The sequence below is a fragment of the Chryseobacterium indoltheticum genome, from assembly GCF_003815915.1.
Lineage (GTDB): Bacteria > Bacteroidota > Bacteroidia > Flavobacteriales > Weeksellaceae > Chryseobacterium > Chryseobacterium indoltheticum.
This window is the reverse complement of record NZ_CP033929.1, coordinates 2,709,589-2,824,931: the sequence shown is the minus strand read 5'-3', so window position 1 is coordinate 2,824,931 and position 115,343 is coordinate 2,709,589. Positions and strand designations below refer to the sequence as shown.

Sequence of the window (115,343 nt, the reverse complement as noted above, 5' to 3'; positions counted from 1 at the left end):
AGTGCAAAATATTATGCTACTGAAAGTTTAGCATTCGGATTAGGTCTTAATGTAGGTATCGTTACTTCAGCAAAAGTTGAAGCTAGTGCAACATTATCAGGATCTGCTATGGGTGAATCATTTTCAGAGTCTACAAGCACAACTGAAGATGTAAAAGATGATGTTAATACGTTAAACTTAGCACCTTTTATTGGCGCTGAATATACATTAGAAAACGGATTATTCTTTGATGCAAGATATAACTTAGGGGTTTCGAATCTTATTAAGAATCCGGAAGGAAATGAAACGTTAAAAAACAGTTTTTTCCAAATTGGTATTGGTTTCAAATTCGGAGGAAACTAATTCATAATAAAACTATTACAAAGCAAGACAATTATTTGTCTTGCTTTTTTTGTTTAAATACGCTTCTGCGGCATTGTGTTTGCTACAAACAATCATTGAGTTAATAACAAACGTTTAAATTTTTAAAATGAAAAAATTACTATTGTTGGGTGCATTCGCATTTTTGGGCGGAGCAGCTCAGGCGCAGGAAGGTTTTAAATTGGGAGGCCATATTGGTGCGCCAGTTGGTGATGCTGCAGATTTTGCTTCATTTACTTTAGGTGTTGATGCGGCATATATGTGGAATATCACCAAAGGTCTGGATGTAGGTGTTGCTACAGGATATTCTCATTTTTTCGGTAAAGACCGTTGGGAAGATTTCGGATTTATTCCTTTGGCTGCATCAGGAAAATACAGATTTAATGGGCTTCCACTTTTTGTAGGTCTTGATCTGGGAGGCGCAATTTCTACTAAAGACGGTATTGATAGTGGCTTGTATGTATACCCGAAAGTAGGTTTTCAGTTACCTAAAGCAGAATTGTATTTAGGATATCAAAACATAGGAAGTGAAAGAGGAGATTGGGACAGAGATAGAGACAGAAGAATCGATTCTAACTTTGGAGCCATCAATTTGGGTGTGAACTTCTTTTTAAAGTAAAATATTTATAAGTGACCTTATATTATACTCCAGTTGAAAAATTGGAGTATTTTTTTTGATTTTTTTAAATTAAATATAATTATCTCTCAAGAGTGCGATTTTAATTCGAAAAAAATGAGTATTGACGGGTGATATTAATCATGTTAACAAATTTTAATATTAAATGATGTCATTATACATTTGCAGTCAAGAAAGTATAAAATTATTCAAAATGAAAAAATTATTAATTGCAAGTGCTGTTGCACTTTTCGGGTTATCAAATGCTCAGATTGCTAAAGGAACTGTATATTTATCTGGATCTGTTGGTTATTCTCAAGAAGAAACTAACAATGGAAATTCTAAAGTTGAAAACTTCAACGTACTTCCTACAGTAGGATATTTCGTAGCTCCAAACTTCGCAGTAGGTGTAGGTGTAGGTTACCAAACTCAAAAAAGTACTTTGATTTCTACAACTACAACTCCTGTGTCTACAACAGTAAACACTGCAGAAGTTAAGAATCCTGCTTTCGTAATTGCTCCTTTCGCTAGAAAATACTGGACTTTATCTGATAAATTGTATTTCTTCGGTCAGTTAGCTGTACCAATGCAGTTTGGAAAAACAGAAACTGAAAATTCTTCTGTAACTACAGCTGGAAACGTTGTATCTACTTCTTCTCTTTCTACAGAAGCTAAATACACTCAAGTAGGTGTTACTGTGAAGCCAGGTTTAGATTATTTCTTAAACAAAAACTGGACTATTGAAGCTACAATCGGTGAATTCGGTTACAACAACTTCAAACCAAAAGACGGTGATGCTACAAACAACTATAGCTTTGGTTTAAACCTTGCTAACGTAGGTATCGGTGTTAAATATGTATTTGCTAAATAATTAGTAAACATAAATTAATATAAATCCTGAGATTTTTTCTCAGGATTTTTTTACATTTAAAAAATATATCAAACAATAATGAATAAAATATTACTTACTATTGCAGTATTGGCGGGTGGATTAGCATCTGCACAAATTGCTAAAGGAACAGTTTATCTTTCAGGCCAGGCAGGTTATTATAAAGACGGAACCGAAAGCTCAAATAATTATGTAGAAAACCTGAAGGTATTGCCAACAGCCGGATTTTTTGTTGCACAGAACTTCGCAGTAGGTTTAGGTATTGGGTTTACAAAAAATGAAAGCTCTCAAAGCTATATACTTTTTGATGGAGGTACTTCATTCCTGTATTCGAAATATACTAAAGAATCTGCTTTTGCAATTAGTCCTTTTGCAAGAAAATACTGGGCTTTGAGTGATAAACTTTACTTTTTCGGGCAGCTGGAAGTTCCTTTAGAATTTGGTAAAACCGAATTGTACGAATATCAGTCTCAGCCATTCAATCCTATCATAGGAGATTATTATGTAGGAAACATGAATACTTACGAAGCAAATTATACTTCGGTAGGAGTTAATATAAAACCCGGTTTAGACTATTTCATTACTAAAAACTGGACGGTTGAAGCTACAATTGGAGAGTTTGGGTTTAATTCTTATAAACTTGATTTAGAAGGCGCTAAAAACATCAATAAAACGGATTTAGGCGTTAAGCTTTCTTCTGTAACATTAGGCGTAAAATATGTGTTCGCTAAATAATTAGTAAAATCAAGATTAAGTAAAAAATGAAAAATATATTTTTAGCAGGTGCGATTGCTGTTTTTGGGTTTTCGACTGCGCAAATCAATAAGGGAACGGTTTATCTTTCGGGGCAGATTTCTTATGCACATGAAAAAGATAATAATGTAAACAGTAGAAAAAATACCGTCATCATCATGCCGACTGCCGGATTTTTTGTTGCTCCAAATTTAGCGGTAGGAGCCGGAGTAGGATACGTTAATACTAAATTTACAAAAGACGAAACCATCAACGGGGAAGCTGGAGTTTTTAGATTTAATAACATCAATGAGCAGTCTGCATTTAGAATTGCGCCCTTTGTAAGAAAATACTGGACTTTATCTGAAAAATTATTTTTCTTCGCACAACTTGAAGTTCCGATCGAATTTGGGAGAGAAGAGTTTGAAGCACATTCTAGTTTTGTAGGCAATTTTGGAAACTATGCTTTTAATGATAATAGTGGTAAAACAAAATTCACAACGGTCGGCGTCAATATTAAGCCGGGATTAGATTACTTCCTTAATGAAAATTGGTCTGTTGAAGCTACTTTAGGAGAATTTGGATACAATAATTATAAAGTAAATGATACAGATTATTCAAAAGATACTTATAATTTCGGAGTAAATCTTGCTTCTGTCGGTATCGGTATTAAGTACGTTTTTGCGAAGTAATTAGACAATCATTTAATTGATATAAATCCTGAGAATTTTCTCCGGATTTTTTTTGCTTTGAACTGGAATTATTTATTAAAGTTTTAAATAAAATAGTCATAAAGATTTCGACAAGCTCAATTTGACAGACACCATACAGTTGATATTAGAATAGTTGTCAGTCTGAGCTTGTCGAAGACTTTTCGGGAGTTAATATTAAGCATAAAAAAACTCCCAGAAAAAAAATCTGAGAGTTTATATATTAAAAATTTGATTTAATTATTTTCCAAACATTCCGCCCATTCCCGGCATATTTGGCATTTTGCTCATCATCTGCATCATTTGTTTTCCTTGAGGTCCCTGCATCATCTTCATCATTTTTCCCATTTGGTCAAACTGCTTCATCAAAGCGTTTACATCTTCAATTTTTCTTCCTGCACCTTTTGCAATTCTGTTTTTTCTCTGAGTATTGATGATAGAAGGTCTTCTTCTCTCATCCGGAGTCATAGAATGAATAATCGCCTCGATATGTTTGAATGCATCATCGCTGATTTCAACGTCTTTAATGGCTTTTCCAACTCCAGGAATCATTCCCATCAAGTCTTTCATATTACCCATTTTTTTGATCTGATTGATCTGCTTTAAGAAGTCATCAAAACCAAATTCGTTTTTAGCGATTTTTTTGTGAAGTTTTTTTGCTTCCTCTTCATCAAATTGCTCCTGAGCTCTTTCTACTAAGGAAACAACGTCTCCCATTCCTAAGATTCTGTCGGCCATCCTTTCAGGGTAGAAAAGATCTAAAGCTTCCATTTTCTCACCTGTAGAGATAAATTTGATTGGTTTTTCAACTACCGAACGAATCGTTAAAGCAGCTCCACCACGAGTATCACCGTCTAACTTCGTTAAAACAACTCCGTCAAAATTCAAAGTATCGTTGAAGGCTTTTGCAGTATTCACCGCATCCTGACCTGTCATTGAATCTACAACGAAAAGAGTTTCGTTGGGTTGAATTGTAGAATGAACGGTTTTAATTTCCTTCATCATCTGCTCATCAATCGCAAGACGACCTGCTGTATCGACGATTACAATATCATGACCGTTCGATTTAGCAAAATTAATAGCATTCTGAGCAATACTTGCAGGATCCAAAGAACCTTCTTCGCTATAAACAGGCACTCCGATCTGCCCGCCAAGAACTTTCAGCTGATCAACAGCTGCAGGACGGTAAACGTCACACGCAACCAATAATGGCTTTTTAGTTCTTTTAGTTTTTAAATAATTAGCAAGCTTTCCGGAAAAAGTAGTTTTACCTGAACCTTGAAGACCTGCAATCAAAATCACAGACGGTTTTCCTGAAAGATTGATGCCTTCCTGAGAACCTCCCATCAAATCTACCAACTCGTCGTGAACAATTTTTGTCATCAATTGTCCCGGAGTAAGCGAAGTCAGAACGTTTTGTCCTAAAGCTTTATCCTGAACTCTTTTGGTAAGATCTTTAGCAACTTTATAGTTAACATCGGCATCTACCAATGCTCTACGAATTTCTTTTACGGTCTCCGCAACGTTGATCTCGGTAATTTTTCCACGTCCGGTAATATTATGAAGGGCCTTGTCTAATTTATCCTGTAAACTATTAAACATACTTTTAATTAATTAAATGGTTTGCAAAAATAACAATTTTATATCTAAAAACCTTGATATGATTGATATTTAAAAAATAGTGGAAGAGAAAACGGTCAAATATCCTTATCAAGCTTCAAAAACTTGACAAGGATAGTGATAAATTGAAATCTTTGTATTCTTTACTGAATGAAATGTCGTTGTTTATCCCTGAAAAAAAATTTCTTATAAAAACTTTTTTTTCCTACCGTTTATTATCGCAAGGAAAGACAAGGAATTCTAGATAAATACTGATATTAAGCTAAACAAAGCCGTTTCACTTATTTTCGAAAGACAATTATTCAGAATGAACACCAGATTAAAGGTTAATTTTATTTTCACATTCTAAAATTTTAGCTGACATTATTGCACTTGAGTTACTTCGTTTAGTGAAAGAGAATTTAATATTCTGTGAACAATTTTTTTTAGTTAATTAAATTATAGCGCCATTGCCCATAATGTGTGAATGTCATTTTAATTATTAAAACGATATTGATAAATTTTGGTAGTTTTGCAGCCAATGGAAAAGTTTTTAGTTGTATTAAAAGGATTAGGATTGTTTTTACTGTTTTCTGCTGTATTATTTATTATACAATGGCAATTAGCAGAAAATAATGTAGTGATGCTGTCCTACAAAATTCATTTTCTGATGTTTTTTGTTACACTAATCAGTTTGTTAACGATTTTGGTAGTTTTTGCCTTAGAAAAAAAGAATATAATAGGATTTATTTTTCTGGGTTTTGTGGTTTTTAAAATTTTCGCAATAGGCTATGTTGCGATGTTTGAGAAAGATTTTGAGCTTAATATCGTTCCTTACTTCGTTCTGTACTGGATTTACCTGTTGATAGAAGTTATTTTTGTTTTAAAATTAGTTAAAAAACAAGACTAATATCATGTAATATAAACTTGAAGAATTACCAAAAATCGAATAAAAATTTATATTTTTGCAAAAATTTTAGAAATAAAAGTCAAGTCATGAGTTTTAAAAAACTGTTAATCGCCCTTTATCTTTTTGTCTTCTGCTTCTCGTTTGCAGAAACACATGAGGGTACTGCGGAAACTGCAAAAGAGGAAGCGTACAATCCTGTTCCATTTATTATGCACCATATCGCGGATGCACACAATTGGCATCTTTGGGGTGAAGGTCACAATTCTGTAGGAATTTCTTTACCTGTCATTCTTTGGGATAACGGTTTGAAAGTTTTCAGCTCTGAAAAATTCGGACATGAAGAAGAAAAAGTTGCTGAAGTAGATGGTAATTTCTACAAAGTGCATCACAACAAAATTTATTCTACAAATGCTGCAGGTGATCTAGAAATGCATGAGGGGCATCCAACAAATAATGAGCCTTTAGATTTCTCAATTACTAAAGTAGTTGCTCAAATGTTGTTAGCTGCTGTGATTTTATTAATCATCGGTTTTGCTTCAGCAGCAAGTTATAAAAAATCTCAGGTTCCTTCAGGAATCGCAAAATTCATCGAGCCGCTTGTGGTTTTTGTAAGAGACGATATTGCTTTACAAAACATCGGTTCTGTAAGATATAGAAAATATGTACCATATTTGGTTACTTTATTCCTATTTATATGGCTTCTTAATATTTTAGGTTTACTTCCTGGAGCTGCAAATACAACGGGTAACATTGCATTTACAATGGTTCTTGCAGTATTTACATTATTAATTGTAAACTTAAGCGGTAGAAAAACATATTGGATGCACATGTTGGATCCTTTGGGGAAAAACATGCCATTCGGTGGGAAAATTTTAATCTATATTATCCTTATTCCTGTAGAATTATTAGGAATTATCACTAAGCCTTTTGCATTGATGATTCGTCTATTTGCTAACATGACAGCAGGGCACATTATCATTATGAGTTTGATTTCTTTGATTTTTATCATGAAAACTTACTTAATCACACCGGTATCATTAGGTTTATCATTATTTATCTATGTATTGGAAGTGTTGGTAGCGGCTTTACAGGCTTATATCTTTACAATGTTGACAGCATTATTTATCGGGTCGGCTGTAGAAGAGCCTCACCACGATCATTAATCATATTAAATAATAAAATAACTTTTTTAATACATATTATATTATGGGAATGACAGGTAGTATCGCAGCAATCGGAGCTGGTTTAGCAGTAATCGGAGTTGGATTAGGAATTGGTAAAATTGGTGGTAGCGCAATGGAAGGTATTGCAAGACAGCCAGAGCAATCAGGAAAAATCCAAACTGCAATGATTATCGCAGCAGCTCTTATCGAAGGTGCTGGTCTATTCGGTATCGTAGTAGCATTACTAGGTAAATAAGAATAGTAAACAAATAGAATTCTACAAACGGTTGGTTTGTAGAATTCTTTTAAAAAAGTTAAAAAACAAATTAAAAATAATAATTGAATATAAAATGGATTTATTAACCCCTTCAATTGGTAACATATTCTGGACAGCAGTAGTATTTTTATTATTGGTCGTTCTTCTTAAAGCTTTTGCTTGGAAACCAATTCTTTCTGCAGTGAAAACCAGAGAAGACAACATTCAGGATGCTCTTAATCAGGCTAAACTGGCTAAAAGAGAGATGGAAACTCTAAAAGCGGATAACGAAAGAATTATGCGTGAGGCTAAAATCGAAAGAGATGCTATCTTAAAAGAAGCTAGAGAAATTAAAGACAGAATCGTAGCTGAAGCTAAAGATGCGGCTAAGTCTGAAGGAGATAAATTAATCGAAGCAGCAAAACAAACCATCAATGCTGAGAAAAATGCTGCAATGGCAGACATCAAGTCTCAAATTGGTATTTTGTCTGTAAATATCGCAGAATCTATCCTGAAGCAAAAGCTTGAAAATAGCGAAGCTCAAAATGAGTTGGTTCAGAATTATTTAAATAAATCAAATCTTAACTAAGAATGCTTACATCTAAAGTAGCCAAAAGATACGCACAGGGTTTACTAGATTTCACAAAAGAATCTGGGCAAACCGACGCTGTTTTTGCTGAAATGAAAGATGTGGTGAAGCTGATGTCTGAATCTAAAGATTTGAACAAATTTTTCCTGACACCTTACATCGACGCAAATAAGAAAACTGAGGTAGCAAACGAAATCTTTAAAAGCTTTTCGCCTGTTTCTCAGAATTTGATCAGACTGATCATCAAAAACGGAAGAGAAAGTCAGCTTAAAAATGTAGCACAGCAATTCATTAATAAAGTTGAAGACATCAACGGTATTCAGAGAATTACGCTGACGACTGCAACACAGCTTTCTAACGAAAATATTGAGCAGATTTTAAAATCTACAAACCTTGTTAATGCAAGTGCTAATTTTGACATTAAAGTAAATGTAAATCCTGCAATTTTGGGAGGTTATATTTTAAGAGTGGGAGATCAGCAGATAGATGCATCTGTAAAATCACAATTGAATAAGATTAAAAAAGACTTTCAATTGAATTAAAATAATAAAAACACAAACACATGAAAAAAAAATTATTTGGTTTTGCAGTAGTAATTTCTTGTTCTGTTTTTGGACAAAAAGTTAAAATTAAAAAAGATATTGCGACTGTAGACGGAAAAGAGTTTGTTAAAGTCTTTAAAGATCCTGTAGCTGAAGATTCATTCAATATTATATCATTGAATGGGAAAGATCTTTTTTACCTGAAATTTAATAATTATAATGATCCTAAAGAGATTAATTATAGTAATAAAGGTGGTTTTGTAAGTTATTTTGAGGTAATGTCTGCTGATTTAGATACAGTGTATTTTGAAACAGATCTTACGCATTGTTTGGTTGGATGTAATATCACTGATAACTTTATAAAAATGCTTTATGGAGGAAGAATCTTAAAAGACGATGGCTCGATAGATATAAACAGGCTTGAAATACTATCTAAAAAAGTCGGCTTCGAATATTCTAAAAAGAGGAATGAAATGACAAATGCTACAAACGGGACTAATACAGTTATTATTCAAGATTCAAGACCACGAAACGGTTTTAATATCAGTTTAGGAAGATAAAAATTATTTTAAAAAAGAAAAACAACCATACAATGGCAGAAATAAATCCAGCAGAAGTATCTGCGATCTTAAAACAGCAATTGGCCAACTTCGACACTCAATCTAATGTTGAGGAAGTAGGTACAGTTCTTACCATCGGTGATGGTATCGCTCGTGTATACGGGTTAGAAAATGTACAATACGGCGAGTTGGTGAAATTTGCTAGTGATGTAGAAGGTATCGTACTAAACTTAGAAGAAGACAACGTAGGTGTTGCTCTTTTGGGTGAAAGTAAATTAGTAAGAGAAGGAGATACAGTAAAAAGAACAAACAGAATTTCTTCTATTAAAGTAGGAGAAGGGATGTTAGGTAGAGTAGTTGATACTCTTGGTAATCCAATCGATGGTAAAGGTCCTATCACAGGGGATTTATACGAAATGCCATTAGAAAGAAAAGCTCCGGGTGTTATCTACAGACAACCTGTAACTGAGCCTTTACAAACAGGTATCGTTGCAATCGACTCTATGATCCCTGTAGGAAGAGGTCAGAGAGAGCTTATCATTGGTGACAGACAGACAGGTAAAACTACTGTTGCTATTGATACAATTATCAACCAGAAAGAATTTTTTGATGCTGGTCAGCCAGTATATTGTATATATGTTGCAATCGGGCAAAAAGCTTCTACAGTAGCTCAGATTGTAAAAACGTTATCAGATAAAGGTGCTTTGGCTTATACAGTAATTGTTGCAGCTAACGCTTCAGACCCGGTTCCTATGCAGGTTTATTCTGCAATGGCAGGTGCATCTATCGGAGAATTCTTCAGAGACTCAGGTAGACCGGCTTTGATTATCTATGATGATTTATCTAAACAAGCGGTAGCATACCGTGAGCTTTCTCTACTATTGAGAAGACCACCGGGCCGTGAAGCTTATCCTGGAGACGTTTTCTATCTTCACTCAAGATTATTGGAAAGAGCTGCAAAAGTAATCGCTGATGATACTATTGCTAGCCAGATGAATGATTTACCTGAGTCTCTAAGACCAATCGTAAAGGGTGGTGGTTCATTAACGGCACTTCCGATCATCGAAACTCAGGCAGGTGACGTTTCTGCATATATCCCAACGAACGTAATCTCTATTACAGACGGACAGATTTTCTTGGAGTCAGACTTGTTCAACTCAGGGGTTCGTCCGGCAATCAACGTAGGTATTTCTGTATCTCGTGTTGGAGGTAATGCTCAGATCAAATCTATGAAAAAAGTTTCTGGTACTCTTAAATTAGACCAGGCTCAGTATAAAGAATTGGAAGCATTTGCTAAATTCGGTTCAGACCTTGATGCTTCTACTTTAGCTGTTATTTCTAAAGGTGAAAGAAACGTAGAGCTTTTGAAGCAGCCGGTAAATTCTCCACTTCCTGTAGATAGCCAGGTTGCTATGATCTATGCAGGTACAGAGAATTTAATGAGAAACGTTCCTATCAAGAAAGTAAAAGAATTCCAAATCGAGTACATCGAGTTCCTAAGATCTAAGCACCCTGAAACTATGGCTGCTCTTAAAGCTGGGAAAATCGATAACGATATTACTGGTGTTCTTAAGCAGGCTGCTAATGATATAGCTGCAAAATATAACTAAAAATTAGTTGATGGTTTTTGGTTGATAGTTGACAGAATTTTCTAAAACTAGCAACCAACAACCGACAACCAACAACTAACCCGATATGGCAAACTTAAAAGAAATACGAGGAAGAATCAGTTCAATTTCATCTACGATGCAAATTACACGTGCTATGAAAATGGTTTCGGCTGCGAAACTAAAAAAAGCACAAGATGCCATCGTAATGTTGAGACCTTATTCTGAAAAACTTCAGGAGATCATCCAGAATGTAAATTCTAGTTCAGATCCTGATCAGGTTTCTGTTTACGCTCAGAAGAGAGAAGTAAAAAAAGTACTATTTATTGCTGTAACTTCAAACAGAGGTTTGGCAGGTGCTTTTAACTCGTCTGTTGTAAAAGAATTAAACCAACAGTTTCAAAACAACGCTCAGTACGAAGTTGAAGTTCTTACCATTGGTAAAAAAGTTTATGATGCTGTAAGAAAAAACCGTGCAGTGTTTTCAAATGAAAGCGCAATTTTCGATAATCTTAGCTTTGATAAAGTAGCAAACATTACAGAAAGTGTGATGTCAAGCTTTATTGAAGGTAAATTTGATGAAGTTTATTTAATTTACAATAGATTTATCAACGCGGCAACTCAGGAAGTGATTACAGAACAAGTTCTTCCGATCTCAATGGTGGAAACTGAGAAAGAAGAAGGTCAGGCTGAAACTGATTATATTTTTGAACCTAATAGAAACGAAATTTTAGATAATTTAATTCCGAAATCTATTAAAACACAGGTTTTCAAGGCAGTTTTAGACTCTGTAGCTTCAGAACATGGTGCGAGAATGACGGCAATGCACAAAGCAACCGACAATGCTCAGGATCTGAAAAACGACTTGGTTATTTTCTACAACAAAGCAAGACAGGCTGCTATTACAAACGAGATCTTAGAAATCGTTTCAGGAGCAGAAGCTTTGAAAAATTCGTAATAAAATATTCAAAAAATATAAAAGCACCGATACTTCGGTGCTTTTTTTGTTATCATAATTTTATATATCTTTGTAACATAAATTATAATTTCTAAATGGACTCGGACATAGTCAGGCTACTATTAGCTTTGTTTCTTGTATTATTAAATGGCTTTTTCGTAGCCGCAGAATTTTCAATTGTTAAAGTTCGTTACTCGCAAATTCAGCTTAAAGCTGCCGATGGTGATTCTATGGCAAAACAGGCAGAGCACATTATCAAGCATCTTGATGAGTATCTTTCTGCCACTCAGCTTGGTATTACATTAGCGTCACTTGCATTAGGTTGGGTTGGCGAAAGTGCAATGCATCATGTGATTGATAATATTTTTCATTCACTAAGCATAAATTTCAGTGAATCTACCGTAACTACAATCTCTCTTGTGATCAGCTTTTTGATCATTACTGTAATGCATATTGTTTTTGGTGAATTAATTCCGAAATCTATTGCGATACGAAAAGCAGAGGCAACTACGATGGCAACGGCTGTCCCTTTAAGAGTTTTTTACACCATTTTTAAACCATTTATTTGGTTGATGAATTTGATGTCTAATGGCGTATTAAGGCTAATGAAAATTCACCCTGCATCAGAACAGGAAATTCACTCGACAGAAGAGCTTCAGCTTTTGGTAAAACAAAGTGCCGACAGCGGTGAAATTGAGGAAGAGAACTACGAAATCATAAAAAATGCATTTGATTTTACCGATCATTCGGCAAAACAAATTATGGTTCCGAGACAAAATATACTTTCTATTGATTTTACAGAGGATCTTAATGTTATTATAGATAAAATTATTGAGAGCGGATATTCTAGAATTCCGGTTTACGAAAACTCAATCGACAATATCATCGGTGTATTTTATACAAAAGAAATCATCAGAGAATTTGTTAAAAGAAAAGGTAACCTCAGTCATGATGATTTGAAAAGCCTTATGGGAGAAGCTTTTTTCGTAGTCGGAAGCAAGAAAATTTCAGATCTTTTAAAGATTTTCCAACAGAAAAAAAGACATTTGGCTATTGTAATTGATGAATTTGGTGGTACCGAAGGGATTATTACATTAGAAGATATTTTGGAAGAATTGGTAGGTGAAATTCAGGATGAGGAAGATGACGAAGAAAAACTGGTTGATAAAATTGCTGAAAATACCTATTGGGTAAAAGCGACTCAGCCTTTGGATGAGATCAACGAATCGTTACCTAAAAAATTAACCCTTTCTGAGGAAAGTGAATACAATACATTGGCCGGATTCATTTTGCATGCTTTAGAAGATATTCCTGAAGAAAACCAGGAGTTTGATTTGGAAAATTATCATTTTAAGATATTGAAAATGAATAATAAAAGCGTCGAAATGGTTGAATTGGTATATATTGAACCCAATATAGTAGACGATATTTTAGATAAATTAGATGTTTAAATATAAAAGGAATGATTTTTTATAACAGCATAAAAGATTATGAAGATCCGAAACGACAGTACGAAGAAGAAGTTCTGGTTTTGGATGATACTGATGAAGTGTACAAATTGATTTTGCACAATGACGATATTCATACTTTCGACGATGTGATCGAAGCGTTGATTCAAATTTGCAAACACGATCCGATACAGGCAGAGCAATGCACCATGTTGGTTCATTTTAAAGGCAAATGCACCGTAAAAACAGGCTCAATGGATATTCTGAAACCGATGCATGAAAAATTAATTGCAAGAAGCTTAACAAGCGAAATCGTATAATATAAACTCCGGCAACTGTCGGAGTTTTTTTTGAATCTAAACTAAACTCTAAATTCTAATTTCTGACATCTCATTTCATCTAAAATACTATCTTTGTAAAAACTCTAAAGAAACAAACAGAATGCTTGTAATAGGAATTGCCGGAGGTACAGGATCGGGCAAAACTACCGTTGTTGATAAAATTATACAGCAACTTGACATTGAAGGAATGAATATTCTTTCTCAGGACAATTATTATAATGATAATCATAATCTTACGCTTACAGAAAGAGAAGCTTTGAACTATGATCACCCAAAATCCATCGATTTTGATCTATTGATTCAGCATGTGAAGGCTTTGAAAAACAACGAAGCAATCGAGCAGCCTCTTTACAGCTTTGTAACGCACGGCAGAACAGGCGATCATGTAACGGTTGAGCCGAAAAATGTTTTGGTAGTTGAGGGAATTCTTGTTTTAACGAACAAAGAATTACTAAAAGAATTTGATCTAAAAGTATTCGTTCATGCCGATTCAGACGAGAGACTGATCAGGCGAATCAAAAGAGATACGCAAGAAAGAGGAAGAGATCTGAATGAGGTTTTACATCGTTATCAGACTACCTTGAAGCCTATGCATCAGGAATTTATCGAACCGTCAAAAAACGAGGCCGATTTGATTATTCCAAATATGAGACAGAATTCTGTCGCGATTGATTTTTTAACAACAGTTATTAAAAATTCATTAAGAAAACACTAAAATGGCAGAAAAAGAGCTCATTAAAGACATTAAACCAAAATCGGAAATCTATAAATTTTTTCAGAGTTATGTTTTAAACAAATATATTCTGACGATTTTCTTGTTTCTGGTGTGGATGGTTTTCTTTGATAAAACATCTTTTTTGGTAATCCATGAGCTCAATGGCGAGATTAATAAATACGAAGATCAGCTAGAATATTATAAATCAGAATACGAAAAGAATGATACATTCTACAAAAAACTGATGAATAATAAATCTGAAAAAGAAAAATACGCCAGAGAAAATTATTTTATGAAAAAACCCAACGAAGAAATTTTCATCCTCGTTGTAGACAGCGCCAATATTGCTAAAAAATAAATTTTGAAGTCAATTGTGAATAGTCAATTAACTTCGCTGTAAATTTACTTCGCCAGCGAATCAAAATTGCTCATCACCCATTACATATTACCCATCACTTATGTCAAACTCAGAAACTTTCTCAAGCTGGGAAAATCTTGTTAAAAAACAGCTTAAAACTGAAGATATCTACACGATTCTGAAAAAAGAAAATTTGGAAGGAATTGATGTAAAACCTTTCTATAATTCTGTTCAGAAGCCAATGGCAAACCTTCCGAAAGTGGAAGAAAGCACGCATTTGGTAGCAACATATCACGAAAGTCTTGAAGATGATGTTTTTGCATTTTTATTGAATGAAAATGTAGAAAATTTGGTAGAGAAAACGATTTTTGTTAACAATAAAGATTTAGCAGAACACATCAGTCCGCAAGATGAAGATCAGTATTTTTCTTTGATTGATGTTTTTGATGAAAACAATGCAGAGATTAATGATCAGCTGGTAAAAGAGCTTTTAGCAAAAGCTTTTAAAAGAAATATCTGCGTAGATGTTTCGCTTCATCAGAATGCCGGGGCTGCAATTTACCAACAATTGGGTATTGCGTTGGCCAAAACAAAAGAGTTAATCGAAGTTTACGGGTCAGAAATCATCAATAAACTCATTTTCAGAATTGCCGTTGGAGGAAATTATTTCTTTGAAATGGCTAAAATCCGTGCTTTTAAATTAGTTTTCAATCAATTGTCTAAAGAATATGATTTAGACGACATTCCATATATTTTTGCTGAAACTTCATTGAGAAACAAAGCAATTTCTGACAATGAAAATAATCTCATTCGCTCGACGTTAGAATTGGCTTCGGCAATGATTGGCGGGGCAGATGCAGTATACAGTACCAATTATTTGGTTGAAAAAAGTACAGATATTTCAGAAGAAATTTCTTTCAAACAACAGATTGTTTTGGCATACGAAAGTATTATCAATGTTTTTGAAGATGCCTCAAACAATAGCTATTATGTTGAAGATATTACCCAACAGATTGCGGATAAATCTTGGGCTTTCTTTGTTGAAACCGAAGAAAACGGAGGCTATCTTGAATCTTTAAAACAAGGGATTATTCAGAAAAATATTTACGATCATGCTGTTGAAGAGCAAAAGTGGGTAGAAGAAGGCAAAATAAAGCTGATTGGAGTAAATTTATATCCCAAGTTAGACGTTAAAAAGTCGGTAGAAGAACTGTACAGCGAAAAAGAAATAAAAGCTGTTCGTTGCGCTGAAATGTTTGAGTAAAGAGTAATCGTATTTAATGCCACTAATGCACGAATATATTTATTAAATTTGTATTAAACACAAATGGAGTAATATATGAATGTCATTTACAAAGAAGAGTCATATGGGATTATAGGAATTTGTATGGAAATTCATAACTATCTTGGACATGGATTTTCTGAAATTGTTTATAAAGATGCTTTGGAGATAGAATTTCGGAAAGCTGAAATATTCTATGAAAGAGAAAAGGAATATGAAGTGGTGTATAAAGGGATTATTCTTCCTCATAAATTTTATGCAGATTTTGTAATTAGCGAAGAAATTATTTTGGAAATTAAAGGAAAGAGTCAGATTGCAGACGCTGATCTTGCACAGGCAATTAATTACCTAAAAGTTTCTGAAAATAAATTAGCTATTATTGTTAATTTTGGTGAGACAAAACTAAATTATAAAAGAATAGTTTTATAATTATTAATATTTTAAAAAGAAATTAGTGCATTCGTGGCATTCAAAAAGGGAAATTCAAAACTACATCAATGCAAATCTTAATGCCGATTTACATTCTTTGTTGTTAAAAAAATCCCCGTTTCCTGAAGTTTCTATGCAGGAAATCGTTCAGCAAATCAAAGGAAGACAGGTGGCCCAGAAAAAATTTCCTTTTCTTTTGCAAGACGGAATTATTTTCCCGCCACAACTCAATCTGGAACAGTCTTCTTCAGAAAAAACAGCGCTTTATAAATCTGAAATTCTGAAAGGTGAAAAATTCATCGATTTAACAAGCGGTTTTGGAATAGATGCCTATTATTTATCTAAAAATTTTAAAGAAATCACTCTAGTCGAACAAAATAAAGAACTTTTAGATATCGTAAAGCATAATTGGAGCATTTTAGGGAAAAAAGCAAACTTCATTAATGAAAAATTAGAAGATTTTCTTACTGAAAACAATGAAAATTTTGATGTAATTTATCTCGATCCTGCGCGACGAGATCAGAATAAAAATAAAGTTTTTCTGCTTGAAGACCTTTCACCGAATATTTTGGAAATTCAGGACCAGTTGCTCTTTATTTCGGAACAAGTTATCATAAAGCTGTCTCCTTTAATTGATTTAAAATACCTGATTTCGGTCTTAAAAAATATTTCTAAAATTGAAATTATTGCTGTTAGAAATGATGTGAAAGAGATTGTTGTTTTCCTTTCTAAAAATTATTCAGGAGAAATTATGTGTAATTGTGTGAATCTTGAGAGCGGCGAAAATGATTTTAGTTTTGATATTCATGCAGAGAAAAATGCTCAGGCAGAATATAGTGAACCGCAACAATTTATTTATATTCCCAATAATACAATTATGAAAGCAGGAATTTTTAATTTAATTTCAAGTGAATTTAAGCTAAAAAAACTGCATCCCAATACGCATTTATACACTTCTGATGTTAAAATTTCAGATTTTCCGGGAAGAATTTTAGAAATGAATGTGATTGATTCAAAAGAGATTAAGAAAAAAGAACAGTTTAATCTGATCTCCAAAAATTATCCGTTAAAACCGGAAGAAATCAAGAAAAAATATCAGTTGAAAGATGGCGGAAATCAGTATCTTATTTTTACACAATCCAAAAAAGGTAAAATAATATTAAAATCAGTATAAAAATGTTGCCGAAAAATGCAATATTTCTTACTTTTGGGCAATTAAAAATTCAAGAAGGAATCGCAAAAGTTGTTTGAAGCTCAAACATTCATAAAAATAAGGTGGTTTCATTAGATTTAAAAATAAATATCTGCATATGAAAAAATTAGTTATATGTTTAGCTCTTGCAACGGTAGCGGTAAGCTGTAAAAAAATCCAGGCTGGAGGAAATAAGAATATGATCAAAATGGAAGAAGGTACAGAAAGATATTCTGATGATCATCAAGGTGGGTCAGAAGCTCACGGTACTGCTCACGGAGAAGTTACTCCTGCTCATGCAGACTCAGCTCAGGGTGCTCACGAAACTGTAGCTCCAAAAACTACTGATTCTACTGCTGCGAAGAAGGAAGTGCCTGCAAAAGCAGAACATTAGTTTTTCTTAAAATAAAATACATGAATCCTGCTTTTTTGCAGGATTTTTTTGTTGAAGACATTTTAATTTTAATCAGAAGAAAATAAAGCCTATTTGTTTTGCTGTGGCACCACAATTTTTTTAATTTTATAAAAATTTAATTTACAATGCAAGAAACATTAAATTACATCAACGAAAACAAACAGCGTTTCGTAGATGAATTGTTTGAGTTACTTAGAATTCCTTCTATTTCTGCCGATCCGGCTTACAGCAATGACGTTTTGAAGTGTGCTGAAGTGTGCGCAGAATATCTTAAAAATGCAGGAGCAGACAATGTTGAAATATGCCAAACCAAAGGCTATCCTATTGTTTATGGTGAGAAATTAATTGACGCAAATCTTCCGACAGTTTTGGTTTATGGTCATTACGACGTACAGCCGGCCGATCCTTTAGAACTATGGAAAAAACCACCTTTTGAGCCATACATAGAAAAAACTGAGCTGCATCCTGACGGAGCTATCTTTGCAAGAGGTTCAGCAGATGATAAAGGACAGTTTTTTATGCAGGTGAAAGCTTTTGAAGCCATGATGGAAACCAATTCTCTGCCTTGTAATGTGAAATTTATTTTGGAAGGTGAAGAAGAAGTTGGTTCTGTAAGTTTAGGTGACTGGGTAAACGAAAATAAAGAAAAGCTTGAGTGCGATTGCATTCTTATTTCAGATACGCACATTTACAGCAACGAACAGCCCACTGTTACTACAGGTTTAAGAGGTTTGAGCTATGTAGAAGTAGAAGTTGAAGGACCAAACAGAGATTTACATTCCGGACTTTACGGTGGTGCAGTTCCGAATCCTATTCACGTGCTTTCAAGAATGATTGCCAAACTAATTGATGATGAAGGACAGATTACAATTGATGGCTTTTACGACAATGTGGAAACTGTTTCTGATGATGAAAGAGCTGAAATGAATAAGCTGAAAGACAATCCTGCAGAATTTAAAAAATCAATTGGCTTAAATGATGTAGAAGGTGAAAAAGGATATACAACTTTAGAAAGAACATCTATCCGCCCAACTTTAGATTGCAACGGAATTTGGGGCGGGTATACAGGTGAAGGAGCAAAAACGGTGATACCGTCTAAAGCTTCTGCTAAAATATCAATGCGTTTGGTTCCGTATCAGACTCCTGAAGAAATCACAGAAAAGTTCACAAAATATTTTGAGAAAATAGCTCCTGCAAATGTGAGAGTAAAAGTGACTCCGCATCATGGAGGTATGCCTTATGTTTTACCTACAGATACCAAAGAATATTTAGCAGCTAAAAATGCTATGCAATCGGCTTTTGGTAAAGAGGTTCTTCCTTACAGAGGTGGTGGAAGTATTCCTATTACCTCAATGTTTGAGCAGGTCTTGGGAGCTAAGTCTGTCTTGATGGGATTTGGTCTAGACTCAGATGCTATTCACTCACCAAACGAGCATTACGGACTGTTTAATTTCTATAAAGGAATTGAGAGTATCCCAATGTTTTTTGAAAATTATTCTAAGTCTTAAAAACTGAATTAATTTTATTAAAATAATAGTCCTCGAGAATTTTTCTTGAGGATTTTTATTTTTTTTTAAATAAATATAGTGTATGTTGTACTTTTTTATTATATTTAATGTGAATAAAAAAACACACATTATGAGAAAAATTCTATCTTCTTTATTTTTAACAGCATCAGCATTAGCATTTGGACAAGTTTTTAGTGCTGGATTTGAAGCTAATAATGGACCATTAACTAATTGGACATTATATAATGTTGATGGACTTACTCCTAATACCAACGTTAATTTTGTAAATGCAGCCTGGATACCTTCTGAAGAAGAGTTTGGTAATAATATTGCTTTGTCTACATCGTGGTATACCCCTCCTGGAACCTCAAATGATTGGATGGTTTCACCTGCAATTGCACTTCCTGCAGGTACTAATACGTTATATTGGCATGCAATATCATTTGATCCTACATACAAAGAATCTTACAAGGTATATATTTCTGCAACTGGAAATACTGTGGCTAGTTTTAATACCCCTATTTTAACTGTTAATGGTGAAGAAGCAACATGGCAGAATAAAAGTATTGATTTGAGTTCTTATGCAGGGCAAACCATTTATATAGCTTTTCAAAATTTTTCCAATGATGCATTCTTAGGAGCAATTGATAATGTTCATATTATTAATGGAGTTTCTCCTCAACCGGGACGAGTAATGACAACATCTAACATCACGCCAACAAGTGGTCGTATTAATTGGACGGCAGCAACTGGTGTAACGGGATATGACTATTCAAAAGGTGTCGTTGGTCATACACCGGCAGTGTCTGGAAGTGTAACAGGAACAACTACAAGTTTTGTGGATATAAGTAGCGGATTATCTGCCAATACAATGTATGAATATTATGTTAGAAGTAAAAATAACACTGTAAATGGAGCATGGATAGGACCATATAAATTGTTTACTGCTCAAACTCTTGGTGCTGGAACACCATATTCTTACGGTTTTGATAATGCTACTGCTGGTTTTTATCAAAATGATGGATGGACAGGGGCTTGGGCTACAGATGCTACCGCAGGAAATCCACAAGCAGGGACACAAATGGTGTTCTCAAATAATAGCACAATGGCCGTTACTAATAGATGGTTATTTTCAAAGCCATATAGTTTATCTACAGGTAATGCATATACGATGACTTTTTATTTGAGAAATTTCGGTGGTACAAATCCACAAAGTATCAAATTGACTGTTGGAAACGAGGCGACGACAACAGCACAAAGTACTACATTATGGAGTTCAACAACTGTAGCAAATACTGCATGGACACAATATACCGCGACATTTACTCCTACAACGAGTGGAACATATTATTTTGGATTTAATCATTTCTCACCCATTCAAGCAGGTACTGCAGTATCTCTGGGATTAGATACATTCAATATAAGTGGAGTTTTGGGTACTAGTGATACTGAAGTAAAAAGAAAAGAAATTTCCATATATCCTAACCCTGCTAATGATTTTGTTTCAATAAAATCAGATTCAAAAATCAATAATGTCGAATTATTTGATGCAAGCGGAAGAAAAGTTTCTACAAACTTAAGCGACAATAAAGTAGATGTGAGAAATCTTCCTGCCGGAACTTACTTGATCAATATTGAAACTAAAGATGGTGTTTCTACAGAAAAATTCATCAAAAAATAAATTACTGATCAATTTCAGTATATTAAAACGCTCCAATTGGGGCGTTTTTGTTATTTTAGAGTTTTAAAAAATTAAATAATGATAGAAAATAAAGTTGCATATATTACGGGCGGAACAAAAGGCGTAGGATACGGAATCGCAAAAATATTACTTGAAAATGGAGTTTCGGTTGCTTTTACGGGAAGAAGAAAAGAAGATGTTGAAAAAGTGGAGAATGAATTAAAGCAATACTCAGCAAATGTTTTAGGGTTAATTTCAGATGTAAAAAACCTTGAAGATGAATTAAACGCAGTTAAAAGTATCATAGAAAAATTCGGAAGATTAGATTTTGTAATTGCCAATGCGGGTTTGGGGATTTTCAAACCTGTTGACGAGTTAAGTTCTGAGGAGTGGAATGATATGATTGAAACCAATTTAACGGGAGTTTTCTATACTTTAAAAGCTTCAGTTGAAGAATTAAAGAAAACTGAAGGGTATTACATCACAATTTCAAGTTTAGCAGGTGCTAATTTCTTTGAAAATGGAGCCGGTTACAATGCTTCGAAATTTGGCGTGGTAGGCTTTACTCAAGCTGCAATGATCGATTTAAGAAAGTATAATGTCAAATCTACCGTTATCATGCCTGGTTCGGTAGCAACCAATTTTAACGGAAATACTCTGTCAGAAAAAGATGCCTGGAAAATTCAGCCGGAAGATATAGGAAGTTTGGTGCTGGATATTTTGAAGATGAACCCAAGAGTTTTACCAAGCAAGATTGAGTTTAGAGCAACAAAACCAAAGTCTTAGAAACTTATAATGCGCTGAATAATAATTAAATAAGTATTATGCATGCATAATATATTTTTTATTTATATTTACAAAACGTAACAAACAAAATAAAATACTTCAGAAGTTTTTCAATTTAGAAGTAAAAAAGAAAAAAATTAAAACAACATATGAAAATATTAGTTTGCATCAGTAGTGTTCCGGATACTACTTCAAAAATCAACTTTACAGCAGATAAATCTGCATTCGACAAAAACGGAATTCAGTGGGTAATCAATCCGTTAGACGAGTTCGCATTAACAAAAGCGATCAAATTACAGGAGTCTCAAGGAGCTACAGTTACAGTTTTAAACGTTGGAGATGCTACAACTGAGCCGGTAATCAGAAAAGCTTTGGCAATTGGTGCAAATGACGGAGTAAGAGTAAATCTTGACCCGAAAGACAGTTATTCTACAGCGAAAGAGATTGCTTCTGTAGCGCAGAATGGAGGATATGATTTGGTTCTTTGTGGTAAAGAATCTATTGATTACAACGGTGGTTCTGTTCCCGGAATGGTTGCCCAATTGTTGAATCAGCCTTTCGTAAATGCTTCTGTTGGTTTAGACGTTAATGGCAGTGAAGCGACTGCAGTGAGAGAAATTGAAGGAGGGAAAGAAACTATTTCTGTTAAATTACCTGCTGTAATTGCTGGTCAAAAAGGATTAGTTGACGAAAAAGATTTAATTATTCCAAACATGAGAGGGATTATGTCTGCAAGAACAAAACCTTTGCAGGTGGTAGAACCTACTTCATCTGAGGTGAAAGTTCAGGGAGTATCTTATGACTCTGTTCCGCCAAGAGCAGCTGTAAAAATCGTTTCTCCTGATAATTTTGATGAGTTGGTAAGACTTCTTCATGAGGAAGCTAAAGTAATTTAAAAAAAGATAACAGATTTTAGGTATAAGGTCATAGTTTAAAACTATTTTTTAACCTAATTCCTAACATCTAATTCCTAAAACCTAAAAATTAAAATAATGGCAGTATTCGTATACGCAGAAAATATAAACGGAGTTTACAAGAAAGCAGCTTTTGAGGCAGTTTCTTATGCTAAAGCAGTGGCTGATCAGGCGGGTGATACCGTTACGGCAATCTCTGTAAACCCAACAGATTCTTCAGATTTATTGTATAAATATGGAGCAACAAACGTAATCAATATCAAAGACGAAGGTCTTAAAAATTTCTCAGCAAAAGCTTATGCACAAGCGGTAAGTGAAATTGCAGACGGAAATATTCTTGTTTTCCCTCACACAACAGATGCTTCTTCTGTAGCACCAATGTTGGCGGTAATGAAGAATTATTCTTTAATTACCAATGTTTTGGAAGCTCCGGAAAGTCAGTCTCCATTTCAGGTGAAAAGAAAAGCGTTTTCTGGGAAAGGTTTCATGCATGCAAAAGCTGAAGGAACAGGAGTAATTATTACCGTTTCTCAAAATGCTTTTGGTGTTAAAGAAAATACAGTTTCTGGTTCGGAAGAAGTGAAAAATCTTTCTGTTGCCAATGAAGATACCAAAGTAATCTCTCACGAACAGAGTTCAGGTAAATTAGACTTAAAAGAAGCTGAAGTAGTAGTTTCTGCAGGTAGAGGAATGAAAGGTCCTGAAAACTGGGGAATGGTAGAAGATTTAGCAAATGTTTTAGGTGCTGCAACTGCATGTTCAAAACCGGTTTCAGATATCGGATGGAGACCTCACACAGAGCACGTAGGGCAGACTGGTAAAGCAATTGCACCTAATCTTTACATTGCAATTGGTATTTCTGGAGCAATTCAGCATTTGGCTGGAGTAAACTCGTCTAAAACAATCGTTGTGATCAACAGTGATGCTGAAGCTCCGTTCTTCAAATCAGCTGATTACGGTGTTGTAGGAGATGCTTTCCAGATTATCCCTGCATTAACTGAGAAAATTAAAGCATTGAAAGGATAAAAAAGTGAATTGTGAATAGTCAATTCGCTTTGCTGTCAATTTTTAAACTAATTAATTCACTTGCGAAGCAAAATTCACAATTGACCTTTGACAAACATCAACAATATAGATAAAAGCTCGGCTTCCGGGCTTTTATTTTTGTCTAAAAAGTAAAACCTACAATAAAAAATTAATTTATATTTGTAGTCATGGATTATAAACAGCTAATCATACGCGGAATATCGTACAGCCAGACCCAATCGGGGGCGTACGCATTGTTATTGGAACATGAAGAAACAAACATTAAACTGCCCGTTGTTATCGGGAATTTCGAAGCACAATCCATTTCTTTAGGCTTAGAAAAAGACATTCATCCGCCGCGTCCGCTTACACACGATTTATTTACAAAATTTATTGTTTCTACGAATTATAAATTGGTTTCTGTGATCATTTATCAGATTGTAGACGGCGTTTTCTTTTCAAATATCAATTTTAAAAATTCTGAAACCGAGGAAGAGCTGATTCTTGATGCAAGAACTTCAGATGCTGTTGCAATGGCGGTAAGATTTGATGCACCGATATATACGACACAGCAGGTTTTAAATGAAGCCGGAATTTTATTGGAGCTGGAAGAAGTTGCCAAAGAAGAAGAGACCTTTTCTGAAACAGTAAATCCTGAAGATAGTTTAACGTCTGTCTCAATGGAAGAATTACAAAAATTGCTCGATGAAGCTGTAAAAGAAGAAGATTTTGATACCGCTCTTGAAATTCAGGAAGAGATCAAAAGGCGGAAAAAGAAAATAGATTAAAGAGATATTTACAATTAAAAGATGAATTTAAAATTACGATTGACCATCCTTAGCTTTCTCCAATTTGGGGTTTGGGGAGCTTATCTTACTTCCATGGGAAATTATTTGGGCTCGGTAGGATTGGGTTCCAAAATCGGACTGTTCTACGCTATGCAGGGGATTGTATCGATTTTTATGCCTGCTATTATGGGAATCATTGCAGACCGATGGATTCAGGCTCAGAAGCTTCTTGGGATTTCGCATTTTCTTGCAGCAGTTTTTTTGATCTGGGCTGGTTATTACGGAATGTCAGCAGGAGAAAATGTAGAATTTTCAAAACTTTTCCTTCTTTATGGTTTAAGCGTTACCTTTTATATGCCAACGATTGCGCTTTCTAATTCGGTTGCATATACCGTTTTGGTTAATAATAATTATGACACGATAAAATCTTTTCCGCCCATTCGTACGTTGGGAACAGTAGGTTTTATCTGTGCAATGTTGTTTGTAAATTTTGCTGGAATTCAGGATGGAAATTTAAAATTTAACTTCTCAAATGAATCTGATTTTCCAAGCTTTCAAAATAGCTACAGTCAGTTTTTTGTTTCGGGTATTTTAGGAATTATTTTGTTCATTTATTCATTTACTCTTCCTAATTGTGAGGTTAATAAAAGTACAGAAAAAAGAACCTTATCTGATGCTTTAGGCTTAAAAGCTTTTGCTTTATTTAAAGAAAAAAAGATGGCGATATTCTTTATTTTCTCAATGTTTTTGGGTGTTTCATTACAAATTACAAATGGCTACGCAAATCCGTTTATTACGAGTTTTAAAGAAATTCCAGAATATGCAAATACCTGGGGTTCAAATAATGCAAATGCGTTGATTTCACTCTCACAAGTATCAGAAACACTTTGTATCCTATTGATTCCGTTCTTTCTAAAGCGATACGGAATTAAAAAAGTAATGTTGATGGCGATGTTTGCTTGGTTCCTGAGATTCGGATTATTTGGTCTTGGAAATCCGGGTGGAGGAGTTTGGATGTTTGTTTTATCGATGATTGTTTATGGTATCGCATTCGATTTTTTCAATGTCTCGGGATCATTATTTGTTGATAAAGAAACAGACAAAAGCATTCGTTCTAGCGCACAAGGAGTTTTTATGATGATGACCAATGGTTTCGGAGCTACAATAGGAATGTTGGGTGCTCAGGAAGTAGTAAATCATTATGTTTTCTCTCAGACTGATCCTTCCTTGCGACTAGCGGGATGGCAAACGTCATGGTATATTTTTGCCGGTTATGCGTTAGTTGTAACTATTGCTTTTGCTATTGTTTTTAAACATAAACATGATCCTACTACTCAATTAAAAGAAGTGAAGCACTAAAAATGGTGTTTTTTTACAATAAAAATTTAAATGTATCTTCAAAAGAGGTACATTTTTTATTTTATTATACCAGTTAAAACCCTGAAATCAGCAAATTTTAATATTTTTTTATTAAAATAGAGTGTAGTATTAAAAAAATGTTATATTTGTAATGTTTCTGTTATTTATTTGATAATAACAAAGCGATTTAACATAATTAACACCAAATTACAATGAAAAAAGCAATTTTTATGCTAGGAATAGTTTCTGCTATTCTGGCAGGCTGTGAGTCTGACGAGAAAATCGAAAACCAATCAGAAGAGAATGCCACAACTGATGTTACTGCTCGAAGAAGCTGTGCAGCTGATGATGTTTTGAAAGATCAAATCGCTGAAAATCCTTCATTAGCAAAGAAGATTTCAGATATTGAAATGTTTACCCAAAAAAAACTCAACGAAAATTTTGAATCCAGATTAGTAAACGGAGTTATTGAAATTCCTGTTGTAGTAAATGTTTTGTACAGAAATTCTGCAGAAAATATTTCACAGTCACAAATTCAATCACAGATTGATGTATTGAATAAAGATTTCAACGCTACAAACAGTGATTATAATAATGTTCCAACAGCTTTTTCTAATGTAAAAGCAAATGTGGGAATAAGATTCGTTTTGGATCAGGTCGTAAGAAAATCAACGAAAAAAACTTCTTGGGGAACTAGAGATACAATGAAAAAATCTGCACAGGGAGGTTTATCACCGATATCACCTACAACTAAACTAAATTTATGGGTGTGTACAATTGGAGGAGGAACTTTAGGCTATGCTCAGTTTCCGGGAGGATCAAGTGCTACGGATGGCGTAGTTATAGATTCTAGATATGTAGGAACTACAGGAACAGCTGTATATCCTTTTAATCAGGGGAGAACTGCCACACATGAAGTGGGGCATTGGATGAATCTTCGTCATATTTGGGGAGATGCAACTTGCGGAACTGATTATTGTAATGATACACCATCACACAACACTGCTAATTATGGTGCGCCGACGTATCCACATTACAGCAGCTGTACTGGAAATCCTGTAGAAATGACCATGAATTATATGGATTATGTGGATGACAGAGCAATGTTTATGTTCTCTACAGACCAAAAAAGCAGAATGCTTGCGATTTTCCAGGCAGGTGGTCCACGATATTCTTTTGCACAATAATTTTATTTCATACTATCATTAAAATTGCACCTTTGAAAAAAGGTGCAATTTTTTTTACTTTTAGGCAACCATTTTCAAATTGCACCGTCTTATAGATAGAAACTAGTACATGAAGCATTTAGAAGAAAATTTTAAACTTGCCAAGAAACAGGATCGGAGAGCTCAAAAAGCGCTTTACGATTTGTTTTCAGCTAAAATGCTGGCGGTTTCAAATTCTTACACGAATAATATTCATGATGCAGAAGATATCTTATTAAACTCTTTTCTAAAGTGTTTCAATAAGATCAACGACTGCAACGACTGGAAAAGTTTTCCATTTTGGCTGAGGAAAATTGTCGTCAACGATTCGATAAGCTTTGTAAGGAAAAATAAGAATATTCTTTATTCAGATATCGAAATTGCCGATGATTATCAGGAAGAGGAATTGGATGAAAGTGTAAATAAGATTGACATCGAAGAAATTTTTTCTCAAATGCCGACGGGCTATCGATTGATTTTTAATCTGTACGTTTTTGAAGATAAAAAACATCAGGAAATCGCAGAAATACTGAATATATCGGAAGGCACAAGCAAAAGTCAGCTCAGCAAAGCCAAAAAATGGATTGCAGATTATTTAAAAGCAAAAGAAAATGGACAAAAAAATACTGAAACAATTAAAAACTGATTACGAAGACCTCGAAATAAAGCCTTCTGAGAATCTTTGGGATCAAATCGAACTTGGGTTAGATAATGATTCTAAAATAGTGCAAAAACCGCTTTTTCAATGGTGGAAATATGCTGCAATAATTGTTCTTTTAGTCTCTTTTGGAACTTTGTTTTATTTTAATTATGATCAATTTTCAAAATCTAAACAAGCTATTGCAGTTAAAAAAACTATTGAAAATAATAGTAAACCAACAGAGAATGTTAAATCTATTGCTAAGAATAAAAAGGAAGAACCAAGCACTAATTCTGAAATAATTATTAAATCAGAAAAGACTCAGAAAAAACAATCCGAAATATTGGTTGAAACCCAAAATAAAGTAGTAAAAGAAACTCCGAAAATTGGAAATACAGAGTTTCAGATTGGTGTAAAGCCTGAGATCGAGATTAATAACAAACCTGAACAGCTAATTAATGAATCGCCTCAGTTAGCGACAACAAAACCAGTTGTGAAAGAAATGAAGGTAAAATATATTACCGCAAACGATCTTATTTTTCAGCGCAAATACAGTGTCGAGCAGAAAAAAAATGCACCTGAAAATACAAAAAGGCTAGGAATTATTAAAATTAACAGAATAAGCGTAAGTCCGGAGTTTATTACAATTTTTAATAGCAGCAACAACACAGACGAAAAACAATAACTCATCAATATGAAACAAAGAATACTTTTAACGGGAGCTTTTATGTTTCTGTTCTCAATCGGCTATTCCCAAAGTAAAACAACTTTGAGAAAACAGATGGAAAATTATACAAACAAAATCGACAGCGTGGTTATTGAAGAACGAAACAAAATGAATGTTGAATTTGATCTGCTTGAAAAGAAAATGAAAAGCGGTGAGATCTCTGAGAACGAGATGAATGAACAGAAAAATACAGCAGCCATTCGATACGAAGCGATTATAAATGACGAAATCGATCGACAGAAAGATGAATACGAAGAAATAACAGGAAAAACAGTAAGAAGAGCACTTTTTGAAAGCAATCTTACTAAAAATAATAATCTATTCAGAACAGCAAGAGGTGCTTTATTGGATCTTACTTTTGAACAACCTGAATATGATGAGCCCGAAGATCCCAAGAATTATCTAAAGAGTTTTGGATACGTCGCTGGTATCTCTATGATCAATTTCACAAATAAGAAGTTTTTCGATTTTTCTAAAGGAAATGAACTGAAAAATTCTATGTCCGGAAACTTCTCTTTGCGTTATGAAAATCAGTTAGGTAAAACGACAAGCCCCGTTTTTTACCGTCTAGGATTAGGATGGAGACTTGAAACTATCGTTCCTTCCGGGGATAAAATCTTTGCACAGGATGATAAAAATCTTTACATCACAGATTTTAGAGGAAACAACTTCAAAAGTGCATGGTTGAGAACAGATTATATTTACGTCCCTATAGAAGCGATATTTGTTTTAAATCCAAAATATAAAGATTACGAAGGAGTACGTTATATTGATAATACCAAAAAACAATTGCGCGTAGGAGTAGGACTTTATGGCGGAACTAAAATAAATGATAAAATGCATCTTCAGTATAAAAATGATTTTGGAAACCGTGTGTACAACCGGGAATCAGTATCAAAAGGATTAAATCCTTTTATATTTGGCGGAAAAATTTCGATAGAATATTTCGGATTTAATATTTATGTAATGAAAGATTTTACCCCTATTTTTAATAATGACGCATTGATTCGTAACAAAAAAGGAATACAAATCGGTATAGATCTTTGGGCATTGACATTTTAATTTTCAGAAATATTTTGCAATACTTTTAATGATAATGGTTTGCTATACAGTTAATATGGAGTACAGATTGCTTTATAATTACTAAATATTAATTTTTAAATATTCATAAAAATTAAATTAACATTAAATAATTGATAAATTTTATACAATACATCTGTCTAAATAATATTATCAATCTCAAATAAATGATTTTAAAACATACTTATAAAAAGTATGTTTTTTTTTGTATTTTGGCATTGTAAGATTCAATTAAAATTGTAAAATAAAACAATGAAAAATTTACAGCTTTTAGGGTTGATTTTGGTGATCGCAGGAAGTTTTCTTCCGCTTGTTCACGTCCCTATTATCGGAAATTGGAACTATTGGCAGCTCGATCATTATCTGGCTATATTTTGCTGGATATTCTGTGCATGTGCGCTTTTCGGGATTGTCAACAACCGTTCGGTTTTAGTCAATACTTTTGCCGTATTTCTGTTGATCCTTTTTGTGTTCACTTTATTTGCTGTAAAATATCAGGCGGCGAGCTACTTCAGTTTTTTACCTTTCAAATCCTGGACGGAAGCTTTTGCAGGAACAATAAAACTGAGATGGGGCTGGTTTGCAGAGTTTTTGGGAGCTCTCATTATGCTTTTCGTGAAAAATAAGCAGAAAACTCAGTGAATTTTGAAATTGAATTAAAAGAAAAAATTAATAAAATAAAATTAAAGAAGATATGAAAGAAGTATTCATCGTTTCCGCAGTAAGAACTCCAATAGGCAGTTTTATGGGCAGTTTGTCTACAGTTCCGGCTACAAAATTAGGAACTGCAGCGGTAAAAGGAGCATTAGATAAAATAAATCTTGATCCTAAAAACGTTCAGGAAATCTACATGGGAAATGTGCTTCAGGCAGGTGAAGGTCAGGCTCCGGCAAGACAGGTGGCTTTAGGTGCAGGATTATCAAACGAAACTCCTTCTACAACGATCAATAAAGTTTGTGCTTCAGGAATGAAGGCTGTTTCAATGGCTGCACAGGCGATTAAAGCGGGTGATGCAGACGTAATTATCGCAGGAGGTATGGAAAATATGTCAATGGTTCCTCATTACTATAATGCAAGAAATGCCACAAAATTAGGTGATGTAAAAATGCAGGATGGAATGGTTCTAGACGGTCTTACAGACGTTTACAACAAAGTTCACATGGGCGTTTGTGCCGAAAAATGTGCAACAGATTATAGTTTTACAAGAGAAGATCAGGATAATTTTGCAATTCAGTCTTACAAAAGATCTGCAAAAGCTTGGAGCGAAGGGAAATTTGCTGAAGAAGTTGTTCCTGTTTCAATTCCACAGAGAAAAGGTGATCCTGTAATTTTCGCTGAAGATGAAGAATATAAAGCAGTAAATTTCGACAGACTTCCTACACTTCCTACAGTTTTCAAAAAAGAAGAAGGAACGGTTACTGCAGCAAACGCATCTACGTTAAATGACGGTGCTTCTGCTTTGATTCTTGTTTCTAAGGAGAAAATGGAAGAATTAGGATTAAAACCTTTGGCAAAAATCGTTTCTTATGCTGATGCTGCTCAGGAACCTGAAAACTTTACAACAGCTCCGGCAAAAGCTTTACCGATTGCTCTTAAAAAAGCAGGTCTTGAGATTTCAGATATCGATTTCTTCGAGTTTAACGAGGCTTTCTCTGTAGTTGGCTTGGCAAACAATAAAATCTTAGGATTAGACGCTGCTAAAGTAAACGTAAACGGTGGAGCAGTAGCTTTAGGACATCCGCTTGGAAGTTCTGGTTCAAGAATCATTGTAACGTTAATTAACGTATTAAAACAAAATAACGCTAAATACGGTGCTGCGGCTATCTGTAATGGTGGTGGTGGTGCTTCCGCAATCGTTATTGAAAATATGTAAATTTAGTTTATTGTTATATTGAAAACCAAAAGCATTCGTGTTTTTGGTTTTTTTATGTCCAAATTTTAATTTTTTCTATGATCACAAAACTTTTCCCATTTTAACAAATCAATAAAATTTAGACTAAAAAAAATAAAAACCTCCGAATGTTCAGCGGTTTTTCTATTTTTGTGCAACTAATTCGTTTGAAAATGTCTGAAACAGAAATTCAACCAACTCAAAATATAAAGAATAATCCAAAGATGATGAAAGCTTGGGCGGTCTACGACTGGGCAAACTCTGTTTATTCTTTGGTAATTACCTCTGCGATCTTCCCAATTTACTATACCATTCTTACCACTGCGTACAACAAGAAAGAGTACGTAGCAGAAGCGAAGGAAATTCAGGAAATTCCGGTGAGAAATATGATCAAGGTTTTCGGAGAAACTTATGAGCCGGAAGCGGTTTTAAGTTTTTCTTACGCTATTTCATTCTTTTTAGTGGTATTATTATCTCCATTTTTATCTTCTTTAGCAGATACGATTGGAAATAAAAAGTCATTTTTACAGTTTTTCTGTTATTTGGGAGCAACTTCTTGTATGGGATTAGCCATGTTTACAGGAATGGAAAATGTATTTTTAGGACTCCTTTTCAGTATTACAGCGAGTGTAGGTTTTTGGGGAAGTTTGGTGTTTTATAATTCGTTTTTACCGGATATTGCTACTCCGGATAAACAAGATGCATTGTCTGCAAAAGGATATATTTACGGGTATATTGGTTCTGTAGTTTTGTTGATTATTTGTTTGGTTTTAATTCAGGTGGTTGCAAAAGGGCCAGATCAGGCTAAAATTTATATAAGAATCAGCTTTTTATTAACGGGTGCCTGGTGGTTTGGTTTCTCACAATATACATTCAAACATTTACCGCAGTTTGGAGATGTGAAGGAGAAACTTCCTAAAGATTTGGTGCTTTTAAATTATAAAAACATCTTTAAAAAACATGAAGAGCAAGGTGGCTTTTTTGAAGTTTTAAAAGATAATATCAGTTTCTATAAAGATATTGCTAAAGAGAGTTTCAGAGAATTATTCAGAGTGGGGAACAAGCTTTTCTCAGATAAGGCTTTGAAATTTTTCTTATCGAGTTTCTTCTTTTACAGTGTCGGGATGCAGACTATCTTTCTGATGGCAGTTCCTTTCGGAAGTACAGTAATTTTTCCTAAAGAAGCCGATAAATACAAATTAATCATTACAATCCTGGTTATTCAGATTATTGCAATTTTTGGTGCATTTTTATTTTCAAGATTATCTAAAAAATTGGGAACAAAAACGTAATTACTATTGCTGTGATTATCTGGATCGCCTGCTGTTTATCTGCTTATTCTTTAAATAAGGAAAATCCGAATGTGCAGCTTCAGTTTTATGGTTTGGCGGGTCTAATTGGTTTGGTAATGGGTGGTCTTCAGGCAATGTCGAGATCGACGTACTCAAAATTGTTACCTGAAAATTCTATGGAAAACACAACGTATTTTAGTTTCTATGATGTACTAGAAAAAATTGCAATCATTTGCGGAATGCTTATTTTCAGTGTGTTTATCCAAAGGTTTCATAATATGCAATATGCCTTTATCTCAATGTCGGTATTTTTTGCAGCAGGAGCAATTTTGATCAGATTCTTAAAAACCAAGATATAAGTCATACAATGGCTCAAAATTTGTTAATATTCAGCAGAATAATAGTAACTTTGCATAAAGATATTTACACAAGATGACGACCCCTTTATTTTACGCTAAAATTATCCTTTTCGGAGAATACGGAATGATAGAAGATTCGCAAGGTCTTGTAGTTCCTTACAGCTTTTATAAAGGCGCTCTTAAGTTTTCAGACTCAGAATCAGAATTTGAGAAAAAATCAAACGAGCATTTACAGAAATACGCTGATTTTCTTGAAAATTTAAGTCTTCCCGAGCAATTCAAAATAGATGTAAACCGTCTAAAAGATGATATTTCAAACGGACTTTTCTTTGATTCTAATATTCCTCAGGGATATGGAGTGGGAAGTTCAGGTGCTTTGGTTGCCGCAATTTTCGAAAAATATAGCTTCACAAAACATGATCCTGACAGTATTTCAAAAGATAATCTTAAAAATATAAAAGCCGTTTTTGGCGAAATGGAAAGCTACTTTCATGGTAAAAGTTCAGGAATGGATCCTTTAATCTGCTACATGAATCTTCCTATTCTTATCGAAAATAAAGAAAATTTAGATAAAGTAGCCATTCCAAAAGGTGAAGAAGGGAAAGGTGCAATATTTTTGATTGATTCAGGAATTACCGGTGAAACAGGACCGATGATTCAGATTTTCTTTGAAAAAATGAAGACTGAAGGTTTCCGCAAAACGCTGAAAGAAGAGTTTATTCGTTACAACAACGCTTGTATCGATTCTTTCCTTAAAAAAGATATGAACCCGTTTTTTAGAAACCTCAAAAAGCTTTCTCATTGGGCTTACGAACATTTTCGTCCAATGATTCCTGAAAGTATTTTCAACATCTGGAAAAAAGGTTTAGATTCTAATGCTTACTACCTGAAACTTTGCGGAAGTGGCGGTGGTGGCTATATTTTAGGTTTCACCAAAGACTACGAAAAAGCAGAAAAAATGCTTGATGGCTTCCAGAAAGAAGTGATTTACAGATTTTAAAATGCTCGGGAATGAATTCTGAAAAAGAAAGTTTCCAACAGAAAAATTTTGTTTCCAAATCTCTGTTTTACAGGTTTTCGCAATTGGTAGGCTTTCTTTTGGGAGCTAGATTTTTTGTGGCTGCTTTACTTACTTTTGCATTATACGTTTCTACTTTTTTTCTTTTTAATCAGGAAGAATCCTTCAGCAAATTCGTATTCGATTTCAAAGTTCACGGCATCATTTTCTGTACTGTTTTAAGCGTACTTGCAGGCGGAATCATCAATCAGTTTTACGATTTTGAAAAAGATCATATTGTAAAGCCGTTCCGTACAAGAATTCAGAGCTTTATTCAGCAGAAATATTTTCTGTATGTTTATTTGGCTTTAACGGTAATTTCGCTCGGAGTAGCAACTTATATTTCTTACAGAGTTTTAATTTTCTTTGTTGTTTATCAGTTCTTTATGTGGTTTTACAGTCATAAACTGAGCCGAATTCTAATTCTTAATAATCTTACTTTTGTTAGTTTGACGTTATACCCGTTTTTCGGGATGATGGTGTATTACCAGACTTTTTCAAAGAAAGTTTTTTTAATGGCTGTTTTTCTGTTTTTGTTTCTTTTATGTATAGATATTGTAAAAGATACTTTAACCAAAAGTGTTGATAAAGCTTTTGGTTATACCACAATCCCCAACTATTTTAAAAGCAAGAATACCAAGATCATACTTATTTCTTTACTGATCATCACAATGGCAGTTTCGATGAAGCTTATTACCAAAACCGGAATTTCAGGTTTTATGTCTTATTATTTTACCGGGGGTCTGTTTGTAATGGTTATCTGTATTTATCTTCTCTTAAATTCATCAAGACGAACTAAGTTTCTTACGCTCAATATTTTACGTTTCTGGGTTTTCATCGGAATTCTTGCAATGCTGTTGAACGGAATTGAAGGTAAATTGTAGAAAAAAAGCTTTAAAAAAGCTCAGGTTATTCTTACATTTGCAAAATTAAATTAACAAAAAGGAATGCCCATTTTCAACGATACTAAAGTTGCATTTGCCGATAAAACTGATGCACAACTAAGAAAAGCCTATTGGATGTTTAAAATGATTGAACAGCCAGCTTTGACAAATCTTGGAACTTCTGTCCTGAATTTTACCGTTCACAATAATTTCCCATTTGTCAATGCAATTGTAAAAAATACATTATTTGAGCAGTTTGTAGGTGGTGAAACGCGTGAAGAAAGCATGAAAGCAGTGAAACAGCTTTTCAAAAGAGGCGTTGGAAGTATTTTCGATTACTCAATTGAAGGCAAAGAAGATGAGGAAACTTTTGATGCAGTGTGTCAGGAAATTAAGGATATTATTAAATTTTCTGTAGGAAATCCTGCTATTCCTTTTATCGTTTTCAAACCCACCGCATTCGGAAGAATTGATTTGTATGAAGCTGTCGGAAACGGATCTGAGCTTACTTCAAGTCAAAAAGAAGAATGGGCGAGAGTAGTAAAAAGATTCGATGAGGTATGCAAACTTTGTCATGAACATGATAAAAAAGTAATGATTGATGCAGAAGAAACCTGGATGCAGGGTGCGGCAGATCAGCTTTGCGAAGAGATGATGGAAAAATATAATCAGGAAAAACCAATTGTCTGGAATACTATCCAAATGTATAGAACCGGACGTCTTGAATATATGGAGCAAAATCTTCAGAGAGCAAGAGAAAAGAATTATTTTATCGGTTACAAAATTGTTCGTGGTGCTTACATGGAAAAAGAAAGAGCGAGAGCTGCAGAAAAAGGATATGCAGATCCTATTCAGCCAACCAAAGATGCTTCTGATAAAAATTACAATGCCGGAATAGATTTTGTAATGAATCATCTCGATAAAGTTTCTGCGTTCTTTGGGACTCACAACGAGGTTTCATCTGAGCTGGTTATGGATAAAATGAAAGCCAAAGGATTAGAAAATAACAATCCTCACATCTATTTTGGACAGCTTTATGGAATGAGCGATAACATTAGTTTCTATCTGTCTGATAAAGGCTATAATGTAGCTAAATATTTGCCTTATGGACCTGTAAAAGATGTTGTTCCATATCTTACCAGAAGAGCCAGAGAAAACACGTCTGTTGCCGGACAAACCGGAAGAGAATTGGGTTTAATTAAGAAAGAATTAGACAGAAGAAGAAAATAATTTTCTATTTAAAATATGTAAAGCTCGGTTATTTTAACCGAGCTTTTTTGTTTCCGAAAATAGTGAGTGAAATTTAGTTCCTATGGCTCAAAACTTTCAAATTTTCCATTTTCATAAAATAATACAATACGTTTTATCTTAATAGTCTGATTTTCAATAACTTGATTAATGATTTTTTCGTTTGATTTTTCTAATCGCTGAGAATCGAATATTTTTTCATTTGCTTTACTTTGATATGTTTTAATTGATTCTGGAGGACTCTCGATTGCGACTGTTTTTTCAGGCACAGGTTCTTCACTGCCAAAATCTTTGTCGTCATTCATCATCGTAAATAAGTCGGGAAGAGAAGTTGGTTTCAATTTTTCTTCTGTTACTGTTTCTTCAGTATCGGGAAGTTCAGACTTCAACATTTCACCATCACCATTCACCAACCAGTCCCATAAGATTTCCGGGAAACGAGATTTTATTTTAATGATAAATTCTAAGGAAGGCTTATTTCTTCCGGAAGTCACATGAGAAATTGACGAACGCTGTACATCGATCTCATCTGCAAATTCCGATGGAGTAAAACCTGAATACTCTATAACTTTTGAAATTCTTTCATTTAAACTCATACAATAAGCTGAAAAATTGCTTTTACAAATGTAAATAATAAATTTACATCACACAAGTACAAATGTAAACTGTAAAAACTTATGAGATATACAAAAGTAAATAACTATAAACAACTATATTCCAGTTATTTACAGTATTGATAAAATTTATTGTGATAAATTATTAAACAAAATTTCCACAATAATTTTCTGATAAATACTTACTTAAAGTAAAGGATGAAGTAAAACGAATAATAGAAATTGAAGAATTATAAGCTTCTTTATAGTATAGCTAAATTCTCTATTTGTACCATTTACAGGACTTTTATACCTTATTTAAAGAACAATGGAGTAGGAGACGGTTTATATATCGCTTAAATGCCTCTTTTAAGCTTACCCCTCTCTATAAATTGAAATATTACTGCTGTCAATTGTTATGGATAAGCGCTTTTAACAATATTTAAGATATAATACTCTTGTTAAATACTATGTTTTTTAATCTACGTTAGAAGTTTTATTTTAAACCAAATCTAAGCTGAATTTTTCAATCTGTAATCCACTTTATCCACAATTAACATTTGTATATAGGTCATGGTTATATATCTTTTCCACAATAAATCTGTTTAAGTTAATTACACTCATTTTTGATAAATTAGGCTTATAAACACTTAAAGTAGATATGTTTTATAACTTTATATAAAAATTATAAATAATTGAAAAACAAACATATAGATATAGTTCATTAAATTATTATTAATCCACAATTTTACTAACAGACAAACTGACAATTTACAATGTTTAACTAAGTTACAAATGTTAATTTTATTTTTAAAAGCAAAATGTTTAATTTTGAGGAATGTAAATTATTATTGAATGAATTTTGAACATTTCTACACTGCAAATCCTGATTTTCCTAATCGCTATATTTCCCCTGAAAAATTATTTTCTTACTTACAGACGCATCTCAGCGATTATATTAAAGAGATCGGAAGGTCTTTTTTAGATAAACCTATTTATAAGCTAAGTGTTGGAACGGGTAAAATCAATATTCTGGCTTGGTCACAAATGCATGGTAATGAATCTAACGCTACACATGCAATGCTCGATCTATGGAAAAGTTTAGATAATTCTCCGGATGTGAAGAATGAGCTTTTCAGCAAGATCAGTTTAGACTTTATTTTCATGCTAAACCCCGATGGTTCTGAAATATGGACGAGACTTACTGCATCAGAAATAGATCTCAACAGAGATTTTCATAATGAAGCGAGTAAAGAGATTAAGTTCCTTAAGAATCTGGCTGCTTCAAAAAAATACGATTATGCACTGAACCTTCACGAGCAGCGAACTATTTTCACTACAGACGGAATTCATCCGGCAACACTATCCTTTTTGGCACCTTCAGAAAATATTGAGCGTACCGTTACCGATAACAGAAAGAAATGTATGGCAGTGATTGCCTATGTTTACAATCATTTAAAGGAATTAATTCCGAATCAGATCGGAAGATATTCCGATGAGTTCTATCCTACTTCTACAGGCGATAATTTTATAAAATCAGGAATGCCCACCATTCTTTTTGAAGGCGGACATTTCGTAGATGATTATTCGAGAAAAGAAACAAGAAAATATTATACTATTTCTTTATACTATGCTTTAAAAGCAATCAGTGAGCTCAATTCTGACACGACAGGCTGGGAAGCTTATGAAGAGATTCCCGAGAATCAGGAAACACATTATGACGTTGTTTACAGAAACGTAAAGTTAAATACTGAGCACGAATGTATTTTGGATATTGCAGTTCAGTACAAAGAAGTTTTTGAAGAGGGTAAAGATGAAATATCATTTATCCCTTTTGTTGTGGAAGCGGGAGATGTGAAGAAAAGAAAAGGCTGGCTGGAAATTGACTGTACCGGGAAAAGATATATTTCCGATACCAAATATCCTAAATTGGAAGCAGAAGTCAATTTTAAGATAGAAGACTAAAAAAAGCGGAACCAATTGTTCCGCTTTTTTTATTTTAATTGTCGTCAGGGCGATTAGAGAAATATTTCTATTTTGTTTAGCTCAGATGACAAGGTTAGTTTTAGTTTACCACTTTAATTCCGTTGGCTACAAATCTAATTTCTTCTTTAGGCTGAGTGATTGCATCAATTTCTGCCTGAGGTTTTTTAGCATCTTCTGCGTAGTGTTTCTGCTCGTCAATAGACGTTACTTTTCTTTCAGCAGTTCCGTCTAATACAACCGTTTTTCCTTTTAAAGCAGTTGGAACGAAGAATGCATAATCTTTCATTTTTACAAAAAACTGAGAATTATCTTCAGTTTGAATGGTTAACCAACATCCTTTTTTCTCACAAACATCTGTTACTTTACCTTTTACAGCAACGTTTTCAACTTTTTTATTTTCTTTTTTAAGCTTTTTGCCCAATTTTTCAACAGAAATAGCTTTAGATTCTGCAGTAGAAGTTACGGCTGAACCATAAGTATCTCCAACGATTGCATTACCTTCCGGTGGACCCATTTTTTTCTTTGCTTCCTGAGCAAAAGCCAAAGTTGATACGCTTACTGCTGCTAAAACTAATATTGCCTTAAATTTCATTACTAATATTTTCTTCAAAATTAATAATAAAATTTGAATTTAAAATGATTATAAACTTGATAAATAACAATCATTTATAAATTGCAAACAAAATCTAAAAACCATTGCATATTTATTTATATTTGAACGCAATACTTGAATATGCAGAAAAAACTAAAATTATGGGACGCCATTATGCTGGTGATGGGCTCAATGATCGGAAGCGGAATTTTTATCGTAAGCGCCGATATGATGCGAAATCTGGGCTCGGGATACTGGATGATTATCGTTTGGGTAATCACCGGAATAATGACTGTTGCTGCAGCGATAAGCTATGGTGAATTATCGTCGCTTTTTCCTAAAGCTGGAGGGCAATACACCTATCTTACAGAGATTTTCGGTAAAAAAATGGGTTTTCTATACGGATGGGGACTCTTTACAGTCATTCAGACAGGAACTATTGCGGCCGTTGCAATGGCATTCGGAAAATTTACAGCCTATCTGGTCCCGGAATTGAATAATGCAGCTCCGATTTTTCAAAGCGGAACATTTCAGATTACCTGGATTCAGATTTTGGCAATCGCGGTCATTATTTTGCTGACGTACATCAATACAAGAGGCGTAGAAAGTGGAAAAATACTTCAGAATGTTTTTACAGGATCAAAAATAGTAGCGTTGCTGGGTTTGATTGCCTTGGGATTCATCTTGGTAGATGCCTCACATCTAGCTGAAAATTTCAGCTTTGGAACCAATTCTTTCAATAATTTAAAACAAGATGCTAAAGGGATTTTTTTGCAGTCGGGTTGGGAGCCTATATCAGGAATGACTTTAATGGGCGGAATCGCTGCTGCAATGGTAGGATCGGTATTTAGTTCGGTCGCTTGGGAAAGCGTAACTTTTGTTTCAGGTGAAATAGAAAATCCGAAAAAGAATGTCGTAAAAGCAATGATTCTGGGAACTTCTGCAGTGATGCTTTTATATATTGCTGTCAATTTCGTTTACATCAATGCTTTAGACAGAGATTCAATTGCATTTGCGGCTAATGATAGAGTAGCAGTTGCTGCTTCACAGAATATTTTTGGAAGTGCAGGAACCGTCATTATCGCTGTTTTGGTGATGGTCTCAACATTTGGTTGTAACAACGGATTAATTTTGGCTGGCGCAAGAGTTTTTCAAACTATGGCGAAAGATGGTCTTTTCTTTAAATCTGCAGTAAATAACAACAAGAATCAGGTTCCCGGAAATGCACTTTGGATGCAGGGAGTTTGGGCTTCAATACTTTGTCTGAGTGGACAATATGGAAATCTTTTAGATATGATTTCGTTTGTCATCGTCTTGTTTTATATGATTACTGTTTTCGGAGTAATTTATCTTAGAATTAAACAACCTAACCTTGAACGACCTTACAAAACCTGGTTATATCCGGTCACTCCAATAGTTTACTTATTAATTGGAACAGCTTTTTGCGTATTACTTTTAATTTATAAACAGCAATATACCTGGCCGGGGTTTTTGATCGTACTTCTCGGGCTTCCCGTTTATTATCTTATCAATAGAAATAAAAAAGCAGAATAGTTACTGTTGGAAAAGCTATTTGTCTATGTTGAAGACAATATCAATTTTTTTTATTTGAAGCTCTTTCCTGCTTTCACTACTCGCTTTTTCGTTATTTTTTTTGGCGGTGGCAAAGCCGCCGCCAAAAAAATAACGAAAAGAGCTCAAACAAACCGTTCAATCAGGGCTAAAAATATCCCGTCATTACAATAAGCAGAGCAAATAAGTAATCTCAATAAAACTTATTATCAATTTATTATACTTGATTTCTATTACAAGCAAAGATGCATCTACAAATAATTTATAAATCTTTTTGTCAAGCTTAGCGAAGCAATTTATTTGCCTTTGCTTCTTAAAATCAGAAATTAGCAATAAATCTTTGCGTTAAAAATCTTTCCGAATTTATGCAAAACAATTATTAGTATTTCCTATCCCAAACTGAGCTAAACGATATAAATCACATCAATTAATTCTCACAGGTTTTCGAAACTCTCCTTTTTAACAATAATTTTAATAATCCATAAGGTATTATTTCTCAAAAATGTTTAATTTGGTATTTCGTTTTAAATAGCACCAAAGAGAAATAACGAAATATCACTTATGGACACACCAAATTACAGAATGCCTTTTGTACCGTCTACACTCATGTCCGAAGGTGGAAGTATCGATACCTGCGATATGGGAGAAAGCATAGCACACAATATCATGCTTTTGATCACGACGAAAAAAGGGGAAAACAGATATGATGACAACTACGGAAACGATGTTTGGAATCTGGAATTCGATAATGGCGTAACATCAGCAGTTTGGGAAAATGTATTTATTAAAAGTCTTAAAAGACAGATTTTGCAATACGAACCACGAATTGTACAGCCACAAATTGATGCTCACATACGATTTGTAGAGCATAACTATGATACCAAAGAACATACGGAGATCAAGAAAAAAGTAAAAATAGGGATCAATGCAAAAATGGAAGCTACAGGCGAGCGTTTCAGTTTTTCTACCGAACTTTTTCTAAGCCCGATGTCCATCGATTAAATATTTATTTGTAATAAAATTTTATGAACTTAGATCAGAATATTTATTCCAAAGAATCCGTAAAAGCGAGAATGCTTCAGAATGCTACAAAAGTTTGGGGACTGAAAAGTCCACAGTCATTAGACCCTTTTGTAAAATTATTGATTGATGCATTCAGCACCGAAATTTTTAAAGCGAATAACGAAATTCAGACTGTTAATGCAAGAATCTTAGAAAAACTTGCTAAGCTGTTAACACCGTCCATTTATACACATCCTATTCCGGCTCACGCTTTGGCTTATACTTCGCCATTTGAGTCATCTGAGATATTGCTTGAGCATACCGAGTTTTTTTTCAGAAAACACATGAATTCCACTGTAAAATCGGAATCAGATAAACAGCTGAACATTCCTTTTACACCGATTGGAAGCGTACGAACAAACAAAGCACAAACTGCAATTATGTTTGTAGGAAATACATGTTACAGTTTAGATGAAAGACTCAATAAAATTCCAATTTCCAGATTTCAGGGAAGACCGGAAGATTACAGGAAAGTAACCATCGGAATTGATGTTTCGAAATTTACTAACGAAAAATTTCCGAAGACATTAAGCATTTATTGCTCAAACCCAGCTTTCGAGCATCTTGATTTTGTATATAAGCTATTGCCTTACAGCACCGTTTCAAGCAACGGAAATCCAATGTTTATCAAAGAAGGGATAACTTATGTGAAAAATAAGGAAGCAGAAGGTTATGAACAGATATTTCATGAGCAGTCGATAAAAACAAAAATTATTGACGATATCAAAAGTATCTACAGTCACAAATTTGTGGAAGTTATAGGTCTGTCAAGAGATCTTTTCATTAGAGAACTTCCGGAAGACTTAAATTTTTTGAAAGGAAAAGAAGAGATTGAAAAATACCTGGGCGGAAAAGAATATCTGTGGCTTACTTTTGAGTTTCCGCCGCAGTTTTCGGCAGAAATTTTAGACAATTTTACTTTTGTGCTGAATGCCTTTCCTGTATACAATCGTGGCTGGAAAAAAACAGAATACAGCTTAGATATTATGGGAAATAATATCCCGTTGATTACCGAAGAAGCTGAGCATTTTCTGTATGTAGATGAGGTTCAGGACGGAGAAGGACGGAAATACACCGAAATTCCTTTCACTCCTTCAGATAATCTTAAAAAAGGTTTATATACCGTACGAAAAGGCGGAATGGAACGTTTCAATAACAGAAATGCAGTTGATATGATTTCAAACGTTCTTGAGCTCACCAGAGATGAAATTGCAGCATTTTCTTTGCTAAACAGAGATAATGTGAAAGGCATGCTGGGAGAAATGTCTGATAAGATGAAATCGATGGTGCAGAAAGTAAACAACGCCAAAAGAAACATCAGACAGGAACTCAACTACGTGATCATGGAACCTGTAGAAAAAACAGATCACACCTACGCTGCATTTTGGATTACACATTGCACTTTTGCCAATCATATGCGTCCCGGAACCGAACTTTCCAACCAGTTAAAGTCGCAATCTATGATTTTGCTGACTGAAACAATCGGCGGAGCAGAAGAGCAGAAAGGTTCAGACAGTATTCAGGCTTACAAATATGCTTTAACGACGAGAGATAAAATAATTTCTCTGGAAGACGTTAAGAATTACTGCCGAATGGTTTTAAAAGACGAGCTGAAAGACGTTCGTGTAAAACGCGGAACCATGATCAGCAACAAGCCCAAAGAAGGTTTTGTAAGAACTGTAGAAGTAGAAATTGTGCCCAACAATTATTCTTTTTACGGAAGAATGTATTGGGAAAATATGGCCAACATTTTGCGAAACCAAATTGTAGCAAAAGCAATCGACGGAATAGAATATCTCGTGAAAATAAGCAACGAAGACACCGATTTTTTTGAAAATTAATTTTAAACCCCAACTATAAAATATGAAAAAAGTAATGATGGTTGCACTGGCTTTGTCGCTGAGTGCAGCAAGTGTAAGCTGTAAAAAAGGAATGGATAAAATAGGAAATGCCGTTCTGAAAGCCGGAGAAAATGAATCTCAGGCTATAATAGATTTTAATAATGACTTCTTAGATTCTTACAAAACTTCTTCAAGACACATTGAAAATATCGTAAAATATGCTGAAGCAGCAGTTAAAAAATCTAAAGGTGAAACAGTTTACAGTATGCCGGTTGTGATTGGGTCTATGGATTATTCACTCAGTAAGATAAAAGGAATTCCTTCCGGATTTGAAAATGATAAAACGATTATAGAAACAGATTTCAATACATATAAAGCAAAAAGAGAAAGCATTGAAAAAAAATATGAAGAGCTGAAATCATATATTACTTCCGAAGACTACAAAGACGACAAAGGAGCGAAAGCAGAGGCGCTTCAAAAAGATATTGATGCCGAAGCGCAGGCGTTTTTTACTGCAGGTGAAAATGTTTTAACGAAAATAAAACCTGCAACCGATACAGCAGAAGAAGTGATTCTTAAAGATCATCCTATGAAAGAATTTATACTTTCTTCTAAAACTTTGATGACTTCTATGGATTCCGTAATGGATGTGTTAGACAAGCAGTATACAGGAGGATTTAATGAAGCTGAAGCTCAGAAAAAGTATGATGAGTTTGAGAAAGTGGTAGCTATTAATACCCAAAAAGTTTTTAATGTAAAAGAACAGCAATATGCTTACAAAAAAACTGAGTTTGAAAATGTAAATAAAAAAGCCGCTGACTTTTTAGATAAATACAGAAAACTGATCAGAGATTCCAAATCTACCGGAAGAATTGCAGACAGTAATATTAACGAAATGGATTCGGCGTATGAATCTGTTCTTAATTCTTACAATTCGTTTGTGAAATAAAAAAGAGTTAAAACTCTCAATAATAAAAAGAAATTCCGAAAAACTTTAATTGATCTAAGTTTTTCGGAATTTTGTATTTATAATCTGATTTATTAGAATTATACTCAAAAGTTTATTTATTGTTTGAATATAGCCTGCTTAAAGTTTCACGGCTTACTCCCAAATATTCAGCAACATATTTTTTGGGAATTTGAGAGATAAGATCCGGATACAATTTTGAAAATTCTTCATAGCGTTGTTGAGGGGTACTCGATAGTAAAAGAATGATTCTCTGTTGCAATGCGATATAACCATTGGTAAGCTTTGCTCTGAAGAAATATTCCATTTTATGAAATTCTGAAGCTAATTTTTCTCTGCCTTCTAAAGTGAGACACGCAACAGCTCCATCCTGCAGACATTCTACAAACATCGTTGCATTTTTTTCTTTAAAAAATCCAATATAATCGGTCATCCACCAATCTTTCTTCGCAAATTGTAGAATGTGCTCTTTTCCGTTTCCGTCAATATAAAAAACTTTATAAATTCCGTCTAACGTAAGAAATTCAAATTTTACTTCGTCACCTTCATGCACCAAAAACTGATTTTTTCGAACATTTTTAAAGGTGAAAAAAGTTTTTATATAATCGAATTCTTCATCTGTAAGAGAAATAATTTCTTCAATGTGCTCGCGTAGTCTGTTCATGGTTAAATTTAAATCACTGTAAATTTAAGTAAAAACGAGAATATTTTTTTTAATCATTTCTAAATTTAGAAAGAATTAAAACTCAAATTTTTTACTTAATTAAATCAAAATTACTAACATTTTTTAACACTATAAATTCCATAAAATTCCGTAATTTTGCACAGCGTGATTTTCAGGTAAAGTCACATCAAATTATGAGTAAATCAACCGAATATATAGAAGTTTACGGAGCTCGTGAACATAACCTTAAAAACATCAACGTAAAAATTCCACGCAACGAATTGGTAGTAATCACCGGGCTTTCGGGAAGCGGTAAATCATCATTGGCTTTTGATACGATTTTTGCGGAAGGACAGCGTCGTTATATCGAAACTTTTTCTGCCTATGCAAGACAGTTTTTGGGTGGTTTGGAACGTCCTGATGTTGATAAGATCGAAGGTCTTTCACCCGTTATTGCGATTGAGCAGAAAACGACCAACAAAAACCCCCGTTCTACCGTAGGAACGGTAACAGAATTGTACGATTACCTGCGTCTTTTATATGCGAGAGTTTCTGATGCTTATTCCCAAACGACAGGAAAAAAGTTGGTAAGCTATACCGAAGATCAGATTCTTGATGCCATTAAAGAAAATTATAAGAACGAAAAAATCATGTTGATGGCGCCCGTTGTTCGTTCCAGAAAAGGGCATTATCACGAACTTTTTGTTCAGATGGCCAAAAAAGGATACGGACAGGCAAGAATTGATGGTGAATTGACGGATATTGAATATGATCTAAAACTTGACCGTTACAAAACCCACGATATCGACATCGTAATAGACCGTTGGATAATCGGAGAAAGTGCCTCAGAAGCCAGAATGGAAAAATCTTTGCGCACGGCAATGGATATGGGCGAAGGCTTAATCGGAATTCAAAAATTGGGAAGTACAGAGATCGAATATTTTTCAAAAAATTTAATGGATGCCGAAACTGGTCATTCATTAGCTTTACCCGAACCGAATACTTTTTCTTTCAACTCACCAAAGGGAAGTTGCCCAAGCTGTAAAGGTTTAGGAACGATTAAAAAGATCAACACCGATTATTTTGTTGAAAATCCCAAATTGTCTATCAATCAGGGTGGTTTGTTGCCATTGGAAGATATTAAATCTAATAAATATATACTTTCTCAAATCAAAAATATTCTTGAAATTTTCGGTTTAGGATTGGCGACACCTTTTAAAGATATTCCGGAAGAAGCGTTGGATTATATTTATCATGGTTGTAACAAAGAATTTAATAAAGATTTAAAATACGCAGGAATTTCCAAAAAAATTAAAATCAATTTTGATGGTTTGATTCCTTTTATGGAAGAATTGATTGAGGAAAGAGAATCTTACGAAGCAATTTTGCTGGAAAGACATTTTACAACGGAAGAAACTTGCCCGGAATGTAAAGGAGCTCGTCTTCAGCCTTCCAGTTTGAGTTTTAAAATCGATGGGAAAAATATCGCTGAGGTCAACGGTTTGAGTTTATCAGACTTAAAAGAATGGTTGGACGATGTAAAAGATAAATTTTCAGAAAAAAATTCGATTATTGCGCATGAAATCTTAAAAGAAATCGAAACCAGACTTCAGTTTTTACTGGATGTAGGTTTAGATTATTTAAGTTTGAGCAGAAGTTCAAAAACCCTTTCTGGTGGAGAATCTCAAAGGATTCGTCTGGCAACACAAATTGGTTCTCAGTTGGTAAATGTACTTTATATTCTGGATGAACCAAGTATCGGATTGCACCAAAGAGATAACGAAAGACTGATTAATTCATTAAAAAATCTTCGTGATATCGGAAACTCTGTTTTGGTTGTAGAGCACGACAAAGATATGATCATGGAAGCCGATGAGGTTTTAGATATTGGTCCGAGAGCCGGAAAATTTGGTGGCGAAATTCTTTGGCAGGGAAAACCGAAAGATTTGCTAAACGCTGATACAATTACCGCAGATTATATTACCGGAAAAAGAAAAATTGCCATTCCGGAAGTAAGAAGAGAAGGAAATGGGAAAAGTATCGTCCTAAAAGGTGCTACAGGAAACAATCTTAAAAATGTAAATCTTGAAATTCCCTTAGGAAAATTGGTGGTAGTTACAGGAATTTCAGGAAGTGGAAAATCTTCTTTAATTAATGGAACTTTATATCCGATTCTGAACAAACATTTTTACAGAGCCGTTCAGGAGCCTTTGCCATACAAAAAAGTGGAAGGTCTTGATAATATTGATAAAATCGTAGATGTAGACCAGACACCGATTGGTAGAACGCCACGTTCAAATCCTGCAACGTACACAGGAATGTTTACCGATGTCAGAAATCTATTTTCAGAATTGCCTGAATCTAAAATTCGTGGTTACAAACCTGGAAGATTTTCTTTCAACGTAAAAGGTGGAAGATGTGAAACTTGTCAGGGAGGAGGTTTGAAAGTAATTGAAATGAACTTTTTACCGGATGTATACGTTCATTGTGAAACCTGCAACGGAAAACGTTTCAACAGAGAAACTTTGGAAGTTCGTTATAAAGGAAAATCGATTTCCGATGTGTTGGATATGACGATTGATGAAGCGGTAGATTTCTTCCAGCCGATTCCTAAGATTTTTGCAAGAGTGAAAACTTTGCAGGATGTTGGCTTGGGTTACATTACAATGGGACAGCAATCGACTACACTTTCCGGAGGTGAAGCCCAGCGTATAAAACTGGCAACAGAATTAGCAAAAAGACAAACAGGAAATACTTTATATATTCTTGATGAACCGACAACGGGACTTCATTTTGAAGATGTAAAAATCTTAATGGATGCCATCAATAAGTTGGTAGAATTAGGAAATTCATTCATCATCATCGAACATAATATGGATGTCATCAAATTGGCAGATCATATTATTGATGTTGGACCGGAAGGTGGAAAATATGGCGGAGAGATTATTGCTAAAGGAACTCCTGAAGAGATAATCAAGTCGAAGAAAAGTTTGACAGGGAAGTATTTGAAGAAGGAGATGTAACTTGGTCTCATACTTGCCTTATCTAAAAAAAAATCTTATGAAATCAATTAAAATTTATTTAGCTCTAATGGCTTTTTCGTTGACCATTGTGTCTTGTGAAGTAAGGTCATCAACGCATGTTAAAGCTTCAAAATCAAAACCTATGCCTCCTGGGCAAGCTAAAAAGGTTTTTGGGACAAAATCTGCAAAACCATTTGCTCCGGGACAAAATAAGTAAGTAATTACAGAATTATATAAAGCTACAACTGATGTTTGTAGCTTTTTCTGTTTAAAAGTGATTTTAATTTAAAGCTAATTTAATTTCCAATGTTAATAATTCAATTATTTTTAAAGTATAATTAATTGAATATCAATATTTTATATTTCAATGTTAACTCAATGTTAACTCAATGTGAAATTTGTATGAATAATTTTTTATATCTTTGATTTAGAATTCAAAACAAGTTTAATATATAATTTAAAATCAAATGGTTATGAAAAATAAAATTCAAATATTTGTTTCTTCTCTTTTCGCATTAGGATTAACAGCAATCGCAGGTAACGTAAAAGCTCAGACAACATCAAACAATACGATTCAGGAAGTGCAGTTAAATAAAAATGATGCATTCAACGAAATCAGAAGTCTTTTGATGGATAATTTTGATTTTACCAGCTCAGATTACAAGCAAGGAATTGTAAACTCGGAAGTGAAGTTTGATATTGCAGAAAACGGTAAAATTGTAAATGTTCGTTCAAAAGGTGACTGCAAAAATGTAAGTAAGGAAATAGAAAATGTGCTTTCTCATCTTCAGTATAAAGTGGATGCCAACAAGCTGAATGAAAATATGCTGGCTTCATCTTTTGTAATGCCTGTAAGAGTAGACATCAACAATAGATAATTAAAATAAACAAACGATATGATTTTCTTTAAACTGCTTGAAAAAGCAGTTTTTTTATTTCCGCTAATTGTATACATTTGATCTAAATTTTCTATACTTTGAATCCTATTCTTGATGTCGTTGTCCGTTCGCTCTGCGTTTACCTTTTTATGGTAATCGCAATCCGTTTGTTTGGGAAAAATCAGCTTTCACAACTCAACGCAGGAGATGTAGTTTTGCTTTTGTTGATTTCAAACGCCGTACAGAATGCAATGGTTGGTGAAAATACGTCCTTAGAAGGTGGAATTGTAGCGGCGCTTGTTTTATTTGCTGCTAATTTTACATTAAAAAGATTAATGTTTGCCAATCGTGGTTTTGCAAGTTTTATGGAAGCAGATCCTGTAATTTTGGTGAAAGATGGGAACGTGGATCAGGTTGCTTTGAGAAAAGTGAAAATTACTTTTGATGAACTGAATGAAGCAATCAGGGAGCATGGAGTAGAAACGCTGGAAAATGTAAAGCTTGCTATTTTGGAAGTAGACGGAAATATCAGTGTGATTTCTGAAGATAAAGATGATCAACAGACTCATTATTCCAGAATTAAAAGAAAAAATAAAAGAAAATATCATTAAAAAATGAATTACGAGATAAGAGAAATGCTTCCGCATGACGATACCAGAGTTTTAGAAATCTTTCAACAGGGAATTGATAGCGGAATTGCCACTTTCGACACTGAGCTGCCAAGCGTAGAATCCTGGAATACAAGTTTTCTAAATGACTGCCGATGGGTTTTGGAAGATGACAACAGTGAAGTGATTGGATGGTGTGCTTTAAAACCTGTAAGTAAAAGAGATTGCTTTAGAGGTGTTGCCGAAGTAAGTATTTATTTTGATAATAAGTATGTTGGGAAAGGTTTGGGTTCGGTTCTTTTGAAAAAACTGATTCTCGATAGTGAAAACCACGGATTCTGGACTTTACAGTCAAATATTTTTCCTGAAAATGAAGCATCCATAAAATTTCATCAGAAAAACGGATTCAGAATGGTAGGTAAAAGAGAAAAAGTCGGTCAGCTTCACGGTGAATGGAAAGATCTTGTTATGTTGGAAAGAAGAAGTCCGAATGTATTTTAAACATTAAAATTACAGAACTCCTTTGGCATTTTGATTGTATGATTACAGCATAATTATAAATCAAAGTGTATGAAACTTCTGAAAAATACAATCGCTATCATCATTACAGCAGGATTTATTTCTTCCTGTATTCCACATCCAGGCAGAAGACCGATGCCTCCCGGGCACGATAAAAAAGTTGAAAAATTAAAAGAACATCATCCGAGCAATCGAAATAAATAATAGTCTGATTATTTGATATTATTGAGCTAATACTTTTTTGGCATTATGATTGTAGTCATAAATCTCAGAAAAATAAAAAGTAAGATTTATGAAAGGGTTATTAAAGATAGTTGGAGCAGTGATGGTAATCGGTACTATGCTTGTTTCTTGTGTCGTTCACGAACATCACGGCAGAAGACTTCCCCCTGGTCAGGCCAAGAAAGTTTATGGCGGAAGTGCAAGGTATTACGCTCCGGGACATGCTAAAAAGAGAGTTTATTATTATGATAAGCATGATAACGGACGAAGAAAACATAAAGGTCACCACGGTAGACACTAAAATAAAAGCCCTGATTTCAGGGCTTTTTTATGATTTATACTTAAAATTTCTTCTTCTTAGGATTCAATGAGGTGTTAAAAATCATCACGTCTTGTCCGAACTTTGTTTCAATTCTTTCAGTGATGTTTAATAATTCACTTTCCATAAATTCTGTTCTTTTTTCTTCATCATCAAAAATCAAAAGAAGATTGTAATTTTTACCTTCGTCTATAAAATCACTGTGCACTTCAGATAAGATATACTTATCAACATCCATCAGGTTTTCTGTCATTAAAACTAAAGTTTCATCCACATAGTTTTCCCACTCGTCCAGGCTGGTTTTTACGCAGTGAAAAGTTATACTTAATACACTCATATTTTAATATTTTTTAAGATAATTTTGCTTGATTTCTCAGGCAAAAATCGGTAAAAATTTTGTAACTTAGCACGTTATTAATTATTCAAAATAAATAGTTTTCAGACCAATTTTTAAAAGTCTGATTATCATTACAATAAAACTTATATATGCAAAAAGAAGGAGAGAGATTAATTCCTATCAACATTGTTGATGAAATGAAATCATCTTACATTGATTATTCGATGTCGGTTATTGTTTCGAGAGCATTACCGGACGTAAGAGATGGTCTTAAGCCAGTACACCGAAGAGTGCTTTATGGTATGTATGGTTTGGGGGTCTTCTCAAACAGAAAATATTTGAAGTCAGCAAGAATTGTTGGGGATGTTTTAGGTAAATATCACCCACATGGAGATTCTTCAGTTTATGACGCAATGGTAAGAATGGCTCAGCCCTGGAGTTTACGTTATCCACAGGTTGACGGTCAGGGTAACTTCGGTTCGATGGATGGTGATCCGCCTGCAGCAATGCGTTATACCGAAGCAAGGCTTAAAAAAGTTTCAGACGAAATTTTATCAGATCTTGATAAAGAAACGGTTGACTTTCAAAATAACTTTGATGACAGCTTAACTGAACCGAGCGTAATGCCTACAAAAATCCCAAATCTTTTGGTAAACGGTACTTCTGGTATTGCGGTAGGTATGGCGACGAATATGGCGCCTCACAATCTTTCTGAAGCTGTAGATGCAATCAGTGCATATATTGATAACAGAGAAATTACGATCGACGAGTTGATGCAGCATATTGTTGCTCCGGATTTTCCTACGGGTGGAATCATCTATGGATACGACGGGGTAAGAGATGCTTTCCATACAGGAAGAGGAAGAGTGGTTCTTAGAGCAAAAGTAAGCTTCGAGGAAGTACACAACAGAAATGCAATCATCGTAACAGAGATACCTTATCAGGTAAACAAAGCTGAAATGATTGCCAGAACTGCTGAGTTGGTAAAAGATGAAAAAATTCCGGGTATCTATGAGATCAGAGATGAATCAGACAGAAACGGGATGCGTATCGTTTATGAATTAAAAAATGACGCAATTCCTAATGTTGTTCTGAATTTATTATATAAATATACTTCACTACAAACGTCTTTCAGTGTAAACAACATCGCTTTAGTACACGGAAGACCAGAGCAGTTGAATTTAAAAGACATTATTCACCATTTTGTTGAGCACAGACATGTGGTGATTGTAAGAAGAACAGAGTACGAGCTTAGAAAAGCTAAAGAAAGAGCCCACATTCTTGAAGGTTTCATGAAGGTGATCGGTTCTCAGGATTCTTTAGACAGAGCGATTGCAATTATTCGTCACAGTGCCAATCCGCAAGGTGCTAAAGAAGGTTTGATTGAGGCATTTGAATTATCAGAAATTCAGGCTCAGGCAATTCTTGATCTTCGTTTGGCTCGTCTTACAGGAATGGAGCTTGATAAGATCCGCGATGAGTACGATGCTATTATGAAAGAGATTAATAATTTAGAAGATATTTTGGCTAATGAACCAAGAAGATTCCAAATTATTAAGGATGAATTAATTGAAATAAAGGAAAAATACGGCGACGAAAGAAGAACAGAAATCGATTATTCAGGAGGTGAGATGTCTATCGAAGATATTATCCCGAACGAAGCGGTTGTTCTTACCATTTCTCACGCAGGATATGTGAAGAGAACATTGCTTTCAGAATACAAAATTCAAAGTAGAGGTGGTGTTGGTAATAAAGCGGCAACAACGAGAGATTCAGATTTCTTGGAGTATATCGTTTCTGCAACCAATCACCAATATATGTTGTTCTTTACAGAAAAAGGGAAATGTTATTGGTTAAGAGTATTTGAAATTCCTGAAGGTTCTAAAACGGCAAAAGGAAGAGCAGTACAAAACTTAATCAACATCGAGCCGGATGATAAGATTAAAGCATATATCAGAACCAATGATTTGAAAGATGTAGATTACATCAACCAAATGAGTGTGGTGATGATTACTAAAAACGGTACGATTAAGAAAACATCTCTAGAAGCTTACTCAAGACCTAGGGTAAATGGTATCAACGCTATTGAGATCAGAGAAAACGATCAATTGCTAAGTGCTTATCTTACTAACGGTGAATCTCAGATCATGATCGCTACTAAAAATGGTAAATGTATTCGTTTCCCTGAAGAAAAAGTAAGAGAAGTGGGTAGAGGATCTATCGGTGTTCGTGGTATTACGATGGAGGAGAATGATGAGGTTATTGGTATGATTGTTGTGAACGATCTGGAAAATGATACAGTTCTTGTCGTATCTGAAAAAGGATATGGTAAGAGAACAGCGGTTGAAGATTACAGAATTACCAACAGAGGCGGAAAAGGTGTTATTACATTAAATATTACTGAAAAAACAGGTAATCTTATTGCTATTCAAAATGTTACAGACGAAGATGGGTTGATGATTATCAATAAATCTGGTGTTGCTATCAGAATGAATATGGATGAAATGCGTGTGATGGGTAGAAATACTCAAGGGGTAAGAATGATCAATCTTAAAAAGAATGATGAGATTGCAGCGATCGCAAAAGTTGCAATGGATAAAGATGTGGAAGAGGATATAATTGAAGGAGAAGAGTCTGTGGAAAATATTCCAACTGAAGAAGACACTTCCACACAAACAGAAAATAATGTAGAAAATGAAAATCCGGTTGATGAAACTGAAAATTCAGATTCTGAAGAATAATAAAAAATAATAAAATTCTTATTTATGAAAAAGCTAATTTTAGGTATAGCAATCGTTTCTTCTGTTTTTGCTTTTGGGCAGAAAGAAGAGAAAAAAGATGTAAATGCTCAGGTTCAGGCTACTAATAAAGCAGCGATGGATGCGTATAATGCAAAAAATTATACGGTTGCAGGACCCAAGTTCATAGAACTTTATGATTTGCTTAAAGCAAACGGTCAAGAAGATAAAACATATAAGTATTATGCTGGTTTAAGTTATGCATTGGCAAATAACTTGGATGAATCGATTAAAATTTATACTGATTTAATCAATTCTGGGTATACGGGAGTTCAGACAACCTATACGGCAAAAGAAAATAAAACAGGGCAGGTATCTGCTTATGATAAAGCTACATGGGATTTGTTGAAGAAAAGCTCATCAAAAGATTACTCTGATTTTAAAACCGAGCAAACTAAAAGTGTAGAGCCAGATTTATATGAAACTTTGTCAACATTGCTTTTAAATGCAAAGAAAAATGACGAAGCTTTGGCATTAATCGAAAAAGGTTTAGCTAAATATCCTAATAATGCTAAATTAAAAGAGTATCATGGTTCAGCTTTATACGCAACAGGTAAGACAGATCAATTCATGTCAAATCTTAAGGAGCAGTTAGCTAAGAATCCTAATGATGCTACAAATTGGTATAACTTAGGAGTTTTGCAATCAAAAACTCCCGCTACAGAGGCTGATGCTGTTGTTTCATTTAACAAAGCAATTGAATTGGCTTCTACTGATACTAAATTAAAGGATAACGCTTATCAAAACTTAGTTTATACAACTATTGGTGACGATTCTAAAGCGGTTGAAGAAATCAATGCAATAAGAAAATCAGATCCGGATAAAGCGACAACATTAATTGAGGCAAGAAAAGAGAGATTCAATAAAGCTTTACCTCACGCTGAGAAATGGTATCAGGCAAGTCCTAATAACATCGATGCAGTAGGTGTTTTAAAAGACATTTACGGAATGTTGAAAAATCAGACAAAAGTTGCTGAAATGAAAGCTAAAGAAGCTGAGCTTCAGGCTAAAGCTAAGTAATCTTAAAAGATTTATATAAAATCACAACTTTTTAGATCACATTACATAAAAAAACTTGTTGAATTTATCAACAAGTTTTTTTATGTTTAATTTCTTGCTCCCATTCTCCAATGACTACCGTCTCTTGGAGGATCTGGGCAATTATCTGTGTCAGAAGTCAACCAATGTGCGCCGTCTCTAGGAGTATTAGGATTGGGCGGGGGTGGTGGTGGTGGGGGTGGACAGTCCTTATTATCAGCACCTAAAAAACTAATTTTTATTGGTTTATAGTCAACAACTGTAGAATTAATTCCAGTTTTAGATGGTTCTTGACTTTCTTGTAGCTTTAAAGCTATTTGTGGTTGCTCATTTTCTATTAACATTTCTTCAGTTTCTCTACAAGAAATACTACAAAGGGCAATTGCGATCAGACTGATTGAGATAATCTTTTTTTTCATCATGTTGGTTTTAAAAATTTAATACTTCTAATATACTAAAAATAATAATATACAGATGTCTATAGAATTGATTTGACAAAATAATTTTAATTTCCAGAATTAAAATACAAAAAACCTGCTGAATAATTAGCAGGTTTTTTTATTATCAAAATTTTAGTTTTATTTTCCTTTCCAGTGAGTACCATCTCTTGGAATATCTTTTGGTCCATTATCTGTATTAACTTCAAAAAGTAATGATAGAGAATCAATTTTTTTTGTTTCATTGGCATCATCTACTTTCCAATGTGTTCCGTCTCTTGGAGGGTCAGTTTCCAGACCTTCTACTACCAAAGAATCACCACTATTTTTTTGAAGTTCTTCATTAGAATTTTGTTTTAAAGATGACTCAAAAGTATCCTCTACTGGGTTTTCATCATCTTGCCTACAACTAATTGTGGAGATTCCCACTGCTATGAGGCTGAGTACAATAAATTTTGTTTTCATTTTATTCTAGGATTAATGATTATATTTGTTCTTAATAAGCTGTTCGAAAATAGTTAAATATATATATAATTGCAAATATATCTCGGTACGATTTATAAATTTTTACCCTACAAAAATACAAAAATTTAAATAAATGATATGTTAAATAATTACTCTGGTTACCCCGCAATAGCTTATAATAAATAGTTTTTATGTATTTTTGAATAAAATTTCTTAGAAATATCTGATGATTAAAAGAATTTTTACGTTTAGTTGCTTCTTCATTATTAATATGATGTATTCGCAAGATTATTACTCAAAGCTTAGAGAAAAGTACTGGGCTTATGAGGAAAATGATCCTAAGGCATTTGTATTTGTAAATCAATATATTAAAAAAGCGAAATCAGAAAACAACTATTCCGAACTTTTTCAGGCCTATAAAGATGCAATCCTATACTCCGAAAAGCATAAAATGATTTATGCAGATAGTGCTTTAATTGTCGCTAAAAAATCTGGAAAAAATGATCTTATTGGACAAGCATTTTTAAGTAAAGGTGCTATTTATTATTTTAACCAAAGAAAATTCCAATATGCTCTAGAAGAATATCTAAAAGCATATGAATATCTAAAGGATTCTAAAAATGAATATTTAAAATACCAGAATATTTACCATATAGGTGTTGTAAAAAGTTATTTAGGCTACTATGATGAAGCTCTTGAAATATTTGAACAATGTATCAATTTTTTTGAAACCAAGATTGATGGAGATATTAATGAAAATCAAGTTTTTAATAGTACCAAAGGTTATTTAAATTCTTTACATCAGGCGATTATTTGTTATCAAATGCTCGGTAAGAATGCAGAAGCCGCTAGTTTGTTAAAAAAAGCAGCAGAAAAAACTCCAAAGACAAAAGAATTTTACTTAGAAAAAAGTTATTTTACAAAAAGTTTAGGCGTTTCTGAATTTAAAAATAAAAATTACAAAAAAGCAATTTATTATTTTGATAAAGCTCTACCTGAACTACTCAAGGTTAATGATTTTACATGGGCTTCATATATTTATTTTTATAAAGGTAAAAGTTATGAGCTTCTGGGTGATCAAAATCTTGAAGTGGAAAATTACAGAAAAGTAGACTCTATATTCAATAAAAATAAATTTATTCTTCCAGAATTACGAAGCAATTATGAAGAATTAATCGAATATTATCGAAAAGGTAATAATCATAAAGAGGAGTTATATTATACCAATCAGCTTCTTAAGGTAGATAGTGTAATTTCGTCAGATTTTAAACATCTTTCTACGCGCGTTTATAAAGAATATGATACAAAGAAGCTTTTAGAAACAAAAGAAAATTTAGAGAAAACTAATTCTTATAGTAAATTACTCATATTTATTTGTTTAGCAATTATTATAGCATTAGGAATTGTAATGTACTTCAGAATCCGAAAACAAAGGAATATCCAAATAAACTATAACGAATTATTAATAAAGCTTGAAGAAAGTAATCAGAATGAAGTAGTTGATGCTCCTGTAAAATCTGAAGTAATTGATTCGGGGGATAAAAATATAAAGTTTGATAGCAGTATTGTAGAAAAGCTTCTCAATGATATTCATACATTCGAAAATAAACAAGGTTATTTGGAACAGGGAATAACGCTTAAGAAGCTCGCAGAACAGTTTAAAACAAACACATCTTATCTTTCACAAGTTATCAACGAATATAAAGGAAGCAATTTCAACACTTATATTAATGCTTTAAGAATCAACTACGCAACCCAGAAGATTTATCATGATAAAGAGTGGAGAAAGTACTCTATTGAGTCTATTGCTTCAGCTGCCGGTTTTAGCAACAGACAAAGTTTCTCAAATATTTTCCTTGAACAAAATGGGATAAGACCAGCTGATTTTATTAAAAAGAGAATTAAAGAACTCGAAGATCAAAATAATTCTTAACTGTAAACGTTAAACGTATTCAAATGAAAACCGAACCTTCAAAGAAGATTCGGTTTTTCTATTAATAGAATGTGATACTGGTGTCTAATTTAGAATTGTAGAGAACAGGGTTCTTTTTCCTAGATTGTCAGAACCCTGATGTTCTACATGAAAACTGAATGATGAAAAGTTATTATATATGAATGATTTAAGTGTCTTGTTTTATCTGTAACAAATATATCATCATAAAATTTCATCAACAACTTATTGTGGGGGCTATTTATAAATCGTGACATAATAATTAGGATAGAATATCAAAAACAATAATTTTAATTAATTGAATATTAATTAGTTTAAGTGTTTGATGGCTTGGTTAATTTTTAACTTTATATTTTGTCTCGTACAGATTTCTATGGCGAATTAAAACTTAAATTGAATATATTTTGCTAGATGCTCGAAAATTTTTAATAATAAAATTCTATAATTAGCCTAAAAAAAAGCTGAATATTACTATTCAGCTTTTCTAATTTTATTAATTATTTTTTCTAATCTAAAGGTTTTCTACCAGAGATAATATTGTAAAGAACTACAATTACTGCAATTACTAATAGTACATGAATTAAATAATTGGTACTCATTCCGGGTATAACGTTTAGCATTCCTAAAAGCCAAACAATAATACAGATAACGGCTACTAACCATAATAAGCTTTTCATAATAATATTTTTTTAAGGTTTATATCTTGTTATAAGCATATTGTGTGCCTTTTTATAAAAATGCGAATATTTTTAATTGAAGCCTCTATTTTATATTTACGGAATCTAACAATTAAAACTCTATATAAATTGAAAAATTAACTATATTTCATAATAAGAATAGTTTTTATGAAAGATTATTTTTGGCATCACCAAAGAAGAAAGGCCTGAGGATATCTTCAAAATTATAAAGTCCCTTTGAGTAGTTTTTGAGTTGTTTTGCCACAAAGAGTGCACCGCTTCCGAATGCTTCTCTGGAAATTGATTCATGAACCAAACGCACTGTTTGATAAGGAAATCCAAAGATTACCTCATGTTTTCCCACAATTCCTCCCGCACGGACTGAGCTGATGCTATTTTTCTCTATATCTAAAGTTTCTGCTATTTTAATTGCGGTTCCTGAGACACCGCTTTTTGCTTTAAAATGCTCTTCAACAACTTCTATATCTACATCTGGAGCGATATTTTTCAGAAGGCTTGCTGCAAATAAAAGATAATTGACACCTAAAGTTATATTCGGTGACCAGAAAACCGTATTTATTTTGGAAAGTTCCTTTAAAAGTTTTATTTCCTCATCTCCATAATGAGAAATTGCAGAAATAATTTTTATTTTCTGTTCAGATGCAGCTTTTCCATATTTATAAATACTTTCTGCAGAAGAAAAATCTATAATTGCATCTACCGGATGTTTACTAAAATGTTCATTGATCTCTATACTTTGTTCAGAAAATACAAGAGCCTTATCATTGGATTTTACATCAAGTAATTCTTTTACAGATGTATTTTCCATATTCCTGCTGCTCCTTAAAACCCATTCAAGACTAAATTCAGGGTTTTGCAATATTACGTTTGCCACTGCTTTTCCGGCTTTTCCAAATCCTATTAAACCTATTCTCATAATTAAAAATTTGTAGTGTTGGTAATTTAATCTGTAAGTTATGAAAATATTTTTTTGAGAATTTCAAAAAAGCAGCTATTTGTATACACTATAAAATGTATAAAGTTTAAAAATAAGTTTGACGAATAGAAACGGAAAGTATAGGAAAAAATTAAACCCTCCGAGTCGGAGGGTTTAATAAAAACACAAATGATGAAAAAAAAATTTTCATTTCAAATATACTCAAAATAATAATATATGTATGAATTAATTGTAAAAATTTTCACTTATTATTTTTTATTAATCATTTTTAATCGTTTATAATATTATTAAATAAATTATAAAATGACAAAATAATTAAACATTAAACAAATAAAATCATACAAAATGTTTTTAATATCAATAAAATTTACTATTTTTAAACTATTGTACAATGCGAAAAATCAGTTTAAAATATTGCATATTATTAATTTAATATCTTGATTCTCAGAAATTAGTAATCATTATCTATTTAAAGACAATTAAAAAACACAAATATTTTCATTTCAATGTGATATATATTATTTTTGTATCAAACTTACAGAAGAATATTATGCTATAGCTTTTAGTGAATTTAATAATCACTATACGCTATAAAGAGAAAAAAATTTCAACAAATTATACTATAATAAATTAATGCAGGTAAAATCAATGAAGGCAAAGAGGGTTCCTGGAATTCCTTTGCAGATAAAAGGCAGTTTCCATGATACCGAAAGTATCCAAAAAATTCAAAACGCACAGGAAGCCGAAGTAAAATATAACGCACTTAAAGAACGTTTCTTTGAAATAAATAAATGGGGATCTTATTGTAAAGAAATTAATGTAGCATTTACGCTATGTGATTCTTCGGGAAACCCAGTACAAAGATCACCTATAATAGGAGATTATATTAAAATTCTATTGTCAGAAAGCAATAAAACTGAATCAGCCGATTATCAATGGGTACGCATTGATATGATCGATAAAAGTAATCCCAATCGCCTAATGATGCAATGCCGTCCTTCAAAATTACCAGGAAATGAATTTGCAGGTAAAACGGTACATTACCATTCGCTGTGCACTACTTCCACGTTTGTAATTTCAAAAGGTACCGATTATATAAAAATGGCGATTTACGGGAGAAATGAGAAACCTAATCAAAATACAGATATCATCAGCAGTATAAAAAATATGTTTATAGCTTTTGGTGGAATGGTTGGCGCATCAAAAATACAATGGCAGCAGCTCTCAGACGGGATGGTCAATTTAAAATAAAATACCACATCTTTCATTTTATCATTGTTTTCTATCATAAAAGCATACAATTTGCTTTACTGTGGTTAAGAAATAAAAAAATTCAGTGTATAATTTTATGCTGAATTTTATTTTAAACCATAACCACAAAAATATGAACAGATTACAACTTAATGGTAAAACAGTTTTAATTACCGGAGCAGATAGCGGGATAGGAAAATCAGTAGCTTTACTTTTTGCTGAAGAAGGCGCTCATATTGCTATTATTTTTCACTCAGATGTTGAAGATGCTGAAAAAACAAAGAGTGAAATTGAGTATTTGGGTCGCCAATGCATGATTTTTAAAGGAGATGTTAATGATAATAGTTTTTGTCAGGAGACAACATCAAAAGTAGTAGAAAAGTGGGGTGGTATTGATATTTTAGTCAATAACGCAGGAATTCAATTTCCAAATGATGATATTACAAAGCTAAAGGAAGAGGATATTCGCACTACTTTTAACTCAAATATTATCGGGATGATTCTTCTTACAAAAGCTGTTTTCCCATACCTGAAAGAGGGAAGTTCTATTATTAACACAACCTCTGCAGTCGCTTATCAGGGGCATGAAGAATTATTAGATTACTCAGCGACAAAAGGAGCTATTGTTTCTTTTACAAGATCTTTGGCGTTACAGGCAAAACAGAAAGGAATAAGGGTAAATGCCGTGGCTCCCGGACCAGTTGCAACACCGCTTACCAAAGAGACATTTGGCGAAGAAGAGGAAGATCAAAATAAACCACCTTTGCAGAGAAATGCGAGCACTGAAGAGATTGCGCCGTCGTACCTTTTTCTGGCAACCAATGCTTCTGCGCAAATGACCGGACAAGTCTTACATCCAAATGGTGGAATTATCTTTAACGGATAAACTAAAAAAAATGGATGTAGAAATTTTAGGGCTAATTGCAGGCGCTTTAACCGCCATCGCATCAATGCCGCAGCTGATTAAAGTTCTCAAAACAAAAAACGTAGAAGATATTTCCTGGCTAATGCTTGTTATTCTTATTACAGGGCTTTCGCTGTGGGTTTGGTATGGGTTTGAGCAAAACGAGCTACCCATTATTTTGTCGAATTCTTTTGCTGTACTCGTTAACCTTACGCTACTAATTAGTTATTTTATTCACAAAAATAAAAATTGACACTTTACACTGAGAAAAAATAAATATGCCATTCCGGATTTAGAATGGCATATTTATATCTATTCAGTGAGCTTTTTTATAATTTTCCCTGCGTCAGTGATCAGTAAATATTGATAATCGGGGAACTTTTTTATTAGTTTTAAACCTTTCTTTCTTCCTAAAACCATTATTGAAGTACTGAAGCCGTTTGCCATTGTTGCATTCGAACCTACAACGGTGACGCTGGTTAATCCGGTTGAAGGATATCCCGTTTTGGGATTCATGATGTGGGAATATCTTTTTCCATTAATCTCGGCATACTTTTCATAACTTCCTGAAGTGGTAACAGCATTCTCTTTTAAATAAAGGACTGCTGCAATTGTATCATCTCTAAATGGATTATTAATTCCAATCGCCCAAGGTGTTCCGTCAGGCTGTGTGCCCCAGGTTGAAATATCTCCTGAAGCATTGATGATGCCTGCTTTTACTCCAAAACTTTTCATCAATTCTCTGGTTTTATCAGCTGCATAGCCTTTTCCTATCGACCCAAAACCTATTTTCATTCCTTTATTTTTCAGAAAAATAGTCGAATTGCTTTTATCTAAAATAATATTTTGATATCCCACATTTTTTACCGAATTTCTGATTGATTCTTCAGAGGGTAACTCGTTCATAGAATCATCAAATTTCCAGATTTTATCCATTGCGACAATGCTGATGTCAAAAGCTCCGTCAGTCAATTGAGAAAAATAAATTCCCTTTTCAGTTAAAGCAAAAACTTCTGCGTCAACTTTCACAGGCTTTATTCCGGCATTTCTGTTGACCTCCGAAATTTGAGTTTCCGGATTCCATTCTGAAATTAAATTTTCAATTCTACGGATTTCGCTTACAGATTTATCAATATTTTTTTCTGCTGAAAGAGAATCTTTATCTACCAAAGTAATTTCAAATTTACTTCCCATTAAAGTAACCAATCTGCTTCTTTGAACCTGGGAAAATACTGATGAAGAAAGCAGGATCAGAAATAAATGAGAAAAACTTTTCAGACTCTTCATGTGTTTTAAAATTAATAACAGTCGGTTAAAATCTGTCCGTTTAGTTTGTAAGTTTCGTAATCCTTATTTTTTAAGGTGCACAACTTTCTTAAAGTATCTTCCACATCATGCTGCATTTTTAATGCTCCGCAAATCATGATGAAACCTCCGTTTTCTAATGAATTGGTAAACAATTCGGCATCTCTTTCAACCAAATCCATTACATATTGAGATTTTTCTTCTCTAGAAAATGCCAAATTAAAAGACGTTAATTTCCCTTTTTTAATGTTTTCATGAGCAAAATATTCGTAATTAACAGTCAGCTCGCTTGATTTTCTGAAACCGCAATACAAATGAGTTTTTGTTTTTCCGGTTTGTTCATCAATCATTCCTAAAAATGGTGCAATTCCGGTTCCATTGGCAATCATAATGACTTCAGAAGCCTTTTTAGGAAAATGGAATTCGGAATTTTTAATAATCCTGGCTTTTATTTCCTGATTTTCATTTAAACGATGTAAAAATCCTGAACCGATACCATTTTCATGAAGTTTTACAACCAACTGAATGGCTCCATTTACTTTTCCGATAGAATAGAATCTCTCTTTATGGTCATTCTCAGGATAAATTGCCAGCAAATCTCCAGACTTAAATTTCACTAAAGAATTAGGTTTTAAAATCACTTTAAAAGTAGTTACTTCATCAACAATTTCACTTTTTCCAATGACTTTCATTCTTTTTAAAGAAGGAACTTTTTCACTGTATAAAGACGGTGCAGTTGCCAAAGGAATCATTGTTTCATAGCTCCATTGCTTTGCCCATTCTGTAAATTCTGCTGCTGATTTATCGTTGACTGTAAAAATTTCAAGTTGAGGTTCTGCCCAGTTTTGTTCGGATAATAACTGGTCAACTTCAATCGCAAAACCACAAAAATCTTCGTAAGATTTTGATCCAAAACCAACTACAGAATATTTTACACTTTGATTTTGAGGGAATTCTTTTAAAAGTTTTTTAAAGTTGGAAGCGTTAGTCGGAGCATCACCCAAACCATAAGTTGAAGTAAAAATGATAAACTGCTCTGCTTTAGGATAAAATTTGTATTGATTAAGCTCTGTAATAAATGATTTTTTTCCGTCTGATAAGAGTTGAGAATGAATTTTATTGGCAAAACCTAAAGTCGAACCATTTTCTGAACCTACAAAAATGACAATTTCCGCATTTTCAGATTTGTATTTATTTTTGATTTTATTTTTGGTTCGCTTAAAAGTAATGACAAAACCTGAATAGATAAACAGTAAAATTCCAACGGAAGAAAGCCCTAAAACGATTGACCAAACAACGCTTCCACGACCTGTATGAAGTGTAAGACTAAGATTTTCATAAATAATAGTCAGCGGATATTTTTCTTCTTTTACAATTTCGCCATTAATTTGATTAACGGTAATTTCTCTGTCTTTCAGTTTTAAAACAAAAAATTCTTCGGAATCATCTTCAATAAAAGGAAATTCTATTTTCTTGACTTTACTGAGTTTTGTTTCTTTAAAAATAGGGAAGTCAGCTAACTTTATCTGAGTTTCAGAATTGGTGATTTTATGAGCAATGTTTTCATTTTTTCCTTTTGGTATCAATTCAAAACGATGCATAAAAAGATAAGTTCCTGTTAAAGAAATTACAAATATAGGAACCAATAAAATTCTACCGGAAACAACATGAAAATATTGAGAGAAGAAAACTTTTTTAATTTTAGAAAAGAAGTGTCTAATTCCGTTTTGTCTTTTGATAATCAAAATAAGCCCTGAAATACTGATGATCATTAATAAAAAAGAAATAACTCCCACCGCAAATCTTCCGGTTTCTTTTAAAAATAAAGATCGGTGCAGTGAGGTTATCCAATTGATAAATTTACTTTTCTCAACCGGTTTTCCCAGGATTTTTCCGGTTACAGGATCGATGTATGCTTTGATATTTTCACCATTATCATCTATTCCTTCAAGGGTTACAAACTGATTATGATCAACACTGATCTCTGTAATTTCCGGAAAAACCTTGCGCAGCTCCGGTAAAGACTGTGCAAGGTTTATATTACTGAAATCATCAACGCGATAAGGCTGAGTTTTTTCCTGTGCAGCATCGTAAGCTAAGATTATTCCCGTGGTAGAAGCTACAATTAAGAATAAAAAAGTCAGTATTGCTAAAGTTAAGTGGGCATACCTCCAAATTGATAAGGTCATTTGCAGGTTTTTTTTTAAAGCTTATTGAGTTTTACATATCTAATGTATCCGCCTTTTCCTTCTGTTTTTTTGATAATTGCATCTGTTGTGAAAGGAATTTCTAAATCGGCTACATTGTATTTTTTATCTTCTACGGCGGTTTCAAAACGCACTTTATACCCTTTGTTCAGATATTTATCTTCAATCGAAAACGTAGAAATACTTCTGTCTCCATCTGCTACAGAAGCTCCGGTAATTGCATTTAATTTTACAGGCTTTTTGCTCTGAAACTTATGCCATTCCTTCAATGTATCGTGCCATTTTGCATCGGGTCCCATCATGTAAAGCGTCTTTTCATAACCTCCTTTTGGATTGATTAAAGACACAACAACATAAGCTCCTTCACCGCCATAACTGGTCAACTGAAGCATACATTTATATTTTGAAGCTTGAGCATTGGCAAAACTTGAACAAAATAGTGCCATTAAAATTCCTAAAGCCTGAATTTTAAAATATTTCATATAATATTATTTTAAAAAGTCTATTGATACATTATTATTTTTTAAGCTTTCATTCTCTGAAGCAAGATCGTAAGCAGTTTCGTCAAATTCTGTTTTGATACTCTTATTAGCACCTAATGAAACCAAATATTTCAAAACCTGATCATCTTTTGCCACCAAAGCCGCTTTGTGAAGTGGAGTCATGTTTTCTTTATTAGCAGAATTAACATCTATTTTAAGATCGCTCAATTTTTTCAAAAGATTAAGATCGTTTTTTGCAATCGCTAAATGGAGTAGTGTATTACCGTCTTTTTGCGAAGCAGTAACATTTACATTATTTGATTTAAGAATATTTAATTTTTCTGAAAATTCATCTGCTCCTTTTTGTGGTCCGGGTCTGTAAGACTGAATTAAATAGTAAGCTAAATTATTTCCTTTCGCATCAACAATTTTTGCATCTGCTTTATTTGAAATTAAAAAGTTAACGATCTCCGCAGAACCACTTTGGATAGCCTGTGTTAAAGCAGATTCTCCATTAGAATTTACAGCATTAATGTTTTTAGTTTTTGCTGTAATTGCTTTTACATTTTCAAGATCTCGCCCTCCTGAAGCGATGATTAATGCATTATTTCCTTCACTGTCGGCTTTATTGGCATCAACTCCTTTGCTGATTAAATAATCGATGATTTCTTTTTGATTATTTTTTCTTGCAATAATCTGTAAAGAGGTTGCTCCGTTTGCATTTGTTGCAGAAGGATTCAGTTTTACTTCACCAATTAAATATTGATAAACAGAAAGCGGATTTGTAACGGCTCTTGTTCCCTGAGCAGCATTAATCAAAGCTTTATCTGAAGCTTTTACTCCCTGATTCTTTAATGATTTTAAAAGTTCTATATTCCCGAAACTTGCAGCATAGTCAAAAGCAGTTGCTCCTGTTTCATCTGTATCTTTAATAGATAGACCTTTTGAGGTGAATAGTTTTTGTAATGATCCGTCTTTGTCATTTCCTATGGCCAAAAGTAAAATATTGGCTCCGTTTTTATATTGATGTTTGGGATCTACGCCAGCCTTGAAAAACGTTTCATAAACTTTAGGATCATTTAAACCAAACATAGCAGCAAATGCAAGAGGCGTTAAACCTTTCGTATCTAATTTGTTTACATCAGAACCTTTAGAAATAAAATATTCAATGATTTCCGGATTTCCAGCCATTGCAGCCCAGTGAAGATAAATTCTACCGTCATGCGTCAGTTTATCTACAGAATTTCCTTTTTGTTCAAGAAGAAATTTTACAGTTTCCAGAGGAGCTTTATTGGTAAGTGAAAGAGAAACTGCATCAAAAGTACTTCCGTTGAACTCAGACGGATTGTTTCCGTTGGCAATTTCCTGCTTTACTTTTTCAACATTGGGTTTAGATTTCCAGAAATCTGCTTGTAATAATGTGTTTTTTTGAGCACTGATTATTACAGAAAAAAGTAATAAAGCAGAATAAAGTATCTTTTTCATTGTTATTTTTATTTATTCTAAATATGAGACGCAAAATTAGTGTTTCCTATCGGAGTTAAAAAGAAATCTATGTAAAAATTTGACCTTTAATTGTTGATTAATATCATCATATTGCTTTTATGCGTTAGATCATAAAAAAATAAAACCAATATTTATATTTTTGAAGTATAGATGTATCAATCCAATATTTGTATCTATGTTTTTAACTCAAGTTTTTTAAGACTGTCAATGTTTAGTTGACAGTCTTTTTTTTAAATAAAAATTTAGAGATACCACATCAGTTATTATTGGCAATACTTTTGTTTTATCTGAAGAAATATTAATTATATGAAAAATTCAGTAAAAATTGCTTTAGGAGTTGTAGCGGGTGGAGTTTTAGTTTTTTTAAACCACAAAAGAAAAAACAGAGCAAACAAAAATCAAATATTTACTGCACCTGATGGAAATAAATATAAAGAAAATCAAATGTATCGCACTGCTGAAGGGGATGTTTATAAAAACGGAAGAAAATTACGTTTAGAAACTCCAGAAAATAATGTACCTGTTCAGAATCATGTGGAACCTGGTTTTAATGAACGACATCTTAATGATAATTACAATGCAAGTCAACAGGTTTCATATCATCAAAAAGGAACAAGACATCACTAAAATCAGCAATCGTTAGCACTGGGATTGGCTTTTTCCAATGTACCTTCCATTTCGATTCAGCTTTAGATGTTTATCTTGTTTAAATGATTTTAAGCTGTTTTATCTGTCCGGAGAAATCCACAAACCCTGAAGATTCTCAGAATTACGTTTTAAAGCATAATTTGTTTATTATAATGCTCAACAAAATTATATTGTTGAGCTTTTTTCGAAAAGGTAATATCTAAAAGAATCCGGTTTGCGTTTTGCTTATCTCAGTTTTTCCGTGGCGTATTTTTTGAATCTCTGAATCTAAAATTAAATCATGCTTATAGCTACTTTATTAAACTTTACCTGGAAAGAATTGTTTTTAGGTACCGAAGACTGGGGATTTCTCCTGGAAATAGTTCTCCGAACCATCATTATGTTTCTTACCATCATTGTAAGTCTCCGTGTTTTAGGAAAAAGAGGAGTGAAACAGCTTTCTATTTTCGAGTTAGTGGTAATTATTGGTTTAGGCTCTGCCGCAGGTGATCCTATGTTTTATAAAGAAGTAGGAATTGTTTCATCGATGCTTGTTTTTTTGGTAATCATCATTTTATATTCTACAATTACAGCATTAATAGGCAGATTCAAAAAAATAGAAAATTTATTTGAAGGTAAAGCATTATGCCTTATTGAGCACGGCGTTTTTGCCATTGATAACTTTAAAAAAGAAAATCTGGGCAGCGATGAGTTTTTTGCAGAATTAAGAGTGAAAGGAATTTCACATTTAGGTCAAATTGAGTTTGCTATTGAAGAAGTTTCCGGGGAGATCAGCGTTTTCTTTTATGAAGATAAAGATGTGAAATATGGGCTTCCTATTATGTTGAATTCTTTGGATTATCCGACAAGGTATATCAAAAAAGAAGGTTATTTTTCTTGTACATTTTGTGGCTATACCGAAAAAAAAGAAGAAGGGAATGCAGGAATCTGTAAAAATTGCAGCAAAATCAATTGGGTAGAGGCTTCTAATAAAATAAGAATAACATAAAAAATCCCCGACATTTAGCCGGGGATCTTTGAATATCTGAATTTAATCGAACAGTTCTTAAACAGCAGCTTTGTGAAAAGAGCTCTTCATAAAAACTGTAGTTTCTTTACCAAAAAGACAAGAGAAGATATTTTGGAATTCGTGTATATATTTACATCTTATCGAATTTCCATAAATTTTTAAACCTTCAAAAATCTTCTTGGAGTTTAAGTCAATATCATACTTAATGAAAGATTCGGGTCTTTCGTAACGAATAATATGGTCATCTGAAGCATATGTTTTCAAGAAGCCAAATTTCTCTAGCCAATATTCTGTAATCTGAATAGGGCTGATTTGCTCTGCAGGTACAGAAAGAGAGTGATTTTCATTTTCAATCTTAACAAAATAATCACTTTCATTCTGAAAAATCTCTGTTATTGTAAAAATCTCATTTCTGTATTCAACAAGATTTTTAATTTTTAGGTCTGTAACTTTCATATTATTGGGTGCTGGTATTAATTATGTATAATCTACAAGTTGCAAATACTATGCCTCACATTACTTATGTGGTACCTAATCTTTGATTGATTTTATAAAAAAAATTATATTCAATCAATAGTCTGCACTTGCATCTTCATATCATCTTCACTATTTTTTGCATAGCTTATCTTAATTATATACTTTTGTAGAGAATACAGGTTTTCAGATCATTATCGCTTTCATCAACATGAAAGTAAAATATTATTGTTTAAAATAATGATTAATAAGCCTTTACACAGTTTTCATATCCCTGTCATGGGATTATCTTACACGATTGACAGCCCGATTCGTGTTGCACAGTACGGAATTTCTTCAGTTATATCAATCATCGATGACGAAATTGTAGAGAAGATGAAAAATTTCTACAGTAAAAAATTTAATCTTAATTATTTTGGAATTTCTTCAAAAACCGAAGATTACAGAGCCAAAAGAATTACAGATTATCTGGATATGATGGATGATATTGTTACAGAAAAATTTGAATCTTTTAAAGATGAAATTTCTAAAAACACCGATGCCCTGAAAAATTTCATGGCTATGTTGCCTAATACATCAGAGCTTAAAAGTGGTTTACAGAATATACTGAATCAGAAAGATTCTATTACTTCAAATATTAAAAATTTTATTGAGAAAAATCTTACTCCCGGAAGTATTGATGTCAATATTATGACCAAAGTTGATAAAGATAATTATCTCAACAATAAGCAGCTTCCTGTGATTTACAATGATGCACATGCTTCTCTCAGAGGGTTTGCCCAAAGTAAAATAGCTTCGTCAATGGTGCTTTCTGCTGGAATGAATCCCCGATTGTACAGTTATATTGAAGAATTTAATGACTTTTTTCCAGATTCTGATAATTATATAAAAAAGAAAATTATTCTTAAAGTAAGTGACTTTCGTTCTGCGATGATTCAGGGGAATTTTTTGGCTAAAAAAGGGCTTTGGGTTTCAGAATACAGAGTTGAATCCGGACTTAATTGTGGCGGACATGCTTTTGCAACAGAAGGTTTATTGCTTGGCCCGATCATGGAAGAATTTAGATTAAAGAAAAATGAATTGATTTCTTCAGCACATTCTCTGATGATTAAAGCGCTGGAGCAGAAAGAAAAATATATTCCGGCTGAGCCTTTAGAAATGAAAATTACCGCTCAGGGTGGAGTAGGAACTTCTGAGGAACATGATTTTCTTCTTGAAAATTACGAGGTTGACAGTATTGGTTGGGGCTCGCCCTTTTTATTGGTTCCCGAAGCGACTTCAGTAGATCGTGAAACGCGTGATCTTTTGGCACAATCGAAGCAAGATGATTATTATCTGAGTAATATTTCGCCTTTGGGAGTTCCTTTTAATACGGTAAAAGGTACTTCAAATGAAATATTAAAACACTACAAAGAAGCCAAAAATAAATTTGGCAGCTCATGTCCTAAAAAATTATTGGCATTAAGCAAAGAATATTCTCCAAAAGGTATTTGTACAGCTTCAAAAAAATATCAGGATATTAAACTTAAGGATCTTGAAGCCTTAAAAGGTGAAATTACTCAGAAACAATTTGAGTCTAAAAAAAGAGAAATCACTGATAAAGCCTGTCTTTGTGTAGGTTTGGTAAATTCAGCATATTTAGAAAATGGAATTGAAATAAAAGGTGAAAAACAAGGTGTTGTTGTTTGTCCGGGACCGAATCTGGCTTATTTTGATAAAGAAGTTTCTCTCTCGGAAATGATTCAGCATATTTATGGAAATGGAAATATTCTTCCTGAAACCGACCGACCGAATATGTTTATTAATGAACTGAAAATGTATGTTGATCATTTAAGGAATGAAATTTTAAATTTTTCGGCAGAACTCAATAATTCTCAAATTAAAAAATGGAAAACTTTTAAATCTAATCTTTTAGAAGGAATACATTATTACGAAGACCTTTTTGAGAAAAACTCTTTCTTTTCCTCACAAAAAGAAAAGATAAAAAAACAGTTAGAAGATTTTAAATCTGGTTTACAACAAATTATAATCCCGGAATTGCTAAAATAAACCTTATATCTAAGACCGAACTCATACACTTCGGTCTTAGTTTATTTAAAGATATTCATCTCTTTTCCAATATCTTCTATGTTTAGGTGTACCGATAATCTGGCTTTTGTAAATACTGTTTTGCCCCGATAGTAAATATGAAACAACGCATGCGATAACAACATAAATTCCGCATTCAATTCCAAACAATTCAATAGCCATTATACTGCACGCAAGCGGCGTATTGGTTGCTCCCGCAAAAACTGCAACAAACCCCATTCCTGCTAAAAGCGCTAAAGGCAAAGGGATAAAATGTCCCAGAGCATTTCCTAATGTTGCACCAATGAAAAATAACGGAGTTACTTCACCGCCTTTAAAACCGGATGCCAGTGTAATAATTGTAAAAATGATTTTTAACGCAAAATCATAAGCCGGAAGTTGTTCTGAAAAAGAATCCAAAATCGTGGGAATTCCTAAACCAAGATATTTTGTCGTTCCAATTAACCAGACTGATAATAATATAATGATTCCTCCTATAAATGGTCGCAATGGCGGATAAGAAATTTTAGATTTAAAAAAATCTCCTGTTTTATGAATTGTCTTACCAAAAAACGCAGCACAAATACCGAAAAATACTCCTGCAATAACAGCATATAAAATATTTAGCAATGAAATTTCAGGTACGAAACTGATGAAATATTCGGTGTGATGAGTGTTTAATGATTTGGTAACCCAATCAGCAATAACTGAGGCAAAGATAGCAGGCAATAAAGCTTTATACTTTATTCTTCCTGTGAGAGAAACCTCTAATCCGAAGATTGCTCCGGCAAATGGTGTTCCGAAAACCGACCCAAATCCTGCTGCAATCGCTGATATAATTAAAATTTTCCGATCGTCTGCTGAAAGTCTCAATGGCTTTGAAAACTGATCCGCAATTGCTGCTGCCATTTGTAAAGCTGTTCCTTCACGTCCTGCAGAACCTCCGAAAAAATGCGTAATTATTGTTCCCAAATATACCATTGGCGCCATTGAAAAGGGAATTGTTTTTGCAGGCTGCTGAATGGTTTCTAATAATAAATTGTTGCCCGCTTCAACATCTTTTCCAAAATAATAATAGAGTAAGCCGACCAAAAATCCACCCAAAGGTAAAAAAACAATAATCCAAACATGATTTTCTCTGAACTGCGTTGCCCATTCTAAAGTTTTTAAGAAAAAAGCAGATGCACCTCCTATAAAAACTCCGATAAGTGCAGTAATGAAAAGCCATTTCACGACAAAAAATACAGAAGGGAATTTTCTGAAAAATAAACGAATTAAAATAAGAAGAATTCTGAAAACCGATTTTTTATCTTTTTTAAACATAATAGCCTGATTAAATGGTAAAACATTCAACTAATCAGGCGCCATCAGCTTTTATAATGCGGTTGGGTAAGGAAGACACCATTTCCTTTGTTCGAAAAAGCAAATTTAAAACAAATTATCTTATTCCTAATATTTTTTAACTCAAGATTTAGTTTAATTGTTTATCGAAATTTTCTATTGACTGCATTTTTATTAAAACTGAATTGTGAAGCGACTTTTCAAAAGGTTGTTCTTAAATTAGCTTACTTTAATAAAATAATCTGTTTATGGAAAAAAGACAAATAAAGAATACTGATCTTTTGGTAGCACCTGTCAATTTTGGCGGAAATGTTTTTGGATGGACTTTAAATGAAAAAGAGTCTTTTGATATTTTGGATCAGTTTACAGCTGGAGGTTTTAATTTTATTGATACAGCCGACACCTATTCATGGTGGGTAAATGGAAAAGGCGGTCAGTCAGAAGAAATTATCGGAAAATGGATGAAAGAAAGAAACAATCGAAATGATCTTGTAATTGCAACGAAAGTAGGTTCAGAAACCAAAGAACATGGTTTTGATATAAGTAAAAAGCATATCCTAAAGTCGGTTGATGAGTCTCTTGCTCGACTTCAGACCGATCATATTGATCTTTATTATACACATTTTGACGATCAGAAAACTCCTGTTGAAGAAACTTTAGAAGCATATGATGAAATTATTAAAGCTGGAAAAGTGAGATATATTGCTGCATCAAACCTTTCACCTGAAAGACTGAAAGAATCTTTTGAAGTTGCAGAGAAAAATAACCTTCCTAAATATGTTGCATTACAGCCACATTATAATTTGCTTGAAAGAGAAAAATTTGAATCTCAATATGCTGATCTTGTCAAAGAATACGACTTGAGTGTGTTTACTTACTGGTCTTTGGCGGCAGGTTTTCTTACCGGAAAATATCGCAGTGAAGATGATCTGAATAAAAGCGCAAGAGGAGAGGGCGTCAGAAAATATTTAGATGACAAAGGTTTGAATGTTGTAAAAGCATTAGATGAAATCAGTACTAGATTAGAAACCACTCAGGCTTCTGTTGCATTAGCTTGGCTTTTAGCAAATTCTTTAGTAACAGCTCCAATTGTAAGCGCAACCAGCGAATCTCAACTGAAAACTTTATTTGCTGCTCCTGAGTTAAAACTAGGTTCTGAAGATGTTGAGCTTTTAAATAAAGTGAGTCAATATTAAGCTTTACAATAAAACTCCTGTACATATTTTTGCAGGAGTTTTATGAATTATAACCGCAAAATACTCTTTTCAAGATCATGATAGAGAAGAATTTTCCAGTTATTTTCAATGGCTTCTTTTTGCCATTTTATGCGGAGCTGCATTGCTTTTTTACCATCAAAATCACTTTTGTAAGCAACATGATATTTTAAATAAGATTCTTGTGGCAGATTATCGGCACCATAAAAAGCAATTTCATTATTCTCAACAATTTTGAAAACCTGCAAAAAAGGGGTATGACCGCCTACTACTTCATAATAAATCTCATTATTTATTTTTCCCTGATCATCATTCATCCAGACAATATTCGGTTGCTGAATGAGTGCTTCTAAAATTTCAAAATCGAATGATGGATTTCCACGGCTCTCAAAGGCAAAGTCTAGTTCTCTTTTTTGAATATAAATTTTAGCATTAGGAAAATTAGATTCAAAACCCGAATCTGTTCTCACTAAAGTTCCGTTAATATGATCTTTGTGTAAGTGAGAAAGAAGAACCTTCGTAATTTGGGTATTCTGAACATTTTCTTTTTCTAAAACTTCATTTATTATCAATTCACCTTCATTATTTTTCCAGCCTAAGCCTGTATCCAAAAGGATATAATCATTTTCGGTTATGATTAAAAAAGCCTGAATAGACATTTTAATTCCTTTGGAATGCGGATTTCCTTCGAGAATTTTAAAATTTTTAGATTGATCGGCAATAAAATTACCTTCTTTTATAGGAATAATTTTCATTTAAATTGAATTGCAGGTCGCAAAGATACATTCGTGAAACAGTAAAACAATTAAAAGAAGTTATAATAAAAAGTGAGAATGGCACTAAACATGCAACAGTACAGAGGTGCTTAAAAAAAACAATAAAACATCTATTTTAAATTTTAATTTGATATTGAAAAAAAACGTAATTTTAATTAAGAATTGTGAATTATTTTAATTCACTATATCATTTACAGTAAAATGTTTTTATTATGATTGTAATTTTTAATTAGTATAAATTATGATTATATTATATCCATATTTTAAATTTATTGAATAATTGATATTATTTTATAATCATTATTTAATTTAGATGCATTATTTTTGCAATCTTTATTTGACAAAAAACTGAAATATAAAAAAATAATTTGTTTGTTTCTTACAGAGTAAAACCGGATGATGAAAAAAATCGTAGTTAATAGAAATATATCTTATACAATTCTCCCTCAAGAGATGTATATTTATAACTAAAGAAAACCTTCTAAGACTTTTATAAACAAAAGATTAGATGTTGTGTAAGATTTTTAAATATTAAATAATTGCTTTTTAGCAAATAAATTGAAACGATGCCCAGAAAAGTTGTACAAGGTCCGATTAGAGACAAAGAAAAAACAAAACAAAAACTACTGAATGCAGTAGGGAAGATTTTGAAAACTAAAGGATATTCAGGATTAATGGTGAGCAAAATTGCTGCTGTTGCCGGTTTTGATAAAAAACTAATCTATGAATATTTCGGAAGCACAGACAAATTAATTGATGAATACATTAAATCACAAGATTACTGGAGCAAATTTGAGCCAGCAAGTGATATTGATTTATCTGACGGTGGAAAAGAAATGTCTAAACAGGCGATTCTAAACCAGTTTGAAAGCTTAAAGAAAAATAAAGAACTACAGAAGATCTTAGTTTGGGAAATGTCTGAGAGCAGACCTGTTCTTAAAAAACTTCTGGATCAGAGAGAAGAAGTAGGAGAAGAGCTCTTCAAAAACATTACAGATCCTCATTTTGGTGATAAAGCTGAAGAGTACAGAGCTATTACAGCAATCTTGGTAGCTGGTATTTATCATTTGAATCTTTACACCGGTTACAACGGAAATACTTTCTGCGGAATTGAGATGAAAACTGAGGAAGGTAGAAAGAAGATTGAAAAAGCACTGGTAGATATTATAGACTACGCTTACAGTAAATAACATTCTGTTACCCAAAAGTAAAAATGAGTTTACTAAAATTTGAAAACTAAAACTTTTAAATTAAAACTATATTTCTTACTTTTGGGCAATGGAAAATTTTATCGTATCTGCAAGAAAATACCGCCCTCAACAGTTTGATACCGTTGTTGGGCAATCTCATATCACAGATACTTTAGAACACGCTATTGAAGAAAATCAGTTGGCTCAGGCTCTTTTGTTCTGTGGGCCGCGTGGCGTTGGTAAAACTACATGTGCCAGAATTCTGGCAAGAAAAATCAACGAAAAAGACGGTTCTGTCTCCGAGGATGGTTTTGCTTATAATATTTATGAGCTTGATGCGGCATCCAATAACTCTGTTGATGATATTCGTGAACTGATTGATCAGGTACGTTTTGCACCGCAAGTTGGGCAATACAAAGTGTATATCATTGATGAGGTTCACATGTTGTCTTCCGCTGCATTTAATGCATTTCTTAAGACATTAGAAGAACCTCCAGCTCATGCTATATTCATCTTGGCAACAACCGAAAAGCATAAAATTATTCCAACTATTTTATCGCGTTGTCAGATTTATGATTTTAAGAGAATCACGATTCTTGATATCCAGCAACATTTACGAGGTATTGCAGAAAAAGAAAATGTAAAGTACGAAGATGATGCATTGTATCTGATTGCACAAAAGGCTGATGGTGCATTGAGAGATGCTCTTTCGATTTTTGACAGACTTTCTACTTTTTCTCAAAAAAATATTACTCTTGCAAAAGCTGCTGAAGTACTCAATATTTTAGATTATGATCAATATTTGAAAATTGTTGATCTTGCTAAAGAAAATAAAATTCCGGAAATACTTTTTGCTTTTAACGAAATTGTAAAAAGAGGTTTTGATCCACATTTATTTATTGCCGGACTTGGAAACCATTTCCGAGATCTGATGATGGCTCAAAATTCTTCAACAATAGATTTAATTGAAGTCGGTGAGCAGACTAAAGTAAAATTCGTAGAGCAGGGGCAAAAATGGAGTCCGCAAAATCTAATCGACGGAATCGAAATCTGCAATCACGCAGATATCAATTATAAAAACTCAAAAAACCCCAGACTTACCGTAGAAATTGCCTTAATGCAATTATCGTCTCTTTCAGCCGGTGGCGAAACAGCTAAAAAAAAAAGTTTATAATATTAGCTCCTTTCCTCAATGAGAAACAGGAAGTTAAGTTGCCTACCCAAACTCTGGAGAAAAAACAGGAAGTTGAAATAAAAGCTCAGCCTCAACCTACGCCTGAACAGCCACCTTTAGAAGTTATTAAAAAAGCTTCAAAACCACTATCAAAGCCTAACATCTCTTCAGGATTTAGTATCAATTCTTTTATAAACAAAGAAGAAAAAACTGATGAAACCGAGAAATCTGTTATTGTTAACACAGATAATCTGCCAGAACATCACTTTACAGAAACTGATCTTCAAAATGAATGGGCAGAACTTCTAAAGCAACTTCGTACCAAAGATCCGATAGTTTTCAATGCCATAAAAGCTTTTAAGCTCCACAAAATAGACGAAAAAATAATCCAGATTTCTTATCCTTCAGATTCTGCAAAAGGAGAGTTTGACAAGATAAGTATAGAGTTTTTTAATCATTTTAAACACAAAGTTAACAACCATTCTATAGTTTTTGAATTTAAAAAAGATCACGAAAATCTTAAGATAGAAATTGTTACCAAAAAGAAAATCTTCGAGAAATTTGTAGAGATGAATCCATTATTAAAAGATCTTGATGATCTGATGAAGTTTGATTTGTCATAATTTTTTATATATTTGCTAAATATTTACAAAACAAAAGATAAATTATAGTATAAAAGTGGAACATTCCAAAATTCCATATACCTCTGATTTTGCTACAAAAATCAATACTACACCTGCTTATTTCTTAAGCAGTTATCTTTCTTTTGCCTCTTTTTATTATAGAAATTTTAGAAGTTATTATCGATTTTATTGGTATAGCTAATTTAATTTCTTTCTTAAAAAAATATAAGGACTCAATTTTAGATTCCTGATTTCACAACAATTTTTGAACGACATTTTTTTGAAAGAATTATAAAAATAAATTTTATAATACATATACTATTGACTTTAATTTAAAAATATAAATTTACAACAATATGAATTTAACAGATTTGGAAAACAGCTGGATTAATCAGTTTCAGCAGCCACTCATCATCGCCGGGCCATGTAGCGCAGAAAGCGAGCAGCAAATGCTGGAAACAGCCAAAAGAATTAAAGCAACCCATGCACAAGTTCCTATTTTCCGTGCAGGAATCTGGAAACCAAGAACAAAACCGAATGGCTTTGAAGGTGTTGGCGTAATTGGTCTAAACTGGCTAAAAAAAGTAAAGGAAGAATATGGTTTTAAAACCGCAACTGAAGTTGCCAATGCTCATCACGTAGATGCTGCATTGAAAGCAGATGTTGATATTTTATGGATCGGTGCACGTTCTACAGTGAACCCTTTTACCGTTCAGGAAATTGCAGAAGCATTAAAAGGAACTGAAAAAATAGTTTTGGTAAAAAATCCTGTAAATCCTGATTTAGCTTTATGGATTGGTGCTTTAGAAAGGCTTTTGGGGCAGAATATTAAAAATCTGGGAGCCATTCACAGAGGTTTTTCTACATACCAAAAAACAAAATACAGAAACAACCCAAACTGGCAGATTGCATTAGACTTTAAAAGTCAGTTTCCCAATATTCCTATTTTAATTGATCCTTCACACATTTGTGGAAACCGTACAGGATTGGCAGGAATCACTCAGGAAGCTTTGAATGTAGGTTACCAGGGCGCTATTATTGAATCACATTATAATCCTGATGAAGCATGGAGTGATGCTTCACAACAGATTACTCCGGAAGTTTTGGGTGAGATGATTTCTAATCTTAAAGTAAGAAGCACAGGATTGGCTGGCTTCGATGATGAAATGGGCAGACACAGAACCTTGATTTCTGATCTTGATTTTCAGGTTATCGAATTGCTTTCCCAAAGAATGAGAATTTCTGAAAAAATCGGAAAACTAAAAAAAGAGAATGATATTGCTATTTTCCAGCCCGACCGTTGGAAAGTGATTACCGAATATGCTGCACAAAAAGCTTCAGAAACAGGAATGTCACAAGATTTTATTGAAAAAGTATTCAAAGCAATTCACGAAGAATCTATTGAGGTTCAAAACAATATTATGATTAATAAATAAGATTGGTTTTAAAAAAGATATTAGGATTTAGAATTTATAACTCAACAAATGTGATATAAACTAAATCCTATATCTAAAACCTAATTCCTTATATTTGCAGTTATCGTATGAAAGGAAAAATCATTAAATCTACAGGAAGTTGGTATCAGGTTTTGGAAACAGAAACCGGAAGAATTTTTGAAGCGAGAATTCGTGGAAAATTTAAACTGATAAAAACCAGACTTACAAATCCCTTGGCTGTTGGTGATTTTGTTGAATTTCAGCTTGAACAGGATGATGTTGCCTGGATCACAAAAATAGAGCCCCGAAAAAACTATCTGATTCGAAAATCCGTAAACCTTTCAAAAGAAGCACACATAATTGCTTCAAATATCGATTTGGCGTGTTTTATTTTTACATTAAAACATCCCGAAACATCTCTCGGTTTTCTTGACCGATTTCTCGCTTGCTGCGAGGCTTATAATATAAAGCCGCTTATTTTGTTTAACAAAATGGATGTTTTGTCAGAAGAAGAATCTGAAATTGTAAAAGATATTGAATTTCTATATAACGAAATTGGGTATCAAACTTTGGAAATATCTTCTTATTCTAAACTTAATTTGGATGATCTTGTTGACATACTGAAAGATAAAACTTCTGTATTTTTTGGTCACTCGGGTTGCGGTAAATCCACATTGGTAAATGCGATGCAGCCAAACCTTAATTTGCGAACTTCAGAAATTTCTGACACTCATCTCAAAGGAAAACATACCACAACTTTTGCTCAGATGCATTTTTGGGACTTTGGTGGAAACGTGATTGATACTCCTGGTGTACGTGAGTTTGCGATGATTGATATTGAAAAAGAAGAAGTTCAGCATTATTTCCCCGAAATATTCAAGAAAAGGGAGGAGTGTAAATATCACAATTGCATGCATGTGAATGAGCCAAAGTGTGCTGTTCTAGAATCTCTGGAAACCGGAGAAATTCAGCCTACGCGATATTCTACCTATGTAAAGCTCATGGATGAGGCAGAAGAAAACTCTCACAATAAATAATTTTCACCGTTTTTTTTTAACTTTAATTTATTTCTTTGATTGATTTTGAAGCAATTAATTATTTTATTAAGTTTATTCTTATTATAAACTTACGAATTTTACAATTTTAAACACCTATTGTTATAAATAAAAAACCCAGCCGAAGCTGGGTAAAAACTAATAACCATGAAAACTCAAATTAAACATGAGAATCGAATTAATAATAACAATTACTGTGCCAAAAATGTTTTTGAAATTTGTTAATAAAAGTTATTTAGTGTTAAAATTAAATTAAAATTATATTTTGGATATTTTTCGTAATTTTGCGCCATTAAAAAAAATATTCAGTTATGTCAAACATTACATTTACAATGATTAAGCCAGATGCAGTTGCTGACGGTCATATCGGTGCTATTTTAGGAAAAATTTCAGAAGGAGGATTCAAAATTAAAGCATTAAAATTAACTCAACTTACTGTTGCTGATGCTAAAAAATTCTACGAAGTACATGCAGAAAGACCTTTTTACGGAGAATTGGTTGACTTTATGAGTTCAGGTCCTATTGTTGCTGCGGTTTTAGAAAAAGACAATGCAGTTGAAGATTTCAGAACTTTAATTGGAGCTACAAATCCTGCTGAAGCGGCTGAAGGAACTATCAGAAAAATGTTTGCCAGAAGCATCGGAGAGAATGCTGTGCACGGTTCAGACTCTAACGAAAATGCATTAATTGAAGCTCAATTTCATTTCTCAGGAAGAGAGATTTTCTAAGTAAAATCTACTAAATAAGAAATCCGGAATAATTTCCGGATTTTTTTTATGCTCATGTTTTGACAATCATTTTATCTGCCATTTAGTCCTAAAAAAACATAATTTAAATTACAATTTTATAAAAACAATTATTTAGATTGATTTTAAATAATTATATAGTCATTGAATTTATGATAATCAATTTTGAATTATTCTAAGATTAGACATTAAGATAAATATTATTAGTTAAAAATTCCGTGTTTTTACGGATAGGTTGATATAATTTATTTTACCACCTTTATATCATATTAAAACAGCTGATCAGATTAGCTGTCATCAGTAAAAAGAAGAAAACTAATAACCATATAATCTCTCATTAATGAGAAGAAAGGGCAGTTGATAAGACTGCCTTTTTTTTATTTAAATTTTCAAAAGCTCAATAGTTCTCTCAGGATTTTCAGTAGAGAAAACTGCATTCCCGGCAACCAATACATCTGCACCGGCTTCAAACAATTTTGAAGCGTTGTCTAAATTAACTCCACCATCAACTTCAATAAGAGCTGTGGAATTATTGCTCAAAATAAGATCTTTCGTTTCAGCGATTTTCTTATACGTGTTTTCAATGAATTTTTGTCCGCCAAAACCTGGGTTTACACTCATTAATAATACCAAATCGACATCTGCAATAATATCTTCCAGCATCAAAACCGGAGTAGAAGGATTAAGAACTACACCCGCCTTTGCACCTTTACTTTGAATAAGGTTAATTGTTCTGTGAAGATGTGTGCACGCTTCGTAATGTACAGAGACCAGATTGGCACCATAATCGATAAATTCTTCAACGTATTTTTCAGGTTCTACAATCATCAAATGCACATCTACAAATTTCTTCGCATATTGCTGAATTGTTTTCATTACCGGAAAACCGAACGAAATGTTTGGAACAAATCTTCCGTCCATCACATCAATGTGCAACCAGTCGGCTTGAGAATTATTCAGCATTTCAATGTCTCTTTGCAGATTCCCGAAGTCTGCAGATAAAAGGGAAGGAGCAATAAGCTTAGTTTTCATTTTTACTTTTTATAATTTACTTTATTTCTATCTTTTAAAATGGATTGACAAACACAAAATAATATGAGAGAATACTCCCAATCACTATTGTTTCAATGATTGTTAACTTGATATTATTAATTTTAATAACCAGTAATCTGTCAATTATAAATAATATAACAGGTACTATGCTGAAAATTAATAGCATTTCAAGAATCATATTATATCCGGAGCCTATCTTTGGTGGATTAAAAAGTTTGTATATCATTAAAAAAGTGATGTAAATAAAAAACAGCACAGTTGTAATTGATATTATAGTTGGCTTTCGGACTAAATAATATAATGGATTCTTCATTTTAATGATACTTCAACTTCATTTCTGGTTTTATCTTCAAAAGTGTCTCGTAAATCAGTTGAATCACATTTCCGACATCTTCTTTAGAGACCATTTCTACCGTTGTATGCATGTAGCGCAAAGGTAAGGAAATCAAAGCACTTGGCACACCGCCGTTAGAGTGCGCAAAAGCATCTGTATCTGTACCTGTCGCTCTGCTTGCTGCTGCTCTTTGGAAAGGTATTTTCTTTGCTTTTGCAGTGTCGATAATCAATTCTCTGATTGTGTGATGTACGCTTGGAGCAAAAAACACAACCGGGCCGTCACCACACTTCTGATCACCTTCTTTTTTCTTTTCAATCATTGGTGTTGTCGTATCATGGGTAACATCTGTAACGATTGCAATATTAGGTTTTATAGTATCTGCAATCATATCTGCTCCGTAAAGACCAACTTCTTCCTGTACAGAATTGGTGATATATAAACCGAAAGGAATTTGTTTTTTGTTTTCTTTTAAAAGTCTTGCAACTTCTGCGATCATAAACCCTCCGATTCTGTTATCTAAAGCTCTGCAGACAAAATAGCGATCGTTCATTTCGAAAAATTCATCAGGATACGTAATCATACACCCTACAAAAATTCCTAAGTCTTCAACTTCCTGTTTTGAGATCGCTCCACAATCGATAAAAATATTGTCAATTTTTGGAGTCGGTTCATTTTGATTAGTGCTTCTTGTGTGAATTGCCGGCCATCCGAAGACACCTTTTACAATTCCTTTTTCACCGTGGATATGAACTACTTTAGAAGGTGCAATGGTTTGATCCGAACCTCCGTTTCTGATAACGTAGATCAACCCGTCATCAGTAATATAGTTTACGTACCAGGAAATTTCATCAGCGTGAGCCTCGATTACCACTTTGAATTCTGCTTCAGGATTGATAATTCCGTAGCAGGTTCCATAATGATCAACTTCTACTTTGTCTACGTATGGAGTAATATAGTCCATCCAGACTTTTTGCCCGTTATGCTCATAACCTGTTGGCGATGAAGTGTTTAAGTATTTCTCTAAAAATTTCAAAGATTTCTTTTCGAATTTCATATAAAGGGAATGATTTTTGTTGTCAAATTTTGTTATAATACGTGTAAAAATAATGAAATTTCATAAAATCGTCTGTCTTTTTCTCTTGTTTTTTGTGATCGGTATTTTCGGGCAGCAGAAAGATTCTATAAGTATCAAACCTTTAAGCCAATATCCTCCGGAAGAATTGAAAACTGATGAGTTTGGCAATAAATACTACTACGATGCAAGGCAAAAAGCTAAGTTCTACGAAATCAACGGTGAAACTGTCGTTGTGATGGATGAGCTGGTTCTTTTGAACAAGCCTAAATTTAATAATCAACTCGATAAAAATTATTATTTCTTTTTAAATAAAAAATTATACAGGGTTTATCCGTTATTTTTAACTGCGTTACAGCAATACAGAGATATTCAGGGAGAAATGAATAATCTTGATACCGCTGCAAAAAGAAAATATGTAAAAGACAGACAAAATATGCTGGCCGATCAATATGAAAAACAATTGAGAGATCTTACAACTACAGAAGGTCAGGTTTTTGCTAAATTAATGAACAGGGCAACCGGAAAAAATGTCTACGAAATCATCAAGGAATTACGTGGCGGATGGAGCGCATTTTGGTGGAATGTAAAAGGGAAAATGGCTGATATAGATTTGAAAGATCAATACAATCCTCATAAGAACAGAACGGATGAATTTTTAGAATCACTGTTGCAATCAAACTGGAATTCAGGTTATTTGCAACCGTATCCCGGAGCAACCGATTTTAGAGTATCAAAATAAAAAAAATCCTGTAAATATTTACAGGAATTTTTCTTTCAGTTTATCAAATACAATTTTGTCGATAGGCAAATTGAAAGGATTTTCTACTGATTCAATAGGAATCCAGTCTATTTTCTCAATACAGGGATCGAGAATGATAAAGTCTTCTTCATTAATTATGTTTACCATATAATATATAGTAAGGAGCTGTTCGTTTTCTTTGAAACGCGATACTAAAAAATCTTCCTGAGTATAAAGATGTTCCACAACTTCAATATTCACATTCAATTCTTCCTCAAATTCACGCTTCAGGCAATCTATCAATCCTTCTCCGTACTCCAAACCGCCACCGGGAAATTTCATTAAAGCTTCACCTGCATATTCCTCAAAAAGTGTAAGAACTTTTTTGTCTTTTACAACACATGCATACACTCTTACATTAATATTGTCAATCATAAATAATAATTTGCTTAGCTAAAATAGGGAAAATAGTTAGAAGTTTAGAGTTATAGATTATGAGTTTTAACAAAATTAAAGACTTTCTATGTTCAATAACTTATCCTTCATCATTAATCATTAATCATTGATCATTCATCATTCATCATTAATCATTAATCATTTATAAATTATAGCCTATAACTTTATTGCATTAATCATTTCTCGTTTTCCCGGAGGCCCTTGTTTTTTTTCAACTTTAAAATTGAGGTCTTGTAAAACCCTTCTTACACTTCCTTTAGAAGAGTAGGTCGTTAACAGTCCGTTTACATTCATTTTGTTGGAAACCATTTCAAATAAAGGCTTTTCCCAAAGATCCGGCTGTACTCTTGCGCCGAAACAATCATAATACACAAGGCTAATCTTCGGTAAATCAATGTTTTTAAGATCAAAAAAATCACATTGAATCTTATGAAGATAAAAACCTTTAGTAATTTCTACTGATTTTTCCCATTCTGATTGATGAATTTTCTGATAAATATTTTTTAATTCAGGGTTATCAAAAAGCTCAAAATACGCCAAGTTTTCAATTTCAGCTTCATTTATTGGATATTTTTCAAGCGTAAAATAGTTGATGATATGATTTTTATCAGTTTTTAAATATTCATTAATTGTTACCAAAACATTCAAACCTGTTCCAAAACCGAGTTCTAAAATGTTAATTTCGTAATCATTTATTAAATTTAATCCATTTTTAATAAATACATGTTCAGCTTCCTGAAGCGCTCCGTGATGGGAATGATAGTTTTCGTTTAATTCATTGATAAACAAAGTTTTACTACCGTCATTGGTGGTCTTAATCTCTCTTTCCAAGGTATTTTTTTTCAAATTTAATCTAAAATTTTTATATTTGGAAAATTATGTTAAATTTGTAGAACATCATAAAAATTTTAAGAAATGATAATTCAAAAAACAGAAAACTCTAGAATTTCTACTTTCGATCCCAATAATTTCTCTTTTGGAAATACTTTCAGCGATCACATGATTATCTGTGAGTACGAGGATGGAAAATGGGGCGAGGTAAAATTGGTTCCTTACGGGCCTTTATTGTTTACGCCTGCGATGATGGGAGTGAATTATGGGCAAGCTTGCTTTGAAGGTATGAAAGCTTACAAAGACAAAGACGGACAGGTTTTCCTTTTCAGGCCAGAAAAGAATTTTGAACGTATCAATAAATCTGCTGCTCGTCTGGCAATGCCTCAGGTTACAGAAGAGATCTTTTTGGATGGCTTGAAAGCTTTAATTGATGTTGACAGAGAATGGATCCCGCAAGGAGAAGGTAATTCACTATATATCAGGCCGTTAATTTTCGCTACTGAGGAAGCTCTAAAGGCAAGAGTAGCCAATAAATATATGTTTGCCATTGTAGCAACACCGGCAAAAATGTATTATACAGAACCTGTTTCTGTAAAAATTTCAGATCATTATTCTAGAGCAGCAAGTGGTGGAGTAGGTTCTGCTAAAGCTGCAGGAAACTATGCTGCTTCTTTCTACCCGACTCAATTGGCAATGGAAGAAGGATACGATCAGATTATCTGGACTGATGACGCTACCCACGAATATTTCGAAGAAAGTGGAACGATGAATGTTTTCGTAAGAATCAACGATACAATTTATACGCCGCCTACTTCAGAGAAAATTTTGGATGGTGTTACAAGAGATAGTTTCATTCAATTGGCTAAGAGAAGAGGTTTTGAAATAAAAATAGAGCCTATCAAAGTAAAAGATGTTATAGAAGCTCAGAAAAACGGAACTTTGAAAGAGGTTTGGGGTGTAGGAACCGCAGTTGTTACGACTGTTTTCCAGGCTTTGGGATATAATGGAGAAAAACTGGAATTGCCTAGACTTTCAGACGAAGAAAGCTTTGCTGTAATTCTTAAAAATGACTTAGTAAATTTGCAAAACAACCTTTCTGAAGATCCTTTCGGATGGAGAGTTTTGGTTGATCACGCACTAGAAACAGTTTAATTTTAGAATTAAATATCAATATAAAATCGGGGATCATTTCCCCGATTTTTTTTATGCCAGATTGTCTCACAAAATAGCAATTGATTTTATCATTAAAGTAAAAGTATCTTTAATAATATGAGCATCTTAATGAAATTTTCAATAGTTTCAAAATATAAATTCATCAAGTTTTGTAATTGATTCCCGAAATGCTTATTTTCGCAAAAGTTTTTATGAAAAAATTAGTCTTCATATCAGTTTTAAGCCTGTTGGGCTGCAAAAGAAATAACCCGGTGCATCCACCGGTTGGCGGTGTTTTGAGCCAGAGTGATCTGGATGTTTCTAAAAACCGCATGAAAAATCTCAATACGATCGAAAGACAGCAGATTCAGGATTGGATTGCAAGTCAAAACATAAAATTTTTCCCGACACAGCTTAATTACTGGACAACAGTAGAAGGTTTTGATAAGCGGGAAAGAAGACCTGATGAATCTACAGTTTCATATTCGTATGACCTTTACGATTTTGATCAGACTAAAATTTATGATAAATCAATAAGCAGAAATGATGCAAGATTCGGACATTTCGATGAGCTTAAAGCTGTTGAAAATGCACTTCGATACATGCAGAATGGCGAAGAAGTAACACTTCTCGTTCCGTCATCATTAGCTTACGGAACTTACGGAGACGAAAATAAAATTGATAACGATATTCCTTTAATTATAAAATTAAAAGTACTATAAATGAAATTCTTAAACAAAAATATAATCTTAGCAGCGGCAAGCATTTCGCTTTTAAGCTGTACTCCAATTTATAAAAAGATGAACGTAGACAAAGAAACTTACGAAGGGCTTAAAGACGGACTTTATGCTAATCTTCAAACGACAAAAGGTAACCTTATTGTAAAGTTTGAAGACAAAAAATCACCGGTAACTGTGGCTAACTTTGTTGGTCTTGCAGAAGGAAAAATCGATAATAAATCAAAAGCAAAAGGAGTTCCTTTTTATGACGGAACGATCTTCCACAGAGTAATCAAAGATTTCATGATTCAGGGAGGTGATCCAAAAGGAACTGGAGCAGGAGATCCGGGATACAAATTTGAAGACGAGAAAAACGACCTTAAACATACAGGAAAAGGTATTCTTTCGATGGCGAATTCTGGACCAAACACAAACGGTTCTCAGTTCTTCATCACTGAAGTGGCTACACCTTGGTTAGACGGAAGACATACTATTTTTGGTCAAGTTGTAAAAGGTGATGATGTGATCGATGCTATCGCTAATGTAGAAAAAGGAGCTCAGGATAAACCAAAAACTGACATCGTTCTAGAAAAAGTAAGTATTTTCAGCAAAGGTGATGAGTATAAAGGTTACGATGCTGCAAAAACTTTCAACGAAGGAAAAGGTAAAATTGCTGAAAACAACAAAGCATTTATTGCTAAAGAAGAAGCTGAAAAAGTAAAGAAAGAAGAAGAATTTAAAGCCAATCAATTGAAATTAGTTGAAGGTTTAAAAGAGGGAATGCAGGTTACTGAATCTGGACTTTACTATAAAATCACTAAAAAAACTGACGGAAAAGCTCCAAAAGCAGGTGACAATGTCTTTGTACATTATGCAGGTAAATTAACAAACGGCGAGGAATTCGATTCATCATACAAAAGAAATCAACCTCTTGATTTTCCTGTTGGAACAGGTAGAGTAATCAAAGGATGGGACGAAGGAATCTTATTATTGAAAGAAGGTGAAACGGCTACTTTATTGATCCCACCAGCAATGGGTTACGGAGAAAGAGGTGCAGGAGGAGTTATTCCACCAAATGCATGGTTGATCTTCGACGTAGAATTGGTAAAAGTTCCTTAATCAACGCTGATAAAATATTTTAAAACCGTCTTGTGAAAGGCGGTTTTTTTTATTACTTTTAAATCTTTAAACCTCACAGGTTTTTAAAACCTGTAAGGTTTCTTCAATAAAAAATTATAATTTAAAGATGAAAACTAAATTAATTACATCGTTATTCATTCTTATTTCTACGTTTTCTTTTACGCAAACAAAGGTAAATACAGACGATCAGGCAATCAGAAAATCGATGGTTTATTTTGCCAATACCATCAAATATAAAAAGCTAGACCAGACTGTTGATGCTATTTATCCAAAATTCTTCACGATTGTTAACAAGGATCAGTTCACGCAAATGCTGAACATGACTTACAATAATCCATTTGTGAAAATTGATGTTCTGGATATGAAATTTATCTCAGTAGGAAAACCTGAGTTAGTTGAAGGCGAAAATTTTTCGATTACAAGCTATTATTTAAAGCTGAAAGCAGATGTAAGTTCAATGAACGAGCAGATGAAAAAGTCAGTCTCAGAAATGCTCGAAAAAAAATATGGTAAAGGCAGCGTGGAATATCTTGCTAAAGAAGATGCTTACATCATCAACGCCCCAATGAAAATGGTTGCCGTCTCAAAAGATAAGAAAGACTGGAAGGTGGTTTTTGCAGATAAAGAATATAAAAAGCAACTGACAAAAGTTCTACCACAAAAGATTTTGGATAAATTGTAAAAATGTAAAAGCCGATTCGTAAGAGTCGGCTTTTTTACTACTTTTGTGTTCCGAAAAAACTATTTTTTTTTAAGATGAAAAATAAATTCATTACAACATTATTTGTTCTTATATCTATATTTTCTTTTGCTCAAGCTAAAGTAAACTTTGAGGAAATTCAGATAAAAAAATCTCTTACTTATTTTGCTAATAGTATTAAAGCAAAAAAAATGAACCAAGCTGTAGATTGTATTTATCCAAAATATTTTACGGTAATTTCTAAAGAACAGATGACTCAAATCATGGATGTGACGTATAATAATCCACTTCTGAAAATTGATATACAGGATTTAAATTTTGGAGTGATAGAGAAACCAGAATTAATTGATGGAGAGTATTTTTCTATTACTAATTATGGTCTTAAACTACAATGTGATGTCAGTTCGATGAATGATGAGACGCAAAATAAAATTGAAACAGCTATGAAGATTAAATATGTACAAGGTAATGTAAAATTATTGAAAAAAGGAGTTTATGTTATTAATGCCAAAATGAGAGCGTGTGCAATTTCAAAAGATAAAAAAGATTGGAAGTTTTTAATTCTTGAAAAAAATTATAAGCCTCAATTAGTCAAAATTCTTCCAAAAAAGATTTTAGATAAAATATAATTGAAAAGTCGATTCGTGAGAGTTGGCTTAATTATTTCTATTAACGATACAAAGTAATTTCGTAAGGAACTTCTTTACAATTCTTATGTGTAATTTTATGGACTAAAGAATCTTTCGTAATTATAAATTTTGAATTCTCAAACTCTATGAAAAAATTATTAAGAGCAGGAGATTCACATTCAAGAATTGTTTTACGGATGAGTTCGTCTGTAAATAGATGTGAAGATTTGCATTTCCCATCAAAGGAAAGTACATAATAACATTCTTTTGGCATTACAGAATTTAAAATTAATGTATCTTTTACTACTTCCCATTTTCCAAAAGAAAAAGATTCAGCAATATGACCTGAACTTTTATAAGTGAAAGTTTTGTCGGTGTTTAGATTTAAACTTTCTCTTGTTCCCATGGAGTCACTTTTGATTTTCCATAGACCATATAGCTGCGAAACATCAGCAGGATTATTTTTCTTACAAGAAAACAGAATCAAGAATATGATAGAGACGTATATAAAAAGTCTGAAAATTTTCATTGATTAGATTTTTATGCAATTTACTTAATCAAACTTTATATTCTTGAACTATTTTAATAAAAACCGTCATTTTCAGATAAGAAACTAAGCATATAATACATTACTTATTACCAATTACTCATTACCCATATTTCAAGATCAGTATCATAAAATTCTCTCTCTAATTCCGTATATTTGGGGAAAATTTTTACAAAATGATCGAGTGGAAAACCGTAAAGGAATACGAAGATATTACTTATAAAAAATGCAACGGGGTGGCAAGAATTGCCTTCAACAGACCGGAAATCCGTAATGCGTTCAGACCAAAAACAACTTCAGAATTGTACGATGCTTTTTATGATGCATCAGAAGATCCGTCAATTGGGGTGGTATTGCTTTCAGGAGAAGGACCAAGTTCTAAAGATGGAGTTTGGGCGTTCTGCAGCGGAGGCGACCAAAAAGCAAGAGGTCAGCAAGGATATGTAGGTGAAGACGGAAGACACCGTTTGAATATTCTGGAAGTTCAAAGACTGATCCGTTTTATGCCAAAAGCGGTAATTGCAGTTGTTCCGGGTTGGGCAGTTGGTGGCGGTCACTCGCTTCACGTAGTTTGTGATCTTACTTTGGCGAGTAAAGAACACGCAATTTTCAAACAAACCGATGCTGATGTAACGAGCTTTGATGGTGGTTACGGTTCTGCTTATTTAGCGAAAATGGTCGGACAGAAAAAAGCACGTGAGATTTTCTTTTTAGGAAGAAATTATAATGCGCAGGAAGCTTTCGATATGGGAATGGTGAATGCTGTAATTCCTCACGATGAGCTTGAAGATACTGCTTACGAATGGGCACAGGAAATTTTAGCTAAATCTCCAATGTCAATCAGAATGTTGAAGTTTGCCATGAACTTGACCGACGATGGAATGGTTGGTCAGCAAGTTTTTGCTGGTGAAGCAACTCGTTTGGCGTACATGACTGAAGAAGCAAAAGAAGGTAGAAATGCTTTCCTTGAAAAGAGAAAGCCTGACTTTGGTAAAGACCAGTGGATTTCTTAAAATATAAATAATAAGTAATAGGTAATGAGTGATTTCATTACCTATTATTTTGTAATTTTAGGGAAGTTCTAAAAATTATGGGAATATCCGTTTTTAATTACAGCTGAAATCAACGTTCGATCTGTCTTCCGCAGGAATCTAAACTTATTTATTTCCAACGTATCGAGATTCCTTCTGAATGACAAACAGACCGTTAAAAATAATTTATTTACAATTTGCTGATATTAAAAAAAATATTAGAAATGAGAAAGCATAAAAAAATATATTATGTTGCCGGAATTATCAGTGCACTTTTAGTTCCGCTTTTGTTTCTGTACTACGCTACTCCTGTTTATTATCAAATGAGCATGAGAGTGTTAGATATTGGACTTCCCTATAAAGCTAAAAAAGGAGAAAAGATTCCGGAATATACACAAATTCCGAAAGAGGGATGGAGTTACAAAACAATCAATGTAAAACCTGGTTTTGATGCAAAAACTGAAGAGAATTTCATTAAAGAAATCAATCAGTTAAAAGAAAATGATATTGACAAAACTGGAATAAGATTTCAGCTTTCCGACAAAAATGTTTACGCAGATATTGTTGGTTTACTCAATATAATGTTAAAAACCAAACAGGAAATGTACGGTCTTGATATGGATGAAACCAACAGTTTATATGTTCTTTATAAAAAACCACAAAATACTTTTTTGGGAATAGATAATAATAGTGGTAGTTGTGTAGTATATGTTGATATGAATGAATATTATTATGATAATGCAGGTTTTTGGCAAAAACTTATTCACTATTCTCCCAAAGAATCTTACTATTTAATTTTTGGTTTTCTAATGCTGATTTACTGCGCTATGCTCAGACCTAAACTGAGTTTCAATATTTAATTTAATGGAACAAAACTTTCAAAACCCACAGATTTTAGATTTCGAAATTCCTGATTTTAGTGATTTAAAACTGACTTCGGTATCGCCAAAATATCTCAGGATTATTTTATTTAATCTGGGTTTATTTTCTGTTTTTCTAATCGGAGCGGTTTCTACAGCTTTTTATTTTTTTTATTTCAATTTGAGCCTTATTCAGGTTTGGGCAATTGTCATCGGAATTTTTCTGATGATTGTTTTTCTTTTTCTGAATACTCTGATCGGTTTTAAATTCAGAAAATATGCAGTTCGTGAAAAAGATTTGGTATACCAATATGGCTGGTTGAAACGAAGCGTGATTATTGTTCCGTTCAACAGAATTCAGCACATCAAAGTAGAGCAGGGCTGGTTTTCTAAAATATTGGGCTTAAAATCGGTTTCGGTTTTTACGGCTGGAGTTAGCGGTGGAGATGTTACTGTAAATGGGCTTCCTGAAGATATTGCTGAAGGAATTAATCATCATATCAGAGGAACAATTTCGAAAGAAAAAACAGACGATGGAGGAGAAGCTTAATTCTTTTTTTCAGCCTCAAAGACAGTCGAAAACGGGTATCGTATTGCTTTTTCTCTACAATATCGGAATGGTGATTAAAAACTTATGGGTTTTCGTTATCCTTTTTTTTGTCAGAAAAGACAAAATAGAACCTTGGATTATTGTTCTTGCCATTATTGCCGGACTCTTAATTCTCATTGTTTCTGCGGTTTTACAATACTATCATTTCAAATATTATATTGATGAAGAAAACGAGGAATTCGTCATTCATGAAGGAATCATCAATACATCGGTAACTAAGATTAAAAAAGAAAATATTCAGGAAGTTAATATTTCACAGCCTTTTGTTCATCGGTTTTTTAATATCTACAAACTCGAAATCGATACACCCGGAAGTTCTGAAAAAGAAGTTAAAATTTCGGCATTGACGAAACAGAATGCAGTTGACCTTAAAAAATATCTTTTAACAGAAACAAAACTCGAAAGTGGTTTAAAAGAAGATGTTGAAATTACCGAAAATCAGAAAGTTGAAAAACTTCGTTCAATCAAAATTTCAACGCTCAGTATTTTAAAATACGGAATTACTGCGAACTATATTCAAAGTTTTTTCGCACTGGTCAGTTTAATGATTTATGGTTTTTCCGAACTCAGCAACTTGCTGAAAAAGGCTGAATTTGAAACGCAGTTAGATTATGATACGGTAGAATCTCAGTTTTTGGCATTTTCTATTCCAGTTATTCTTGGAATTGTTGTGGTTGTCATTATTGTTGGAATTCTGATTAATACAGTTCGTACATTGATTAAATTTTTCAACTTTAAAATCAGCGAAAACAACCAAAGTTTTTCTTTTGAGTACGGCTTGTTTAATACCCGAAATTCAATTGTCAACAAATCAAAAGTTCAGGTTATTACTGAAACACAGAACTGGATTCAGAAGAAAATGAACATTTCTTTTGTGAAATTTCTTCAGATTGGAAAAAATGAGGAAGATGAAAAAAAAGTTGCAGCAGTTCCCGGAATTAATAATACTGAAAAAGCAAAACTGATTTCAACAATTTGGAATGAAAATCCGGTTTTTACAGATTATTTAAAGCCTAATTTCAGATTAATTATCGTCCACACTTTTCGATGGATCGTTTTGCCTTTGCTTCTGGTTTTCTTTATTGAACAAGAGTTATTCATAAATTATTGGTTTTTAGCGATTGTTTACATTGTTTTAGCCGAATTATTTATTCTGATTTCTTTCAGAAATTTAAAATTGTTTTACAGCGAAAGATTTATAAGATTAAAATCAGGAATTTGGGACATCGATAACCGAACTTTTGAGGTGGAAAAGCTTCAAACTGTGAAAATTTCTCAGTATTTTTGGCAAAGAAAAACAAACTTAGGAAGTATTACTTTTTATACCTCTGCAGGACGCTTTAAAATGGTTGCTTTAAACTTTACAAAGCTTAAAGAACTGCTGAATTACTGCATTTATAAAATAGAAATACGTTAACATTAGTAATTAGCAATAAATAATCAGCAATCATCAATTTTTGTATTACTTATTACTCATTACTCATTACATATCAATTTATGACCGATTGGATAAAAGCCGCAAGGCTGAGAACGTTACCGCTTTCGTTAAGCGGAATTATCATGGGTTCTTTCATTGCAAAATGGAGACTCAGAGAAGATGGAGGAATTTGGGACTGGAAAATCTTTGCTTTGGCGCTTCTGGTGACTTTGCTGTATCAGGTTTTATCAAACTATGCGAATGATTACGGAGACGGTGTAAAAGGAACCGATGCCAAAAGAATTGGTGAAGCAGAAGCCAGAGCAGTAGCTTCGGGTAGAATTACCGCAAAACAGATGAAAAATGCTGTCATTTTTTTCTCTTTTTTATCTCTGGTAGCGACTGTCGCACTTTTGTATTTGGCTTTTATTCCTGATTATATGAATGAGTTTTATATTTTCATCGGATTGGGAGTGGCAAGTATTCTGGCTGCAATCGGGTATACGGTAGGTAAAAAACCTTACGGATATATGGGATTGGGCGATATTTTCGTTTTTATATTCTTCGGTTTGGTTTCGGTTTGCGGAAGTTATTTTCTGTTTACAAAAACTTTTTCTTGGGATATTCTTTTGCCCGGAACAGCCATCGGAATGATGAGTATGGCAGTTTTGAATCTGAATAATATGCGTGACATTGAAAGCGACAGATTATCAGGAAAAAATAGTTTTGCTCTAAGAATTGGTTTTAGAAATGCGATGATTTACGAAATGGTTTTATTGCAGCTTCCATTGATTCTTATTCTGGTATTTTTAGGTATCAACAACTTTATTCAGTTACAGAAATATTACGTATTTATTGTAATGATTTTATTGATTCCGGTGGCGAAACTGAGAAGAAATATAATGGATGTAAAAGAGCCGAAGAAGCTCGATCCATTTTTGAAGCAAGTTGGTATACTTACTTTGATGATGGCTGTTTTAACAGTTTTGGGACTTAATTATTTTAGCTAAAACTTTCTGTTATGGAATCTAAAATATTTGTACAGGCTCAGATGTTGATCAGAAAACCAATTCAAGAGGTTTTTGAAGCATTTATAAACCCTGAAATTACCACCAATTTTTGGTTTACAAAATCAACTGGCAAGCTAGAAGAAGGTAAAATAATTACGTGGGAATGGGAAATGTACGGTGCAAAATCTGAAGTAAAAGTTCTTCAGATTATTCCAAATCAGCTTATAAAAACAGAGTGGGGATTGTTTTCTAACAATGTAGATTACGAGTTTAAGGAAATGGAAAAAGGAACTTTAGTTATTATTAAAAGCTACGGATATTCTGAAACTGGAGATGGACTTTTATCTGTAATTAATGACAATACAGGAGGTTTTACAACCGTTTTAGATGGCTGTAAAGCTTACTTAGAACACGGAATTAATTTGAGATTGATTGAAGATAAATTTCCTTCGAAATAATAATCATAATTAGGATTAAAACAAAAATGCTTCGACTACGCTCAGCGTGACACTGTTAAAAACAGTTAGTATTAGCGATGTCATGCTGAGCTTGTCGAAGCATTTCTATTAAATGTAAAAATTTAAAAATAAATTAAAAATGAAAATACAATATTTAGGACAAAACTGTTTTTTGTTCACGTACAAAGACAAAACAATTCTTTGTGATCCATTTTACAACTATAAAAAAGCAGAATCAGGGTTTGATATTTCGGCTCAGAAAATTGATTATATCTTAATCACTCACGCTCACGGCGATCACATTGCTGACGTAGAAGAGGTTTTGCAGCATTATCCTGAAGCTACAATTATCGGTCAACCGGAAATCTGTGCGTATTTCAAAAATGCTAAAAATACAGACGATGTAAACTTAGGAGGTTCTGCAAAGATTGATGACCTTAAAATTTCTATGGTTCCGGCTCATCATACAAGTTCATTTCCTGATGGAAGCTACGGTGGTGTGCCTGTAGGATATATTTTCAGACTTCCTGAAGGTAAAAACGTGTATTTGGCTGGCGATACAGGAGTAATGGCAGATATGCAGTTGTTTCCGGCGTTGTACGGGGATCTAGATCTTTCAATTCTTCCGATTGGTGGTCATTATACAATGTGTGCGAGAAAAGCGGCTTTTGCAGCGTCAGAATTATTGAAAACTCCAAAAGTAATCGGATGTCATTTTGATACTTTCCCGGCAATTGAAATCAATCATGATAATGCAGCGAAGCATTTTGCTGATAAGAATGTTGAATTGGTTTTACCTAAACTCGGAGAAAGTTTCGAGATATAACAAAAAAAATTAAGAGATTAAGTAATTTAAATAAAATCATCTTAATCTCTTAACTTATAAAAATAAAAAATGGCAAGCTACCTAAATCACACCGCTACGACCAATTACCTTTGCTGCGTTCCCACCCTGGAGGATTCTCAGGAGCTGGTTGTTTAGGACTTGCCGTTGCAAAGATAGGAACTTATTTTAAAATTAAAAATATTATTACAGAAAAAATCTTTAAAAATCCCTTTACTAAAGCTAAAACGCTGAAATTTAGGGCAATATTTTTAAGATATTTTCTAAAAATTAGAATTATGACGAAAAGTCCACTTACCCTAGGAATTTTATTGTATGTCGTTACAATGGCAATCTTTTTTGTAGTCTACACGTTTTTTTCAGGTATCGAATATTTTGATACAACGTTGAAAGTCAATGCTTTTGTTTTACCAATTGTCTATGTTTTATTTGCTTTTTGGTCTGTAAAATCTCATTGGAATAACCATCAAATGAATTTTAAGGAAGCTTTTAAAAGAGCATTTGTGCCAATGTTTGTAGGCGGAATTTTATCTATCGTAAGTATCTTTTCTTTCTTAAATTTCATCGATACGGATGCGAAAAAACTATTAAATTATCAATATGTACACCGCCAGAAATCTGAATTGGATAAAGAATATCAATCAGCAAAAAAGATTCTGAAGCACCAAAAAGACATTGATGAGCTGGAGCAAAAATATCAGGAAGGTCTTCAAAGGTTTGATCCTGCGACGATAAAAGATAAAGATATGCTTACGGCGAGTCATTTTTCAGGATATTTTGCAGCAATTCTTATATTTTACGTAATTTTGTCTGTCTTTTTTGGAGCGTTTTTTAGAAAGAAAACAAACCATCAGGAAGTAATTAATCAAGAATAATTTTTATTAAAATTAAATGAATTTATCTATAGTAATTCCGTTACTTAACGAAGAGGAATCTCTCGAAGAGTTGTTTACAAGAATCGACAACGTTTGTAAAACCAGTAACTTATCTTATGAAGTTTGGTTTATCGATGACGGAAGTACAGATTTGTCGTGGAGCATTATTGAGAATTTAAAAGTGCAGCATCCACAAATCCACGGAATAAAATTTTCCAGAAATTACGGAAAATCTCAAGCTTTACACGCTGCTTTTGAAAGAGCACACGGTGATGTTATTATCACGATGGATGCAGATTTACAAGACTTCCCGGAAGAAATTCCTGAGCTTTACAGAATGGTGATTGAAGATAATTACGACATTGTTTCGGGCTGGAAAAAGAAGCGTTTTGACAATGTAATGACCAAAAATATTCCTTCGAAACTATTCAACGCTGCAGCAAGAAAAGTTTCAGGAGTTTATTTGCACGACTTCAACTGTGGTCTGAAAGCGTATAAAAAACAGGTTGTAAAATCTATCGATGTTTATGGAGATATGCACCGTTATATTCCCGTTTTAGCTGCCAATGCAGGTTTTAGAAGAATTACAGAAAAAGAAGTTCCGCATCAGGCAAGACCTTATGGAACATCAAAATTTGGAACCGAAAGATTCGTACGAGGATTTTTAGATTTGGTAACTCTTTGGTTTGTAAGTCGTTTTGGAGGAAGGCCAATGCATTTTTTCGGAGCAGTAGGAACCATTATGTTTATCGTAGGTTTTCTTTCAGCTTTTTGGTTGGGAATTTCGAAACTGATTGATGTAGCAAGAGGAATTTATGGACATTTAATTACCAATAATCCTTGGTTTTTTATTGCATTAACCATGATGTTGATGGGAACATTGCTTTTCATTGCAGGATTCTTGGGAGAAATGATCATCAGAACCAACAGAGAACATAAGAATTATAATATTGACGAAGTGATATAAGCTGTATGAAATTTTATCTATTAATTCTATGTACCTTGTTTCTATCATGTTCAGAAGTGAAACAGAAAGAGCCGATAACTTCGCAATGGGAATTTATCAGCATTAATGAAGGCGAAAAGTACGAAGTTGATGCCAAAATGTTGAATAACATCAACAAAGAAAACGGTACTGGTACATTAGAATTTAAGGATAATTTGTCTTTTTCATCGTTGGGAGGCAAAAATAAAAGTGCGGGTACTTATACTTTAAAAAATAACACTTTGGTTATGCAATATTCTAATCTGCCTGAGCCAATAAAGTTTAATTATTCTGTTGTTGACAAAAAATACTTGCTTTTGAGAAATATTGATGGTAAAAAATTAACATGGCTTTATAAAAAAAGTAAATAATGAAAAAAATAGTTTTAGGAATAAGTTTACTGGCTATATTTTCCTGTGGTAAAATTTCTCCAAAAGGAAATTTAGAGAAGAAAGAAATTGATGTTGAAGAATTTGTAAACCTTGATCTTGAAGGAAAGTTTCGTGTATTTTATGCAAGAGGACCGAAAAACTTTGTAGAAGTAGAGACCTACCCAAATATAGCCGGAAATCTGGACATTGATGTGGATGATAAAACCCTTTCCATCAAAGAAAGTCGAAAAACAAAAGGCGTTGATTTCTATAATATCACGATTTATTCAAAATATAATCTGGAAAAAATTTCAATTTCAGATTCTGTGGAAATGAATATTTCGAGTGAAATTAAGACCGACAATTTAAAATTAAATTTAAAAAATTATGCTACTTTTATGGGTTCATTGAACACAAGAAGAGCAGAAATTGATATGCAGAACAAAAGCCGCGCTAATTTTTTAGGTGCAACTAAAGATGCGGTAATAAAAATCTCTGACACTGCAAGTTTAATTGCTCCTTACTGGAAAATTGTCAATTTGAATGTAGATTCTCAAAACGGAAACTACGCAGAAGTCAACGTAAAAGATACATTAAAAGGAACTGTGAAAAATACAGCAAAATTTGTGTATTATAACGATCCTATCAGAGCTTTTAAAGTTGACAAAACAACGAGAGTAGAGAATAAAAAACTGTAATAAAAAAACATATAAAAAAGAAAAAACAATTTTTGGTGAAAGTCAATAATTTTAATAAATGATGAAAAAAATAGCGATAATTTCAATTTTAAACATTTTTTTAATTTCCTGTGTATCCACAAAAGTAAGTTCAAAAAATGATTATGATTATACGGTTTTAAAAAATAATTCAAAATATATTATTGAAACAAAAGACGGTAAAAAAATAAGACAGTTTGAGTTTCTAAATCAAACCGAGAATGCAATTATCGGAAAACAAGAAAATTCAGAAGTTCAAATTGAGAAAAATAATATTGATAAAATTCTAAAGCCAAGTACAGGAAAAACTATTCCTCTGGTTGTAGGAATAGTTGGAGCTGCTGTTTTAATACCGGCTTATGTTGGTAATAAACCTGTTGGACAATAATAAAAAAAATATAAATAATGTCAGAAATATCAACTATTGATAAAGCTAAGTTATGGCTTTCAGATACATTTGATCAGGAAACGAAGGATGCTGTTCAATTGTTAATCGACAGCAATTCTCCTGATTTGGAAGATTCTTTTTACAGAGAATTAGAGTTCGGAACAGGAGGGATGAGAGGAATTATGGGAGTTGGAACCAATCGTTTAAATAAATACACGTTAGGTCAAGCTACACAGGGACTTGCGAATTATATGTTGCAGCAGTTTCAAGGCGAGGAAATTAGCGTTGCAATTGCTTATGACGTAAGAAATAATTCAAAAGAATTCGGAAAATTAGTGGCAGATGTTTTAACAGCAAACGGAATAAAAGTTCTTCTGTTTAAAAATCACAGACCAACTCCGGAATTATCTTTCACTGTTCGTGACAGAAAATGTAATGGAGGAATTGTATTGACAGCCTCTCACAATCCGCCTGAATATAACGGTTACAAAGTATATTGGAATGACGGTGCGCAAATCGTTCCGCCACATGATGAAGCGATTATCAATGAAGTATATTCTGTAAAATTTGAAGAAATTAAATTTGAAGGAAATGATGATTTGATAGAGTGGATCGGAGAGGAGCAAGATGATGTTTATATCGATGCCTGTATCGAAAACTCTTCATATCAAGATGTTGGAAAAGGTAATTTGAATATTGTTTTCACTTCCATTCATGGAACAACTTACACAACTGTTCCGAAAGCTTTGGAAAAAGCTGGTTTCAAAAAGATTGATTTAGTTAAAGAACAAATGATTCCAAGTGGAAATTTTCCGACCGTAGATTCTCCAAATCCGGAAGAACCTGCAGCTTTGGAAATGGCGATGGATTTAGCTAAAATCACCAATGCAGATATCGTAATCGGAACTGATCCCGATGGAGACCGATTAGGAATTGCCGTTAGAAATCTGGAAGGTGAAATTCAATTATTAAACGGAAATCAGTGTAATACTATTTTGACGTATTATATTTTAGATCAGTGGGAAAAACAAGGAAAAATTACAGGAAAAGAATTCATAGGTTCTACAATTGTCACTTCAGATATTTTCTTTGATATTGCTGAAAAATTCGGTGTAGACTGCAAAGTTGGATTAACAGGTTTCAAATGGATCGGAAAAATGATCCGTGATTTTGAAGGCGAGGAAAAATTTGTTTGCGGTGGTGAAGAAAGTTTTGGTTTCATGACCGGAGATTTCGTTCGTGACAAAGATTCTTGCGGAAGTATCATTTTAGCCTGCGAAATTGCAGCTTGGTGTAAAGCCAACGGAAAAACGATGTACGAATATCTGATCGAGATTTATCAGGAAACCGGAATGTATTACGAAGGTTTAATTAACATCGTTAAAAAAGGAAGAGACGGAGCGGAAGAAATTCAGAATATGATGAAGAATTTCCGAGAAAATCCTCCAAAATCATTGGCTGGTTCATTGGTTGAAGAAGTAAAAGATTTTAAAGAGCAGACCAATTTCGTGGTTTCTGAAAATGAAAAACATGTAATGGATGATATTCCGAAGTCTAATGTTTTAATTTATTACACTCAGGACGGAACAAAAGTTTGCGTAAGACCTTCAGGAACAGAACCGAAAATTAAATTTTATGTTTCTGTAAAAGAAACAATCACTTCAAAAGAAGACTTTGAAGAAACGTTAAAAGTTTTGGAAGCAAAAATTGAAGAAGTAAGAAAAGACCTTCAGTTGAATTAAAATAATAAGTTATAAGTTTTGAGTTATAAATTATGAGTGAAAGCATTATTGGAAAGAAAAGTTTTGAGTTCGCTGTAATTATTGTCAATTTTTATAGAAAGTTCACCGTTGATAAAAAAGAATATGTTTTATCTAAACAGCTCTTACGCTCAGGAACTTCAGTAGGAGCAAATGTTCGTGAAGCTTTAAATGCACAAAGTAGATTAGATTTTATACATAAATTATCTATCTCTCAAAAAGAATGTGACGAAACAATTTATTGGCTAGAACTTTTATATGAAACTCAATATATTTCAAAAGAAGAATTTGAAAAATTAAAAAATCCAGCAATGGAAGTTTTAAAAATAATAAGAAGCATTATTATAACCACAAAAAGTAAAAACTCATAATTAAAAAAATTGAGTTATAAGTTTTAAGTTATGAATTATGAGTGAAAGCATTATTTTCACTACTAAGAGACTCATAATTCATAACTCATAATTTATAACATTTAACATCTAATATATAAAAAGTGAAAGTTTCAAAATTAGCAGCGAACCTTATTGGTTCTGAAATTGTAAAAATTGGTAATGAAGTAAATGATTTAAAGGCGAAAGGAGCAGAGATTGCCAATCTTACGATTGGAGATTTGAATTCTAATCTTTATCCGATTCCTGCAGAATTAAAAGAAGAAATTCAGAAAGCGTATCAGAATAATTTAACCAATTATCCACCGGCAAACGGATTGTTATCTTTAAGAAGTGAAGTTTCTAAAGACCTTAAAACAAGATGGAATCTTGATTATTCAGCAAACGATATTCTGATTACAGCAGGTTCAAGACCGTTGATTTATGCCGTATATAAAACAATCGTTGATGAAGGCGATAAAGTAATTTATCCTACACCATCTTGGAATAATAATCATTATGCTTATCTTACTTCTGCAGATGCTGTTGAAGTGAAGACAACTCCGGAAAACAATTTCTTACCCACTGCTGATGATTTGAGACCTCACTTAAGCGGAGCTGTTCTTTTGGCGCTTTGTTCGCCATTAAATCCTACAGGAACCATGTTTACAGAAGCTCAGTTGAGAGAAATCTGTGAAATGATTTTAGAGGAAAACAGCAAAAGAGGAGCAGACGAAAAGCCGTTATATTTAATGTACGATCAGATTTATTCTAATCTTACTTTTGGTGCAAAACACGTTGATCCGGTATCTCTTTTCCCTGAAATGAGAGAATTTACAATTTATATTGAAGGTATTTCAAAATGTCTTGCCGCAACAGGAGTTCGTGTAGGATGGGGATTTGGTCCCGCTCATATTATTGATAAAATGAAAGCTTTATTGACTCACGTTGGAGCTTGGGCACCAAAACCGGAGCAGGAAGCAACTGCAAAATATTTCCAGAATGCTGATAATGTAAATGCATTTATCAATGATTTTAAAGGAAAACTGGAAGCAAGCTTAAAGGTTCTTCACAACGGAATTCAGGATCTGAAAACGAAAGGTTTAACTGTTGAAAGTATTGAACCGATGGGTGCACTTTACTTGACAATCAAGTTAGATTATATCGGAAAGACAAAACCTGACGGAACAGTGATTGAAAATTCTTCTGATTTGGTATTTTATTTAATCAATGAAGCTGGAGTTGCTTTAGTACCTTTCTCTGCATTTGGCGAAGCTAAATCTGAGCCGTGGTTCAGAGCTTCTGTAGGAGGTTTAGATATTAAAGAAATTGAATTGATGCTGCCTAAATTGGAAAATGCTTTAAATAATTTAAAATAATTTTTTAATTTATTGTAGAATTTGAACTTTAAGAAAAATCACATAAATTGCCGAAGGTTTACTTCGGCAATTTTTTTAGGCCGAAATATTTAATTAAAATATTCAGATTTATTAATGAAATTCCAAAGGAAAACTTTTCTTGAAACAAAATGGCTAAGTTATTTCACTTTAGCGATTATCATTTTGGTCATTTTGAGTGTCTGGCTTTCAGGAACAAATTCTCACCGATCTTTATTTCAAAATTCTATTGTTTCAACATCTATTTTAGCCGGAGCATTTTTTATTTTTATCAGTTCAGGATTATATTTTGGTTTGAAACTAAAAGATAATGTCGGGCATATTTTGCATAAAGAAAGAGTTGAAAAATATTCTGATAATATTTCTTTACCAGATGTTTCCGGGTTTGATCCGCCTGCTGTAGGAGACGGAATTGGTGGAGCTATTGCTTCAATTATCTTATGGTTTTTAATTTCAATCGTGTTTGCTTTTCTATTATATTTTCTAGGATTCTTCTTTTGGGCGGCAATTTTATTTTTTGCTGCAATGCTATATTGGATTTTTTTCCGAGCTTTACGATTGGTATTTAAAAATTCAAGAAAATGTAAAGGTGACTTGCTGAAAAGTTTCGCATTTGGATTTTTTTACTCGTTTCTGTACATCTTTTGGATTTACGGAATCATCTTTTTAGTTAATTATTTAAGCTAAAAATCAACTTTTAATAATTTATATTTAAATAAAATGAAAATTATCGCTGTAATTCCTGCGCGCTATGAAGCCAGCCGTTTTCCCGCAAAACTGATGCAGATATTGGGTGAAAAAACAGTCATTACAACTACCTACCAAAATGTTGTGGAAACCGGACTTTTTGACGAAGTATTTGTAGCCACAGATTCTGAAATTATTTTTAACGAAATTGAAAATAATGGCGGAAAAGCTGTAATGACGGGGCAACATGAAACAGGAAGTGACAGAATTGCTGAAGCTGTACAGAATATCGATTGCGATATCGTAATCAACGTTCAGGGAGATGAGCCGTTCTTAAAATTAGAACCTTTACAACAATTGATTGAAGTTTTTAAAGAAGATGAAAACCAGGAAATCTCTTTGGCTTCATTAAAAATAAAACTTCACGAAAAAGAAGAAATAGAAAACCCAAATAATGTAAAAGTAATTACCGATAACAACGGTTTTGCACTGTATTTCAGCCGTTCTGTAATTCCCTTTCACAGAGAAATTTCTTATCAGGTTGATTATTTCAAACATATCGGTGTGTATGCTTTTAGAAAACATGCTTTGCTTCAATTTTCCAAACTGGAAATGAAACCTTTAGAAATTTCAGAAAAAATAGAATGCATTCGTTACCTGGAATATGGTATGAAAATAAAGTTGATTGAAACCAATTTCATCGGAGTAGGAATTGATACGCCTGAAGATCTGGAAAAAGCCAGAAAATTAATTTGAAAATTTGTTTAATTAGATAATTTGAAAATGTTATGTTATCGGCTTTCATTTTCAAATTGCCTCATTTTCAAATTAAAAAAGCCTTATATTTGATTTTATAAATTGATTTAATGAAGAAATTACTCATCGTTTTCGTCCTGATTTTTTCTCAACTGTCTTTTGCTCAGACTGCTAAAGAAATTATTGAAAAAAACATAGAATTATCGGGAGGATTAACCAATTGGAAACTTTTAAATTCAGTATTACTTCAAGGAAAAGTAATTTTAGGAATTAAAGACGAATATCCTATCAAAATATATCAGCAAAGACCCAATTTAACCAAGACTGTCATTACAATAGGAGGAAAAGATACCGCCATTGAAGGGTATGACGGCAATAAAGGGTACGCCATGAATTATGCAGCCAATAAACTTCAGGAGTATAAAGAATATGTTCCCGAAAGCTTTGATAATGATTTTATTGACTGGGAAAATAAAGGTTTTGAAGCAAAATATTTAGGGAAAGAAAAAGTAGGAGAGATCTATTGCCATAAGGTGGAATTGACTAAAAACGTTAATAAAAACTACTATTATTTTGATACTAAGTCATTCATGCTTTTAAAAGAAATAAAAAAAGATGAAACTTTAACGTATTCAGATTACAAAAAGGTCGGGAATTTGATGATGCCATTCAGATTAGAATCATCGAGCACCAAAAAAGACGGCGATTACGTGATGCTTCTCTACAAAGTGGAAATCAATAAAGTATTTCCTGCTAACAATTTTAAATTTTAAATAAATATCTCGAAATGAAGAATTTTTTTATAGTGCTTATTTCTTTTATGGCGTTTTCTAACAGTTGCGCTCAGAAAAAAAGCGAAGTTTCTAAAGTAAAAACAAAACAGGCTATGTCACAAACAATATACGATTACAAAGTAGACGCTCTTGAAGAAGGCAAAACAATCAACTTTGCAGATTTTAAAGGAAAGAAAATTCTTGTTGTAAATACTGCTTCAGAATGTGGTTTTACCCCTCAATACGCAGATTTGGAAAAGCTTTCTAAAGAATATGGTGATAAACTGGTCGTTGTTGGTTTCCCTGCAAATAATTTTGGCGGACAAGAACCGGGAACAAATGTTGAGATTGGTGCTTTTTGTCAGAAAAATTATGGGGTTACTTTTCCTCTAGCAGCTAAAGTTTCTGTAAAAGGAGATGACACCGCTCCAGTTTTCAAATATCTTACTGAAAAACAATTAAACGGAGTAAAAGACACTGAAGTGAAATGGAACTTTACCAAATTTTTAATTGATGAAAACGGAAAGCTAATTGATAGTTTTGTAAGCAAAGTAAAGCCTACAGACGAAGAAATTACCAAATATTTGAAATAATTAATAATTAATTATATTTTTGAAGCGGATTTTTAATCCGCTTTTTTTAATGTTTTACCAGAATCTTTTCTGTCGCTTTCTTGCTGAGAACTTCTGTTTTTCCTGAAATTTCTATGGTAATTGATTTATCGAAATCTTCAATTTTAAGAATTTTAATCTTAGTATTCAGAAGAAGTTTTCTTTCCGTAAGGTAATTAAGAAAGGCATCATCAGATAACGTAACAGAGGCAAAAACTACAGTTTCACCCGCTTTACAGTTACTTAACTGCTGCAGATCCTGTGCAATAATATTTCCGTCTTTATCGGGAATGGGCTCGCCGTGAGGATCAAATTTCGGATAGTCTAAAATCTCATCCATTTTATCGAAGAAAATCTGCGAATGTACATGCTCCAACTGTTCTGCAATCTCGTGCACGTTTTCCCAGCCAAAATTCATCTTTTTCACCAGAAACATTTCGGTAAGACGATGTTTTCTTACCACCAAAGCGGCTTCACGTCTGCCTTTTTCGGTAACTCTAAGCGGTTTATAGGTTTCATAAATCACCCAGTTTTTATCAGCAAATTTCTTCATCATATTATTAACGCTCGGCATTTTTACGTTAAGAAATTTGCTCAATTCATTAATCGTGACTTTTCCTTCATGGTCAACTACATGAAACAAAGCTTTCAGATAATTTTCTTCTGTTAATGTTGTTTTCAAAATGTTAGATGATTTTCATTACAAATCTAACAAAATATTTTTTAAATGTTGGTCTTGTTATTTTAAGATTTTTTAATTTTACACTATGAAATTTTCTTTTAAAAACGATTATTCCGAAGGTTGTCATCCTCAGATTTTAGAATCTCTCCTTCGCGATAATCTCGATCAACAGGCAGGCTATGGTGAAGATGATTATTCTAAAAAAGCTAAAGATTTAATTAAAAATAATATTGAAGTACAGGATGCCGATGTCTATTTTGTATCCGGGGGAACGCAGGCAAATCTGATTGTTATATCATCTATTTTAAGGCCTTATCAATGCGTAATTTCTGCTGCAACCGGTCATATTTTGAATAATGAAACCGGAGCGATTGAAGCAACGGGACATAAAATTTTGAGTATCGAAAAGGAAGACGGAAAACTATTTCCATCAGATATTATTCCTGTTTTGGAGAGCCATCAGAATATTCCGCACCAGGTGATGCCGAAGTTGGTTTATGTATCAAATTCTACAGAGCTCGGAACGATTTATACAAAAAAAGAACTGGAAGATCTTTCAGCATTTTGTAAAGCAAATAATCTATATCTCTTCATGGACGGTGCGCGGTTGGGTCATGCTTTAACCTCAGAAATCAGTGATTTAGAATTAAAAGATATTGCTCAACTGACCGATGTTTTCTATCTCGGCGGAACTAAAAACGGAGCTTTATTAGGAGAAGCAATTATCGTTAATAATAAAATTTTACAGGAAGATTTTGCTTTTAACATCAAACAAAAAGGAGCGTTATTGGCAAAAGGAAGGCTCCTGGGAATTCAGTTTTTGGAGCTGATGCAGAACGATTTATATTTTGAGCTGGCCAAGAATGCCAATCAGCAGGCAATGAAGATTAAAAATGCTTTGTCTGAAAGGGGAGTGCAGTTTCTCTCTGATACTTATACCAATCAGATTTTCCCTATTCTGGACAATCAAATCATTGAAGTTTTATCTGAAAAATTTGAATTTTATGTTTGGAAGAAAGTAGACGAAAATTTATCAGCAATCCGTCTGATAACTTCATGGAATACTAATAATACTGCTGTTGAAGAGTTTATTAAAACTTTTAATGGTGAATTATAAATGAAAATGCAACTCACAAGAGTTGCATTTTTTTATTTAATAACTAAAGCTTTTGTGACCATTTTACAATCAGCTGTTTCAAGTTTTTGCCCGTCTTTATAGGTTATTTTCTTTTCGTCAGCATAACGCATCAATCCGTTTTCATCTTTCTGGCTTCCGATTCCTTCCATTAAAGTATTGTCTTTCTGAATGAAGAAAATATCTCTTTTGCTGGTTGTACCTTCAGACGCAAATTGATAAGTCAGTTTTAAAGTATCACCGGATTTAAATCCAAATAATTCACCTTTTGAACTGTCTTTTTCGCTGTTTTTATAAGCCATTTTTCCAGAAAGTGTGCCTAAATTATCATCAATGCTTACAAAAACACTGTCTTTGCCGGTAACCCCCAAATAACAAAAAGTTTTTGCTCCTAAAGTATCAATTACCGGCTCAGCCGGAGCTTCAAGAGAATCTGTAGTAGCTACAGGTTTTACAGTTTCATTTTTTTTATTACAGCTTATCATCAAAACAGACAATGATCCGAATACAATATACTTTTTCATGATTTCAATATTATGTTAAACATTATAACTGCTAATTTAAACATTGTATTTTTAATCTGAGACAAATTGAAATTTTTCCTTCAAATTCTAATCGCTGAGAATCGCTTAAAAATTTTTTCACTGATATTTTATCGTATAATCAAAATTATAATCAACAGTTTATTTAAGCAAATTCTACAATTAATAAACTTAAAATTTATCTACAATTATATATTTCAGTATATCATTTAAAATTAAAGAGAACTTGAAGAATTTACCATTAATCTGTGAAAACCTGAATAGGCTTTAATTTAATTTTGAGTTTAGGAATAATGCATCTTAAGTACTCTATTCCGTAATTATAAAAAGTCCTATAATTTACACTATGACGGGTCGGAAAGCCTTATTTATCAGAAAGTTATACTAATGTTACTTAGTTTTTAAAACTGTGTTGCATTGTAAACTTTAAAGAAATAATTATGAAGATACATAATTTTATAAATACAAATATCTAACAGCAAAATGACAAAAACAAATTATTAATCTGACAATGTGACCGTTAAAAATAAAAGTTTGAAAAATGAAGTATTAGATAAATCCATTATTAGAGGCAATGTATATAGGTTTTTTTTCCATAGGCATCCGCTACAGAATTTTCATATAACTATTAACCTGGACCAACCTTGTACATTTTTACACAAAAAAAAGCGTCTACAATTGTAAACACTTTTATACTTCTGTATCGTATTGCATTCAGATTATCGATTCACGTTGTACCTCTACAGAGCGTTTAGCCTTTCATCTGAACATATCAAATATACAAATTTCCTATACAATATTTAAAATAATTCTCCTATTTTTTCCTGAAAATATAAAGAAGATTCTTTTAACCTCCTATTCAAAAGACCTTGCACAAATACACCTTTCACATAAACCCAATTTTTAAACTCGCTAATTATCTCAATTTTTTCTCTATTCATATTTATAAACTTTAATAGAGTAGACCTATTAAAAGCTGTTTCTCCAACATTATACACAAACGAAATTAAAGCTACATATTGATTCTCTGGCAATGTTCTATTAATTCTCTTAACGATATTATAATAAATTTTTTCTACTTTTTTTTGTACAAATAATATACTTTCAGTTTTTCCAATTTTATCATATTGCATCACTTTTTTACCACCGCTAAAATATGTCTGACCATAACCTACAGTCCATACACCTCCGCTATCTTTGTACGCATATTCCTTAAAACCTTCTAAATCACATACAAAATCCACAGCTTTTTTACATAAATTTTTATCCATAGTATTTTACTTTTTAGTGTTATCGAAATATTTATCTATTGCTCTACCGATCATTAAAATAGTCAATACGATTAATAATAATGTATTAACATCCTGCTGCTGGTTTTCTATAATTTGTAATAACATCATTGTATTTTTTTTGTGAATTAATAATAAATCTTTGCTACTAAATATGTATCTGCAACCGTCTGTTTTGTGTAGCCCAACATTGCATTAATTGTATCGAACTGATGCCCGAATATTAACTGCTTTCTTATCCAATTATGACGGAATAAGTGTGCGCCTATCTTTTTATTACCACACATTAATTTTCCAACGGGATTGACTTTATCAATAATTCTTTGTAAATTCCTGATATTCATCCAATTAAGATCGCTAGACATGTGCAAACTTTCTAAAAGTTTTAAAGTATTCGCATCTTTAATCTTTTCGATTCTGTTATTATTATTCTTCTGTGGATCAACTATTAACCTTTCTTGCTTGGCATCATAAACTATTCTGTTATAAAACACTTCACCAATTCTGACACCGTAATGATACATAAAGTAAACATGAGGATAGTAATAATTATAATCTCTACGGACATTTTCTAAAATCCGTAGACAAACATTATCGATATCGTGCCTATCTAAACTATTCATAATAAATAAACTATAAAATCTAAATATGTATAAACAAAAGCGGTCACAGAAAATAACCGTAACCGCCAAAACCATAAAACCAAGAAAAACTAAGATAATAGAAGTTTAAACTTCGAAGTATTTGACTGGGTCATATCTGAACTTTCAGACCATAAAGTGGAAACTAACATGCTATCAAAAGGAAGAGATAAATCGTTAAATGTTACAGTTGTAACAGCATTTTCTAACATTGATTGCGTAATTTCTAATTCGGAATATGAAAACTCTGCTGCAGCTGTATCACCAATTACAAGTTTAAGTACATCACCAATATTTGCCGTATTCTTCAATGTAGAATTATTGATAGATAATGTAACAGAATCTGTGTCTTTGCTTACAAGCGAATAGGATAACTCACCTCTTGCGCCTATAGTAGCAAAAGAACCAATCAAGTCACCACCAGCCATTGAATTAATATCAAACATTGCGGTCGTAAAATGCTGTGCATTCTTAGATACATATGTATTATATTGACTACCGTATTGAACTAAAGAAGTTATGCCACTTTTTAAAACGTTACCTAATAATTTCCAAGCTATAACAGCCTTCGAAATAAATGCTCTTTGTCTTTGCTGAGCTGATGTATTCGGATTCGATACTACACTAGCTTTAGACTTCATTATTACTCTACCTTTTTGTGTACTTAATGTTAAATTACCTACACTACCTTTTGCTTGACTAAACAATGCACCACTAATTATTGCCATAATATATTTTTTAAATTAAACCTTTCACTACCTGACGTATAAAAATCGAATGCGACAAACGGAGTTGATTCGGAGTTATTCGGTTATTTTTTTCAAAATTTCCGCTTTCACAGAACCGTTAATTTTTCCGTCATCCACTAAATCGGATAAAATTCTTTCTAAGAATCCTAAAAACCATTTGAAAATTAAATCTTTCATAATACTGCCATTTTGTCATTTCAAATATATGACAAATTGTCACAATTCCAAATATTTTTTTTTTTATTTTTCTTTTTTTAAAAAATATAAAACCATGACCAAAGGGAATACCTACCGGAACATGGCATTTTTTTAGCTGTGGCACAGCATTTTTCCGCACTAAGGCAATAGCTGTACTTCTGCAACAAAGTGAAGATGTACAGATGAAATGAACTATTGCTGTGTGCGGAAAATGCTGTATGTTGTCAAAATGCCATGTGTAGGCGCACGGTGTGCCATTCAGGAAGGGAAAGAAAGGAAAAAGGAGAGGGGCAAAAGGGCTTTGCACGTTGCAAGAGAGCAATTTTGCATAATATCACATTATAGGCAAAAATGGTGAGGGTTTGCCAGTAACGAAGTGGAAGGCAACGGCTAGCGCTGGCACTTTGCGTATAATGTCTATTATGTAACTTTGCGGGGCATTAGCGTTGGAAGCGTTGGCCTATGCGCAATACAACCAGCGCACGAGGCGGCTGTAGACAATTGTTTGAGCCGAAAGGGTACAAGGCTGGGCGGCGAGTTTTGGCTACGTGATGGCAATATGCACGGCAACGTGCAATCATGACAAAACGTACTAATGCTGAGATAATAATGTAGAATCTCTTTGCATTCGAAAGTATGACAAACTGTCCGAAACTTCTGTAAAAATTTTTAACTTTTTTTGATCTGCAACTTTCATTTTTTTGTTTTCCGTAAATAAATAAATATTTCCAAACACTGAAAACACAAGCAGAATTAATAGGAGAGTGGTTTTATTTTTCATCTTAAAGGTTTTTTCAAATATATAAATTAATTCGGATGAAAGTTTTCGTACACCGAATTATTAATATTAATTAAATCAGCAAAATAGAAATCATCTGGAATAAACCTAAAATAATGCATAGAAAAAAAATCCTCATGATAAGAAACTACAGCATCTGGATTATCAGAAATTAAATTTGCTATTTCTAAACTTGAAACATCTTGATAATTTATAGATATAAATAATGCGGAAATATCTCGGGAACAATGCCACGGCAAACGAACTGATTTTGTTTCGTTTTTTGTAATATATTTTGTTAAGTACATAGACAATTTACGCATGCTTTCTACTTTATCCAATCTTTCATTTTTGTTATTTCTTCTTTTACTTTGATACAAATTATCTACGTCTACGCCATTATATTTATTTATAATATTGTTCCGACATACTAATTTTCCTTTGTTTTTTTGAGTTCGTAAACATTCCTTCATAAAATCATTTACCACACCAATTTTCATGTAATTATTAGTTATTAAATGAAAGTGCAAAGTATTGTTTTTCTGACGTTCAGCAACCCAAAGATAAGACTTTAGACCTTCGGATTTTCTACAGCGAGTTAACCAAGTATTTAACAATTGATAAGCTAAATCATCATTGATATTAAGCGGAAAAGTAATTGTATAGAACGCACAGAATTTTTTAGATTTATTCAGCGAAAAGAAATTTAATATTTTATTTCTTATTTTATTTTTTCTCAATCCATAATATCTTATCTCTTTTTCTTTATCAGTAGCGTTTTTCGCCTCATTTTCCATCTTTTCAATAACATCTGTGTCAGAATTTTTCACTTTATCAAATAGAGTATTATTCCAACATTTATATTTTGAACTTCCCGAGAACTGTGACCTGTAACCGTTTTGCTTTATCTCTGCAAAGCCTAACCGTGATAATTGGTAAAACATAAGCAGATTTTTAAAGTAGAAACAATGTTAATTTTTTGTTCTCATAATGATAAGCGGCATTCTCAATTATTTTCCACAAACATTTAGCGGACTTTTCTATAATCAATTGATATGGGACTACACAATTATAATTTTTTTTATTAAGAATTTTACAGTTCTGAACAATCAAATTAATCAATCTATTAAATCTCATTACAATCTGATACAATTCGATTTTTACATTCTGATAGAATTTTAAATCTCTTATTAACTCAAAAATATCCGCAGAATTATTATGGTAAATGTTGTATAAATCATTATTTGACTTGCGTAATGGTTTAATGTGAAAACTAAACGAACTTATTGTATTGTTGACCATTTCAGAGATTGCCAACGTTTCAACAAATAAATGTGAAAGTTTAGCGATAAAATCAAAAGCTTTTCGCTTGCTGGTAAATTCTACGGTGTTGCCAAGTTCGAAAAGTAAACAATACTTTTTCTTTTCAGGAATAAATTTAAATGACTTTGATAAGTCGTAAGGTGCAATTTGATACATTGTAATTTGTGTTTTTATTAAACATTAATATACATCTGTATCTTCATTTTTCCAAAAGTCCTATAATTTACATTATGTTAAATTGGATATTTTTTCAAGTTTAGATACATTCAACTTTCATCTTCAAATTAATGAGATGCCGATTTTGAAAATATATTGATAATCACTACTCCGATTATAATCAAAAGAATTCCAAGTATTGCAGGAAGATCAAGAGTTTGTTTATAAACAAAATACCCAACCAAAGAAATTAAAACGATTCCCACGGCCGACCAAATTGCATACGCAATTCCGATTGGAATAACTTTTATGGCGTGTGTGAGCAAATAAAATGAAGCTGACATTGCTACGACAAAAATTACACTTTGCAAAGGTTTTGTAAATCCTTCAGATGCTTTTAAAAAAGATGTTGCGACAGATTCGAAAAGTATCGCAAATGCCAGAAATATATAGTTCTTCATGTGTAGGTTTTATTGATAATTTTGTTTTAATAGATCATTTAATCCGTGCTTATCAAAAAGTATTTTTCCGATTTCCATTTTAGACCAGCCTTCTTTTAGCTTATAAGTAAATGTTAAATTATTCTCTGTAAGAAAAGATTCCAAATGTAGCAACATAATATTTTTATTGTTCACTAAATAATTTTCTATCAGATTTAAATGTGTTGAAAAAATAAACATTGAATTTTCGTATTTAGATAATCCTTCAATAGTATCGACCGTTATTTTGGCAGCATCATTAATATTGGTTCCATTAAATATTTCGTCGAAGACGACAAAACAGTTTTTTGTTTTCAACTCTTGAAGTACATTTTTCAGATTTACGATTTCCTGCATAAAATGGCTGTAACCTTCTTTCAGATTATCGTTTACAGAAAAATGCAAAAATATACTTTCATAAAACGGAATATTACAATTCTCAGCCGGAACAGCAACTCCTAAATGAGCAAGCAAAACAATAATGCTTATCGATTTCATGGCGGTTGATTTTCCGGACATGTTGGCTCCTGTAAATATAATTGTATTGTTCTCCTTTACTTCAATAGTATTTTGAACCGCATTTTTTAAGTCTAAATGATAAAAATGCTCAATCGTAAAACTGGCATCAGAATTAAATTGAGGAAATTTTAAATTGTTTTGTTTTATTCCTTTTGCGATGCTTGAATAAACATCAAACATGTAGAAAAAATTCCAGAATGAAATAAAATTTCCGTTTTTAACTTCAGCTTCTATTGTGGTTAAGATATTTTTTCTTTGTTTGAAATCCAAGACTTTATGGTGATATTCATTTACAGATAAAGAATCGATAAATTGAGTATACTTATCAATCTCGTCAGAATAATCTTTACAACAGTCTGATTTCTGAAAGTTTTTTAACATAACCCCAAAACGATAAAAAAACTCAATAAACAAAGCAATATTATTATTGGTTTGGTTGAAAAACTCTCTGTACATAATTTTTGTCAACAGATTATAATTGTCGGTGTTAACCTCACCTAAAAACTTTTGAATCGATGAAACG

At 33.0% G+C, this 115,343-nt stretch carries 122 protein-coding genes, 1 other RNA gene, 1 pseudogene and 1 riboswitch (2 of these 125 only partly in view); of the genes and pseudogenes, 92 read left to right on the top strand and 32 right to left on the bottom strand.

The features are described from left to right. The 5 genes from EG358_RS13125 to EG358_RS13105 form a co-directional block, all read left to right on the top strand. A protein-coding gene (locus EG358_RS13125) for a porin family protein (protein ID WP_076558785.1) crosses the window boundary here: on the top strand, window positions 1-342 show its 3' portion. Its footprint begins 333 nt before the window's first position; the window shows 342 of its 675 coding nt (coding positions 334-675); its start codon lies beyond the left edge, outside the window; the stop codon is at window positions 340-342. A 127-nt stretch (window positions 343-469) separates the two neighbouring features. After that, window positions 470-979 (top strand): hypothetical protein, encoded by a 510-nt coding sequence (locus EG358_RS13120; RefSeq protein ID WP_076558783.1) that lies wholly within the window; start codon window positions 470-472, stop codon window positions 977-979. Between the two features lie 211 nt (window positions 980-1,190). Next, window positions 1,191-1,847 carry an outer membrane protein gene (locus EG358_RS13115; RefSeq protein WP_076558781.1) on the top strand — a complete coding sequence of 219 codons (657 nt, stop codon included), beginning with the start codon at window positions 1,191-1,193 and terminating at the stop codon, window positions 1,845-1,847. A gap of 78 nt (window positions 1,848-1,925) precedes the next feature. Beyond that, window positions 1,926-2,600: an outer membrane beta-barrel protein gene (locus tag EG358_RS13110; RefSeq protein ID WP_076558779.1), complete on the top strand. Its 675-nt coding sequence runs from the start codon at window positions 1,926-1,928 to the stop codon at window positions 2,598-2,600. Between the two features lie 26 nt (window positions 2,601-2,626). After that, window positions 2,627-3,289 carry an outer membrane beta-barrel protein gene (locus tag EG358_RS13105; RefSeq protein ID WP_076558777.1) on the top strand — a complete coding sequence of 221 codons (663 nt, stop codon included), beginning with the start codon at window positions 2,627-2,629 and terminating at the stop codon, window positions 3,287-3,289. Between the two features lie 258 nt (window positions 3,290-3,547). Here the strand turns inward: EG358_RS13105 and ffh are convergent, their stop codons facing one another. Next, window positions 3,548-4,909 carry a signal recognition particle protein gene (ffh, locus tag EG358_RS13100; RefSeq protein ID WP_076558775.1) on the bottom strand — a complete coding sequence of 454 codons (1,362 nt, stop codon included), beginning with the start codon at window positions 4,907-4,909 and terminating at the stop codon, window positions 3,548-3,550. Between the two features lie 538 nt (window positions 4,910-5,447). On the opposite strand from ffh, the gene EG358_RS13095 reads away from it, so the two are divergent. The 33 genes and pseudogenes from EG358_RS13095 (at window position 5,448) to EG358_RS12935 (ending at window position 36,098) form a co-directional block, all read left to right on the top strand. After that, window positions 5,448-5,816: a hypothetical protein gene (locus tag EG358_RS13095; protein ID WP_076558773.1), complete on the top strand. Its 369-nt coding sequence runs from the start codon at window positions 5,448-5,450 to the stop codon at window positions 5,814-5,816. 86 nt (window positions 5,817-5,902) lie between these two features. Continuing rightward, on the top strand, window positions 5,903-6,979 hold the full coding sequence (gene atpB, locus EG358_RS13090; protein ID WP_076558771.1) for a F0F1 ATP synthase subunit A: 1,077 nt from the start codon (window positions 5,903-5,905) through the stop codon (window positions 6,977-6,979). A 49-nt stretch (window positions 6,980-7,028) separates the two neighbouring features. Further along, window positions 7,029-7,235: an ATP synthase F0 subunit C gene (gene atpE, locus EG358_RS13085; RefSeq protein ID WP_066676872.1), complete on the top strand. Its 207-nt coding sequence runs from the start codon at window positions 7,029-7,031 to the stop codon at window positions 7,233-7,235. Window positions 7,236-7,329: 94 nt separating this feature from the next. Further along, entirely contained in the window at window positions 7,330-7,824 is a 495-nt protein-coding gene (locus tag EG358_RS13080; RefSeq protein WP_076558769.1) for a F0F1 ATP synthase subunit B, read from the top strand. Between the two features lie 2 nt (window positions 7,825-7,826). Next, on the top strand, window positions 7,827-8,366 hold the full coding sequence (atpH, locus tag EG358_RS13075; protein WP_076558767.1) for an ATP synthase F1 subunit delta: 540 nt from the start codon (window positions 7,827-7,829) through the stop codon (window positions 8,364-8,366). A gap of 20 nt (window positions 8,367-8,386) precedes the next feature. Then, window positions 8,387-8,926 carry a hypothetical protein gene (locus EG358_RS13070; RefSeq protein ID WP_076558765.1) on the top strand — a complete coding sequence of 180 codons (540 nt, stop codon included), beginning with the start codon at window positions 8,387-8,389 and terminating at the stop codon, window positions 8,924-8,926. 32 nt (window positions 8,927-8,958) lie between these two features. Beyond that, window positions 8,959-10,536 carry a F0F1 ATP synthase subunit alpha gene (gene atpA, locus EG358_RS13065; RefSeq protein ID WP_076558763.1) on the top strand — a complete coding sequence of 526 codons (1,578 nt, stop codon included), beginning with the start codon at window positions 8,959-8,961 and terminating at the stop codon, window positions 10,534-10,536. An 85-nt stretch (window positions 10,537-10,621) separates the two neighbouring features. Further along, window positions 10,622-11,491, top strand: coding sequence for an ATP synthase F1 subunit gamma (gene atpG, locus EG358_RS13060; RefSeq protein WP_076558761.1), 870 nt, complete (start codon window positions 10,622-10,624; stop codon window positions 11,489-11,491). Window positions 11,492-11,586: 95 nt separating this feature from the next. Beyond that, window positions 11,587-12,942 carry a hemolysin family protein gene (locus tag EG358_RS13055; protein WP_076558759.1) on the top strand — a complete coding sequence of 452 codons (1,356 nt, stop codon included), beginning with the start codon at window positions 11,587-11,589 and terminating at the stop codon, window positions 12,940-12,942. 11 nt (window positions 12,943-12,953) lie between these two features. Beyond that, the gene (locus EG358_RS13050; RefSeq protein WP_074229116.1) at window positions 12,954-13,259 is read left to right on the top strand and encodes an ATP-dependent Clp protease adaptor ClpS; all 306 of its coding nucleotides are present in this window, start codon (window positions 12,954-12,956) and stop codon (window positions 13,257-13,259) included. 121 nt (window positions 13,260-13,380) lie between these two features. Then, the gene (udk, locus tag EG358_RS13045; protein ID WP_076558757.1) at window positions 13,381-13,995 is read left to right on the top strand and encodes a uridine kinase; all 615 of its coding nucleotides are present in this window, start codon (window positions 13,381-13,383) and stop codon (window positions 13,993-13,995) included. Window position 13,996: 1 nt separating this feature from the next. Beyond that, window positions 13,997-14,353 (top strand): FtsB family cell division protein, encoded by a 357-nt coding sequence (locus tag EG358_RS13040; RefSeq protein ID WP_076558755.1) that lies wholly within the window; start codon window positions 13,997-13,999, stop codon window positions 14,351-14,353. Between the two features lie 100 nt (window positions 14,354-14,453). Next, window positions 14,454-15,617, top strand: coding sequence for a methylmalonyl-CoA mutase family protein (locus EG358_RS13035; RefSeq protein WP_076558753.1), 1,164 nt, complete (start codon window positions 14,454-14,456; stop codon window positions 15,615-15,617). Between the two features lie 75 nt (window positions 15,618-15,692). Next, window positions 15,693-16,064 carry a GxxExxY protein gene (locus EG358_RS13030; RefSeq protein ID WP_076558751.1) on the top strand — a complete coding sequence of 124 codons (372 nt, stop codon included), beginning with the start codon at window positions 15,693-15,695 and terminating at the stop codon, window positions 16,062-16,064. Between the two features lie 25 nt (window positions 16,065-16,089). Continuing rightward, window positions 16,090-17,238, top strand: a complete 1,149-nt coding sequence (locus tag EG358_RS13025; RefSeq protein WP_076558749.1) for a class I SAM-dependent methyltransferase — start codon at window positions 16,090-16,092, stop codon at window positions 17,236-17,238. A 136-nt stretch (window positions 17,239-17,374) separates the two neighbouring features. Further along, on the top strand, window positions 17,375-17,650 hold the full coding sequence (locus EG358_RS13020; RefSeq protein ID WP_076558747.1) for a hypothetical protein: 276 nt from the start codon (window positions 17,375-17,377) through the stop codon (window positions 17,648-17,650). A gap of 146 nt (window positions 17,651-17,796) precedes the next feature. Beyond that, window positions 17,797-19,179 carry a dipeptidase gene (locus EG358_RS13015; protein WP_076558745.1) on the top strand — a complete coding sequence of 461 codons (1,383 nt, stop codon included), beginning with the start codon at window positions 17,797-17,799 and terminating at the stop codon, window positions 19,177-19,179. Window positions 19,180-19,309: 130 nt separating this feature from the next. Further along, window positions 19,310-20,860: a T9SS-dependent choice-of-anchor J family protein gene (locus EG358_RS13010; RefSeq protein ID WP_076558743.1), complete on the top strand. Its 1,551-nt coding sequence runs from the start codon at window positions 19,310-19,312 to the stop codon at window positions 20,858-20,860. A 78-nt stretch (window positions 20,861-20,938) separates the two neighbouring features. Then, window positions 20,939-21,646: an SDR family oxidoreductase gene (locus EG358_RS13005; protein ID WP_076558740.1), complete on the top strand. Its 708-nt coding sequence runs from the start codon at window positions 20,939-20,941 to the stop codon at window positions 21,644-21,646. 149 nt (window positions 21,647-21,795) lie between these two features. Continuing rightward, complete coding sequence (locus EG358_RS13000; protein WP_115596433.1) at window positions 21,796-22,542, top strand: electron transfer flavoprotein subunit beta/FixA family protein; 747 nt, start codon at window positions 21,796-21,798, stop codon at window positions 22,540-22,542. Window positions 22,543-22,638: 96 nt separating this feature from the next. Further along, on the top strand, window positions 22,639-23,586 hold the full coding sequence (locus EG358_RS12995; protein ID WP_076558735.1) for an electron transfer flavoprotein subunit alpha/FixB family protein: 948 nt from the start codon (window positions 22,639-22,641) through the stop codon (window positions 23,584-23,586). Between the two features lie 188 nt (window positions 23,587-23,774). Continuing rightward, the gene (locus tag EG358_RS12990; RefSeq protein WP_076558733.1) at window positions 23,775-24,374 is read left to right on the top strand and encodes a bifunctional nuclease family protein; all 600 of its coding nucleotides are present in this window, start codon (window positions 23,775-23,777) and stop codon (window positions 24,372-24,374) included. Between the two features lie 21 nt (window positions 24,375-24,395). Beyond that, a complete protein-coding gene (locus tag EG358_RS12985) occupies window positions 24,396-25,733 on the top strand; it encodes an MFS transporter (RefSeq protein ID WP_076558731.1) in 1,338 nt (445 codons plus the stop codon). 212 nt (window positions 25,734-25,945) lie between these two features. Beyond that, complete coding sequence (locus tag EG358_RS12980; protein ID WP_076558729.1) at window positions 25,946-26,920, top strand: zinc metalloprotease; 975 nt, start codon at window positions 25,946-25,948, stop codon at window positions 26,918-26,920. Window positions 26,921-27,029: 109 nt separating this feature from the next. Next, window positions 27,030-27,584, top strand: a complete 555-nt coding sequence (locus EG358_RS12975; protein ID WP_076558727.1) for an RNA polymerase sigma factor — start codon at window positions 27,030-27,032, stop codon at window positions 27,582-27,584. Beyond that, entirely contained in the window at window positions 27,550-28,263 is a 714-nt protein-coding gene (locus tag EG358_RS12970) for a hypothetical protein (RefSeq protein ID WP_076558725.1), read from the top strand. Before EG358_RS12975 ends, EG358_RS12970 begins: the two co-directional genes overlap by 35 nt. Before the next feature lie 9 nt (window positions 28,264-28,272). Continuing rightward, window positions 28,273-29,367 (top strand): hypothetical protein, encoded by a 1,095-nt coding sequence (locus EG358_RS12965; protein WP_123890109.1) that lies wholly within the window; start codon window positions 28,273-28,275, stop codon window positions 29,365-29,367. Window positions 29,368-29,637: 270 nt separating this feature from the next. After that, window positions 29,638-30,027, top strand: a complete 390-nt coding sequence (locus EG358_RS12960; RefSeq protein ID WP_076558721.1) for a hypothetical protein — start codon at window positions 29,638-29,640, stop codon at window positions 30,025-30,027. 52 nt (window positions 30,028-30,079) lie between these two features. Further along, complete coding sequence (locus tag EG358_RS12955) at window positions 30,080-31,258, top strand: acetyl-CoA C-acyltransferase (RefSeq protein WP_076558719.1); 1,179 nt, start codon at window positions 30,080-30,082, stop codon at window positions 31,256-31,258. Window positions 31,259-31,449: 191 nt separating this feature from the next. Beyond that, window positions 31,450-32,927: pseudogene (locus EG358_RS12950) on the top strand (MFS transporter). A gap of 73 nt (window positions 32,928-33,000) precedes the next feature. After that, window positions 33,001-33,927, top strand: a complete 927-nt coding sequence (locus tag EG358_RS12945) for a mevalonate kinase family protein (RefSeq protein ID WP_076558717.1) — start codon at window positions 33,001-33,003, stop codon at window positions 33,925-33,927. Window positions 33,928-33,938: 11 nt separating this feature from the next. Further along, window positions 33,939-34,868, top strand: coding sequence for a UbiA family prenyltransferase (locus EG358_RS12940; protein WP_076558715.1), 930 nt, complete (start codon window positions 33,939-33,941; stop codon window positions 34,866-34,868). A gap of 63 nt (window positions 34,869-34,931) precedes the next feature. Then, window positions 34,932-36,098, top strand: a complete 1,167-nt coding sequence (locus EG358_RS12935) for a proline dehydrogenase family protein (RefSeq protein WP_076558714.1) — start codon at window positions 34,932-34,934, stop codon at window positions 36,096-36,098. Between the two features lie 80 nt (window positions 36,099-36,178). Here the strand turns inward: EG358_RS12935 and EG358_RS12930 are convergent, their stop codons facing one another. Next, entirely contained in the window at window positions 36,179-36,712 is a 534-nt protein-coding gene (locus tag EG358_RS12930) for a helix-turn-helix domain-containing protein (RefSeq protein WP_076558712.1), read from the bottom strand. A gap of 852 nt (window positions 36,713-37,564) precedes the next feature. Between EG358_RS12930 and EG358_RS12925 the strand changes: the two genes are divergently transcribed. Continuing rightward, window positions 37,565-38,674 (top strand): M14 family zinc carboxypeptidase, encoded by a 1,110-nt coding sequence (locus EG358_RS12925; protein WP_076558711.1) that lies wholly within the window; start codon window positions 37,565-37,567, stop codon window positions 38,672-38,674. 100 nt (window positions 38,675-38,774) lie between these two features. Here the strand turns inward: EG358_RS12925 and EG358_RS12920 are convergent, their stop codons facing one another. Next, a complete protein-coding gene (locus EG358_RS12920; RefSeq protein WP_076558710.1) occupies window positions 38,775-39,287 on the bottom strand; it encodes a DUF4920 domain-containing protein in 513 nt (170 codons plus the stop codon). Between the two features lie 141 nt (window positions 39,288-39,428). Between EG358_RS12920 and EG358_RS12915 the strand changes: the two genes are divergently transcribed. From EG358_RS12915 to EG358_RS12900, 4 genes are all read left to right on the top strand, one after another. Next, window positions 39,429-40,841 carry an APC family permease gene (locus EG358_RS12915; RefSeq protein ID WP_076558709.1) on the top strand — a complete coding sequence of 471 codons (1,413 nt, stop codon included), beginning with the start codon at window positions 39,429-39,431 and terminating at the stop codon, window positions 40,839-40,841. Window positions 40,842-41,420: 579 nt separating this feature from the next. Continuing rightward, the gene (locus EG358_RS12910; protein ID WP_076558707.1) at window positions 41,421-41,861 is read left to right on the top strand and encodes a GPW/gp25 family protein; all 441 of its coding nucleotides are present in this window, start codon (window positions 41,421-41,423) and stop codon (window positions 41,859-41,861) included. 23 nt (window positions 41,862-41,884) lie between these two features. Further along, on the top strand, window positions 41,885-43,762 hold the full coding sequence (locus tag EG358_RS12905) for a type VI secretion system baseplate subunit TssF (protein WP_076558706.1): 1,878 nt from the start codon (window positions 41,885-41,887) through the stop codon (window positions 43,760-43,762). 22 nt (window positions 43,763-43,784) lie between these two features. After that, complete coding sequence (locus tag EG358_RS12900; RefSeq protein WP_076558705.1) at window positions 43,785-44,711, top strand: DUF3829 domain-containing protein; 927 nt, start codon at window positions 43,785-43,787, stop codon at window positions 44,709-44,711. Between the two features lie 112 nt (window positions 44,712-44,823). Here the strand turns inward: EG358_RS12900 and EG358_RS12895 are convergent, their stop codons facing one another. Next, the gene (locus EG358_RS12895; protein ID WP_076558703.1) at window positions 44,824-45,393 is read right to left on the bottom strand and encodes a Crp/Fnr family transcriptional regulator; all 570 of its coding nucleotides are present in this window, start codon (window positions 45,391-45,393) and stop codon (window positions 44,824-44,826) included. Between the two features lie 194 nt (window positions 45,394-45,587). On the opposite strand from EG358_RS12895, the gene uvrA reads away from it, so the two are divergent. The 7 genes from uvrA to EG358_RS12865 all read left to right on the top strand — a co-directional run bounded on the left by uvrA (window position 45,588) and on the right by EG358_RS12865 (window position 50,944). Further along, entirely contained in the window at window positions 45,588-48,416 is a 2,829-nt protein-coding gene (uvrA, locus tag EG358_RS12890; protein ID WP_076558701.1) for an excinuclease ABC subunit UvrA, read from the top strand. A gap of 37 nt (window positions 48,417-48,453) precedes the next feature. Continuing rightward, entirely contained in the window at window positions 48,454-48,633 is a 180-nt protein-coding gene (locus tag EG358_RS12885; protein WP_076558844.1) for a hypothetical protein, read from the top strand. 256 nt (window positions 48,634-48,889) lie between these two features. Further along, entirely contained in the window at window positions 48,890-49,294 is a 405-nt protein-coding gene (locus tag EG358_RS12880) for a hypothetical protein (RefSeq protein WP_076558699.1), read from the top strand. 98 nt (window positions 49,295-49,392) lie between these two features. Next, window positions 49,393-49,905, top strand: a complete 513-nt coding sequence (locus EG358_RS12875; protein ID WP_076558697.1) for a DUF421 domain-containing protein — start codon at window positions 49,393-49,395, stop codon at window positions 49,903-49,905. Window positions 49,906-49,908: 3 nt separating this feature from the next. After that, complete coding sequence (locus EG358_RS12870) at window positions 49,909-50,403, top strand: GNAT family N-acetyltransferase (protein WP_076558696.1); 495 nt, start codon at window positions 49,909-49,911, stop codon at window positions 50,401-50,403. Between the two features lie 69 nt (window positions 50,404-50,472). Further along, entirely contained in the window at window positions 50,473-50,625 is a 153-nt protein-coding gene (locus EG358_RS19675; RefSeq protein ID WP_159436358.1) for a hypothetical protein, read from the top strand. A gap of 88 nt (window positions 50,626-50,713) precedes the next feature. Beyond that, window positions 50,714-50,944 carry a hypothetical protein gene (locus tag EG358_RS12865; protein ID WP_076558694.1) on the top strand — a complete coding sequence of 77 codons (231 nt, stop codon included), beginning with the start codon at window positions 50,714-50,716 and terminating at the stop codon, window positions 50,942-50,944. Between the two features lie 40 nt (window positions 50,945-50,984). Here EG358_RS12865 and EG358_RS12860 read toward each other — a convergent pair whose 3' ends face one another. Continuing rightward, window positions 50,985-51,299, bottom strand: coding sequence for a DUF4286 family protein (locus EG358_RS12860; RefSeq protein ID WP_076558692.1), 315 nt, complete (start codon window positions 51,297-51,299; stop codon window positions 50,985-50,987). Window positions 51,300-51,448: 149 nt separating this feature from the next. On the opposite strand from EG358_RS12860, the gene gyrA reads away from it, so the two are divergent. Together gyrA and EG358_RS12850 are read left to right on the top strand one after the other, a co-directional pair. After that, on the top strand, window positions 51,449-54,040 hold the full coding sequence (gene gyrA / locus EG358_RS12855; protein WP_076558691.1) for a DNA gyrase subunit A: 2,592 nt from the start codon (window positions 51,449-51,451) through the stop codon (window positions 54,038-54,040). 24 nt (window positions 54,041-54,064) lie between these two features. Next, window positions 54,065-55,117, top strand: a complete 1,053-nt coding sequence (locus tag EG358_RS12850) for a tetratricopeptide repeat protein (protein WP_076558689.1) — start codon at window positions 54,065-54,067, stop codon at window positions 55,115-55,117. 86 nt (window positions 55,118-55,203) lie between these two features. Here EG358_RS12850 and EG358_RS12845 read toward each other — a convergent pair whose 3' ends face one another. Both EG358_RS12845 and EG358_RS12840 read right to left on the bottom strand, forming a co-directional pair. Beyond that, window positions 55,204-55,554: a hypothetical protein gene (locus tag EG358_RS12845; protein ID WP_123890107.1), complete on the bottom strand. Its 351-nt coding sequence runs from the start codon at window positions 55,552-55,554 to the stop codon at window positions 55,204-55,206. Window positions 55,555-55,713: 159 nt separating this feature from the next. Continuing rightward, the gene (locus tag EG358_RS12840) at window positions 55,714-56,037 is read right to left on the bottom strand and encodes a hypothetical protein (RefSeq protein WP_076558686.1); all 324 of its coding nucleotides are present in this window, start codon (window positions 56,035-56,037) and stop codon (window positions 55,714-55,716) included. Between the two features lie 271 nt (window positions 56,038-56,308). Here EG358_RS12840 and EG358_RS12835 point away from each other — a divergent pair, with 271 nt between their 5' ends. After that, on the top strand, window positions 56,309-57,970 hold the full coding sequence (locus EG358_RS12835; protein ID WP_164462481.1) for a helix-turn-helix domain-containing protein: 1,662 nt from the start codon (window positions 56,309-56,311) through the stop codon (window positions 57,968-57,970). A 524-nt stretch (window positions 57,971-58,494) separates the two neighbouring features. On the opposite strand, the gene EG358_RS12830 is transcribed toward EG358_RS12835, so the two are convergent. After that, a complete protein-coding gene (locus EG358_RS12830) occupies window positions 58,495-58,665 on the bottom strand; it encodes a lmo0937 family membrane protein (protein WP_115596431.1) in 171 nt (56 codons plus the stop codon). Between the two features lie 166 nt (window positions 58,666-58,831). After that, window positions 58,832-59,602 carry a 4-hydroxy-tetrahydrodipicolinate reductase gene (locus EG358_RS12825; RefSeq protein WP_076558682.1) on the bottom strand — a complete coding sequence of 257 codons (771 nt, stop codon included), beginning with the start codon at window positions 59,600-59,602 and terminating at the stop codon, window positions 58,832-58,834. Window positions 59,603-60,271: 669 nt separating this feature from the next. Here EG358_RS12825 and EG358_RS12820 point away from each other — a divergent pair. From EG358_RS12820 to EG358_RS12810, 3 genes are all read left to right on the top strand, one after another. Continuing rightward, the gene (locus EG358_RS12820; protein WP_123890105.1) at window positions 60,272-60,874 is read left to right on the top strand and encodes a hypothetical protein; all 603 of its coding nucleotides are present in this window, start codon (window positions 60,272-60,274) and stop codon (window positions 60,872-60,874) included. A gap of 133 nt (window positions 60,875-61,007) precedes the next feature. Further along, window positions 61,008-61,760: an SDR family oxidoreductase gene (locus EG358_RS12815; protein WP_076558679.1), complete on the top strand. Its 753-nt coding sequence runs from the start codon at window positions 61,008-61,010 to the stop codon at window positions 61,758-61,760. A 10-nt stretch (window positions 61,761-61,770) separates the two neighbouring features. Beyond that, on the top strand, window positions 61,771-62,031 hold the full coding sequence (locus EG358_RS12810) for a SemiSWEET transporter (RefSeq protein ID WP_076558842.1): 261 nt from the start codon (window positions 61,771-61,773) through the stop codon (window positions 62,029-62,031). Window positions 62,032-62,090: 59 nt separating this feature from the next. On the opposite strand, the gene EG358_RS12805 is transcribed toward EG358_RS12810, so the two are convergent. The 4 genes from EG358_RS12805 to EG358_RS12790 are packed head-to-tail and all read right to left on the bottom strand — an operon-like array spanning window position 62,091 to window position 67,257. Then, entirely contained in the window at window positions 62,091-63,065 is a 975-nt protein-coding gene (locus tag EG358_RS12805) for an FAD:protein FMN transferase (protein WP_076558677.1), read from the bottom strand. 11 nt (window positions 63,066-63,076) lie between these two features. Further along, window positions 63,077-65,272, bottom strand: a complete 2,196-nt coding sequence (locus tag EG358_RS12800) for a PepSY domain-containing protein (protein ID WP_076558675.1) — start codon at window positions 65,270-65,272, stop codon at window positions 63,077-63,079. Window positions 65,273-65,286: 14 nt separating this feature from the next. Continuing rightward, window positions 65,287-65,772 (bottom strand): DUF2271 domain-containing protein, encoded by a 486-nt coding sequence (locus tag EG358_RS12795; RefSeq protein WP_076558674.1) that lies wholly within the window; start codon window positions 65,770-65,772, stop codon window positions 65,287-65,289. A gap of 6 nt (window positions 65,773-65,778) precedes the next feature. Continuing rightward, complete coding sequence (locus EG358_RS12790) at window positions 65,779-67,257, bottom strand: ankyrin repeat domain-containing protein (protein WP_076558672.1); 1,479 nt, start codon at window positions 67,255-67,257, stop codon at window positions 65,779-65,781. 327 nt (window positions 67,258-67,584) lie between these two features. Between EG358_RS12790 and EG358_RS12785 the strand changes: the two genes are divergently transcribed. Together EG358_RS12785 and EG358_RS12780 are read left to right on the top strand one after the other, a co-directional pair. Beyond that, window positions 67,585-67,905 (top strand): hypothetical protein, encoded by a 321-nt coding sequence (locus tag EG358_RS12785; protein WP_076558671.1) that lies wholly within the window; start codon window positions 67,585-67,587, stop codon window positions 67,903-67,905. A 301-nt stretch (window positions 67,906-68,206) separates the two neighbouring features. Next, window positions 68,207-68,914 carry a DUF421 domain-containing protein gene (locus EG358_RS12780; protein ID WP_076558669.1) on the top strand — a complete coding sequence of 236 codons (708 nt, stop codon included), beginning with the start codon at window positions 68,207-68,209 and terminating at the stop codon, window positions 68,912-68,914. Window positions 68,915-68,971: 57 nt separating this feature from the next. Here the strand turns inward: EG358_RS12780 and EG358_RS12775 are convergent, their stop codons facing one another. Further along, complete coding sequence (locus tag EG358_RS12775; protein WP_076558668.1) at window positions 68,972-69,391, bottom strand: hypothetical protein; 420 nt, start codon at window positions 69,389-69,391, stop codon at window positions 68,972-68,974. A gap of 258 nt (window positions 69,392-69,649) precedes the next feature. On the opposite strand from EG358_RS12775, the gene EG358_RS12770 reads away from it, so the two are divergent. Then, a complete protein-coding gene (locus EG358_RS12770; protein ID WP_076558666.1) occupies window positions 69,650-71,458 on the top strand; it encodes a hypothetical protein in 1,809 nt (602 codons plus the stop codon). Between the two features lie 45 nt (window positions 71,459-71,503). Here the strand turns inward: EG358_RS12770 and EG358_RS12765 are convergent, their stop codons facing one another. Then, window positions 71,504-72,799, bottom strand: coding sequence for a voltage-gated chloride channel family protein (locus tag EG358_RS12765; RefSeq protein ID WP_083676993.1), 1,296 nt, complete (start codon window positions 72,797-72,799; stop codon window positions 71,504-71,506). Between the two features lie 28 nt (window positions 72,800-72,827). Continuing rightward, window positions 72,828-72,894, bottom strand: a riboswitch (Fluoride riboswitch). Between the two features lie 171 nt (window positions 72,895-73,065). On the opposite strand from EG358_RS12765, the gene EG358_RS12760 reads away from it, so the two are divergent. After that, window positions 73,066-74,013, top strand: coding sequence for an aldo/keto reductase (locus EG358_RS12760; RefSeq protein ID WP_076558664.1), 948 nt, complete (start codon window positions 73,066-73,068; stop codon window positions 74,011-74,013). Window positions 74,014-74,060: 47 nt separating this feature from the next. On the opposite strand, the gene EG358_RS12755 is transcribed toward EG358_RS12760, so the two are convergent. After that, window positions 74,061-74,786, bottom strand: coding sequence for an MBL fold metallo-hydrolase (locus EG358_RS12755; RefSeq protein ID WP_076558662.1), 726 nt, complete (start codon window positions 74,784-74,786; stop codon window positions 74,061-74,063). Window positions 74,787-75,373: 587 nt separating this feature from the next. Between EG358_RS12755 and EG358_RS12750 the strand changes: the two genes are divergently transcribed. The 6 genes from EG358_RS12750 to EG358_RS12725 all read left to right on the top strand — a co-directional run bounded on the left by EG358_RS12750 (window position 75,374) and on the right by EG358_RS12725 (window position 81,013). Beyond that, window positions 75,374-75,997 carry a TetR/AcrR family transcriptional regulator gene (locus EG358_RS12750; protein WP_076558660.1) on the top strand — a complete coding sequence of 208 codons (624 nt, stop codon included), beginning with the start codon at window positions 75,374-75,376 and terminating at the stop codon, window positions 75,995-75,997. Window positions 75,998-76,085: 88 nt separating this feature from the next. Further along, window positions 76,086-77,171: a DNA polymerase III subunit gamma/tau gene (gene dnaX, locus EG358_RS12745; protein ID WP_076558658.1), complete on the top strand. Its 1,086-nt coding sequence runs from the start codon at window positions 76,086-76,088 to the stop codon at window positions 77,169-77,171. A 38-nt stretch (window positions 77,172-77,209) separates the two neighbouring features. Further along, window positions 77,210-77,794 carry a hypothetical protein gene (locus EG358_RS19840; protein ID WP_228421278.1) on the top strand — a complete coding sequence of 195 codons (585 nt, stop codon included), beginning with the start codon at window positions 77,210-77,212 and terminating at the stop codon, window positions 77,792-77,794. 356 nt (window positions 77,795-78,150) lie between these two features. Further along, window positions 78,151-79,230, top strand: coding sequence for a chorismate mutase (locus tag EG358_RS12735; protein WP_076558657.1), 1,080 nt, complete (start codon window positions 78,151-78,153; stop codon window positions 79,228-79,230). 107 nt (window positions 79,231-79,337) lie between these two features. Beyond that, window positions 79,338-80,267, top strand: a complete 930-nt coding sequence (gene rsgA, locus EG358_RS12730; RefSeq protein ID WP_076558655.1) for a ribosome small subunit-dependent GTPase A — start codon at window positions 79,338-79,340, stop codon at window positions 80,265-80,267. A 329-nt stretch (window positions 80,268-80,596) separates the two neighbouring features. Next, window positions 80,597-81,013, top strand: coding sequence for a nucleoside-diphosphate kinase (locus EG358_RS12725; protein ID WP_074228878.1), 417 nt, complete (start codon window positions 80,597-80,599; stop codon window positions 81,011-81,013). 399 nt (window positions 81,014-81,412) lie between these two features. Here EG358_RS12725 and rpe read toward each other — a convergent pair whose 3' ends face one another. Together rpe and chrP are read right to left on the bottom strand one after the other, a co-directional pair. Next, window positions 81,413-82,063: a ribulose-phosphate 3-epimerase gene (gene rpe / locus EG358_RS12720; protein WP_076558654.1), complete on the bottom strand. Its 651-nt coding sequence runs from the start codon at window positions 82,061-82,063 to the stop codon at window positions 81,413-81,415. A gap of 335 nt (window positions 82,064-82,398) precedes the next feature. Continuing rightward, complete coding sequence (gene chrP / locus EG358_RS12715; RefSeq protein WP_076558652.1) at window positions 82,399-83,475, bottom strand: chryseobasin maturation metalloprotease ChrP; 1,077 nt, start codon at window positions 83,473-83,475, stop codon at window positions 82,399-82,401. Window positions 83,476-83,527: 52 nt separating this feature from the next. Here chrP and EG358_RS12710 point away from each other — a divergent pair, with 52 nt between their 5' ends. Next, window positions 83,528-84,235: a DUF4294 domain-containing protein gene (locus EG358_RS12710; protein WP_076558651.1), complete on the top strand. Its 708-nt coding sequence runs from the start codon at window positions 83,528-83,530 to the stop codon at window positions 84,233-84,235. Between the two features lie 18 nt (window positions 84,236-84,253). Here EG358_RS12710 and EG358_RS12705 read toward each other — a convergent pair whose 3' ends face one another. After that, the gene (locus tag EG358_RS12705; protein ID WP_076558649.1) at window positions 84,254-84,670 is read right to left on the bottom strand and encodes an NUDIX domain-containing protein; all 417 of its coding nucleotides are present in this window, start codon (window positions 84,668-84,670) and stop codon (window positions 84,254-84,256) included. A gap of 177 nt (window positions 84,671-84,847) precedes the next feature. Continuing rightward, window positions 84,848-85,522: a tRNA (5-methylaminomethyl-2-thiouridine)(34)-methyltransferase MnmD gene (gene mnmD, locus EG358_RS12700; protein ID WP_076558834.1), complete on the bottom strand. Its 675-nt coding sequence runs from the start codon at window positions 85,520-85,522 to the stop codon at window positions 84,848-84,850. 84 nt (window positions 85,523-85,606) lie between these two features. On the opposite strand from mnmD, the gene EG358_RS12695 reads away from it, so the two are divergent. The 5 genes from EG358_RS12695 (at window position 85,607) to EG358_RS12675 (ending at window position 89,865) form a co-directional block, all read left to right on the top strand. Further along, window positions 85,607-86,677, top strand: coding sequence for a branched-chain amino acid aminotransferase (locus EG358_RS12695; RefSeq protein ID WP_076558647.1), 1,071 nt, complete (start codon window positions 85,607-85,609; stop codon window positions 86,675-86,677). A 212-nt stretch (window positions 86,678-86,889) separates the two neighbouring features. Beyond that, on the top strand, window positions 86,890-87,399 hold the full coding sequence (locus EG358_RS12690; protein WP_076558832.1) for an FKBP-type peptidyl-prolyl cis-trans isomerase: 510 nt from the start codon (window positions 86,890-86,892) through the stop codon (window positions 87,397-87,399). Between the two features lie 78 nt (window positions 87,400-87,477). After that, window positions 87,478-88,515, top strand: coding sequence for a peptidylprolyl isomerase (locus EG358_RS12685; RefSeq protein WP_115596450.1), 1,038 nt, complete (start codon window positions 87,478-87,480; stop codon window positions 88,513-88,515). Window positions 88,516-88,642: 127 nt separating this feature from the next. Beyond that, window positions 88,643-89,218 (top strand): hypothetical protein, encoded by a 576-nt coding sequence (locus EG358_RS12680; RefSeq protein WP_076558643.1) that lies wholly within the window; start codon window positions 88,643-88,645, stop codon window positions 89,216-89,218. A 74-nt stretch (window positions 89,219-89,292) separates the two neighbouring features. Then, entirely contained in the window at window positions 89,293-89,865 is a 573-nt protein-coding gene (locus EG358_RS12675) for a hypothetical protein (RefSeq protein ID WP_076558641.1), read from the top strand. A 40-nt stretch (window positions 89,866-89,905) separates the two neighbouring features. Here the strand turns inward: EG358_RS12675 and EG358_RS12670 are convergent, their stop codons facing one another. Beyond that, entirely contained in the window at window positions 89,906-90,394 is a 489-nt protein-coding gene (locus tag EG358_RS12670) for a hypothetical protein (RefSeq protein WP_076558640.1), read from the bottom strand. 194 nt (window positions 90,395-90,588) lie between these two features. On the opposite strand from EG358_RS12670, the gene EG358_RS12665 reads away from it, so the two are divergent. From EG358_RS12665 to EG358_RS12635, 7 genes are all read left to right on the top strand, one after another. Next, window positions 90,589-91,425 carry a 1,4-dihydroxy-2-naphthoyl-CoA synthase gene (locus EG358_RS12665; RefSeq protein ID WP_066677606.1) on the top strand — a complete coding sequence of 279 codons (837 nt, stop codon included), beginning with the start codon at window positions 90,589-90,591 and terminating at the stop codon, window positions 91,423-91,425. Window positions 91,426-91,667: 242 nt separating this feature from the next. After that, a complete protein-coding gene (locus EG358_RS12660) occupies window positions 91,668-92,303 on the top strand; it encodes a hypothetical protein (RefSeq protein ID WP_076558638.1) in 636 nt (211 codons plus the stop codon). A 4-nt stretch (window positions 92,304-92,307) separates the two neighbouring features. After that, on the top strand, window positions 92,308-92,853 hold the full coding sequence (locus EG358_RS12655) for a PH domain-containing protein (RefSeq protein ID WP_076558636.1): 546 nt from the start codon (window positions 92,308-92,310) through the stop codon (window positions 92,851-92,853). Beyond that, window positions 92,837-94,330: a PH domain-containing protein gene (locus EG358_RS12650; RefSeq protein ID WP_076558635.1), complete on the top strand. Its 1,494-nt coding sequence runs from the start codon at window positions 92,837-92,839 to the stop codon at window positions 94,328-94,330. The genes EG358_RS12655 and EG358_RS12650 overlap by 17 nt, the downstream gene beginning before the upstream one ends. 80 nt (window positions 94,331-94,410) lie before the next feature. Continuing rightward, entirely contained in the window at window positions 94,411-95,340 is a 930-nt protein-coding gene (menA, locus tag EG358_RS12645; protein WP_076558633.1) for a 1,4-dihydroxy-2-naphthoate octaprenyltransferase, read from the top strand. Between the two features lie 11 nt (window positions 95,341-95,351). Beyond that, window positions 95,352-95,798, top strand: coding sequence for an SRPBCC family protein (locus tag EG358_RS12640; RefSeq protein WP_076558631.1), 447 nt, complete (start codon window positions 95,352-95,354; stop codon window positions 95,796-95,798). Between the two features lie 139 nt (window positions 95,799-95,937). Next, a complete protein-coding gene (locus EG358_RS12635; protein ID WP_076558629.1) occupies window positions 95,938-96,624 on the top strand; it encodes a metal-dependent hydrolase in 687 nt (228 codons plus the stop codon). Window positions 96,625-96,691: 67 nt separating this feature from the next. On the opposite strand, the gene ffs is transcribed toward EG358_RS12635, so the two are convergent. Beyond that, an RNA gene (gene ffs, locus EG358_RS12630) (signal recognition particle sRNA small type) lies at window positions 96,692-96,789 on the bottom strand. Between the two features lie 131 nt (window positions 96,790-96,920). Between ffs and EG358_RS12625 the strand changes: the two genes are divergently transcribed. The 12 genes from EG358_RS12625 (at window position 96,921) to EG358_RS12570 (ending at window position 106,311) form a co-directional block, all read left to right on the top strand. Continuing rightward, on the top strand, window positions 96,921-97,517 hold the full coding sequence (locus EG358_RS12625; RefSeq protein WP_076558830.1) for a DUF4199 domain-containing protein: 597 nt from the start codon (window positions 96,921-96,923) through the stop codon (window positions 97,515-97,517). Window positions 97,518-97,533: 16 nt separating this feature from the next. Continuing rightward, window positions 97,534-98,484: a glycosyltransferase family 2 protein gene (locus EG358_RS12620; protein WP_074228842.1), complete on the top strand. Its 951-nt coding sequence runs from the start codon at window positions 97,534-97,536 to the stop codon at window positions 98,482-98,484. Window positions 98,485-98,489: 5 nt separating this feature from the next. Continuing rightward, the gene (locus tag EG358_RS12615; RefSeq protein WP_123890103.1) at window positions 98,490-98,873 is read left to right on the top strand and encodes a hypothetical protein; all 384 of its coding nucleotides are present in this window, start codon (window positions 98,490-98,492) and stop codon (window positions 98,871-98,873) included. Beyond that, a complete protein-coding gene (locus EG358_RS12610; RefSeq protein ID WP_076558626.1) occupies window positions 98,873-99,571 on the top strand; it encodes a GIN domain-containing protein in 699 nt (232 codons plus the stop codon). The genes EG358_RS12615 and EG358_RS12610 overlap by 1 nt, the downstream gene beginning before the upstream one ends. Window positions 99,572-99,629: 58 nt before the next feature. After that, the gene (locus EG358_RS12605) at window positions 99,630-99,977 is read left to right on the top strand and encodes a hypothetical protein (protein ID WP_076558624.1); all 348 of its coding nucleotides are present in this window, start codon (window positions 99,630-99,632) and stop codon (window positions 99,975-99,977) included. 26 nt (window positions 99,978-100,003) lie between these two features. After that, on the top strand, window positions 100,004-101,719 hold the full coding sequence (locus EG358_RS12600; protein WP_076558828.1) for a phospho-sugar mutase: 1,716 nt from the start codon (window positions 100,004-100,006) through the stop codon (window positions 101,717-101,719). 32 nt (window positions 101,720-101,751) lie between these two features. After that, the gene (locus EG358_RS12595; RefSeq protein WP_076558622.1) at window positions 101,752-102,108 is read left to right on the top strand and encodes a four helix bundle protein; all 357 of its coding nucleotides are present in this window, start codon (window positions 101,752-101,754) and stop codon (window positions 102,106-102,108) included. A gap of 122 nt (window positions 102,109-102,230) precedes the next feature. After that, a complete protein-coding gene (locus EG358_RS12590; protein ID WP_076558620.1) occupies window positions 102,231-103,484 on the top strand; it encodes a pyridoxal phosphate-dependent aminotransferase in 1,254 nt (417 codons plus the stop codon). Window positions 103,485-103,598: 114 nt separating this feature from the next. Continuing rightward, window positions 103,599-104,189: a hypothetical protein gene (locus EG358_RS12585; protein WP_076558618.1), complete on the top strand. Its 591-nt coding sequence runs from the start codon at window positions 103,599-103,601 to the stop codon at window positions 104,187-104,189. A gap of 33 nt (window positions 104,190-104,222) precedes the next feature. Continuing rightward, window positions 104,223-104,945, top strand: a complete 723-nt coding sequence (gene kdsB / locus EG358_RS12580) for a 3-deoxy-manno-octulosonate cytidylyltransferase (protein WP_076558617.1) — start codon at window positions 104,223-104,225, stop codon at window positions 104,943-104,945. A 110-nt stretch (window positions 104,946-105,055) separates the two neighbouring features. Beyond that, the gene (locus EG358_RS12575; protein WP_076558615.1) at window positions 105,056-105,718 is read left to right on the top strand and encodes a histidine kinase; all 663 of its coding nucleotides are present in this window, start codon (window positions 105,056-105,058) and stop codon (window positions 105,716-105,718) included. A 14-nt stretch (window positions 105,719-105,732) separates the two neighbouring features. Continuing rightward, the gene (locus EG358_RS12570) at window positions 105,733-106,311 is read left to right on the top strand and encodes a glutathione peroxidase (RefSeq protein WP_076558613.1); all 579 of its coding nucleotides are present in this window, start codon (window positions 105,733-105,735) and stop codon (window positions 106,309-106,311) included. Between the two features lie 46 nt (window positions 106,312-106,357). Here the strand turns inward: EG358_RS12570 and EG358_RS12565 are convergent, their stop codons facing one another. Then, complete coding sequence (locus EG358_RS12565) at window positions 106,358-107,011, bottom strand: metal-dependent transcriptional regulator (RefSeq protein WP_076558611.1); 654 nt, start codon at window positions 107,009-107,011, stop codon at window positions 106,358-106,360. Between the two features lie 85 nt (window positions 107,012-107,096). Here EG358_RS12565 and EG358_RS12560 point away from each other — a divergent pair, with 85 nt between their 5' ends. Next, on the top strand, window positions 107,097-108,128 hold the full coding sequence (locus EG358_RS12560) for a threonine aldolase family protein (protein ID WP_076558609.1): 1,032 nt from the start codon (window positions 107,097-107,099) through the stop codon (window positions 108,126-108,128). Window positions 108,129-108,160: 32 nt separating this feature from the next. Here EG358_RS12560 and EG358_RS12555 read toward each other — a convergent pair whose 3' ends face one another. The 9 genes from EG358_RS12555 to EG358_RS12520 form a co-directional block, all read right to left on the bottom strand. Then, a complete protein-coding gene (locus EG358_RS12555; RefSeq protein ID WP_076558607.1) occupies window positions 108,161-108,670 on the bottom strand; it encodes a hypothetical protein in 510 nt (169 codons plus the stop codon). An 818-nt stretch (window positions 108,671-109,488) separates the two neighbouring features. After that, window positions 109,489-109,959 carry a lysozyme gene (locus EG358_RS12550; protein WP_076558605.1) on the bottom strand — a complete coding sequence of 157 codons (471 nt, stop codon included), beginning with the start codon at window positions 109,957-109,959 and terminating at the stop codon, window positions 109,489-109,491. Between the two features lie 146 nt (window positions 109,960-110,105). After that, window positions 110,106-110,600 carry a hypothetical protein gene (locus EG358_RS12545; RefSeq protein WP_115596429.1) on the bottom strand — a complete coding sequence of 165 codons (495 nt, stop codon included), beginning with the start codon at window positions 110,598-110,600 and terminating at the stop codon, window positions 110,106-110,108. Between the two features lie 89 nt (window positions 110,601-110,689). Then, window positions 110,690-111,346: a DUF6266 family protein gene (locus tag EG358_RS12540; RefSeq protein WP_076558602.1), complete on the bottom strand. Its 657-nt coding sequence runs from the start codon at window positions 111,344-111,346 to the stop codon at window positions 110,690-110,692. Between the two features lie 75 nt (window positions 111,347-111,421). Beyond that, entirely contained in the window at window positions 111,422-111,544 is a 123-nt protein-coding gene (locus EG358_RS19905) for a hypothetical protein (RefSeq protein WP_262487802.1), read from the bottom strand. An 828-nt stretch (window positions 111,545-112,372) separates the two neighbouring features. Beyond that, window positions 112,373-113,287, bottom strand: coding sequence for a rolling circle replication-associated protein (locus EG358_RS12535; RefSeq protein WP_076558598.1), 915 nt, complete (start codon window positions 113,285-113,287; stop codon window positions 112,373-112,375). Window positions 113,288-113,297: 10 nt separating this feature from the next. After that, window positions 113,298-113,822: a hypothetical protein gene (locus EG358_RS12530; protein ID WP_076558593.1), complete on the bottom strand. Its 525-nt coding sequence runs from the start codon at window positions 113,820-113,822 to the stop codon at window positions 113,298-113,300. Window positions 113,823-113,950: 128 nt separating this feature from the next. Beyond that, entirely contained in the window at window positions 113,951-114,283 is a 333-nt protein-coding gene (locus tag EG358_RS12525; protein WP_076558591.1) for a DMT family transporter, read from the bottom strand. A 9-nt stretch (window positions 114,284-114,292) separates the two neighbouring features. Further along, window positions 114,293-115,343, bottom strand: partial view of a MutS-related protein gene (locus EG358_RS12520; RefSeq protein WP_076558589.1) — the 3' portion only. 188 nt of this gene lie beyond the right edge of the window; the window shows 1,051 of its 1,239 coding nt (coding positions 189-1,239); the start codon falls outside the window, past its right edge — the gene reads right to left on this strand; the stop codon is at window positions 114,293-114,295.

Bases quoted from the DNA above. Each gene is read 5' to 3' on its own strand.
- EG358_RS13120 (WP_076558783.1), top strand. From the start codon at position 470: ATGAAAAAATTACTATTGTTGGGTGCATTCGCATTTTTGGGCGGAGCA.
- EG358_RS13115 (WP_076558781.1), top strand. From the start codon at position 1,191: ATGAAAAAATTATTAATTGCAAGTGCTGTTGCACTTTTCGGGTTATCA.
- EG358_RS13110 (WP_076558779.1), top strand. From the start codon at position 1,926: ATGAATAAAATATTACTTACTATTGCAGTATTGGCGGGTGGATTAGCA.
- EG358_RS13105 (WP_076558777.1), top strand. From the start codon at position 2,627: ATGAAAAATATATTTTTAGCAGGTGCGATTGCTGTTTTTGGGTTTTCG.
- ffh (WP_076558775.1), bottom strand. From the start codon at position 4,909: ATGTTTAATAGTTTACAGGATAAATTAGACAAGGCCCTTCATAATATT.
- EG358_RS13095 (WP_076558773.1), top strand. From the start codon at position 5,448: ATGGAAAAGTTTTTAGTTGTATTAAAAGGATTAGGATTGTTTTTACTG.
- atpB (WP_076558771.1), top strand. From the start codon at position 5,903: ATGAGTTTTAAAAAACTGTTAATCGCCCTTTATCTTTTTGTCTTCTGC.
- atpE (WP_066676872.1), top strand. From the start codon at position 7,029: ATGACAGGTAGTATCGCAGCAATCGGAGCTGGTTTAGCAGTAATCGGA.
- EG358_RS13080 (WP_076558769.1), top strand. From the start codon at position 7,330: ATGGATTTATTAACCCCTTCAATTGGTAACATATTCTGGACAGCAGTA.
- atpH (WP_076558767.1), top strand. From the start codon at position 7,827: ATGCTTACATCTAAAGTAGCCAAAAGATACGCACAGGGTTTACTAGAT.
- EG358_RS13070 (WP_076558765.1), top strand. From the start codon at position 8,387: ATGAAAAAAAAATTATTTGGTTTTGCAGTAGTAATTTCTTGTTCTGTT.
- atpA (WP_076558763.1), top strand. From the start codon at position 8,959: ATGGCAGAAATAAATCCAGCAGAAGTATCTGCGATCTTAAAACAGCAA.
- atpG (WP_076558761.1), top strand. From the start codon at position 10,622: ATGGCAAACTTAAAAGAAATACGAGGAAGAATCAGTTCAATTTCATCT.
- EG358_RS13055 (WP_076558759.1), top strand. From the start codon at position 11,587: ATGGACTCGGACATAGTCAGGCTACTATTAGCTTTGTTTCTTGTATTA.
- EG358_RS13050 (WP_074229116.1), top strand. From the start codon at position 12,954: ATGATTTTTTATAACAGCATAAAAGATTATGAAGATCCGAAACGACAG.
- udk (WP_076558757.1), top strand. From the start codon at position 13,381: ATGCTTGTAATAGGAATTGCCGGAGGTACAGGATCGGGCAAAACTACC.
- EG358_RS13040 (WP_076558755.1), top strand. From the start codon at position 13,997: ATGGCAGAAAAAGAGCTCATTAAAGACATTAAACCAAAATCGGAAATC.
- EG358_RS13035 (WP_076558753.1), top strand. From the start codon at position 14,454: ATGTCAAACTCAGAAACTTTCTCAAGCTGGGAAAATCTTGTTAAAAAA.
- EG358_RS13030 (WP_076558751.1), top strand. From the start codon at position 15,693: ATGAATGTCATTTACAAAGAAGAGTCATATGGGATTATAGGAATTTGT.
- EG358_RS13020 (WP_076558747.1), top strand. From the start codon at position 17,375: ATGAAAAAATTAGTTATATGTTTAGCTCTTGCAACGGTAGCGGTAAGC.
- EG358_RS13015 (WP_076558745.1), top strand. From the start codon at position 17,797: ATGCAAGAAACATTAAATTACATCAACGAAAACAAACAGCGTTTCGTA.
- EG358_RS13010 (WP_076558743.1), top strand. From the start codon at position 19,310: ATGAGAAAAATTCTATCTTCTTTATTTTTAACAGCATCAGCATTAGCA.
- EG358_RS13005 (WP_076558740.1), top strand. From the start codon at position 20,939: ATGATAGAAAATAAAGTTGCATATATTACGGGCGGAACAAAAGGCGTA.
- EG358_RS13000 (WP_115596433.1), top strand. From the start codon at position 21,796: ATGAAAATATTAGTTTGCATCAGTAGTGTTCCGGATACTACTTCAAAA.
- EG358_RS12995 (WP_076558735.1), top strand. From the start codon at position 22,639: ATGGCAGTATTCGTATACGCAGAAAATATAAACGGAGTTTACAAGAAA.
- EG358_RS12990 (WP_076558733.1), top strand. From the start codon at position 23,775: ATGGATTATAAACAGCTAATCATACGCGGAATATCGTACAGCCAGACC.
- EG358_RS12985 (WP_076558731.1), top strand. From the start codon at position 24,396: ATGAATTTAAAATTACGATTGACCATCCTTAGCTTTCTCCAATTTGGG.
- EG358_RS12980 (WP_076558729.1), top strand. From the start codon at position 25,946: ATGAAAAAAGCAATTTTTATGCTAGGAATAGTTTCTGCTATTCTGGCA.
- EG358_RS12975 (WP_076558727.1), top strand. From the start codon at position 27,030: ATGAAGCATTTAGAAGAAAATTTTAAACTTGCCAAGAAACAGGATCGG.
- EG358_RS12970 (WP_076558725.1), top strand. From the start codon at position 27,550: ATGGACAAAAAAATACTGAAACAATTAAAAACTGATTACGAAGACCTC.
- EG358_RS12965 (WP_123890109.1), top strand. From the start codon at position 28,273: ATGAAACAAAGAATACTTTTAACGGGAGCTTTTATGTTTCTGTTCTCA.
- EG358_RS12960 (WP_076558721.1), top strand. From the start codon at position 29,638: ATGAAAAATTTACAGCTTTTAGGGTTGATTTTGGTGATCGCAGGAAGT.
- EG358_RS12955 (WP_076558719.1), top strand. From the start codon at position 30,080: ATGAAAGAAGTATTCATCGTTTCCGCAGTAAGAACTCCAATAGGCAGT.
- EG358_RS12945 (WP_076558717.1), top strand. From the start codon at position 33,001: ATGACGACCCCTTTATTTTACGCTAAAATTATCCTTTTCGGAGAATAC.
- EG358_RS12940 (WP_076558715.1), top strand. From the start codon at position 33,939: ATGAATTCTGAAAAAGAAAGTTTCCAACAGAAAAATTTTGTTTCCAAA.
- EG358_RS12935 (WP_076558714.1), top strand. From the start codon at position 34,932: ATGCCCATTTTCAACGATACTAAAGTTGCATTTGCCGATAAAACTGAT.
- EG358_RS12930 (WP_076558712.1), bottom strand. From the start codon at position 36,712: ATGAGTTTAAATGAAAGAATTTCAAAAGTTATAGAGTATTCAGGTTTT.
- EG358_RS12925 (WP_076558711.1), top strand. From the start codon at position 37,565: ATGAATTTTGAACATTTCTACACTGCAAATCCTGATTTTCCTAATCGC.
- EG358_RS12920 (WP_076558710.1), bottom strand. From the start codon at position 39,287: ATGAAATTTAAGGCAATATTAGTTTTAGCAGCAGTAAGCGTATCAACT.
- EG358_RS12915 (WP_076558709.1), top strand. From the start codon at position 39,429: ATGCAGAAAAAACTAAAATTATGGGACGCCATTATGCTGGTGATGGGC.
- EG358_RS12910 (WP_076558707.1), top strand. From the start codon at position 41,421: ATGGACACACCAAATTACAGAATGCCTTTTGTACCGTCTACACTCATG.
- EG358_RS12905 (WP_076558706.1), top strand. From the start codon at position 41,885: ATGAACTTAGATCAGAATATTTATTCCAAAGAATCCGTAAAAGCGAGA.
- EG358_RS12900 (WP_076558705.1), top strand. From the start codon at position 43,785: ATGAAAAAAGTAATGATGGTTGCACTGGCTTTGTCGCTGAGTGCAGCA.
- EG358_RS12895 (WP_076558703.1), bottom strand. From the start codon at position 45,393: ATGAACAGACTACGCGAGCACATTGAAGAAATTATTTCTCTTACAGAT.
- uvrA (WP_076558701.1), top strand. From the start codon at position 45,588: ATGAGTAAATCAACCGAATATATAGAAGTTTACGGAGCTCGTGAACAT.
- EG358_RS12885 (WP_076558844.1), top strand. From the start codon at position 48,454: ATGAAATCAATTAAAATTTATTTAGCTCTAATGGCTTTTTCGTTGACC.
- EG358_RS12880 (WP_076558699.1), top strand. From the start codon at position 48,890: ATGAAAAATAAAATTCAAATATTTGTTTCTTCTCTTTTCGCATTAGGA.
- EG358_RS12870 (WP_076558696.1), top strand. From the start codon at position 49,909: ATGAATTACGAGATAAGAGAAATGCTTCCGCATGACGATACCAGAGTT.
- EG358_RS19675 (WP_159436358.1), top strand. From the start codon at position 50,473: ATGAAACTTCTGAAAAATACAATCGCTATCATCATTACAGCAGGATTT.
- EG358_RS12865 (WP_076558694.1), top strand. From the start codon at position 50,714: ATGAAAGGGTTATTAAAGATAGTTGGAGCAGTGATGGTAATCGGTACT.
- EG358_RS12860 (WP_076558692.1), bottom strand. From the start codon at position 51,299: ATGAGTGTATTAAGTATAACTTTTCACTGCGTAAAAACCAGCCTGGAC.
- gyrA (WP_076558691.1), top strand. From the start codon at position 51,449: ATGCAAAAAGAAGGAGAGAGATTAATTCCTATCAACATTGTTGATGAA.
- EG358_RS12850 (WP_076558689.1), top strand. From the start codon at position 54,065: ATGAAAAAGCTAATTTTAGGTATAGCAATCGTTTCTTCTGTTTTTGCT.
- EG358_RS12845 (WP_123890107.1), bottom strand. From the start codon at position 55,554: ATGAAAAAAAAGATTATCTCAATCAGTCTGATCGCAATTGCCCTTTGT.
- EG358_RS12840 (WP_076558686.1), bottom strand. From the start codon at position 56,037: ATGAAAACAAAATTTATTGTACTCAGCCTCATAGCAGTGGGAATCTCC.
- EG358_RS12835 (WP_164462481.1), top strand. From the start codon at position 56,309: ATGATGTATTCGCAAGATTATTACTCAAAGCTTAGAGAAAAGTACTGG.
- EG358_RS12830 (WP_115596431.1), bottom strand. From the start codon at position 58,665: ATGAAAAGCTTATTATGGTTAGTAGCCGTTATCTGTATTATTGTTTGG.
- EG358_RS12825 (WP_076558682.1), bottom strand. From the start codon at position 59,602: ATGAGAATAGGTTTAATAGGATTTGGAAAAGCCGGAAAAGCAGTGGCA.
- EG358_RS12820 (WP_123890105.1), top strand. From the start codon at position 60,272: ATGAAGGCAAAGAGGGTTCCTGGAATTCCTTTGCAGATAAAAGGCAGT.
- EG358_RS12815 (WP_076558679.1), top strand. From the start codon at position 61,008: ATGAACAGATTACAACTTAATGGTAAAACAGTTTTAATTACCGGAGCA.
- EG358_RS12810 (WP_076558842.1), top strand. From the start codon at position 61,771: ATGGATGTAGAAATTTTAGGGCTAATTGCAGGCGCTTTAACCGCCATC.
- EG358_RS12805 (WP_076558677.1), bottom strand. From the start codon at position 63,065: ATGAAGAGTCTGAAAAGTTTTTCTCATTTATTTCTGATCCTGCTTTCT.
- EG358_RS12800 (WP_076558675.1), bottom strand. From the start codon at position 65,272: ATGACCTTATCAATTTGGAGGTATGCCCACTTAACTTTAGCAATACTG.
- EG358_RS12795 (WP_076558674.1), bottom strand. From the start codon at position 65,772: ATGAAATATTTTAAAATTCAGGCTTTAGGAATTTTAATGGCACTATTT.
- EG358_RS12790 (WP_076558672.1), bottom strand. From the start codon at position 67,257: ATGAAAAAGATACTTTATTCTGCTTTATTACTTTTTTCTGTAATAATC.
- EG358_RS12785 (WP_076558671.1), top strand. From the start codon at position 67,585: ATGAAAAATTCAGTAAAAATTGCTTTAGGAGTTGTAGCGGGTGGAGTT.
- EG358_RS12780 (WP_076558669.1), top strand. From the start codon at position 68,207: ATGCTTATAGCTACTTTATTAAACTTTACCTGGAAAGAATTGTTTTTA.
- EG358_RS12775 (WP_076558668.1), bottom strand. From the start codon at position 69,391: ATGAAAGTTACAGACCTAAAAATTAAAAATCTTGTTGAATACAGAAAT.
- EG358_RS12770 (WP_076558666.1), top strand. From the start codon at position 69,650: ATGATTAATAAGCCTTTACACAGTTTTCATATCCCTGTCATGGGATTA.
- EG358_RS12765 (WP_083676993.1), bottom strand. From the start codon at position 72,799: ATGTTTAAAAAAGATAAAAAATCGGTTTTCAGAATTCTTCTTATTTTA.
- EG358_RS12760 (WP_076558664.1), top strand. From the start codon at position 73,066: ATGGAAAAAAGACAAATAAAGAATACTGATCTTTTGGTAGCACCTGTC.
- EG358_RS12755 (WP_076558662.1), bottom strand. From the start codon at position 74,786: ATGAAAATTATTCCTATAAAAGAAGGTAATTTTATTGCCGATCAATCT.
- EG358_RS12750 (WP_076558660.1), top strand. From the start codon at position 75,374: ATGCCCAGAAAAGTTGTACAAGGTCCGATTAGAGACAAAGAAAAAACA.
- dnaX (WP_076558658.1), top strand. From the start codon at position 76,086: ATGGAAAATTTTATCGTATCTGCAAGAAAATACCGCCCTCAACAGTTT.
- EG358_RS12735 (WP_076558657.1), top strand. From the start codon at position 78,151: ATGAATTTAACAGATTTGGAAAACAGCTGGATTAATCAGTTTCAGCAG.
- rsgA (WP_076558655.1), top strand. From the start codon at position 79,338: ATGAAAGGAAAAATCATTAAATCTACAGGAAGTTGGTATCAGGTTTTG.
- EG358_RS12725 (WP_074228878.1), top strand. From the start codon at position 80,597: ATGTCAAACATTACATTTACAATGATTAAGCCAGATGCAGTTGCTGAC.
- rpe (WP_076558654.1), bottom strand. From the start codon at position 82,063: ATGAAAACTAAGCTTATTGCTCCTTCCCTTTTATCTGCAGACTTCGGG.
- chrP (WP_076558652.1), bottom strand. From the start codon at position 83,475: ATGAAATTCGAAAAGAAATCTTTGAAATTTTTAGAGAAATACTTAAAC.
- EG358_RS12710 (WP_076558651.1), top strand. From the start codon at position 83,528: ATGAAATTTCATAAAATCGTCTGTCTTTTTCTCTTGTTTTTTGTGATC.
- EG358_RS12705 (WP_076558649.1), bottom strand. From the start codon at position 84,670: ATGATTGACAATATTAATGTAAGAGTGTATGCATGTGTTGTAAAAGAC.
- EG358_RS12695 (WP_076558647.1), top strand. From the start codon at position 85,607: ATGATAATTCAAAAAACAGAAAACTCTAGAATTTCTACTTTCGATCCC.
- EG358_RS12690 (WP_076558832.1), top strand. From the start codon at position 86,890: ATGAAAAAATTAGTCTTCATATCAGTTTTAAGCCTGTTGGGCTGCAAA.
- EG358_RS12685 (WP_115596450.1), top strand. From the start codon at position 87,478: ATGAACGTAGACAAAGAAACTTACGAAGGGCTTAAAGACGGACTTTAT.
- EG358_RS12680 (WP_076558643.1), top strand. From the start codon at position 88,643: ATGAAAACTAAATTAATTACATCGTTATTCATTCTTATTTCTACGTTT.
- EG358_RS12675 (WP_076558641.1), top strand. From the start codon at position 89,293: ATGAAAAATAAATTCATTACAACATTATTTGTTCTTATATCTATATTT.
- EG358_RS12670 (WP_076558640.1), bottom strand. From the start codon at position 90,394: ATGAAAATTTTCAGACTTTTTATATACGTCTCTATCATATTCTTGATT.
- EG358_RS12665 (WP_066677606.1), top strand. From the start codon at position 90,589: ATGATCGAGTGGAAAACCGTAAAGGAATACGAAGATATTACTTATAAA.
- EG358_RS12660 (WP_076558638.1), top strand. From the start codon at position 91,668: ATGAGAAAGCATAAAAAAATATATTATGTTGCCGGAATTATCAGTGCA.
- EG358_RS12655 (WP_076558636.1), top strand. From the start codon at position 92,308: ATGGAACAAAACTTTCAAAACCCACAGATTTTAGATTTCGAAATTCCT.
- EG358_RS12650 (WP_076558635.1), top strand. From the start codon at position 92,837: ATGGAGGAGAAGCTTAATTCTTTTTTTCAGCCTCAAAGACAGTCGAAA.
- menA (WP_076558633.1), top strand. From the start codon at position 94,411: ATGACCGATTGGATAAAAGCCGCAAGGCTGAGAACGTTACCGCTTTCG.
- EG358_RS12640 (WP_076558631.1), top strand. From the start codon at position 95,352: ATGGAATCTAAAATATTTGTACAGGCTCAGATGTTGATCAGAAAACCA.
- EG358_RS12635 (WP_076558629.1), top strand. From the start codon at position 95,938: ATGAAAATACAATATTTAGGACAAAACTGTTTTTTGTTCACGTACAAA.
- EG358_RS12625 (WP_076558830.1), top strand. From the start codon at position 96,921: ATGACGAAAAGTCCACTTACCCTAGGAATTTTATTGTATGTCGTTACA.
- EG358_RS12620 (WP_074228842.1), top strand. From the start codon at position 97,534: ATGAATTTATCTATAGTAATTCCGTTACTTAACGAAGAGGAATCTCTC.
- EG358_RS12615 (WP_123890103.1), top strand. From the start codon at position 98,490: ATGAAATTTTATCTATTAATTCTATGTACCTTGTTTCTATCATGTTCA.
- EG358_RS12610 (WP_076558626.1), top strand. From the start codon at position 98,873: ATGAAAAAAATAGTTTTAGGAATAAGTTTACTGGCTATATTTTCCTGT.
- EG358_RS12605 (WP_076558624.1), top strand. From the start codon at position 99,630: ATGATGAAAAAAATAGCGATAATTTCAATTTTAAACATTTTTTTAATT.
- EG358_RS12595 (WP_076558622.1), top strand. From the start codon at position 101,752: ATGAGTGAAAGCATTATTGGAAAGAAAAGTTTTGAGTTCGCTGTAATT.
- EG358_RS12585 (WP_076558618.1), top strand. From the start codon at position 103,599: ATGAAATTCCAAAGGAAAACTTTTCTTGAAACAAAATGGCTAAGTTAT.
- kdsB (WP_076558617.1), top strand. From the start codon at position 104,223: ATGAAAATTATCGCTGTAATTCCTGCGCGCTATGAAGCCAGCCGTTTT.
- EG358_RS12575 (WP_076558615.1), top strand. From the start codon at position 105,056: ATGAAGAAATTACTCATCGTTTTCGTCCTGATTTTTTCTCAACTGTCT.
- EG358_RS12570 (WP_076558613.1), top strand. From the start codon at position 105,733: ATGAAGAATTTTTTTATAGTGCTTATTTCTTTTATGGCGTTTTCTAAC.
- EG358_RS12560 (WP_076558609.1), top strand. From the start codon at position 107,097: ATGAAATTTTCTTTTAAAAACGATTATTCCGAAGGTTGTCATCCTCAG.
- EG358_RS12555 (WP_076558607.1), bottom strand. From the start codon at position 108,670: ATGAAAAAGTATATTGTATTCGGATCATTGTCTGTTTTGATGATAAGC.
- EG358_RS12550 (WP_076558605.1), bottom strand. From the start codon at position 109,959: ATGGATAAAAATTTATGTAAAAAAGCTGTGGATTTTGTATGTGATTTA.
- EG358_RS12545 (WP_115596429.1), bottom strand. From the start codon at position 110,600: ATGAATAGTTTAGATAGGCACGATATCGATAATGTTTGTCTACGGATT.
- EG358_RS12540 (WP_076558602.1), bottom strand. From the start codon at position 111,346: ATGGCAATAATTAGTGGTGCATTGTTTAGTCAAGCAAAAGGTAGTGTA.
- EG358_RS19905 (WP_262487802.1), bottom strand. From the start codon at position 111,544: ATGAAAGATTTAATTTTCAAATGGTTTTTAGGATTCTTAGAAAGAATT.
- EG358_RS12535 (WP_076558598.1), bottom strand. From the start codon at position 113,287: ATGTTTTACCAATTATCACGGTTAGGCTTTGCAGAGATAAAGCAAAAC.
- EG358_RS12530 (WP_076558593.1), bottom strand. From the start codon at position 113,822: ATGTATCAAATTGCACCTTACGACTTATCAAAGTCATTTAAATTTATT.
- EG358_RS12525 (WP_076558591.1), bottom strand. From the start codon at position 114,283: ATGAAGAACTATATATTTCTGGCATTTGCGATACTTTTCGAATCTGTC.